This window comes from Enterobacter asburiae (assembly GCF_024599655.1).
Classification (GTDB): domain Bacteria; phylum Pseudomonadota; class Gammaproteobacteria; order Enterobacterales; family Enterobacteriaceae; genus Enterobacter; species Enterobacter asburiae_D.
On the sequence record NZ_CP102247.1, the window covers coordinates 3,546,064 to 3,659,009 of the forward strand.

Sequence of the window (112,946 nt, forward strand, 5' to 3'; positions counted from 1 at the left end):
CCGCGGAAGCGATAAGCGTTGATAAGCTGCAGGACTTTAACCTGCTTCGCATTGGTGTCAGGGTCGGAAATCGCAGAAGAGTAACGTGAGGCATCCTTCGCCAGACGACGGAAATAATCACGTGTTTTGGAATGGAATTGATCCGGTTTGACCCCTGTGCCAGGCAACTGCTGGAACATGGAACGCCAGTTTGCGTCCACTGAGTCAGGATCGGTTAAGAAGTCTTCATAGAGCTGTTCAATCCAGCTCTGGTTCGCACCAGAAAGGAAAGAAGAGTCCAGCCAGGCTTTCATTGCGCCGTTCTGCATCGTGATCCCTTAAGCATTTTTATGCTTACTTTCGCCGTAGAAACTACCACGCACACCACGTGTACGTGCCGGGGTTCACCTGCGAGCTCTTTTCATTTGGCCCGCGAAGGAACCTTTAGAAACTGTCTAGACTTCAGGGCAGTTTTTAAAGGTTTCTGCAATTTGCCCGGCGGCGCTACGCTTACCGAGCCTACTGTTACGTAGGCCAGATAAGCGCAGCGCCATCCGGCGTTTTTACTTACGCACTGCGCTGCAGCAGCATCGACTTAATATGGCCGATGGCGCGCGTCGGGTTCAGCCCCTTCGGACACACACTGACGCAGTTCATGATGCTATGGCAGCGGAATACGCTGAAAGCGTCACTCAGTCCTTCCAGACGGCTGTCGGTTTCGGTGTCGCGGCTATCGATCAGGAAGCGATAGGCAGCCAGCAGACCGGCCGGGCCGATAAACTTGTCCGGGTTCCACCAGAACGACGGGCAGGACGTAGAACAGCATGCGCAGAGAATACACTCGTACAACCCATCGAGTTTTTCACGCTGCTCAGGAGACTGTAAGTGCTCGCGAGCGGGTGGATTTTGCCCATTATTCAATAAGTAAGGCTTAATCTTCTCATATTGTGCATAGAATTGCCCCATGTCTACCACCAAATCACGCACGACCGGCAGGCCTGGCAGAGGACGGATAACAATTTTCTGACCAGGACGCTGCAGCGCTGAAATTGGCGTGATGCAGGCCAGGCCATTTTTGCCGTTCATGTTCACCCCGTCAGAGCCACAAACCCCTTCACGGCAGGAGCGGCGGAACGACAGCGTTGGATCCTTTTCTTTCAGCTGGATTAAGGCATCCAGCAGCATCATGTCGCGACCTTCTTCCGCTTCCAGGGTGTAGTCCTGCATACGCGGAGCGTCATCAACATCCGGGTTATAACGATAAACTGAGAATTCGAGTTTCATTATCCTGTCTCCGCATTAGTAAGTACGAATCTTCGGCGGGAACGCCGGACGCAGTTTCGGTTCCATATTGACGCTACGACGCGTCATGGATTCCGACTCTGGCAGATACAGGGAATGGCACAGCCAGTTTTCGTCATCACGATCCGGGAAGTCGAAGCGGCTATGCGCGCCACGGCTTTCGGTACGGAAGTTTGCCGACATCGCGGTCGCGAACGCGGTTTCCATCAGGTTATCCAGCTCCAGGCACTCAACGCGCTGGGTGTTGAACTCGCTGGAGGTGTCGTCCAGACGGGCATTTTTCAGACGCTCGCGGATCGCTTTCAGCTGCTCAAGACCTTTGGCCATCGCGTCACCTTCACGGAATACCGAGAAGTTGTGCTGCATGCACTCCTGCAGCGCTTTACGGATTTCCACCGGATCTTCGCCGTTACGGTTACCGTTCCAGCGGTTGAGGCGCTCAAGAGAGGCATCAATTTCGTCATCGGTTGCATCACGCAGCGCGCCCTGCTCGGCAATGGACTCCTGCAGATGCAGACCCACTGCCCGACCAAACACTACCAGGTCCAGCAGCGAGTTGCCGCCCAGACGGTTTGCACCGTGTACGGATACGCAGGCAATTTCGCCTACCGCAAACAGGCCCGGGATGACCACGTCTTCGCCCTGCTCGTTCACGGTCAGCGCCTGACCGGTCACTTTGGTCGGAATACCGCCCATCATGTAGTGGCAGGTTGGGATAACCGGAATCGGCTCTTTGACCGGGTCGACGTGTGCGAAGGTGCGGGACAGTTCCAGGATGCCCGGCAGACGGGATTCCAGAACCTCTTTACCCAGATGGTCGAGCTTCAGCTTCGCGTGTGGACCCCATGGGCCGTCACAGCCGCGGCCTTCACGGATTTCGATCATGATGGAACGCGCCACCACGTCACGACCCGCCAGGTCTTTCGCATTCGGGGCATAACGCTCCATGAAGCGCTCGCCGTGTTTGTTCAGCAGGTAACCACCTTCACCACGGCAGCCTTCCGTCACCAGAACGCCCGCGCCGGCGATACCGGTTGGGTGGAACTGCCACATTTCCATATCCTGCACCGGCACGCCCGCGCGGATAGCCATACCGACACCGTCACCGGTGTTGATGTGGGCGTTCGTGGTGGACTGATAGATACGGCCTGCGCCGCCGGTAGCCAGCACGGTAGCGCGAGCTTTGAAGTAAACCACTTCACCGGTTTCGATGCACAGCGCGGTACAGCCAACGACTGCGCCATCGGCGTTTTTCACCAGATCCAGCGCATACCACTCGGAGAAGATGGTGGTGTGGTTTTTCAGGTTCTGCTGATACAGGGTGTGCAGCAGCGCGTGACCGGTACGGTCAGCCGCCGCCGCGGTGCGTGCCGCCTGCTCGCCGCCGAAGTTTTTCGACTGGCCGCCAAACGGACGCTGATAGATAGTGCCATTTTCCAGACGGGAGAACGGCAGACCCATATGGTCCAGCTCCAGAATCGCTTCCGGGCCGGTTTTACACATATATTCGATGGCATCCTGGTCGCCGATGTAGTCGGAACCTTTTACCGTGTCATACATATGCCATTCCCAGTTGTCTTCATGGGAGTTACCCAGCGCAACGGTGATACCGCCCTGCGCAGACACAGTGTGGGAACGGGTCGGGAAAACTTTAGAGAGCAGCGCACAGGTCTGGCCGCTCTGGGAAATTTGCAGTGCGGCACGCATACCTGCGCCACCGGCACCAATCACAACAGCATCAAATTCTCTGACTGGCAGTTTCATTACACACCCCACACCACAACGAATCCATAAATAACGTAAACCACCAGTGCAACAACAATGGCCAGCTGCAGCGGGAGGCGAATCGCCAGCGGTTTAACGTAATCGGTCAACACCTGCCACATGCCAATCCAGGCATGAATAAGGATGGAGAACAGAGCCAGCAGGGTGAACACTTTGGTGAAGGCGGAGCCGAAGAACCCACTCCAGATTTCCCACGTCAGCGTGCCGCTGGTCGCGAAGAAACCGATCATATAGATGATGTAAAGCGTGAGAACGATGGCGGTAGCACGGACCAGGATAAAGTCATGTACGCCGTTGCGTCCTAATGCGGAGGCGTTGCTTACCATACGAGAACTCCTGCGAGAAGTGAAAGCACGACTGTAATCACAAATGAAATGTTAGCGGAGCGTTTCCCGGCTTCGAAAGTCTCTTCCAGGTAGCCAAAGTCCATCAGCATATGGCGAACACCCACGACGACGTGGTACGCCAGCGCGGTCAGAATGCCCCACATGATGAATTTCACGAAGAAGCTGTTCATGATGGCAGAGGCCTGGAGGAATCCTTCAGGAGAAGAGAGGCTGGTCCCCAGCAACCACAGCAGAATACCGACCGCCACAAACGTAATCACACCGGACACACGGTGCAGAATGGACGCTATTGCTGTTACAGGGAACCGGATCGTTTTGAGATCCAGATTGACAGGTCTTTGTTTTTTCACATTTCTTATCATGAATAACGCCCACATGCTGTTCTTATTGTTTCCTTCCTCCGGACTGCGATGCGGGTCAAGCAGCGTTCCTTTTCTATAACTGCGCGTCATGCAAAACATTGCTTCCAGATGCTAAAACGACACGTTACAACGCTGGGTGGCTCGGGATTGCAGGGTGTTCCGGAGACCTGGCGGCAGTATAGGCCGTTCACAAAATCATTACAATTAACCTACATACAGTTTGTCGGGTTTTCTCTGGAACAGTGATCAGGGTCACGATAACAACATCTTTTTAATTTTTAATCATCTGATTTGACAAATGTTAAACAATATTGTTACAAACGTCATCAGAAAAGGCATATAATGCGCAAAAGTTATGAGGTCTCACTTTCACCTGACAAATAGTTATGTAACAGTGTGATGGTATTGACCGAAGTTATCAGGACAGTTATTAGTGATATACAGGTTTGAATAATTCGGACTGCAAAAACGCTGATTTGCTGTTGTTTCACTGATATTTCATTCGTTTACCTGCAAGGCGCCATAGCTCTGTACCCTGGTTTGTCCTCGTGAGCTGAGCGGTAAGCCAAATAACAATCTGGTAACGGTGATTTACAGCTGAAAGCAAATCCGGTGAAGCGCAGTCTTAAGCATAAGGCGCTAAGGAGACCGTAAATGGCTGATACAAAGGCAACGCTCACCCTAAATGGTGACACTGCTATTGAACTGGATGTGCTAAAAGGCACGCTCGGTCAGGATGTTATTGATATCCGTACGCTGGGTTCTAAAGGTGTGTTCACCTTTGACCCTGGATTTACCTCTACCGCATCTTGCGAATCCAAAATCACCTACATTGACGGTGACGAAGGTATCCTGCTCCATCGCGGCTTCCCCATCGATCAGTTAGCCACCGAATCCAACTATCTGGAAGTGTGCTACATCCTGCTGAACGGCGAAAAACCGACGCAGGCACAGTACGATGAATTCAAAACCACCGTGACCCGTCACACCATGATCCATGAGCAGATCACCCGTCTGTTCCATGCGTTCCGTCGTGACTCTCACCCAATGGCGGTGATGTGCGGGATTACCGGTGCGCTGGCGGCGTTCTACCACGACTCCCTTGACGTGAATAACCCGCGTCACCGTGATATCGCGGCGTTCCGCCTGCTGTCCAAAATGCCTACCATGGCGGCGATGTGCTACAAATACTCTATCGGCCAGCCGTTTGTGTATCCGCGCAACGACCTCTCCTACGCGGGTAACTTCCTGCGCATGATGTTCTCCACGCCGTGCGAAGAGTACGAAGTGAACCCGGTGCTGGAACGCGCGATGGACCGTATTCTGATCCTGCACGCTGACCACGAACAGAACGCCTCTACCTCTACCGTCCGTACCGCGGGCTCTTCAGGCGCGAACCCGTTCGCCTGTATCGCTGCGGGCATTGCCTCCCTGTGGGGACCGGCGCACGGCGGCGCGAACGAAGCGGCACTGAAGATGCTGGAAGAGATCAGCACCGTTGAGCACATTCCTGAGTTCGTACGTCGCGCGAAAGACAAGAATGACTCCTTCCGCCTGATGGGCTTCGGTCACCGTGTTTACAAAAACTACGACCCGCGCGCCACCGTCATGCGTGAGACCTGCCACGAAGTGCTGAAAGAGCTGGGTACCAAAGATGACCTGCTGGAAGTGGCGATGGAGCTGGAACACATCGCGCTGAACGACCCGTACTTCATCGAGAAGAAACTCTACCCGAACGTCGATTTCTACTCTGGCATTATTCTGAAAGCGATGGGTATTCCGTCTTCCATGTTCACCGTAATCTTCGCCATGGCCCGTACCGTAGGCTGGATTGCGCACTGGAACGAAATGCACAGCGAAGGCATGAAAATCGCCCGTCCTCGTCAGCTGTATACCGGCTACGAGCAGCGTGATTTTAAGTCTGATATTAAGCGCTAATAAACACGCCCGGCGGCGATTCGCTTGCCGGGCCTACAAGTGCGAAATGTAGGCCGGGTAAGGCGTAGCCGCCACCCGGCTTTTTTATTTCTGACAGTGCGGGCACCAGTAAAACGGTCTTGAAGAGAGCATAATCCTGTCGATAATCCCGCCGCACCGCTCGCACTTTTTCCCCGCCCGATGAAACACCTTAAAGCGGAACAGCGCCCCGTGATACCTATTCTCATCCACCACGCCGCGCGTGTTGTAGGACAGCCGCGGAATATCCAGCAGGGCGTGGGATAGCGCCTCCAGCTGTTCATCATTCAGCTGAGACGCTTTGTGCTGTGCCGCCAGTCCGACTTCCCACAGAATTTCTACCCTCAGGTAGTTACCCAGCCCGGCCAGAAAAGCCTGGTCGAGGAACAGACCGGAAAACTGTCGGTTACGGAATTTAGGTGATAACAGCCGGGCCTTTACGTCGCTTGCTGTCAGGCGCATGTCCAGCACGTCCGGCCCGACCCGCTGCAGAAACGGGTGCGTCAGCAGCTGCTCTGGCGTTAACATTTCGATATCCGACGCGCTATAGAGCAGGATCGCCTTATCCGCCGTTTGCAGCCTGACGCGCAGCACGCGGGTGGTTTGCGGCTCCTCGTCCGCCTCCACCACCCGCCAGACGCCGTAGAGCTGGTTATGGCTATATAACGTCAGGTTATGGGAAAAGTGCGTGAGCAAGGCCTTGCCGCGCGTTTCAATATGGGTCACCGTCTGCCCCACCAGCTGTGATTCAAACGGTTTTAGCTGCGGAAAAGCAAACCAGACATCCGTCAGCGGTTTGCCCTTTATCGCCGCCTCCAGGCTATCCGCCGCGCGGCGGATCTCCGGACCTTCTGGCATATTATTGTCCTTTCATGATTATTCTGCGCTGACCAGAATGCCCTCTTCAGAGAACGCCGCCCGCAAGCGGCGCGCGAACTGGAGCGCATGCTCGCCGTCGCCGTGTAAACACACCGTATCGGCCTGCACGTTTGCCAATGTTCCGTCCACGGCGGTCACCCGCCCGGCGCGCACCATCTCCAGCGTCTGCGCCAGCGCTTTAGCTTCGTCGGTAATCAGCGCCCCGGCCTGCGTACGTGGAACCAGGCTGCCGTCCGGCAGGTATCCCCGATCGGCAAACACTTCCTGACGGGTGGTCAGGCCCAGCCGCTGTCCGGCGCGAATAAGCTCGCTGCCCGCAAGGCCTACCAGAATCAGCTGCGGATTACAGTCCCGCACCGCGCGGGCAATCGCCTCCGCCAGCGCCGGATCTTTCGCCGCCTGGTTATAGAGCATGCCGTGCGGCTTCACGTGGCGCATCACGCCCTTCTCGGCGCGCACCATCGCCTCCAGCGCGCCGATCTGGTAGAGCACCTGAGCGTAGACCGTCTCCGGCGGCAGTTCCATCGCCGTGCGGCCAAAGTTTTCCCGGTCGGGGAAGCTCGGATGAGCGCCTATCGCGACGCCATTTCTAATGGCATTACGCACGCTCTCCAGCATGGTTTGCGCATCGCCCGCGTGAAAGCCACAGGCGATGTTGACCGAGGTGACCAGCGTCATCAGCGCCGCATCGGCGCTGCTGCCCTCCCCCAGATCGGCATTCAGATCAATCTTTACCATCAAGCCTCCACGCCAGCTGCTCCAGATAACGCTGCTGATCCTGCCGCGCCTTAAGCGCCTCCTCCAGCGAACACTGCACGAAGTGAATCGGCTGGCCGAGGGGAATTTGCGCTAGATGGTAGCGATCGGCTTCAATAATGCAGGCAATGCGCGGATAGCCGCCCGTTGTCTGCGCGTCGTTCATTAACACGATGGGTTGACCGTTGCCCGGCACCTGAATAACCCCCGGCAATAAACCGTGGGAGAGCAGTTCCCGGTCCGTCGTGCGGGTCAGCGGCTGTCCCTGCAGGCGGTAGCCCATGCGGTTACTCTGCGGGCTGAGCTTCCACGGCGAGCGCCAGAAGGACTCTTTAGACGCCTCGTCAAACTCATGATATTCCGGCCCCGGTAAGGCGCGGATCTGGTTTCCCCACAGCAGCTGTTTTACGCCCTGCGTGGTGGAGAAATGGCGCGCGGAGGGCTTGATTGCCAGCCGATCGCCGTCGCGCAGCAGACGCCCTTCATGACCGCCGATCCCGGCTTTCTGATCGGTACTGGACGAGCCCAGCACCTCCGGCACGTCGATGCCGCCCGCCACCGCGAGATAGCTACGTACACCGTGCAAAGGACGCTTTAAGGTCAGACGCTGTCCGGCTTTGGCCCGCAGCCGCCAGCCGGTCCACACCGCTTTGCCGTCCAGCGTCGCGTCACACCCTGCGCCGGTTAAGGCAAACCAGGTCTCCTGACTAAACTCAATGACGCACTGGCCGAGCGTAATTTCGAGCGCGGCCGTATTGCCGGGGTTGCCCACCAGCACGTTAGCAATCTCCAGCGCAGGCCTGTCCAGCGCGCCACAATAGCTCACGCCAGACTGGCGCATACCAAAGCGGCCCGCATCCTGTACGGAGGTATAAAGCCCGGCGCGAATAAGCGTTAACATACCCCCTCCTTCTGCGGGATAAAGCGAAGGGTATCGCCGGGACGCAGGAGTATCGGCGTCTCCAGCCCCGGGTCAAATAACGGTGTCGCGGTATGCCCAATAAGCTGCCAGCCGCCAGGCGATGTCAGCGGATAAACGCCGGTCTGCTCGCCGCCGATAGCCACCGTCCCCGCCGGTACGCTCAGGCGCGGTTCGGCACGGCGTGGCGTATGCAGCTGAGGGGATAATCCCCCCAGATACGGAAATCCGGGCTGAAACCCTAGGAACCAGACCACGTAGTCAACCGAGCTGTGCAGCTCAACAACCTGCTTTTCAGTTAATCCGCAGTGATCTGCCACCACGCCGAGATCCGGCCCACCCGTACCGCCATAAACGACCGGGATCTCAATGGCACGCGATTCCGGCTCCAGGGCCTCACTCTCTTCCCACCAGCGCTGCAAACGTTCGATAGCATCCAGCGCCAGCGTATGCGGGCTACGCAGCACCACGGTGATGTTATTCATCCCCGGAATGGCTTCAACCACTTCCGGTAGTTCGACCAGACGCTGTGTTAGCCGCCAGATTCGCTTTTGCGTGGCAAGGGTCACCGGCGGCTCGAGTTCCAGAACCACTGCCGTTTCTCCCAGAAGATAACAACGCGCTCGCTGCACTCAGGCACCTCTCATCAGGCCGGGTTAGGGATATCAATAAAGGTCACATCCAGATCGGTATTTTCCGTCAGCCACTCGCTGAGGGCGCGAATGCCGCCGCGCTCGGTGGCATGATGGCCTGCCGCGTAAAAATGCAGTCCCTGTTCACGCGCAGAATGGATGGTCTGCTCGGAAACCTCGCCGGTGATAAAAGCATCGACGCCAAAACGCGCGGCGCTGTCGATAAAGCCCTGGCCGCCCCCGGTACACCAGGCAACACGCTTCACCGTATCCGGACCGGTATCGCCGCTCCACAGCGGGCGACGCCCCAGGCGCGCTTCAATCCACGAGGCCAGCTCCAGCCCCGGAACCGGCATCGCCAGTTCGCCCCACGGCACCAGCGGCTCAATTTCGCCCATCACGGTAATGCCCAGTAGCTGCGCCAGCTGGACGTTGTTGCCGAGCTCCGGGTGCGCATCTAGCGGCAGGTGGTAACCGTACAGGTTGATGTCATTCGCCAGCAGCGTTTTCAGGCGGTTGCGCTTCATCCCGCGAATGATCGGCGATTCGTTTTTCCAGAAGTAACCGTGATGGACAATCACCGCATCGGCGTTCTGCCGAACAGCCTCGTCCAGCAGCGCCTGGCTTGCCGTCACGCCGGTGATAATTTTTTGCACCGTCTCGCGACCCTCAACCTGGAGCCCGTTCGGGCCGTAATCGCTGAAGGACGTGCTGTTCAGTTTTTCGTTAATCAGGCTTTCCAGTTCGCTGTTTTTCATCATCACTCTCTTATGCTTTGCGGGCCGCTTCGTACGCCGCCAGCGTGGCGACACGCGCCTGTTTATGGTCGACAACCGGACGAGGGTAATCCAGCTTTACACGCTGTTTATCCGCCCACGCCCACGGTTCGTGGATCGCTTTAGCAGGTATACCGCTAAGCTCAGGCACCCAGCGGCGGATAAACTCGCCGTCCGCATCAAATTTTTGTCCCTGAGTAGTCGGATTAAAAATCCGGAAATAGGGCGCGGCATCGGTGCCGGTTGAGGCCGCCCACTGCCAGCCGCCGTTATTCGCCGCGAGATCGCCATCGATCAGCTGCGAGATAAAATAGCGCTCTCCGATACGCCAGTCGATAAGCAGATCCTTCACCAGGAAGCTGGCGGTAATCATCCGCAGGCGGTTGTGCATCCACCCCGTCTCGTTAAGCTGACGCATGGCGGCATCGACTATCGGATAACCCGTCTGCCCCGTTTGCCAGGCTTTCAGCAGCCGATCGTTCGTTTGCCACTCCACCTTCTCCGTCCAGTTGATGAAGGGACGATGTTTACATAAATCAGGGTGATACGTCATCAGATGGCGGTAGAACTCGCGCCAGATCAGTTCATTCAGCCAGACGGACCCTGCGCCCCCCTCCAGCGCCTGCGGCTGCTCCGCCAGCAGGCGATGTAAACACTGGCGAGGAGAGATCGCGCCCAGCGCCAGACAGGCCGACAGGCGGCTGGTGCCCTCGATGGCGGGAAAATCCCGACGCGCGTCGTACCAGGCCGCGTCCTGTTTGCAGAACTGGCGCAGTTGGGCGATAGCCGCTTTCTCGTCGGCGGGGAACAGCGCTTCATCAAACGGCTGCTGAGGGTAATCAAACGTCAGTTCAGGGAGGTCCTTTATGGCTTCACCTCGCACGGCAGGCGCGGCAACGCACTCCGGCAGCGCCTCTTTCAGACGCTTGATAAAGGCATTTTTGAACGGCGTAAAAACTTTATACATCTCGTGGCTGCCGGTCATCACGCTGCCCGGTGCCAGCATCACGCTGTCATCAAACCCTTCGCAGACCACCCCTTCCAGCAACTTCTCCAGCTGACGGTCGCGCTGCTGCTCGTTGAATTCGTACTGATAGTTGTAAAAAAGACGCGTGACGTTGTGCTGCTTACAGATCTCCTGCACCGTCTGCAACTGTGCGGCAAAATCACTCACCTCTTTATAGAGAAGCGGTATGCCTTTTCCGGCGAGCGAGTGCTGCAGGTCGGTCAGATACGCACGCAGCAAGGCCGCCTGGCGGGGAGCCATATCGTGCTGCCGCCACTGCTCGGGCGTGGCCATAAACAGAGCCAGTACGTTAGCGTCTTTGTCGCGACAGGCCGCCGCGAGTGCGATGTTGTCATGTACGCGCAGGTCCGCGCGAAACCAAACCAGATGGGTGGGCATAAAACTCCAGGCAATTGTCCATTATGTCCATAAGGGCATGCCGTAAAAGGAAAAAGCATGCATTGAACTACTTTGCCATGAAGTGTAGACGGGATGAAATAAAAAAGGCCGCTCGAGGCGGCCTTAACGCTACTTGTCCTGCGCTATCGTGGTTAAAGCGACAAACACATTCGGTTCATCGCTCTTTACAACGAGCACGCTGGCGACAATGAACGCGATGCAAAAATAGCGTTTCATTATGCGGTCCCTGCAGCTAACCGCTCCACCGTTCACCACCGGTGATAAGTCGGTGGACACAAGCCCGGGTAGGCGGGCTGCTTTACGGCTGTAAATACACCTTTCCCAGGACCGATGCCCATTTGCGAGATGGCGGAAAGGGACGCAGCATCATAATTAACATCCGCTGCAAAGGTAAGATAATCGAATAAAATTAGGAATTTATAAAGGCTTCGAGGGATTGCCATCTGCTTACAGGAGGGTATGATAAAAATCCCGGGTAGGGGCTGCAAGACCATCCAACGGACCGCGAATCCCGAGGGACAAAAAAACCGCCACATTGCTGTTGGCGGTTTTTTTATTGCTATGTGTAGTCTTCGTATCAGTAGAAATCGCAGGTCGCTTTCTCGGCCTGGTCCATCCACACCGGCTTCTCGCTGGTTTTCGCCCAGACGCGGTGCAGATAGCTATAAAAACGTGCACGATCTTTCCAGAACAGCATCACCGGCAGCGCCAGCACACCAGCCACTACGGCGAAAGTGCGACGCATGAACACGATATGAGCCGGATACTCTTTATAAAGATCCATATTTTCTCCCCTATAGTTGGCCGGAAACGTCATCCGGAAAATTCAAAATCTGTGACCTGGCTAAAATAATATCGCTTTGTTTGTAATTTTACTACTCATCCGACCACTTATTTTTATCCATTTAGTGAATATTTACATTCACGCCGTAATTAAGTTACAAAAAAGTTAACGATTTACTTATCAATAGTTAAATTGTGGACTTTGTCATTTTTATACTTTTTTTACACCCGCCCTCCCCATTTTTGCGAAATCTTTGCGCCGGAAATCCTACCGTTAGTACAACAACGAAAGTCACCCGGAGGTGGATTGTGAGTGCAGGTCTTATTGCCGGCATCGTGCTGGTGTTCCTGTTATTGGGTTATCTGGTCTATGCCCTGATTAATGCGGAGGCCTTCTGATGGCTGCTCAGGCGTTTCTGCTTATTGCCAGCTTCTTAGTGGTACTGTTCGTTCTGGCAAGACCACTGGGAACAGGACTGGCACGATTGATCAACAACGTCCCCCTGCCCGGCACGGGAAGCGTTGAAAAAGGGATCTGGCGCGTACTGGGAATAGGCGATCGGGAGATGAACTGGCGTGAATATCTGATCGCCATTCTGCTGCTGAATATCGTTGGGCTCGTTGCGCTTTTTGCCATGCTGATGTTACAGGGCATCCTGCCGCTGAATCCGCAACAGTTACCGGGCCTGTCCTGGCATCTTGCGCTGAACACGGCGGTCAGTTTTGTCTCCAACACTAACTGGCAGTCCTATTCCGGCGAAACCACGCTCAGCTACTTCAGCCAGATGGTCGGGTTAACCGTGCAGAACTTCCTCTCTGCCGCGAGCGGTATAGCGGTGATCTTCGCGCTGACGCGTGCGTTTGCGCGCCAGAAGGTGAGCACGCTCGGTAACGCGTGGGTGGATCTGACACGCATTACCCTGTGGATCCTGCTGCCGATTGCGCTGCTGATCGCGCTGTTCTTTATTCAGCAGGGCACCCTGCAAAACCTGATGCCTTACGCGCCTTATACCTCGCTGGAAGGCGCAAAACAGCTCCTGCCGATGGGGCCAGTGGCGTCACAGGAAGCCATAAAAATGCTCGGGACGAACGGGGGTGGCTTCTTCAACGCCAACTCGTCGCATCCGTTTGAAAACCCTACCGCGTTGACCAATTTTGTGCAGATGCTGGCCATTTTCCTGATCCCCGCCGCGCTCTGCTTTGCCTTTGGCGACGTGGTCAACGATCGCCGTCAGGGCCGCACCCTGCTCTGGACGATGTCGCTTATCTTCGTGGTCTGCGCTGCGCTGGTGATGTGGGCCGAGTGGCAGGGTAATCCGCACTTCCTCTCGCTGGGTGCCGATAGCGCAATCAACATGGAAGGTAAAGAGAGCCGCTTTGGCATTCTCGCCAGCAGCCTCTATGCGGTGGTCACCACGGCGGCCTCGTGCGGGGCGGTTAACGCCATGCACGATTCCTTTACGGCGCTGGGTGGCATGATCCCGATGTGGTTGATGCAGATTGGCGAAGTGGTGTTTGGCGGTGTGGGCTCGGGTCTGTACGGCATGCTGCTGTTCGTACTGCTGGCGGTATTTATTGCCGGTTTGATGATTGGCCGCACCCCGGAATACCTCGGTAAAAAAATCGACGTGCGCGAGATGAAATTAACCGCGCTGGCGATTCTGGTCACCCCGGCGCTTGTGCTGCTCGGCACCGCGCTGGCCCTGATGACCGAGGCCGGACGCAGCGGCATCTTTAACCCCGGCATTCACGGTTTTAGTGAAGTGCTGTATGCCGTCTCCTCTGCCGCTAACAACAACGGCAGCGCCTTTGCAGGCTTAAGCGCCAACTCACCGTTCTGGAACTGCCTGCTGGCGTTCTGCATGTTTGTGGGTCGCTTCGGGATCATTGTGCCGGTTATGGCGATTGCCGGATCGCTGGTGAATAAAAAAATTCAACCGACCACCACCGGGACATTACCGACCCACGGCGCGCTATTTATCGGCCTGCTGACGGGCACCGTGTTACTGGTCGGCGCCCTGACCTTTATCCCCGCCCTCGCGTTAGGCCCGGTCGCGGAATACCTCTCTTTACGCTGATTTGCGGAGAAATTGTCATGAGTCGTAAACAACTGGCCCTGTTCGAACCGTCATTAGTTCGCCAGGCGCTCATGGATGCGGTGAAAAAGCTGAGCCCGCGCGTGCAGTGGCACAACCCGGTGATGTTTATTGTCTGGGCGGGAAGCGTGCTGACCACCGCCCTGGCGATTGCCATGGGAACGGGCCACATGCCGGGGAATGCGATGTTTACCGGTGCCATCAGCCTGTGGCTGTGGTTTACCGTGCTGTTCGCCAACTTTGCGGAAGCGCTGGCGGAAGGCCGGAGTAAAGCCCAGGCCAACAGCCTGAAAGGGGTGAAAAAAACCGCCTTCGCGCGCAAGCTGCGTGAGCCGAAATACGGCGCGCAGATGGACCACGTTCCGGCGGATGAACTGCGTAAAGGCGATGTGGTGCTGGTAGAGGCCGGTGACATTATCCCTTGCGACGGAGAAGTTATCGAAGGGGGCGCCTCGGTGGATGAAAGCGCCATTACCGGGGAATCCGCGCCGGTTATCCGTGAATCCGGCGGCGATTTCGCCTCCGTGACGGGCGGGACGCGCATTCTCTCCGACTGGCTGGTGATCCAGTGTAGCGTTAACCCGGGGGAAACCTTCCTCGACCGGATGATCGCCATGGTGGAAGGCGCCCAGCGTCGTAAAACGCCGAACGAGATTGCCCTGACCATCCTGCTGGTGGCCCTGACCATCGTCTTCCTGCTGGCAACCGCGACGCTGTGGCCGTTCTCCGCCTACGGCGGCACCGCGGTCACCATCACGGTGCTGGTGGCGCTGCTGGTCTGCCTGATCCCCACCACCATTGGTGGCCTGCTGTCTGCCATCGGCGTAGCCGGCATGAGCCGTATGCTCGGTGCCAACGTCATCGCCACCAGCGGACGTGCGGTGGAAGCCGCCGGTGACGTGGATGTCTTACTGCTGGATAAAACCGGGACCATTACCCTCGGTAACCGCCAGGCGTCAGATTTCTTACCCGCCCCGGGCGTGGATGAAAAAACGCTGGCAGATGCCGCGCAGCTCTCTTCGCTTGCCGATGAAACCCCGGAAGGACGCAGTATCGTGATCCTTGCCAAGCAGCGCTTTAACCTGCGCCAGCGCGACGTTCAGAGCCTGCACGCCACTTTCGTGCCCTTCACGGCGCAAACCCGCATGAGCGGCATTAACATTCAGGATCGCATGATCCGTAAAGGCTCTGTTGACGCCATCCGTCGCCACATTGAGGCTAACAACGGCCACTTCCCACCGGAAGTGGACAGTCTGGTCGAAAGCGTGGCCCGTCAGGGGGCGACGCCACTGGTGGTGGCCGAAGGGGCACATGTGCTCGGGGTGATTGCCCTGAAGGATATCGTCAAAGGCGGCATCAAGGAGCGCTTTGCCCAACTGCGTAAAATGGGGATCAAAACGGTGATGATCACCGGGGATAACCGTCTTACCGCCGCGGCGATTGCCGCCGAAGCGGGCGTGGATGATTTTCTTTCTGAAGCCACACCGGAAGCGAAACTGGCGCTGATTCGTCAGTATCAGGCGGAAGGCCGTCTGGTGGCGATGACGGGCGACGGTACCAACGATGCCCCTGCCCTGGCGCAGGCCGACGTGGCGGTGGCAATGAACTCCGGTACCCAGGCGGCAAAAGAGGCGGGCAACATGGTCGACCTCGACTCTAACCCGACCAAGCTGATTGAAGTGGTGCACATCGGCAAGCAGATGCTGATGACGCGCGGGTCGCTGACCACGTTCAGTATCGCCAACGATGTGGCGAAATATTTCGCCATCATTCCGGCGGCGTTTGCTGCGACCTATCCGCAATTAAACGCCCTGAACGTGATGCACCTGCACTCCCCGTCCTCGGCCATTCTGAGTGCGGTGATCTTTAACGCCCTGATTATTGTCTTCCTGATCCCGCTGGCGCTGAAAGGCGTGAGCTATAAGCCGCTCACGGCCGCCGCCATGCTGCGCCGCAACCTGTGGATTTACGGCCTGGGCGGGCTGGTGGTGCCCTTCATCGGTATCAAGGTTATCGACCTGCTGTTGACGCTGTTCGGCCTGGTTTAAAAGGTGATTCAAATGACGATGTTACGCCCCGCTATACTTCTGTTTATTCTGCTGTCTCTTATTACCGGCGGGCTGTACCCGCTGGTGACCACCGCGCTGGGCCAGTGGTGGTTTAAGGATCGGGCCAACGGCTCGCTGATTATGCAAAGCGGTGAAAACCGCGGTTCTCGCCTGATTGGTCAGAACTTTACGGATGCCCGTTACTTCCAGGGACGCCCTTCCGCCACTGCCGAAAGCCCGTATAATCCGATGGCATCCGGCGGCAGCAACCTGGCGGGCAGCAACCCTGAGCTGGACAAAGCCGTTGCTGAGCGCGTGGCAGCCCTGCGCGCCGCCAATCCGCAGGCCAGCCGTGACGTTCCCGTAGAGCTGGTCACCGCCTCTGCCAGCGGGCTGGACTACAGCCTGACGCCGGCAGCAGCGGCCTGGCAAATCCCGCGCGTCGCCACGGCCCGTCAGCTGACCGTCGAACAGGTTAGCCAGCTGGTTGCCGAGCACACGCAAAAACCGCTGGTCAGCTTTATCGGCATGCCCGTGGTGAATATTGTTGAGCTGAATCTGGCGCTGGACGCGCTAAGGAAAAACTAAATGACCGACGAGCCCATGCGCCCGGATCCGGACAGGCTGCTTGAACAGACGGCTGAAGCCCATCGCGGCAAACTGAAAATTTTCTTTGGCGCTTGCGCAGGCGTCGGGAAAACCTTCGCCATGCTGACGGAAGCCCAGCGGCTTCGGGCGCAGGGGCTCGATATTTTGATTGGCGTGGTAGAAACCCACGGACGTAAAGAGACGGCATCGCTGCTGAAGGGGCTGGCTACCCAGCCGCCCCGCCGCATCAGCCACCGCGGTCGGTTAGTTACCGAATTCGATCTTGATGCCGCCCTCGCCCGCCGTCCCGCCCTTATCCTGATGGACGAGCTGGCGCACAGCAATGCGCCAGGCTCACGCCACCCAAAGCGCTGGCAGGATGTTGAAGAGCTGCTTGAAGCCGGCATCGACGTTTTCACGACGGTTAACGTTCAGCATCTCGAAAGCCTGAACGACGTGGTGAGCGGCGTCACCGGCATTCAGGTGCGCGAGACGGTGCCCGATCCCTTTTTTGATTCCGCCGATGAAGTGGTGCTGGTTGACCTGCCCCCTGACGATTTGCGCCAGCGCCTGCACGAAGGCAAGGTTTATATTGCCGGTCAGGCCGAGCGCGCCATCGAACATTTCTTCCGTAAAGGTAACCTGATTGCCCTGCGCGAGCTGGCCCTGCGTCGTACTGCCGATCGCGTCGACGATCAGATGCGCGCCTGGCGTGACCTGCAGGGCCAGGAACGCGTCTGGCATACGCGGGATGCCATCCTGCTGTGCGTCGGCCACGGCAGCGGCAATGAAAAGCTTGTCCGCACCGCCGCTCGCCTGGCGGCCAAATTTGGCAGCGTCTGGCATGCGGTGTATGTCGAAACGCCGCAGCTGCACGCTCTGCCCGAAAACCAGCGTCGCGCTATCCTGAGCTCGCTTCGCCTGGCGCAGGAGCTGGGTGCCGAAACCTCCACCCTATCCGATCCTCAGGAAGATAAAGCCATTCTGCGCTACGCCCGTGAGCACAACCTGGGGAAAATCGTGATTGGCCGTCGCCAGCATCGCCGCTGGTTTAGCCGCGAATCCTTTGCCGACAAGCTGGCCCGCCGCGCCCCGGATCTGGACCTGGTGATCGTAGCGCTGGATGATAAGCCCACGCAGCTACCCAATCGCGCGCCGGACAGCCGCACCTTTAGCGATAAATGGCGCATTCAGCTCCGCGGCTGCCTTGTCGCCGTCGTGCTCTGCGCCCTGATTACCATGATTGCCAGCCAGTGGCTGTTCGCCTTCGACGCCGCCAACCTGGTGATGATCTACCTGCTCGGCGTGGTGGTGGTGGCACTCTTTTACGGGCGCTGGCCGTCGGTACTGGCAACGGTCATCAACGTCATCAGCTTCGATCTGTTCTTTATTGCCCCCCGCGGGACGCTCGCGGTGTCGGACGTGCAGTACATCCTCACCTTCGCGGTGATGCTCACCGTCGGGCTGGTGATCGGGAATCTGACGGCGGGCGTGCGCTATCAGGCGCGTATCGCCCGCTATCGCGAACAGCGCACGCGCCATCTCTATGAGATGTCGAAATCGCTGGCGGTGGGCCGCACGCCGCTGGATATTGTGCAGACCAGCGAGCAGTTTATTCGCTCGACGTTTCATGCCAGCAACCTGATTTTACTCCCGGACGAACACGGCAAGCTGCGCCCGCTGACATCGGCCTCAGGCATGACGCCCTGGGACGAAGCTATCGCGCGCTGGAGCTTTGATAAAGGGCTGCCTGCGGGCGCAGGGACCGACACCCTGCCCGGCGTGCCCTATCAAATTCTGCCGCTGCGCAGCGCCGATAAAAATCAGGGGCTGGTGATTGTTGAGCCCTCCAACCTGCGCCAGCTGATGATCCCCGAACAGCAGCGGCTGCTGGAGACCTTTACGCTGCTGGTTGCCAGCGCGCTGGAGCGGCTGGCCCTCACCGCCAGCGAAGAGCAGGCCCGGCTGGCGAGCGAGCGTGAAAGCATTCGTAACTCGCTGCTGGCGGCGCTCTCACACGATCTGCGAACCCCGCTCACCGTCCTGTTTGGTCAGTCAGAAATCCTGACGCTGGACCTGGCGGCGGAAGGCTCTAAACACGCCCTTCAGGCCAGCGAGATCCGCCAGCATGTGCTGAATACCACGCGCCTGGTGAATAACCTGCTCGATATGGCGCGTATCCAGTCAGGCGGTTTTAACCTCAAAAAAGAGTGGCTCACGCTTGAAGAGGTGGTGGGCAGCGCCCTGAAAATGCTCGAACCCGGTCTTGGCGGGCGACATATCGCGCTGAACATGCCCGAGCCCCTGACGTTAATTCATGTCGATGGTCCGCTGTTTGAGCGGGTGCTGATTAACCTGCTGGAAAATGCCGGCAAATATGCGGGCGCCAGCGCGCAAATAGGGGTGGATGCGACGGTGGACGATGGCACGCTTCGTCTTGACGTCTGGGATACCGGACCGGGCATTCCTGCCGGGCAGGAGTTGGCTATTTTCGAAAAATTCGCGCGCGGCAATAAGGAGTCGGCCATTCCGGGCGTCGGGCTGGGGCTGGCCATTTGTCAGGCGATCATTGACGTCCACGGCGGGTCCATCTCCGCAGAGAATCGTCCGGAAGGCGGCGCGCGGTTTTGTGTTACACTTCCTCTGGAAACCCCGCCAGAACTTAATGAATTACCAGAGGATTTGTGATCAACGTTCTGATTGTTGAAGATGAGATCGCCATTAGCCGTTTTCTGCGCGCTGCGCTGGAAGGAGACGGTCTGCGCGTTCATGATGCGGGTACGCTTCAGCGGGGTTTAATTGAAGCCGCCACCCGCAAGCCGGACCTGGTGATCCTCGATCTTGGTCTACCGGACGGTGACGGCATCGACTTTATCCGGGAAGTGCGTCAGTGGAGCCAGATGCCGATCCTCGTGCTCTCCGCCCGTACGGAAGAGACGGATAAAATCGCGGCGCTGGATGCCGGTGCGGATGACTATCTGATTAAACCTTTTGGTATCGGCGAACTGCAGGCTCGCCTTCGCGTGGCGCTGCGTCGCCATAGCGCCACCACGCCCGCTGACCCAACCTACACGTTTGGGGATATCCGGGTTGACCTGGCCGCGCGACGCATTGTGCGCGGCGATGAGGAAATTCACCTCACGCCAATAGAATTTCGCCTGCTCGCCGTACTGCTCAACAACCACGGCAAGGTTCTCACCCAACGCCAGCTATTAAGTCAGGTGTGGGGACCCAACGCTGTAGAACATAGTCATTATTTACGCATATATATGGGACACCTTCGTCAGAAACTCGAAGTCGACCCCGCTCGCCCTCGCCATTTATTAACTGAAACCGGTATCGGTTATCGGTTTATGCTTTGAATAACTATTCACTTTATTTTTAAATAAAAACCAAATCCCTCGGAAAATATTTCACAAATAACCAGTGCGTTATTTTTACGGGTTATTTACGCTCATTTAAAACATTAATAACACAACCCATTAACGCATCATCAACAAATCAGAATTTTGATCTGCCATATTCATTTGAAACGAATATTTATTTCTGATTTGATCGGTTAACGGTGATCTATCTCACGGTTAATCGCCTTTTACTGGATAAAATGACCATGCTTTCAATTACTGAAAGGAAAATGAAACATGGAAAACAACAATCGCTTAATGCCCCATATAAGGCGGACAACACATATCATGATGTTTGCCCACCGAAACTGCTTTGACTTTCATCTCTTTAATGCCCGGTAGTCCTTCGACTTCTGGCGCACTCGCTTACAGGTTATCCTGAAACACCTTATTTTACAGGCCATTGCCTGTGAACTCGTGCGCTCATTCATCTTGATTCAGACTCATCCGCACCGGGCGGACTGAATTTCAATCATCAAAAAAGCAATTCACTGATTTTAATCAGCGGCCACCCTTTGCTTTTTTTCCGGTAAATTATCGATTTCTTACTTGCAAGAAATCGAGGGACGCTTATTACCTAAAATAAAGAGAGAAAGATGAAAAGTTTAAAAATCGCAGCCAGCCGTGCATGTCCGGATTGTTTTACTACCCAGCGTGAGCTGGTAGATGTCCGCGCTTCTGATTATATTGATGTTGCCGCCATTGTTCTGGCGGTCACGGATATTGCCAGCGGTATCCTGGACGAAATAGAAGCCACCGGTTTTGGCATTCCTGTATTTGTCGCGACGCACAAAGAAGAGTTCATCCCGGCAGACTATTTATCGCGCATTCATGGCGTATTTGAGTATTCAGACACCAGCAACGACTTTTATGGACGCCAGCTGGAAGCGGCAGCCCAGAAGTATGAAACCCAGCTGCGCCCGCCGTTTTTCCGCGCGCTTGTCGACTATGTAAAACAGGGCAACAGCGCGTTTGACTGCCCGGGGCATCAGGGTGGCCAGTTCTTCCGCCGCCATCCTGCCGGTAATCAGTTTGTCGATTTCTTTGGTGAGACGCTTTTCCGCTCCGATCTGTGCAACGCCGACGTGGCGATGGGGGATCTGCTGATCCACGAAGGCGCGCCGTGCATCGCCCAGCAGCATGCGGCAAAAGTCTTTAATGCCGATAAGACCTACTTCGTGCTGAATGGCACCTCGTCATCCAACAAAGTGGTGCTTAACGCCCTGCTCACCCCGGGCGACCTGGTGCTGTTCGACCGTAACAACCACAAATCTAACCATCACGGTGCCCTCCTCCAGGCTGGCGCAACGCCGGTCTATCTGGAGACCGCGCGCAACCCGTACGGCTTTATTGGCGGCATTGACGCCCACTGCTTTGAAGAAAGTTATCTGCGCGAGCTGGTGGCAGAGGTGGCACCGGGCCGTACACGCGATGCGCGTCCGTTCCGTCTGGCGGTGATCCAGTTGGGTACCTACGATGGCACCATCTATAACGCCCGTCAGGTGGTGGATAAGATTGGGCACCTGTGTGATTACATCCTGTTTGACTCGGCCTGGGTGGGTTACGAGCAGTTTATTCCGATGATGGCCGACTGCTCTCCGCTGCTGCTGGAGCTGAACGAAAACGATCCGGGGATCCTGGTCACCCAGTCCGTGCATAAACAGCAGGCCGGCTTCTCGCAGACCTCGCAAATCCATAAGAAAGACAGCCATATCAAAGGGCAACAGCGCTATGTCCCGCACAAGCGGCTGAACAATGCATTTATGATGCACGCCTCCACCAGCCCGTTTTATCCGCTGTTCGCTGCGCTGGACATTAACGCCCGTATGCATGAGGGCCAGAGCGGCCGCAACATGTGGATGGACTGCGTGGTGAACGGTATCGAAGCGCGCAAGCTAATTCTGGAGAACTGCCGGTATCTGCGCCCCTTCGTGCCGGAGACGGTGGATGGCCGCCCGTGGGAAAGCTGGGACACCGCGGAGATTGCGACCGATCTGCGCTTCTTCCACTTCGTACCGGGTGAAAACTGGCACGCTTTTGAAGGCTACGCTGAGCATCAGTATTTTATCGACCCGTGCAAACTCCTGCTGACCACGCCGGGCATTAACGCCCGCACCGGGGAGTATGAGGACTTCGGCGTGCCCGCCACTATCCTTGCCAACTTCCTGCGTGAAAACGGCATCGTGCCGGAGAAATGCGACCTCAACTCGATCCTGTTCCTGCTCACGCCTGCGGAAGATATGGGCAAACTGCAACAGCTGGTGGCGCAGCTGGTGCGCTTCGAAAAACTGCTCGAGAGCGATGTTCCGCTGAAAGAGGTCCTGCCTTCTCTCTACAAACAGCATCCGGAACGTTACGCGGATTACACCCTGCGCCAGATCTGCCAGGAAATGCATGACCTGTACGCCCGCCACAACGTGAAGCAGCTGCAGAAAGAGATGTTCCGCAAGTCACACTTCCCACGCGTGATGATGAACCCGCAGGACGCGAACTACGCCTATCTGCGCGGTGAAGTTGAGCTGGTCTCCCTGCGCGACGCGGAAGGCCGCATCGCCGCCGAAGGCGCCCTTCCTTATCCACCGGGGGTGCTGTGCGTGGTCCCAGGGGAAGTCTGGGGCGGTTCCGTGCTGCGCTACTTTGCCGCGCTGGAAGAAGGCATCAACCTTCTGCCGGGCTTCGCGCCGGAGCTGCAGGGTGTGTACGTCGAAGAGTGTGAGGGGCGCAAACAGGTTCGCTGCAACGTCATCAAACAACCCGCCGCTCAGCCCGCGCTGCTGAAAGGAGAAAAATTATGAGTAAGTCCAATAAGATGGGCGTGGTGCAGCTGACCATCCTCACCATGGTAAACATGATGGGCTCCGGGATTATCATGCTGCCCACCAAACTGGCAGAGGTGGGTACCATCTCTATCATCTCCTGGCTGGTAACGGCAGTCGGTTCAATGGCGCTGGCGTGGGCGTTCGCCAAGTGCGGGATGTTCAGCCGTAAGTCAGGCGGCATGGGTGGCTATGCCGAGTATGCCTTTGGCAAGTCGGGCAACTTTATGGCCAACTATACCTACGGCGTGTCGCTGCTGATCGCCAACGTGGCGATTGCCATCTCCGCGGTGGGTTACGGTACGGAGCTGTTTGGCGCGACGCTCAGCCCGGTACAAATTGGGCTGGCGACCATCGGGGTGCTGTGGATCTGCACCGTGGCTAACTTTGGCGGCGCGCGTATCACCGGGCAGCTCTCCAGCATCACCGTCTGGGGCGTGATTATTCCGGTTGTCGGCCTGTGCATCATCGGCTGGTTCTGGTTCAGCCCGACGCTCTACGCCAACTCCTGGAACCCGCACCATGTGCCGTTCTTTACCGCTGTTGGGTCATCCATCGCCATGACGCTGTGGGCCTTCCTGGGTCTGGAATCCGCCTGTGCGAACGCGGAAGTGGTAGAGAATCCGGAAAAGAACGTGCCGATTGCGGTCCTCGGCGGCACGCTGGGCGCGGCGGTGATCTATATCGTCTCGACTAACGTGATTGCGGGCATCGTACCGAATATGGATCTGGCTAACTCCACGGCGCCGTTCGGGCTGGCCTTCGCGCAGATGTTCACCCCGGAAGTCGGGAAAGTGATCATGGGTCTGATGGTCATGTCCTGCTGCGGTTCACTCCTCGGCTGGCAGTTCACCATCGCACAGGTGTTTAAATCCTCGGCTGATGAAGGTTACTTCCCAAAAATCTTCTCCCGCGTGACCAAAGCGGATGCGCCGGTGCAGGGGATGCTGGCGATTGTCATCTTCCAGAGTGGATTGTCGCTGATGACCATTAGCCCGTCGCTGAACAGCCAGTTCAACGTGCTGGTGAACCTGGCGGTGGTGACAAATATCATTCCGTATATTCTGTCGATGGCGGCGCTGGTGATCATCCAGAAGGTGGCGAAGGTGGATCCACGCAAAGCGCGTGCGGCCAATATCGTGGCGCTGATTGGGGCAATCTACAGCTTCTATGCGCTCTATTCGTCCGGCCAGGAAGCGATGCTGTATGGCGCGATGGTGACCTTTATGGGCTGGACGCTGTACGGTCTGGTGTCACCGCGGTTTGAATTGAAGAACAAGCATAGTTAAAAAAAAGCCCGGTGGCGCTAGCGCTTACCGGGCCTACGAGGTCAATGCAAAACGGCAACCCAAAGGTTGCCGTTTTTAATGTTTTCTCCCTCTCCCTGTGGGAGAGGGCCGGGGTGAGGGCACCAGCCCGCACCAAACCGCACTTATGCGTTTTTCAGCACTTCGCTGACAATCTCTACAGCTTCTTTCTCAATCTGCTGACGGTGCTCAGCGCCGAGGAAGCTTTCGCAATAGATTTTATACGCGTCTTCCGTACCGGACGGACGCGCGGCGAACCAGCCGTTCTCGGTCATCACTTTCAGACCACCGATAGACGCACCGTTGCCCGGCGCCGCCGTCAGACGGGCAGTGATCGGATCGCCCGCCAGGGTGCTTGCGCTGACCATCTCTGGAGAGAGTTTGGACAGGGCTGCTTTCTGAGCTGACGTCGCGCTAGCCTGAATACGGTTATAGCTTGGTGCACCAAAGCGTGCCGCCAGGTCATTGTAATGTTCCTGCGGGTTCTTACCGGTGACCGCGGTGATTTCCGCCGCCAGCAGGCACATGATGATGCCGTCTTTATCGGTTGACCATGGCGTGCCGTCGAAACGCAGGAAAGATGCCCCCGCGCTCTCTTCACCACCAAAACCGAAGCTGCCGTCGTGCAGACCGTCAACGAACCATTTGAAGCCCACCGGCACTTCCACCAGCTTGCGGCCCAGCGCCTCGACCACGCGGTCGATCATCGCGGAGGACACCAGCGTTTTACCGACAGCTACCTCTTTGCCCCACTGCGGACGGTGCTGGAACAGGTAGTTAATCGCGACGGCCAGATAGTGGTTCGGGTTCATCAGCCCGGCAGGGGTGACGATACCGTGACGGTCATAATCCGGGTCGTTAGCAAACGCCAGATCGAATTTATCACGCAGCGCCAGCAGGCCCGCCATCGCGCACTCGGAGGAGCAGTCCATACGGATCGCGCCGTCTTTGTCCAGGTGCATAAAGCGGAAGGTCTGATCGACGTGATCGTTCACGATGGTCAGATCCAGCTTGTAATGCTCGGCGATACGTTTCCAGTATTCGATACCGGAGCCGCCCAGCGGATCCACGCCCAGCTTCAGGCCGGCTTTCTGGATGGCCGCCATATCAACGATATCCGCCAGCCCTTCCACGAACGGCTGAACCAGATCCTGCTCTTTCACGTGACCGGACGCCATGGCAGCATCCAGAGAGATGCGCTTCACGCCTTTCAGACCGTCAGCCAGCAAGGCGTTCGCACGATCTTCCACCACTTTGGTGACGTTAGTGTCGGCCGGGCCACCGTTAGGCGGGTTGTATTTGATACCACCGTCTTCCGGCGGGTTGTGGGATGGCGTGATAACGATACCGTCAGCCAGCGCGCCACCTTTTTTGTTGTGCACCAGGATGGCGTTAGAGACCGCAGGCGTTGGGGTGAAGCCGTTATTCTCCTGAACAATCACGTCGACGCCGTTTGCCGCCAGCACTTCCACCACAGAGATGAACGCCGGTTCAGACAGGGCATGGGTATCTTTCCCCACGTAGCACGGACCGGTAACGCCGTTTTTAGCGCGCTCTTCCGCGATGGCCTGAGCAATGGCCAGAATGTGCGGTTCGTTAAAGCTGTGGCGCGCCGCGCTGCCGCGGTGACCGGATGTACCAAACTTCACTGCGTGTTCTGCGTTGCCCACGACCGGTTTCAGCACGTAATACTGCGCGGTCAGCTGAGCGACGTTAATCAAATCGCTTTGTTGTGCAGGTTGGCCTGCACGGCTGTGATTTGCCATTACCGGGTCCTTCTGATGCAAGGGTTAAATTGTACCGCAAACCTTTTCAATCAATTCCGCCGGGAACTGCATGGACTGCATGATGTGTTCAATCATGCTGCACTTGCGGCCCGTATTGGTATTGGTGATCACCCAGTATGGGGTGCCAGGAACATGTTTGGGTTTGGTTTGATTGCCATTTTGCAGCAGCGTCTGCTCGTCGCCCGCGAAATAGACGCGAGTACGGCCGTGAAGCGACTCGGTCGCTTCAGCAAACGCTTTGTTATCCAGTGAATAAAGTGTAGACAGCACCAGCATAAAGCGGTTAACCGCCTTTTTCTGCTCCGCGTATTCATCGGAGAGCAGCAGCTCGCGCATCGCGCGCACTTTATCTTTTGCCGGCGTCACGGCAGGTTTTGCTTGCGCAACAACGCTCGGCTGAGACACGACATCTTTGGTGACTGGGGTAGCAGGCTGTGAAGCGGCGGAAATTTTAAGCATGCGCCGTAAAATGTCGGACGCGCTCTCCCCGATATGCCGCGTCTGGCTGGCAATATACTGATAGAGTTCGTCATCAACTTCGATTGTTTTCATCTTAATCCAGTGCGATATCTTATCTGAATACAAGTCATTGGGATTATAAGGTCAAATCCCAACAGCGGATAGCGTCAAACCAGGTTGGCGGCAAAAGTCAGATTAAACTGGAACCTTGCAGCCGGGCGGCAGAATGGTCAACATGATACCCTAACCTGACATACGTAAAAAAAGAACTTTGCCATGAAATTGAATGCCCGAGCGCAAACTGCACAATCGCCGAACAATAATTCTCCCATCGTACTGGTTCACGGGCTTTTTGGCAGCCTGGATAACCTGGGCGTGCTGGCGCGCGATCTGGTTACCGACCACGATATTTTACAGGTCGATATGCGCAATCACGGTCTTTCGGGGCGTTCCGACGAGATGACCTACGCGGCGATGGCGCAGGATCTGCTGGACACGCTGGATGCACATAGCCTGCAAAAGGTAACGCTGATCGGGCATTCAATGGGTGGCAAAGCGGTGATGGCCCTGACGGCACTGGCCCCGGAGCGTATTAGCGGCCTGGTGGTGATTGACGTCGCGCCCGTGGATTACGACGTCCGCCGTCATGACGAGATTTTTGCCGCCATTAACGCGGTCACAGAAGCAGGTGTCGCGACACGCCAACAGGCGGCTGCCGTCATGCGTGAACATCTTGATGAAGAAGGCGTCGTGCAGTTCCTGCTGAAGTCGTTTGTTGACGGGCAATGGCGTTTTAACGTGCCGGTGCTCTGGGACCAGTACAACAACATCGTGGGCTGGGAAACCGTCCCGGCCTGGCCACACCCTACCCTTTTTATTCGCGGCGGAAACTCTCCTTACGTTACCGACGCGTTCCGCGACACGCTGCTGGCCCAATTCCCGCAGGCTCGCGCCCACGTGATTGCCGGTGCCGGGCACTGGGTGCATGCGGAAAAACCGGATGCTGTGCTGCGCGCCATTCGACGCTATCTCGCTGATACTGCAAATTGATTAAAAAGAAAGCGACTGGAAGGCTGCGGGCTTCCAGTCGTTGGCGTGCCGTTTTTGGTGATGTATGATGGCGCGCTTATCGCCCGGGCATTAGCAGGGCGGCGTGTTTCCCCCGAAGTCTCAGAATCATGGCCAAAGAACAAACGGACCGTACGACACTAGATCTGTTCGCGAATGAGCGTCGCCCGGGACGACCCAAGACGAATCCGCTTTCGCGCGATGAACAGCTGCGTATCAATAAACGCAACCAGCTTAAACGCGATAAAAATCGTGGGCTTAAGCGTGTCGAACTGAAGCTTAACGCCGACGCCGTCGATGCGCTGAACGAGCTGGCTGACGCGCGAAATATCAGCCGCAGCGAGCTCATTGAAGAGATGTTGATCGCCCAGCTTGAGACGTTACGCAGCCAGGCATAAGTCTGAAAATCCCCTTTATCGCCCTTTTCATGTAGCACAGAGTGCAGTCCTGCGCGATAGCTGTTTCCGCAGGGTTGCCAGTTCTGCTATTATTGCCCTTATCCGTGGCCAAATTGCGCCACCATACTATTAAGTTTCAAGAGGTTATTTTACTCATGGCAATCATCGGCATTTTCTTTGGCAGTGATACCGGCAATACCGAAAATATCGCAAAAAACATTCAAAAACAGCTCGGTAAAGACGTTGCTGATGTGCATGACATCGCCAAGAGCAGCAAAGAAGATCTGGAAGGCTATGACATTCTGCTGCTGGGTATCCCAACCTGGTACTACGGTGAAGCCCAGTGCGACTGGGATGATTTCTTCCCGACGCTGGAAGAAGTGGACTTCAACGGTAAGCTGGTGGCCCTGTTTGGCTGTGGCGATCAGGAAGACTACGCCGAATACTTCTGTGACGCGCTGGGTACCATCCGCGATATCATTGAGCCGAATGGCGCGGTTATCGTAGGCCACTGGCCGACTGCCGGTTACCACTTTGAAGCGTCTAAAGGCCTGGCCGATGACGATCACTTCGTGGGTCTGGCCATTGACGAAGACCGTCAGCCAGAGCTGACGGCAGAGCGCGTTGAGAAATGGGTGAAGCAGATTCGCGAAGAACTGCACCTGGACGATATTCTGAACGCCTGATTTTTATCGCGGCGCAGCGACGGCTGCGCCCGTGCTCCAGGTCAAACCGATTAAATTAATCGCTACAATCTTTTAACTTTTTCGCCCAGACCTGTACAATGTCTCCCTGATAAAATGTGGTTTTCCATTGAGCAAGTTTGTTGGTGATACCCCATTTTTATAAGCATATTTTGCCTGAGACTTGCAGTTTTCATTTAGCCATGGCAGTTCTATAATGAGACGCATTATCCCAGGTGCATTTTCTGTCACTTCCTACAGAAGTGAATCGTTTAGCAACAGGACAGATTCCGCATGACTGACAACAATACCGCATTAAAGAAGGCTGGCCTGAAAGTTACGCTTCCTCGGTTAAAAATCCTTGAAGTGCTTCAGGGTCCAGACAATCACCATGTCAGTGCGGAAGACCTCTATAAACGTCTTATCGACATGGGTGAAGAGATTGGGCTGGCTACCGTCTATCGCGTGCTGAACCAGTTTGATGACGCGGGCATTGTTACCCGTCATAATTTCGAAGGCGGTAAATCTGTTTTCGAACTGACCCAGCAGCAGCACCACGATCACCTGATCTGCCTCGATTGCGGCAAGGTCATTGAATTCAGCGATGATTCCATTGAATCACGCCAGCGTGAAATCGCGGCGCGTCATGGCATCCGCCTGACGAACCACAGCCTGTACCTTTACGGTCACTGCGCTGAAGGCGACTGCCGCGAAGACGACCACGCGCACGACGCGAAATAAGCGAGTGCTTATACTCAGAGCCAGCCGCAAGGTTGGCTTTTTTTTTGCCTGTAAAAAGCCCGGTGGCGCTGCGCTTACCGGGCCTACGGGCTATGACACCTTTGTAGGTCCGGTAAGCGCAGCGCCACCGGGCGTAAAGCACTTATTTATTGTTATTGCGTATCTCGTTCCAGATCTTATCGCAACGCTTCGCCACTTCCTGATCGTTACCGGTTTTACGCGCCTGAATGCAGGCCTGGTAATCCATCACGCGGACGTTCTCCTGCGTCGCGAACTGCTCGTGCGCTTTCTCTTTCTTCAGCACGTTCAGCACGCTCTGACAGGCTTCAATCTTCTCCGGCGATCCTTCCGCAGTATTAATGCAGGCGCTATACGCCTCCTTCAGACGGGTGTCCTCTTTAGGCGCCTGCGTCTGAGCACACGCCACCAGCCCTGATGCCAGCAGCGCGACGATTACGATTTTTTTCATCATGTGCAGTCTCCATACCGGCGGGTGTTAACCCGCCAGTGGGTTCATCAGAAGATGGTGAATGGGGCGATAACCATGAATTTCACGTCACGTTCATCCTGGAAGATGTTGTTGTAGCCACCGCCATAGCTAGGCAGATCGGAATGATTGTCATACTGAGTGAAGTGCAGCTTGAACATCGTGCCCTTCGCTCGGCCATCCTGCAGCACATATGCAGCATCCAGACTGTAAGCAGATTCTTTCAGGCGCTGGCTCTGATCGTAGATCGGTGCACTGCTTGGCTTTGCATCCCAACCGTAAGCGTAGGAAGCCCCAACGGACCATCCTGCAAGGTTCCAGTTTTTGAGGTCGTACATCGCGCCGAAGAAGACCGCCTTTTCACCATTGGCGTTGAAGTCAGAACGGTTATCCCACCAAATATCTAAACGTCCGTTTGATGAAGCGTAGGTTGGCGTCATGCGCTGCAGGAAGAAGCCCTGATTACCGTCTGCTTTAACCCAGGTACCTTCCAGACGAAGATCCACCTGACCTATTTTGTAGCCAAAGGTTAAAGCCTGAAGCCAGGCCGTGCCGTCATACAAATCATTAGCCAGCGCGACCTCATCATTAGTCTTTAAGTTATTTTGCGCATCGGCTTTATCACGTGCGCCATAGAACTGATAGCTGGTAGAGAGTGGGCTGCCAGCGATATCGAATTTATACGATGCTTTAGCAAAGTACTGATCCATATAGCCTTCAGCCTGACCAAACGCTGCTTCCAGGACAAGGTCATTTTTAAAATCGTATTTCAAACCCAAAGAGTGGAGATAATCCACTTTGGTTTTACGATCGCCTTGATAGAACTTGTCCATCTCAATGTGCCACGGCGCTTTGTACTCGTTGGTCCACATATAGGAGAAGCTCAACGCACCCGCATCACCGTAGTCAAAGTTAGCCCCGGCTTCCGCACCCTGATAGGTACCCGGCATAAAGCTCCAGTGCGGCGCTAACAGGGTCTGGCCAGTTGGCTGAATATAACCACCGCGCGCCCATACCGGGCCGTATTTAAATTTCGCAGCGGCTTTGTAAAGGCTGATACCGCTCTTATCGCCGGACCAGTCTTCTTTATACGCTTTGTTACTGGAGGAGAAGGCGATTTCGTTCGGGTGGCCGCTGTCGCCGTTTTCCGCCATTTCAATCGCGGTGAACGCAGCAATATCCAGACCGAACATATCCGCGGCATAACCTGACTGGAAGTCCAGGTTGGCGTTCCAGGTGGAGTGCGAAAGGTTGGTTTTATATTTATCTTCAGTGACGTCTTTACGGTCACGTTCACGCTGCCAGTAATAAATACCGCCCGTGAGGGTAGAATCGTCGATGAAGCCTGCCGCTTTCGCCTCTGGTGTCACCACCAGGCCCGACATTGCTGTCACACCGGCAATAGCCAGCGCCAGCGCACTACGTTTGCCACTGAACGTACGCATAGATTATTCCTCTTTGACGAATTAAAACGCCTGAAACGGCGTAAATAAAAAAGACCAAATGGTCAGGGGTAGTTTTAAATACCCTCGAATTAACTACCGTCTTTAGGTTATTTTTCGCGACGCGAATTATCAATGCTTTTTAGCGGACAAAAGTCAGGATTATGACGAAGTGCACATAATTGGTAGTGATTTGTAACATTTGCAGAGAGGCGAGTAATGGCGGGGAATTATCAGGTATTTCAGTGGCTAGACGTGGGTTCTCTTTCCTTTTTTATCATCTTTTTGATTTTCGTAATGACACAAACTTTTTTTTAAAAAATAAGTAGCACCTCATTGACCTGATATTTTTATGACGCCTCTTTAGTCCCTGGCTTAATACCCTGATCGTTAAATAAAAAAACGCCGCATAGTGCGGCGTTTGTCTCTCATTGACCAGAGCAGCAATATTATTCGCCGATCTTCGTCCAGGTATCACGCAGGCCGACGGTACGGTTAAATACCGGTTTTTCCGCCGTGCTGTAACGGCTGTCCAGGCAGAAGTAACCTTCACGTTCAAACTGGAACGCTTTGCCCGCTTCAGCGGCTTTCAGAGAAGGCTCCGCATAACCCTGCTTGATTACCAAAGATTCCGGGTTGATGGTCGCCAGGAAATCTTCCGCCGCACCTGGGTTAGGCACGCTGAAAAGACGATCGTACAGACGAATTTCTACCGGCAGCGCGTGGGAAGCGCTCACCCAGTGAATAACGCCCTTCACTTTACGGCCGTCAGCAGGATCTTTGCTCAGAGTCTCTGCATCGTAAGAACAGAAGATGGTGGTGATATTCCCTTCCGAATCTTTCTCTACGCGCTCGGCTTTGATGACGTAGGCGTTACGCAGACGCACTTCTTTGCCCAGCACCAGACGCTTGTACTGCTTGTTGGCTTCTTCGCGGAAGTCAGCGCGGTCAATCCAGATGTCACCGCTGAACGGTACGTCACGGCTACCCATTTCCGGTTTGTTCGGATGGTTAGGCATGGAGACCAGCTCGCTTTCACCCTGCGGATAGTTTTCGATAACCAGTTTCACCGGATCGATAACGGCCATCGCACGCGGAGCGTTTTCGTTGAGATCTTCGCGAATGCAGGATTCCAGGGAGGCCATCTCGATGGTGTTGTCCTGCTTGGTCACGCCGATACGTTTGCAGAACTCACGAATAGAGGCGGCAGTGTAACCACGACGACGCAGACCGGAGATGGTCGGCATACGCGGGTCATCCCAACCTTCAACGTGCTTGTCGGTCACCAGCAGGTTCAGCTTACGCTTGGACATCACGGTGTATTCCAGATTCAGACGAGAGAACTCGTACTGGCGCGGATGCACAGGAATGGTGATGTTATCCAGCACCCAGTCGTACAGACGACGGTTGTCCTGGAACTCCAGCGTACACAGGGAGTGCGTAATGCCTTCCAGCGCATCGCTGATGCAGTGGGTGAAGTCGTACATCGGGTAGATGCACCACTTGTTACCGGTCTGGTGGTGTTCTGCGAACTTGATGCGGTACAGCACCGGATCGCGCATCACGATGAACGGAGATGCCATGTCGATTTTGGCACGCAGGCACGCTTTGCCTTCTTCGAAGCCACCGGCACGCATTTTTTCAAACAGCGCCAGGTTCTCTTCCACGCTGCGATCGCGGAACGGGCTGTTTTTGCCCGGCGCAGTCAGCGTACCGCGATATTCACGGATTTCATCAGCAGACAGTTCGTCAACATACGCCAGACCTTTATTGATAAGTTCAACCGCGTAGGCATACAGCTGATCGAAATAGTCAGAGGAGTAGCAGATATCGCCAGACCAGTTGAAGCCCAGCCATTGCACGTCATTCTTGATGGACTCAACGTATTCGATGTCTTCTTTTACTGGGTTGGTGTCATCGAAACGCAGGTTGCACTGGCCCTGGTAGTCCTGGGCAATGCCAAAGTTCAGGCAGATAGATTTTGCATGCCCGATGTGCAGGTAGCCGTTCGGCTCCGGCGGGAAGCGGGTATGAATTGTGGTGTGCTTACCACTGGCCAGATCTTCATCGATGATCTGACGAATAAAGTTACTCGGGCGGGCTTCTGCCTCACTCATCGTGGATTCCTCAAAGCGTAAACAACGTATAACGGCGTATGATCTTATAAGCAGGACGTAGTGACAACCCTTAGTTACGGAAAATACGTATCTGATGAAAATAATGGGGGCGTTTGCTGCAAAAAAAAGCGGCGGAGGATATCCCCCGCCGCTTAAGGCATGACTCTACTCAGGAGCGATTACTTGCCTTTAATCTCATACAGCGGCGTTTGCCCCGCAACAACCTGACCTTTCGCCTGAATGACCAGGCCACTGAAGTCATCGATGTTGCTGCAAACGACCGGGCTTATCATGGAGCGCGCGTTGGCGTTCAGGAAGTCCAGATCCATTTCCAGAATCGGCTGCCCGGCTACCACTTCAGCGCCCTCTTCCACCAGGCGAGTAAAGCCCTGACCGTTCAGCGCAACGGTATCGATACCCATATGGACAACGATCTCCGCGCCATTTTCGGTTTCGAGGCAGAACGCGTGGTTGGTGTTGAAGATTTTCACGATGGTACCGGCCGCCGGAGACACAACGGTTTTTTCCGTTGGTTTCACCGCCACACCGTCACCGACCGCTTTGCTGGCGAAGGCTTCGTCAGGCACCTGCTCAATCGCAACGACTTCACCGGTCACCGGTGAAACCAGCGCGGCTACCGTTTTGGCGTTAGGTACCGCCTGCGGTTTTGCAGCCGCTGGCGCGGCGGCAGGTGCGGCAGAAGCTTCTGCTGCGGCTACCGGACCGGTGGTTTTCATGGCGTTAGCAATTTTCTCTGCCACGAAGCCAACGATAATCTGCACGCTGGTTTTGTTCAGGCGGATAACGCCGGAAGCACCCAGACGTTTGGCCAGCGCTTCGTTCACCAGGGAAGAGTCTTTAACGTTCAGACGCAGGCGAGTGATACAGGCGTCGATACCGGTCAGGTTGTCAGAACCGCCGACAGCGGCGATGTACTGACGCGCCAGACCAGATACGTCCTGATCCTGAGCACCGCTCACGTTCATATCCTGACCATCCGCTTCGCTACCGGCCACGGCCAGTTCACGACCCGGCGTCATCAGGTTGAATTTGGTGATAGTGAAACGGAACACCACGTAGTAGATCGCGAAGAACACCAGACCTTGCGGGATCAGCATCCACCAGTGGGTCGCCAGCGGGTTACGGGACGACAGCACCATATCCACCAGACCGGCGCTGAAGCCGAAACCGGCAATCCACTGCATGCTGGCAGCGATGAACACGGAGATACCGGTCAGCACGGCGTGAATCACATACAGCACCGGCGCCACGAACATGAAGGAGAACTCCAGCGGCTCGGTGATACCGGTGAAGAAGGCCGCGAATGCCCCCGCCATCATGATACCCAGCACTTTCGCTTTGTTCTCTGGACGCGCGCAGTGGTAGATAGCCAGCGCAGCACCCGGCAGACCAAACATCATGATCGGGAAGAAGCCCGCCTGGTAACGACCGGTGATACCGACAACCGCTTTACCTGCTTCGATGGACTGTGCGCCACCCAGGAAGTTAGGGATATCGTTAATACCAGCAACGTCGAACCAGAATACGGAGTTCAGCGCGTGGTGCAGACCGACCGGGATCAGCAGACGGTTGAAGAACGCGTACACGCCCGCACCGACAGAACCCAGCTTCTGGATGTGCTCACCGAAGTTCACCAGACCGTCGAAGATCATCGGCCAGACGTACATCATGATGAACGCAACAACGATCATCACAAACGAGGTCAGGATGGGGACCAGACGGCGTCCGCTAAAGAAGGAGAGTGCTTTTGGCAGCTCTACGCTGCTGAAGCGGTTATACAGTTCAGCGGAGATGATACCCACAAGGATACCGACGAACTGGTTGCTGATCTTACCGAATGCCGCCGGAACCTGGTCCGCCGGAATTTTTTGGATCATGGCCACCGCTGCAGGCGAGCAGAGGGTGGTTAACACGAGGAAACCGACAAAACCGGTCAGCGCAGCGGCGCCGTCTTTGTCTTTGGACATACCGTAAGCCACACCAATCGCGAACAACACGGACATGTTGTCGATAATGGCGGAACCTGACTTGATAAAGAACGCCGCCAGCGCGCTGGTATTACCCCAGCCGTTGGGGTCGATCCAGTAGCCGACACCCATCAGGATGGCTGCGGCAGGCAGCGTGGCGACCGGCACCATCAGTGCGCGACCAACCTTTTGTAAATAACCTAGAATACTCACTTTCTTCCCCCTATGAGACCCCGTTTAAGGCATGTTCTCAGCTCTGTTTTTTATTGTGTCACGAACGATAGATACCGTTGATGCTTCACTGGCATTGTGAGTGTGTGAAAAATTAATTCGTATCGCAAATTAAACGCGTACTTTTTGTGATTTTTGTCACCAAATATCGTTATTCACCCTCCCTTATACTGGCTAACAGCGAAAACTTATTTTATCATTCAAAAAATCAAGACGGATTGATCCGGCCTGAAAGTTTCCAGGTTACGCTTACGTATCAGGTTCCGATAGCCATCCGCCCACTCTTCTACTTTAACTCTTGAGGTGAACAATGAGACTGATTCCCCTGGCAACTGCTGAACAAGTCGGTAAATGGGCCGCTCGCCATATCGTTAATCGTATTAACGCGTTCAAACCGACCGCCGATCGTCCTTTCGTTCTTGGCCTTCCAACCGGCGGTACCCCGCTGACCGCCTATAAGGCGCTGGTTGAGATGCATAAAGCAGGCCAGGTTAGCTTTAAGCATGTTGTGACGTTCAACATGGACGAATATGTTGGCCTGCCAAAGGAACATCCGGAAAGCTACCATAGCTTCATGCACCGCAATTTCTTTGATCACGTTGATATCCCAGCTGAAAATATTAACCTGCTGAATGGAAACGCGCCTGATATTGACGCAGAATGCCGTCAGTATGAAGAAAAAATCCGTTCTTACGGTAAAATCCACCTGTTCATGGGTGGCGTGGGCAACGATGGTCATATCGCGTTCAACGAACCGGCGTCATCTCTGGCTTCCCGCACGCGTATTAAAACGCTGACCCATGACACGCGCGTGGCAAACTCCCGCTTCTTTGACGGCGATGTTAACCAGGTTCCGAAATACGCCCTGACCGTTGGCGTAGGCACCCTGCTGGATGCCGAAGAAGTGATGATTCTGGTGCTGGGCGGCGTGAAAGCGCAGGCGCTCCAGGCGGCCGTAGAAGGCAACGTTAACCATATGTGGACCATCAGCTGCCTGCAGCTGCATCCTAAATCAGTCATCGTCTGCGACGAACCGTCCACGATGGAGCTGAAGGTAAAAACGCTGAAATACTTCAACGAGTTAGAAGCTGAGAACATCAAAGGTCTGTAATTGAATAACCGCCTCTTCATCAAGAGGCGGCCGCTTTTTTTAACCGGGGGTCGTTATGTACGCTTTAACCCACGGTCGGATTTATACCGGCCATGAAATTCTGGATGACCATGCGATTGTTATCGCTGATGGCCTGATTGAACGTGTTTGCCCGCTGGCAGAACTGCCGCCGGAGATTGAACAGCGCTCACTCAATGGAGCAGTAATCTCCCCCGGTTTCATCGACGTTCAGCTCAACGGCTGCGGCGGTGTGCAATTCAATGATACCGCGGATGCGGTGACGGTCGAAACGCTGGAGATCATGCAGAAAGCCAACGAGAAATCGGGCTGCACCAGCTATCTGCCAACGCTTATCACCAGCAGTGATGACCTCATGAAGCAGGGTATCCGCGTGATGCGCGAATATCTGGCCAAGCACCCTAATCAGGCGCTGGGTCTGCACCTTGAAGGGCCATGGCTGAATATGGTCAAGAAAGGAACGCATAACCCGAATTACGTGCGTAAACCTGATGCGGAGCTGGTTGACTACATATGTGCGAACGCCGATGTGATCACCAAAGTGACGCTGGCGCCTGAAATAGCGGGGACGGATGTCATCAGCAAACTGGCTGGTGCCGGGATTATCGTTTCAGCAGGGCACTCAAACGCGACGCTGAAAGAAGCGAAAGCCGGTTTCCGCGCGGGCATTACCTTCGCAACGCACCTTTACAACGCCATGCCGTATATCACAGGCCGTGAACCGGGTCTGGTCGGGGCGATTCTGGATGAGCCAGACGTCTACTGCGGCATTATTGCTGACGGCTTGCATGTCGATTACACCAACATCCGCAACGCTAAGCGGCTGAAAGGTGACAAGCTTTGTCTGGTGACGGATGCCACCGCACCGGCAGGTGCAAATATTGAGCAGTTCATTTTTGCCGGTAAAACAATATACTACCGCAATGGACTGTGTGTGGATGAAAACGGTACGCTGAGCGGTTCCTCTTTAACCATGATTGAAGGGGTGCGTAACCTGGTTGAACATTGCGGGATTGCGCTTGATGAAGTCCTGCGTATGGCAACCCTTTATCCGGCTCGCGCAATGGGCGTGGATAAACAACTCGGCGGAATTGCACCAGGTATGGTTGCAAACCTGACGGCATTCACACACGATTATAAAATTATTAAGACCATCGTTAATGGTAACGAGGTCGTCACTGAGTAAGTAAAAGTATGACACCTGGCGGACAAGCTCAAATCGGTAATGTCGATCTCGTTAAACAACTTAACAGTGCGGCGGTGTACCGCCTGATTGACCAGCACGGACCAATCTCGCGAATTCAGATAGCCGAACAAAGCCAGCTTGCTCCCGCCAGCGTGACAAAAATTACCCGTCAGCTCATTGAGCGCGGTCTGATCAAAGAAGTCGATCAGCAGGCCTCCACCGGGGGCCGCCGCGCGATCTCCATTATTACCGAAACCCGCAATTTTCAGGCAATTGGCGTCCGTCTGGGCCGCCATGACACCACGCTCACGCTGTACGATCTGAGCAGTAAAGCCATTGCGGAAGAGCACTACCCTCTTCCGGAGCGCACCCAGGAGACGCTGGAGCATGCGCTGCTCAATACCATCGCGCAGTTTATTGAAAGCTGTCAGCGCAAGATCCGCGAACTCATCGCCATCTCCGTAATTCTGCCCGGTCTGGTCGACCCGGAAAGCGGCGTGATCCGCTATATGCCGCACATTCAGGTTGAAAACTGGGGGCTGGTCGACGCGCTGGAAAAGCGTTTTAAAGTGACCTGCTTTGTGGGTCACGACATTCGCTCGCTGGCGCTGGCAGAGCACTACTTTGGTGCGAGCCAGGACTGTGAAGACTCTATTCTGGTGCGCGTTCACCGCGGAACGGGCGCGGGTATTATCTCTAACGGCCGAATTTTTATTGGTCGCAACGGCAACGTCGGCGAGATTGGCCACATTCAGGTTGAGCCCCTCGGGGAGCGCTGCCACTGCGGCAACTTCGGTTGTCTTGAAACCATTGCCGCCAACACGGCCATCGAGCAGCGCGTTCGCCATCTTCTTGAACAGGGTTACCAAAGCCGCGTCACGCTGGACGATTGCAAGATAGGCACCATCTGCAAAGCCGCCAATAAGGGCGACGCGCTGGCCTGCGAAGTGATCGAGCAGGTAGGACGCCACCTGGGGAAAACCATTGCCATCGCCATTAACCTGTTTAACCCACAAAAAGTGGTGATTGCCGGTGAAATTGTGGAAGCGGAAAAGGTGCTGCTCCCCGCCATTGAAGGCTGTATTAACACCCAGGCGCTGAAAGCATTCCGCCAGAATCTCCCGGTGGTTCGTTCAAAGCTTGACCATCGCTCGGCGATTGGCGCGTTCGCGCTGGTCAAACGCGCCATGCTCAACGGAATTCTGCTGCAGCATTTGCTGGAAAGCTGATCGGACCTTATAGTAACGCCTTCTTTTTTTGATGTCGGACTGTCCATGACCATTAAGAATGTAATTTGTGATATCGACGGCGTGCTGATGCACGACAACGTTGCCGTGCCGGGTGCTGCGGAGTTTCTTCACCGCATCATCGACAAAGGAATGCCACTGGTTCTGCTCACGAACTACCCTTCTCAGACCGGTCAGGATCTGGCAAACCGCTTTGCCACGGCGGGTGTCGACGTCCCGGACAGCGTGTTTTATACCTCGGCGATGGCCACGGCGGATTTTCTGAAGCGTCAGGAAGGGAAAAAAGCCTACGTGGTGGGTGAAGGCGCGCTGATCCATGAGCTGTACAAAGCGGGCTTTACCATCACCGATGTTAACCCGGACTTTGTGATTGTTGGCGAAACGCGCTCCTTTAACTGGGAGATGATGCATAAAGCTGCATACTTTGTCGCCAGCGGCGCGCGCTTTATCGCCACCAACCCGGATACGCACGGCCGTGGTTTTTATCCGGCCTGCGGCGCGCTCTGCGCCGGTATCGAGAAAATCTCCGGTCGTAAGCCGTTTGTGGTCGGGAAACCTAGCCCGTGGATCATTCGTGCCGCGCTGAACAAAATGCAGGCCCATTCTGAAGAAACCGTTATTGTCGGCGACAACCTGCGCACCGATATTCTGGCCGGTTTCCAGGCGGGTCTGGAGACAATACTGGTCCTCTCCGGCGTATCTCAACTTGATGACATTGATTCGATGCCGTTCCGGCCAAGCTGGATTTACCCCTCCGTCGATGAAATTGACATTATCTGATACCGAACCACGCCTCAGGGCGTGGTTTTTCATTTAAGGCCTATACAAACAAAACCCCATCTAACAAAAAGCACGTTTTATTGCATAATCATCAATAAAAGACTTCATGACGTACTCTTTTTTCACTATTCCACAATCACCATTGCACTATTTCCGTTTTCACCCGTAAAACGCTTGCGCGCCCTGCCCCTTTGCGGCATTTTCATAAGCAAGCAACATTACAAAGCAACAGGGTTAACGGAGAAGGTTATGTGTTCAATTTTTGGCGTACTGGATATTAAAACTGACGCGGGCGAACTGCGTAAAAAGGCACTCGAACTGTCCCGCCTGATGCGCCATCGCGGACCAGACTGGTCAGGCGTTTACGCCAGTGATAAAGCGATTCTGGCTCACGAACGTCTGTCTATTGTTGACGTCAACGCCGGTGCACAGCCACTGTATAACGAGAAGAAAACGCACGCGCTGGCTGTCAACGGTGAAATCTACAACCACCAGGCGCTGCGCGCCGAATACGGCGACCGCTACGCGTTCCAGACCGGTTCTGACTGTGAAGTGATCCTGGCGCTGTATCAGGAGAAAGGGCCCGAGTTCCTGGACGACCTGCAGGGCATGTTCGCCTTCGCCCTGTACGACAGCGAAAAAGACGCTTACCTGATTGGCCGTGACCATATCGGCATTATCCCGTTGTACATGGGCCACGATGAGCACGGCAACTTCTATGTTGCCTCTGAAATGAAAGCCCTGGTACCGGTCTGCCGCACCATTAAAGAGTTCCCGGCGGGCAGCTACCTGTGGAGCAAAGACGGCGAGATCCGTCAGTATTATCAGCGTGACTGGTTCGATTTCGACGCGGTAAAAGACAACGTCACGGATAAAGCCGAGCTGCGTCAGGCGCTGGAAGATTCCGTGAAAAGCCACCTGATGTCCGACGTGCCGTACGGCGTGCTGCTCTCCGGCGGTCTGGACTCCTCCGTGATCTCCGCGATCACCAAGAAATTCGCGGCCCGTCGCGTGGAAGATCAGGAGCGCTCTGAAGCCTGGTGGCCACAGCTGCACTCTTTTGCCGTTGGCCTGGAAGGCGCACCGGATCTGAAAGCCGCGCAGGAAGTGGCGAACCACCTCGGCACCGTGCACCATGAGATTCATTTCACCGTGCAGGAAGGTCTGGATGCGATCCGCGATGTGATCTATCACATTGAAACCTATGACGTGACCACCATCCGCGCCTCGACCCCGATGTACCTGATGTCGCGTAAGATCAAAGCGATGGGCATCAAGATGGTGCTCTCCGGCGAAGGTTCTGACGAAGTGTTTGGCGGCTACCTGTACTTCCACAAGGCGCCGAACGCCAAAGAGCTGCACGAAGAGACCGTGCGTAAGCTGCAGGCGCTGCATATGTTTGACTGTGCGCGTGCTAACAAAGCGATGTCCGCATGGGGCGTGGAAGCGCGCGTGCCGTTCCTGGATAAAAAATTCCTCGACGTCGCGATGCGCATCAACCCGCAGGACAAGATGTGCGGCAACGGCAAAATGGAAAAACATATCCTGCGCGAATGTTTTGAATCCTACCTGCCGGCGAGCGTAGCATGGCGTCAGAAAGAGCAGTTCTCTGATGGCGTAGGTTATAGCTGGATCGACACCCTGAAAGAGGTCGCGGCGAAACAGGTTTCTGATCAACAGCTGGAAACCGCAAGCTTCCGCTTCCCGTACAACACGCCGGGTTCGAAAGAGGCCTATCTGTACCGTGAAATTTTTGAAGAGCTGTTCCCGGTACCGAGTGCTGCGGAGTGCGTACCGGGTGGCCCATCCGTCGCCTGCTCTTCTGCCAAAGCGATTGAATGGGATGAATCTTTCAAATCCATGAACGATCCATCAGGACGCGCGGTAGGCGTTCACCAGTCAGCCTACAAATAATCACTCAGATCGCAATCGGGCCCCTCAGGGGCCTGATTTTTTTGCCTCGTATTTCACCGTCTAAATCTGATTAATAACCAATAATTGCCGAATATTCGGTCACGCTGTTCGCAACCTAACCAAACAGTCACATTCCGGCTATTTTCGTTGAAAAAGGTGTTGACGCTGCAAGGGTCTATACGCATAATGCGCCCCGCAACGCCGATAAGGTAACGCGAAAAAAGATGGCTACGTAGCTCAGTTGGTTAGAGCACATCACTCATAATGATGGGGTCACAGGTTCGAATCCCGTCGTAGCCACCATCTTTTTTGCGGGAGTGGCGAAATTGGTAGACGCACCAGATTTAGGTTCTGGCGCCGCAAGGTGTGCGAGTTCAAGTCTCGCCTCCCGCACCATTCCCAGGTAAGCGTTGCACGGATGGGGTATCGCCAAGCGGTAAGGCACCGGTTTTTGATACCGGCATTCCCTGGTTCGAATCCAGGTACCCCAGCCATATTTCTTCGATTTTGCGGTTCTCCGCGGTATTGGGGTATCGCCAAGCGGTAAGGCACCGGTTTTTGATACCGGCATTCCCTGGTTCGAATCCAGGTACCCCAGCCATCGAAGATTGCAGTACTGGCTACGTAGCTCAGTTGGTTAGAGCACATCACTCATAATGATGGGGTCACAGGTTCGAATCCCGTCGTAGCCACCAAATTAAGATTGTCGATTTTTCGGTAATCAAGACAAATTGTTGGGGTATCGCCAAGCGGTAAGGCACCGGATTCTGATTCCGGCATTCCGAGGTTCGAATCCTCGTACCCCAGCCAATTTAAAAAGTCGTTAAGCAGTTTGTTTAACGCAATTGGGGTGTCGCCAAGCGGTAAGGCTCTGGTTTCTGATACCAGCATTCCGGGGTTCGAATCCCTGCACCCCAGCCACTTAAGTAACAAAAAAGCCCGCTCTGCGGGCTTTTTTGTTTTTGTTGCTCAGAATTGTGCGGCCTGATGCCCCCTCACCCTAACCCTCTCCCCAAAGGGGCGAGGGAATAGTCGGAGCAAAGATTAAAGTCCTAAGGCGTATTTCAGCGCCTGACGTTTCAGACCACCGGCACGCTCCGCTGCCATCAATCCAATATTACGCAGAATGCGCACCGGGGCGAGGTCATTACTGAACCCGGCATAGAAGAGATCCATCCCCGACTGCATGATGAAATTGTCCGCCATGCGCCGCGTCTGGTAACGTTTCAGGACCTGATGGCTGGCCCAGTTTTCCGCGTGCCCGCGGGCGCTGCCCAGCACATCCAGTAACGCATCGACATCACGATACCCCAGGTTGACACCCTGCCCGGCCAGCGGATGAATGGTGTGTGCCGCATCGCCCACCAGCGCTAGCCCTTCACGGGCATACTGCAAAGCGTGACGGCGCGTAAGCGGAAACGCCCCGGCAGCGACCGGCGTAACGTTGCCCAGACGGCTCGGGAAGTGCAGGCGGATTTCCCGCTGCAATTGTTCCATTGAAAGTCCCTGCAGCTGGCGAATGCGCGCCGGTTTATCGTACCACACCAGCGACGCCCAGTTATCAAACAGCGGTAAAAAGGCGTGCGGACCGTTCGGCGTAAAGTGCTGCCAGGTGCTTTCTCCCGGCGCATTCTCGCACTCGACGGTAATCAGCATGCAGGATTGCTCATACTGCCAGGCATGAACCCCGATACCCGCCATCTGTCTGACCTGCGAGTTAGCGCCGTCCGCCCCAACGACCAGCTTCACGGCCAGTTCATCGCCGCTGTCGAGCGTCAGTAAATAGCCGCTCTCGTGAGGATGCAGCGCCTTAAGCGACGCCGGAACGCGCAGCGTCACCTTCGGATGCGTCTCCAGCGCCTGCCAGAGCGCCAGCTGGAGCACGTTGTTTTCCACCATATAACCCAGGCGCGGCAGCTTCAGCTCAGCGGCATCAAACGCGACGTGGGCATTTTCCCACTCCCAGGTTTCAAGACGGCTGTAAGGATGGGCGCGCATCGCCAGCACCGCCTCCCAGACGCCCAGCCCGCGCAGCAGATCGACGGACGCCGCGCTGATCGCGGAAATGCGCACATCCGGTTTGCTGGCGGGATCGAAGGCCGGCGGAGCAGCCTGTTCAATTACCGTTACCTCAAATCCCTGCTGCGCCAGCCCCAGCGCCATCGCGCCGCCGACCATACCGCCGCCGACAACGGCAACTTCGGTGTGTAGGAGTGTCATGGTCAATTTTCCTTATTGGAGAATCCCTTAAGTTTACCGGATTTTTGCGGTCCTGAGACACATAACCTTCATACTGGTCACAACCCCACCAAAGCATTACAATACGCGGCTTGCAATCCTGAGCTGAGCAAGTCGATGACTAAAAAACTCCATATAAAAACCTGGGGCTGTCAGATGAACGAATACGATTCATCCAAGATGGCCGATCTGCTGGATTCAACCCACGGATACCAGCTGACAGAAAATGTGAAAGAAGCGGACGTGCTGCTGCTGAACACCTGTTCGATTCGTGAAAAAGCGCAGGAAAAAGTCTTTCACGTGTTAGGCCGCTGGAAGCTTCTCAAGCGAAAAAATCCGGACCTGATCATCGGCGTGGGTGGCTGCGTCGCGTCGCAGGAAGGCAAGCTGATCCGCCAGAGAGCCCCGTATGTGGATATTGTCTTTGGTCCTCAGACCCTGCACCGCCTGCCAGAGATGATCAATCAGGTTCGCGGCAACCGCAGCCCGGTCGTTGACGTCAGTTTCCCGGAGATCGAAAAGTTTGACCGTCTGCCAGAGCCGCGCGCCGATGGCCCGACCGCCTTCGTCTCCATCATGGAAGGCTGCAACAAATACTGCACTTACTGCGTGGTGCCTTACACCCGCGGTGAAGAAGTCAGCCGTCCTGCAGACGATATTCTGTTTGAAATCGCCCAGCTTGCCGCGCAGGGCGTCCGCGAAGTGAACCTGCTGGGCCAGAACGTTAACGCCTGGCGCGGGGAGAACTACGACGGCACCACCGGCAGCTTTGCCGAGCTGCTGCGTCTGGTGGCTGCGATTGACGGTATCGACCGCATTCGCTTTACCACCAGCCATCCGATGGAGTTTACCGACGACATCATTGACGTGTATCGCGATACGCCAGAGCTGGTGAGCTTCCTGCACCTGCCGATTCAGTGCGGCTCTGACCGCGTGCTGAACCTGATGGGCCGCCCGCATACGGTGCTGGAGTACAAATCCACCATCCGCAAGCTGCGTGAAGCGCGTCCGGATATCCAGATCAGCTCCGATTTTATCGTCGGCTTCCCTGGCGAAACCGCTGATGACTTCGAGCGCACCATGAAGCTCATCGGTGAAGTGAATTTTGACGTCAGCTACAGCTTCATCTTCTCTGCGCGTCCTGGGACACCTGCGGCCGATATGGTTGACGATGTGCCGGAAGAAGAGAAAAAGCAGCGTCTGTATATTCTGCAGGAGCGTATTAACCAGCAGGCCAACGCGTGGAGCCGCCGTATGCTCGGCACCGTTCAGCGCATTCTGGTGGAAGGTACCTCGCGCAAGAGCATTATGGAACTTTCCGGTCGTACCGAAAACAACCGCGTGGTGAACTTTGAAGGCACCCCGGATATGATCGGTAAATTCGTGGATGTCGAGATCGTCGAAGTGCTGACCAACTCGCTGCGCGCGAAGCTGGTACGCACCGAGGACGAAATGGGCCTGCGTATTGCCGAGTCACCGGAATCCGTGATCTCTCGCACCCGCAAAGAAAACGATTCTGGCGTGGGGATTTACCAGCCTTAATCCTCCTGGCCTGCCTTTCCGGCAGGCCTTGTATTTCCTCTCATCGTCCCCAATATCTTCCGCAACGCTTGCGCCTTTATTCTGTGGCGTGAATAATTTCGGTAATGACCGTTTTATTACGCCCTATCGCAATGGGTCAGTTAACCAATTAAAGAGGAACAGTTTGAATATAGATACGCGTGAAATTAGCCTTGAGCCAGCAGACAACGCTCGCCTGCTGAGCCTGTGCGGGCCGTTTGATGACAACATCAAACAACTGGAGCGACGTCTGGGTATCGAAATCAATCGTCGCGATAATCATTTCAAACTTACCGGACGCCCTATCTGCGTCAACGCCGCTGCGGATATTCTGCGTAGCCTGTATGTTGATACCGCCCCAATGCGCGGCGAAACGCAGGATATTGAGCCGGAACAGATCCACCTCGCCATTAAAGAGGCGCGCGTGCTTGAGCAGAGCGCGGAAAGCGTGCCGGACTACGGCAAGGCCATTAACATCAAGACCAAACGCGGCGTCATTAAGCCGCGTACGCCAAACCAGGCGCAGTACATCGCCAATATCCTCGACCACGACATCACCTTCGGCGTGGGCCCGGCAGGTACGGGTAAAACCTATCTCGCCGTTGCCGCTGCGGTAGATGCGCTGGAACGTCAGGAGATCCGTCGTATTCTGCTAACCCGTCCAGCCGTTGAAGCGGGCGAAAAGCTGGGCTTCCTGCCGGGCGATTTAAGTCAGAAGGTCGACCCGTATCTGCGTCCTTTATACGATGCCCTGTTCGAAATGCTGGGCTTTGAGAAGGTCGAGAAGCTCATTGAGCGAAACGTTATCGAAGTTGCCCCGCTCGCCTACATGCGCGGTCGTACGCTGAACGATGCATTCATCATTCTCGATGAGAGCCAGAACACCACCATCGAACAGATGAAGATGTTCCTGACGCGTATCGGCTTTAACTCGAAAGCGGTCATTACCGGTGACGTCACCCAGATCGACCTGCCGCGCAGCACCAAATCCGGCCTGCGCCACGCCATTGAGGTGCTGGCCGAGGTCGACGAAATCAGCTTTAACTTCTTCCACAGTGAAGACGTGGTACGCCACCCGGTGGTCGCGCGTATCGTTAACGCCTATGAAGCCTGGGAAGAGGCGGATCAGAAGCGTAAGGCCGAACTGGCCGCAGAACGTAAGCGCGAAGCGCAGGAGCAAGAACAGAAATGAGTCAGGTGATCCTCGATTTACAGCTGGCCTGTGAAGACAATTCCGGCATGCCAGATGAGGCACAGTTTCAGAAATGGCTGGATGCCGTTATTCCTCAGTTTCAGGAAGAATCAGAAGTGACGATTCGCCTGGTGGATGAAGCGGAAAGCCATGAGCTTAACCTGACCTACCGCGGGAAAGATAAGCCGACCAACGTGCTCTCTTTCCCGTTCGAAGCGCCGCCGGGCATTGAGATGCCGCTGCTGGGCGATCTGATCATCTGCCGTCAGGTGGTTGAGCAGGAAGCTAAAGAACAGCAAAAGCCGCTTGAGGCCCACTGGGCGCATATGGTGGTACACGGCAGCCTGCATCTGCTCGGCTACGATCACATTGAAGATGACGAAGCGGAAGAGATGGAGTCCCTCGAGACAGAGATAATGCTTGCTCTGGGCTATGAGGATCCGTACATTGCCGAGAAAGAATAGTCCGTCACCTGACTGACTCACATGCCGCCACGAAAGGACATCGCGTGGCGGTAAACGTTGAACTAACAAGAGAACCCTTAACAAACGCCATGAGCGACGACAATTCACACAGTAGCGACACGACAACCAGTAAAAAGGGATTTTTCTCCCTCATTCTGAACCAGCTTTTCCACGGCGAACCCAAAAACCGTGATGAACTGCTGGAGCTGATTCGTGATTCCGGGCAAAACGACCTTATCGACGAAGATACGCGCGAAATGCTCGAAGGGGTTATGGACATCGCCGACCAGCGCGTTCGCGATATCATGATCCCCCGTTCGCAGATGATCACCCTGAAACGTAACCAGACACTGGACGAGTGCCTCGATGTGATCATCGAATCCGCCCACTCGCGTTTCCCGGTCATCAGCGAAGACAAAGATCACATCGAAGGGATTTTGATGGCGAAAGATCTGCTGCCGTTTATGCGCAGCGATGCCGAAGCCTTCAGCATGGAAAAAGTGTTACGCCAGGCCGTGGTTGTGCCAGAAAGTAAACGTGTGGATCGGATGCTGAAAGAGTTTCGCTCTCAGCGTTACCACATGGCGATTGTTATTGATGAGTTTGGTGGCGTTTCCGGTCTGGTCACGATCGAGGATATTCTTGAGCTGATCGTGGGCGAAATCGAAGATGAGTATGACGAAGAAGAGGATATCGACTTCCGTCAGCTTAGCCGCCACACCTGGACCGTGCGTGCGCTGGCCTCGATTGAGGACTTCAACGACGCCTTCGGTACCCACTTCAGCGATGAAGAAGTCGATACCATTGGCGGGCTGGTGATGCAGGCCTTTGGCCACCTCCCGGCGCGCGGTGAGACCGTTGACATCGACGGTTACCAGTTCAAAGTGGCAATGGCCGACAGCCGACGTATTATACAGGTTCACGTCAGAACGCCGGACGACTCACCGGTGCCAAAACTGGAAGATTAATGTAAATGGCATTTGCCCCACTGCTTGAACGCCAGCGCGTCCGTTTGCTGCTGGCGCTGTTACTTGGAGCCAGCGGTACGCTGGCTTTCTCTCCTTACGATATCTGGCCCGCGGCCATTCTCTCCCTGATGGGGCTTCAGGGCCTGACCCTGAATCGTCGTCCGGTACAGGCTGCTGCCGTCGGTTACTTCTGGGGGCTGGGGCTGTTTGGCTCAGGCATCAACTGGGTTTATGTCAGCATCGCCCAGTTTGGCGGCATGCCGGGGCCGGTTAACGTCTTCCTCGTTGTGCTGCTCGCCGCCTATCTCTCGCTCTATACCGGACTCTTCGCAGGGATCCTCTCGCGTCTGTGGCCTAAAACCACCTGGCTGCGCGTCGCGATTGCGGCGCCCGTCGTCTGGCAAATTACCGAGTTCCTGCGCGGCTGGGTGCTGACGGGCTTCCCGTGGCTGCAGTTCGGCTACAGCCAGATTGACGGCCCGCTGAAAGGTCTGGCGCCGGTAATGGGTGTTGAAGCCATTAACTTCCTGCTGATGGTGGTGAGCGGCCTGCTGGTCCTGGCGCTGGTCCAGCGCTGCTGGAAACCGCTGGCCGTGGCGCTGGTGCTGTTTGCCCTGCCCTTCCCGCTGCGCTATATCCAGTGGTTCACGCCCGAGCCCGCTCGCGCCATGCAGGTTTCCATGGTGCAGGGGAATATCCCGCAGTCCATGAAGTGGGATGAGAAAGAGCTGCTGAATACGCTGAAGATTTACGCCAACGCCACCGAAGAGGTGATGGGTAAATCCCAGCTGATTATCTGGCCGGAGTCTGCCATTCCCGATCTGGAAATTAACCAGCAGCCGTTCCTCAACATGATGAACGACCTGCTGCTGGCGCGCGGCAGCACGCTGATCACCGGGATTGTCGATGCGCGTCTGAATCAGCAGAACCGCTACGACACCTACAACAGCATCATTACGCTCGGGAAAGACAGCGAGTACAGCTACCACTCCACTGACCGGTACAACAAGAACCACCTGGTGCCGTTTGGTGAATTTGTCCCGCTGGAGTCGATTCTGCGCCCGCTGGCCCCGTTCTTTGACCTGCCGATGTCCTCTTTCAGCCGCGGCCCGTACGTACAGCCTCAGCTGCACGCGCACGGCCTGGCCCTGACGGCGGCCATCTGCTACGAAATCATTCTCGGCGAGCAGGTACGCGATAACTTCCGCCCGGATACTGACTACCTGCTGACCATCTCCAACGACGCCTGGTTTGGTAAGTCAATCGGCCCGTGGCAGCACTTCCAGATGGCACGTATGCGCTCCCTGGAGTTGGCGCGTCCGCTGCTGCGTAGCACCAACAACGGCATCACCGCTGTGATTGGTCCGCAGGGTGAAATTCAGGCGATGATCCCACAGTTTACCCGTGAGGTACTGACCACTAAAGTCACGCCAACCACGGGGCTGACGCCGTACGCGCGCACCGGCAACTGGCCGCTGTGGATACTGACCGTGCTGTTCGGCTTTGCCGCGCTGCTGATGAGCCTGCGTCAGCGTCGTCGATAATCTCACCTCTTCCTGCCGGGTGGCGGCTACGCCTTACCCGGCCTACATTCTACATTTCCGTTCCCGTAGGTCGGGTAAGGCGTAGCCGCCACCCGACAATTCCCTCCAAATGCCCATTCTGGCACGCCTATTGCTTTGTTTATTCAGGTAAACGCAGTTTGGCTTAACGTGCAACTTTGTCGCACCAGCGTAGATCATCGGTAGCACCGAAACGGTGCAACGGGAGATATTTGCCTCTGAATGGTGCGGCGCGCTTCGCAAAAATAAACAATAACGCAGCAAAATCTTTACATTAAGCCAGACTAAATGTTAACAAGCTTGCATAACACTGCACTCGCATTGCGCGAGATATAACAACATCACAATGGGTATCAAAGCGTCTCTGGCGCTGATAAAAAAGGAGTTGGGTATGCAATTACGTAAACTGGCCACAGCAATGCTGGTTATGGGAATGTCTGCTGGCGTGGTTCACGCTGAAGATGCGCCGGCAGCAGGCAGCACTCTCGACAAGATTGCCAAAAACGGCGTCATCGTGGTCGGCCACCGTGAATCTTCTGTCCCGTTCTCTTACTACGACAACACGCAAAAAGTCGTGGGCTATTCACAGGATTACTCCAACGCCATCGTTGAAGCTGTGAAGAAAAAGCTGAACAAACCTGACCTGCAGGTGAAGCTGATCCCAATCACTTCACAGAACCGTATTCCACTGCTGCAAAACGGCACCTTTGACTTCGAGTGTGGCTCCACCACCAACAACCTCGAGCGTCAAAAACAGGCTGCCTTCTCAGACACCATCTTTGTCGTGGGCACCCGTCTGCTGACGAAGAAAGGCGGTGAGATCAAAGACTTCGCTGATCTGAAAGGCAAAGCGGTTGTTGTGACCTCCGGTACCACGTCAGAAGTGCTGCTGCACAAGCTGAACGACGAGAAGAAAATGGATATGCGCATCATCAGCGCGAAAGACCATGGCGACTCCTTCCGTACCCTGGAAAGCGGTCGTGCCGTCGCGTTTATGATGGATGACGCCCTGCTGGCGGGCGAACGTGCGAAAGCGAAAAAACCAGACAACTGGGATATCGTCGGTACCGCGCAGTCTAAAGAAGCCTACGGCTGTATGCTGCGTAAAGACGATCCGCAGTTCAAAAAGCTGATCGATGACACCATCGCTCAGGTGCAGACCTCCGGCGAAGCCGAAAAATGGTTCGATAAGTGGTTCAAGAACCCGATTCCACCAAAAAACCTGAACATGAATTTTGAACTGTCTGAAGACATGAAAGCGCTGTTCAAATCTCCAAATGACAAGGCTCTTAACTAATTAGAACAACAGGGGCGGGATCTCCTGCCCTCTCGATTGTCGGGAAGCATGGACAGACTATACGTTGAGTGGTCGTTCCCCACTCAGCGCGAAAAATGAGCTTCTCACCAATCTTCGAGGGTAGCGCTGCTACCCTTTTTTTTCTGGAGTTTATTATGTCAATAGACTGGAACTGGGGCATATTCCTGCAACAAGCCCCGTTCGGCAACACCACCTATCTTGGCTGGCTGTGGAGCGGCTTTCAGGTCACCGTGGCATTATCGATAACGGCGTGGATCATCGCGTTTCTTGTCGGTTCTTTGTTCGGTATTCTGCGCACCGTCCCAAACCGTTTTCTTTCAACACTTGGCACCCTATATGTGGAACTGTTCCGTAACGTTCCGCTGATCGTGCAATTCTTTACCTGGTATCTGGTCATCCCGGAACTGCTGCCGGAAAATATTGGCATGTGGTTCAAGTCGGAACTGGATCCGAACGTACAGTTCTTTGTCTCCTCCATGATGTGTCTGGGGCTGTTTACCGCTGCGCGCGTTTGCGAGCAGGTGCGTGCCGCCATTCAGTCATTACCCCGTGGACAAAAAAATGCGGGCCTGGCGATGGGGTTGACCCTGCCGCAAACCTACCGCTATGTGCTGCTGCCAAACGCCTACCGCGTTATCGTTCCACCGATGACCTCTGAGATGATGAACCTGGTGAAAAACTCGGCCATCGCCTCGACTATCGGCCTGGTCGACATGGCCGCGCAGGCGGGCAAGCTGCTGGATTACTCCGCCCACGCGTGGGAATCCTTCACCGCGATCACGCTCGCATATGTTCTGATTAACGCTTTCATCATGCTGGTGATGAACCTGGTTGAACGCAAAATCCGCCTGCCGGGTAATCTGGGGGGCAAATAATGTACGAATTTGACTGGAGTTCTATCGTTCCATCCATGCCTTACCTGCTTGATGGCCTGGTGATTACCTTAAAAATCACCGTTATCGCCATCATCATTGGTATCGTCTGGGGTACCCTGCTGGCCGTCATGCGCCTGTCGAGCTTTAAGCCGCTCGCCTGGTTTGCAACCGCCTACGTTAACGTGTTCCGCTCCATCCCGCTGGTAATGGTGCTGCTGTGGTTTTACCTGATTGTACCCGGCTTCCTGCAGAACGTGCTGGGGCTGTCGCCGAAAACCGATATCCGTCTAATCTCCGCCATGGTGGCGTTCTCGATGTTTGAGGCCGCTTACTACTCGGAGATTATCCGCGCGGGCATTCAGAGTATCTCCCGCGGGCAATCCAGCGCCGCGCTGGCGCTGGGCATGACGCACTGGCAGTCCATGCAGCTCATTATTCTGCCGCAGGCGTTTCGCGCCATGGTTCCGCTCCTGCTGACTCAGGGTATTGTGCTGTTCCAGGATACCTCACTGGTCTATGTGCTGAGTCTGGCAGACTTCTTCCGTACCGCGTCAACCATCGGTGAACGTGATGGTACGCAGGTCGAGATGGTGCTCTTTGCGGGTGCGGTCTATTTTGTGATTAGTTTAAGCGCGTCGCTGTTGGTCAGCTGGCTGAAGAAAAGGACGGTATAATGATTTCCCTGAAAAATGTTTCTAAATGGTATGGGCACTTTCAGGTGCTGACCGACTGCTCCACTGAAGTCAAAAAAGGCGACGTGGTGGTGGTGTGCGGGCCGTCCGGCTCCGGTAAATCAACGCTGATCAAAACCGTCAACGGACTGGAGCCGGTGCAGCAGGGTGAGATCGTCGTCAACGGCACCAAAGTCAACGACAAGAAAACCAACCTCGCCCAGCTTCGCTCTCATGTTGGCATGGTGTTCCAGCATTTTGAGCTGTTCCCTCACCTCTCCATTATTGAGAACCTGACGCTGGCGCAGGTAAAAGTGCTTAAGCGTGATAAAAAAGCATCGCGTGAGAAAGGTCTGAAGCTCCTGGAACGCGTTGGGCTTTCGGCACATGCCGATAAGTTCCCGGCGCAGCTTTCTGGCGGCCAACAGCAGCGTGTGGCGATCGCCCGCGCGCTGTGCATGGATCCGGTGGCGATGCTGTTTGATGAACCAACGTCGGCGCTCGATCCAGAAATGATCAACGAAGTGCTGGACGTGATGGTCGAGCTGGCGCACGAAGGGATGACCATGATGGTGGTGACCCACGAAATGGGCTTTGCCCGTAAAGTGGCCAACCGCGTGATCTTTATGGACGAAGGGAAAATTGTCGAAGATTCACCGAAAGAAGAGTTCTTCGCTAACCCGAAATCCGACCGCGCCAAAGACTTCCTTGCCAAAATCCTGCACTAATCTTCCCGGTGCGCAATCTGCGGATTGCGCACTGCTTCACGCTTTCACTCACTTCCTCTCGTCGGCGTCACATTGCAGCGTTAACCTTGTCACAAAATAACGCTACGTATGGAGAACGCTATGGCACAGCCTATTATTCTCGATTGCGATCCGGGTCATGATGACGCGATCGCGCTCGTCCTTGCACTTGCCTCCCCTGAACTCGACGTGAAAGCCGTCACCTCGTCCGCCGGAAACCAGACCCCTGAAAAAACCCTGCGCAACGTGCTGCGCATGCTCACGCTGCTCAAACGCACCGATATTCCTGTCGCTGGCGGGGCCGTGAAGCCGCTGATGCGCGAGCTGATTATTGCCGACAACGTTCATGGTGAAAGCGGGCTGGACGGTCCGGCACTGCCGGAGCCGGGCTTCGCGCCGCAAAACTGTACCGCCGTCGAGCTGATGGCAAAAGTGCTGCGCGAAAGTGCAGAACCGGTAACGCTGGTGGCTACCGGACCGCAAACTAACGTTGCGCTGCTGCTGAACAGCCATCCTGAGCTGCATAATAAAATTGCCCGTATTGTGATTATGGGTGGTGCCATGGGGCTCGGTAACTGGACGCCTGCGGCGGAGTTCAACATCTTTGTCGACCCGGAAGCCGCTGAGATTGTCTTCCAGTCCGGCTTACCGATTGTGATGGCGGGACTGGACGTTACCCACCGCGCGCAGATTATGGCGGACGATATTGAGCGTTTACGCTCGGTGGGCAACCCGGTTGCGACAACCGTGGCCGAACTGCTCGACTTCTTCATGGAGTATCACAAAGCCGAGAAGTGGGGCTTCCACGGCGCGCCCCTGCACGACCCGTGCACCATTGCCTGGCTACTGAAGCCTGAGATGTTTACCTCGGTGAACAGATGGGTTGGCGTTGAGACGCAGGGAAAATACACCCAGGGAATGACGGTGGTGGATTATTACTCCCTGACGGGGAATCAACCGAATACCACGGTGATGGTGGACATCGACCGGGAGGCTTTTGTGGATTTGCTGGCGGAAAGGCTGGCTTACTATAGTGCGGCCTGATGCCCTCACCCCATCCCTCTCCCACGGGAGAGGGTGCAAACAGTTTTGCTTTTACCTAGGGCTCAAACGGCCGACGCTGGAACTGATCGTGGCCGCATTTCGGACACATCGGCAGGACATCCGGCGTATACACCGCAATATGGTGGTGGCAATTCTCGCACACCAGATTTCCCAACCCGACCACCTCACCACTGTGATAGACACCGTGATGGTTCAAATCCTGAAAGACCTCGCGCCACTCCAGCTGCGTTTTATCCGTGATATCGGCCAGCTCTTGCCACAGGCTCTCTTTAATCACCCGCATAAAAACGCTGTCCGTGACCTCCTCCTGACTCTCCTGGTAGCTGCGCGCGAACTCTTCCAGATCGCGACGCACGGCACGCGTCACCTCTTCCACTTCGGTTCGCGTTAACTCACCCGTTTGCGTCACGCGGACTCGCGCTTGCTCCACCAGCGCGTCGATATCTCGCTCGCCGTTACGCAGCCGTTCCGTCAGTGTTGCCACCAGTTCGCGGTAAAATTGAGCAACCTTGTTCATCATTTTGCCTCCCGGGTAAGTAACTATTTCTAATAATAGACCTTATTTCATCGCCGCTTTGTCAGGTGAAGCACAGACCCGGTAAATTCCTGCAAAGCGCATTTGTGCGAAAGGCTGTTTTGACGCGGGCGTTTGGGCTATGCTATGCGGATCTGAATTACCACATCCATTGGCTACATTTGTAGCTGTATTGAAAACAGGACCACTGGCTGCCATGCAAGAGCAATACCGCCCGGAAGAGATAGAATCAAAAGTCCAGCAACACTGGGACGAGAAGCGCACCTTTGAAGTAACCGAAGACGAGAGCAAAGAGAAGTATTACTGCCTGTCGATGCTTCCCTATCCTTCTGGTCGACTACACATGGGCCATGTGCGTAACTACACCATCGGCGATGTGATTGCACGCTACCAGCGCATGCTGGGCAAAAACGTTCTGCAGCCTATCGGCTGGGATGCGTTCGGTCTGCCTGCGGAAGGCGCGGCGGTCAAAAACAACACCGCACCGGCGCCGTGGACGTACGACAACATCGCGTACATGAAAAACCAGCTCAAAATGCTGGGCTTTGGCTATGACTGGAGCCGCGAGCTGGCAACCTGTACCCCGGAATACTATCGCTGGGAGCAGAAGTTCTTCACCGAGCTGTACAAAAAAGGCCTGGTATATAAGAAGACCTCTGCCGTTAACTGGTGTCCGAACGACCAGACCGTTCTCGCGAACGAACAGGTTATCGACGGCTGCTGCTGGCGCTGCGACACCAAAGTTGAGCGTAAAGAGATCCCACAGTGGTTTATCAAAATCACCGCTTACGCTGATGAGCTGCTGAACGATCTGGATAACCTGGACCACTGGCCAGATACCGTTAAGACCATGCAGCGCAACTGGATCGGCCGTTCTGAAGGCGTAGAAATCACCTTCAACGTTGAGAACTACGACCAGACCCTGACCGTCTACACCACCCGTCCGGACACCTTCATGGGCGCGACCTACCTGGCCGTGGCCGCAGGTCACCCGCTGGCGCAGAAAGCGGCGGAAAACAATCCGGAGCTGGCTAGCTTCATCGACGAGTGCCGCAACACCAAAGTGGCCGAAGCCGACATGGCGACGATGGAGAAAAAAGGCGTAGCGACAGGCTTCTATGCCAAACATCCACTGACTGGCGAAGCTATCCCGGTCTGGGCAGCCAACTTCGTTCTGATGGAATACGGTACTGGCGCAGTAATGGCCGTACCGGGCCACGATCAGCGCGACTACGAGTTTGCCACCAAATACAGCCTGCCGATTAAAGCCGTCATTCTGGCCGCCGATGGTTCTGAACCAGACCTGTCCGAACACGCGCTGACTGAAAAAGGCTCCCTGTTCAACTCCGGTGAATTTAGCGGTCTGAGCTTTGAAGAGGGCTTCAACGCCATCGCCGACAAGCTGGCCTCTCTGGGCGTGGGTGAGCGTAAAGTTAACTTCCGTCTGCGCGACTGGGGGGTGTCCCGTCAGCGTTACTGGGGTGCGCCAATCCCGATGGTGACGCTGGAAGATGGCACCGTGATGCCAACGCCAGAAGATCAGCTCCCGGTGATCCTGCCGGAAGACGTGGTCATGGACGGCATCACCAGCCCGATCAAAGCCGATCCCGAGTGGGCAAAAACCACCGTTAACGGCCAGCCTGCGCTGCGTGAAACCGACACCTTTGACACCTTTATGGAATCCTCCTGGTACTACGCGCGCTACACCTGCCCGCAGTATCAGGACGGTATGCTCGATTCCGATGCGGCAAACTACTGGCTGCCGGTAGACATCTACATTGGCGGCATCGAACACGCCATCATGCACCTGCTCTACTTCCGCTTCTTCCATAAGCTGATGCGCGATGCGGGCATGGTGAACTCTGACGAACCAGCAAAACAGCTGCTGTGTCAGGGCATGGTACTGGCGGATGCGTTCTATTACGTCGGTGCCAACGGCGAGCGTAACTGGGTTTCTCCGGTTGATGCGATCGTTGAGCGCGACGAGAAGGGCCGTATCGTTAAGGCGAAAGACGCCGAAGGTCATGAGCTGGTCTACACCGGCATGAGCAAGATGTCCAAGTCTAAAAACAACGGTATCGATCCGCAGGTGATGGTCGAGCGTTACGGCGCGGATACCGTGCGTCTGTTCATGATGTTTGCCTCTCCGGCAGACATGACCCTCGAATGGCAGGAGTCCGGCGTTGAAGGCGCGAACCGCTTCCTGAAACGCGTCTGGAAACTGGTTTACGAACACACCGCACTGGGCGATGCCCCGGCGCTGAACGCCGCCGCACTGACTGAAGATCAGCAGGCGCTGCGTCGTGATGTTCATAAAACGATTGCGAAAGTGACCGATGATATTGGTCGTCGTCAGACCTTCAATACCGCAATTGCGGCTATTATGGAACTGATGAACAAGCTGGCGAAAGCTCCGCAGGGCGGCGAGCAGGATCGTGCCCTCATGCGTGAAGCGCTGCTGGCCGTCGTTCGCATGCTGAACCCGTTCACTCCGCACGTTAGCTTTACCCTGTGGCAGGAACTGAAAGGCGAAGGCGATATCGACAACGCGCCGTGGCCAGTGGCAGACGAATCAGCAATGGTGGAAAACACGACGCTGGTTGTGGTCCAGGTAAACGGCAAAGTCCGCGGTAAAATTACCGTGGCGGTCGATGCAACCGAAGAACAGGTTCGCGAGCGCGCGGGCCAGGAAACTCTGGTCGCAAAATATCTTGAGGGCGTTACCGTGCGTAAAGTGATCTACGTACCGGGTAAACTGCTCAATCTGGTCGTTGGCTAAGCGCGGGAGGAAACGTGCGACAACTGGCAACAATACTCTTATCTCTGTCGGTGCTTGTCACCGCTGGCTGTGGCTGGCACCTGCGCAATACCACGGCGGTGCCTGCTGAGATGAAAACGATGATGTTCGATTCAGGGGATCCGAATGGTCCACTTAGCCGGGCAATTCGTAATCAGCTGCGTCTGAATGGCGTTGAGCTTGTTGAGAAACAAACGCTGCGCCAGGACATTCCATCTCTGCGTGTCCTGGGGATGACTCTCGGCAAAGATACGGCCTCTATCTTCCAGGACGGTCGTACCGCAGAGTACCAGATGGTTATGACGGTCAACGCAGCCGTTCTGATCCCGGGTAAAGACATCTACCCAATCAGCGCTAAAGTGTACCGTTCGTTCTTCGATAACCCGCAGACGGCGCTGGCAAAAGATGCCGAGCAGCAGATTATCATCAACGAAATGTACGACAAGGCGGCGGAACAGCTGATCCGTAAACTGCCAGGTATTGCAGCGTCGACTAAACAAGGATCTGACATCGTTGAAAAACCGGTTGCCGGCACGCTTCCTGCTGCTAACTCTCTGGGTAAATGATGATCAGGCTGTATCCTGAACAACTCCGCGCGCAGCTCAATGAAGGGCTGCGCGCGGCGTATCTGCTTCTTGGAAACGATCCGTTATTACTTCAGGAAAGCCTGGATGCCGTGCGGCATGCCGCCGCCGCTCAGGGCTTCGATGAACACCACACCGTCCAGCTGGACAATAACACCGACTGGAACGCCCTCTTCTCGCTTTGTCAGGCAATGAGCCTTTTTGCATCGCGCCAGACCATTCAGATCCTGCTGCCGGAGAACGGACCTAACGCGGCAATGAATGAGCAACTCGCCACGCTGGTCAGCCTGTTACACAGCGATCTGCTCATTATTGTGCGTGGCAACAAGCTCACCAAAGCACAGGAAAACGCGGCGTGGTTTACCCAGCTCGCAACCCATGCGGTGCAGGTCACCTGTCAGACACCTGAGCAGGCGCATCTGCCCAAATGGGTGGCCTCGAGAGCGAAGCAGAACAACCTTCAGTTGGATGATGCGGCAAATCAACTGCTCTGCTACTGCTATGAAGGTAACCTGCTGGCCCTGGCGCAGGCGCTGGACAGACTCTCCCTGCTCTGGCCGGATGGCAAGCTGACCTTGCCGCGCGTCGAGCAGGCTGTTAACGACGCGGCACACTTCACGCCGTTCCACTGGGTGGACGCGCTGCTGTCGGCGAAGAGCAAACGCGCTCTGCATATTCTGCAACAGCTGCGTCTCGAAGGGAGCGAACCCGTTATTCTGCTGCGTACGCTGCAGCGCGAATTACTGCTGCTGATTACGCTCAAGCGTCAGTCCGCCCATACGCCGCTGCGTTCGCTGTTTGATAAACACCGCGTGTGGCAAAATCGCCGGGCTTTGACCACCGAAGCCGTCAACCGCCTGAGTCATGAACAGCTTCGTCAGGCTGTACAGCTTCTGATGCGCGCAGAGCTCACGTTAAAACAAGATTACGGCCAGTCGGTCTGGGCGGAGCTGGAAAGCCTTTCTCTGCTGCTCTGCCACAAGGCGCTGGCAGACGTTTTTATTGATGGATAGTATGCATTCATTACAGGCCTTGTATGGCGGCACCTTCGACCCGGTACATTACGGGCACCTGAAGCCGGTTGAAATTCTGGCGAATCTGATTGGCCTTCAGCGCGTCACCATCATGCCCAACAATGTCCCGCCCCATCGTCCGCAGCCCGAGGCGACCAGCGAGCAGCGAAAAGAGATGCTGGCTCTTGCCATCGCAGATAAACCGCTCTTCCGACTTGATGAGCGTGAACTGCGTCGCAACACGCCCTCCTGGACGTCCCAGACGCTTCAGGAGTGGCGCGCCGAACAAGGGCCAGACCAGCCGCTGGCGTTTATCATCGGCCAGGATTCCCTGCTGAATCTCCCCACGTGGCATCAGTATGAAACCATTCTGGAGAACAGCCATCTGCTCGTCTGCCGCCGTCCCGGCTATCCGCTGACCATGCGTGAGGAGCAATACCAGCAGTGGCTGGAAGACCATCTCACCGATAATGTTGAAGATCTCCACAATCAGCCTGCCGGGAAGATCTATCTGGCGGAAACGCCGTGGTTCGATATCTCTGCGACCCTCATTCGTGAGCGTTTACAGCAGGGTTTAGCGTGTGACGATCTGCTGCCGACCCCGGTGCTGGCCTATATCCATACGCACGGTTTGTATCAGAAAAACGCAGATGAATAGCCGGAGGGCATAAAAAGCGGCTTATTGTTTATCCTGCCTTGACAGGGTAAGCCATACTGTTATTCTCCGCTGCCAGACTTTCCCGCCGATCATTGCTTTACAGAAATTGTTTTACAAAAATGGCGATGCAATCTCAGGCGGAGGGTGGGATGATACCCGCCTTCAAAAGCCCGGCCGGAGACATTTGTCCCGACACAGGCGTGAGTTCAGGTATACTGTCTGGCTACGAATTCAAAGTTTTACAATCTCATTCACCCCAGGGGGAAAACTTGCAGGGTAAAGCACTCCAGGATTTTGTTATTGACAAAATTGATGACCTGAAAGGTCAGGACATCATCGCTATCGACGTTAAGGGTAAATCCAGTATTACCGACTGCATGATCATCTGCACCGGTACATCGACGCGTCATGTTGTTTCGATTGCCGATCACGTGGTTCAGGAATCACGTGCAGCAGGGCTATTGCCGCTGGGCGTTGAAGGTGAAGCGACGGCTGACTGGGTAGTGGTCGACCTCGGCGATGTGATTGTCCACGTCATGCAGGACGAGAGCCGTCGCCTGTATGAGCTGGAAAAACTCTGGGGTTAATGCGTGAAGTTGCAGCTGGTCGCTGTCGGCACCAAAATGCCGGACTGGGTACAAACCGGTTTTACTGAATATCTGCGTCGCTTTCCAAAAGACATGCCGTTCGAACTGGTGGAAATTCCCGCCGGTAAGCGCGGCAAGAACGCGGATATCAAACGTATTCTCGATAAAGAGGGCGAACTGATGCTGGCTGCCGCAGGCAAAAACCGCATCGTCACCCTCGATATTCCAGGAAAACCCTGGGATACGCCGCAGCTGGCGCACGAACTGGAGCGCTGGAAGCAGGATGGCCGTGACGTCAGTCTGTTGATTGGCGGGCCAGAAGGGTTATCCCCCGCCTGCAAAGCAGCGGCTGAACAAAGTTGGTCCCTCTCCGCGCTGACGCTTCCCCACCCGCTCGTCCGGGTACTGGTGGCAGAAAGCCTGTATCGCGCGTGGAGCATTACTACCAACCACCCCTATCACCGCGAGTAATGACTGACCAGGGTAGATTAAGCAGCGGATGAAACTACAGAATTCTTTTCGCGACTATACGGCTGAGTCCGCGCTGTTTGTGCGCCGGGCGCTGGTCGCCTTTACCGGGATTTTGCTGCTTACCGGCGTGCTGATCGCCAACCTTTATAATCTGCAAATTGTCCGCTTTACCGACTACCAGACGCGTTCAAACGAAAACCGTATTAAGCTGGTGCCTATCGCCCCCAGCCGCGGCATCATTTACGATCGTAACGGCACCCCGCTGGCGCTAAACCGCACCATCTATCAAATCGAGATGATGCCGGAAAAAGTCGATAATGTTCAGGATACGCTGGAAGCGCTGAAAAGCGTTGTCGACCTTAACGATGACGATATCGCGGCCTTCAAAAAAGAGCGTTCCCGCTCTCATCGTTTCACCTCCATTCCGGTTAAAACCAATCTGACGGAAGTCCAGGTAGCCCGCTTTGCGGTGAATCAGTACCGCTTCCCCGGCGTGGAAGTGAAGGGATATAAGCGTCGCTACTATCCCTACGGCTCCGCGCTGACGCATGTGATTGGCTACGTCTCCAAGATTAACGATAAAGACGTCGACCGCCTTGATAAAGACGGCAAGCTGGCAAACTACGCTGCAACGCACGACATCGGTAAGCTGGGGATCGAACGTTACTACGAAGACGTCCTGCACGGGCAAACCGGCTATGAAGAGGTTGAGGTTAACAACCGCGGCCGCGTGATTCGCCAGCTGAAAGAAGTGCCTCCTCAGGCGGGGCATGACGTCTATCTGACGCTCGATCTTAAACTTCAGCAGTATATCGAAACCCTGCTGGCAGGCAGCCGTGCAGCCGTTGTGGTCACCGATCCTCGTACCGGCGGCATCCTGGCAATGGTCTCCATGCCTAGCTATGACCCGAACCTCTTCGTTGACGGCATTTCCAGTAAAGACTATTCCGGTCTGCTGAATGACCCGAACACGCCGCTGGTGAACCGCGCGACGCAAGGGGTTTATCCGCCGGCATCAACGGTTAAACCGTACGTGGCGGTCTCTGCGCTGAGTGCGGGCGTCATCAATCGTAATACCAGCCTGTTTGACCCGGGCTGGTGGCAGCTGCCGGGTTCAGACAAGCGCTATCGTGACTGGAAAAAATGGGGCCACGGTCATCTGAACGTCACCAAATCGCTGGAGGAATCTGCGGATACCTTCTTCTATCAGGTGGCGTATGACATGGGTATCGACCGCCTGTCAGAGTGGATGAGTAAATTCGGCTACGGGCATTACACCGGCGTTGACCTTTCAGAAGAACGTTCTGGCAACATGCCAACGCGTGAATGGAAGCTGAAGCGCTTTAAAAAACCGTGGTATCAGGGTGACACCATTCCGGTGGGTATCGGCCAGGGCTACTGGACGGCGACGCCGATTCAGATGAACAAAGCCATGATGATCCTCATCAATGACGGCGTGGTAAAAGTGCCTCATCTGCTACAGAGCACGGTTGAAGAAGGCAAAAAAGTGCCGTGGAACCAGCCGCACGAGGCCCCGGTGGGTGACATTCATTCTGGCTTCTGGGAAATTGCGAAAGACGGTATGTACGGCGTGGCAAACCGCCCGAACGGGACCGCGCACAAGTACTTCGCCGGTACGCCGTACAAAGTGGCCGCAAAATCCGGTACTGCACAGGTGTTTGGTCTGAAAGCCAACGAAACCTATAACGCGCACCGCATTGCTGAACGTCTGCGTGACCATAAGCTGATGACGGCGTTTGCCCCTTATGATAACCCGCAGGTCGCGGTGGCGATGATTCTGGAGAACGGCGGTGCCGGGCCAGCAGTAGGGACCATCATGCGCCAGATCCTTGACCACATTATGCTGGGTGATAACAACACCGAACTGCCGGCTGAAAACCCGGCCGCCGCTGCGGCGGAGGACCAATAATCATGACGGATAATCCAAATAAAAAATCGTTGTGGGACAAAATCCACATCGACCCAGCCATGCTGCTGATCCTGCTGGCCCTGCTGGTTTACAGCGCCCTGGTTATCTGGAGCGCCAGCGGCCAGGACATCGGCATGATGGAGCGCAAAATCGGCCAGATCGCCATGGGGCTGATCATTATGGTGGTGATGGCGCAAATCCCGCCGCGCGTCTACGAAGGCTGGGCGCCCTACCTCTACATCTTCTGTATTATTTTGCTGGTTGCGGTAGATGCGTTTGGCGCCATTTCAAAAGGGGCGCAGCGCTGGCTGGATCTGGGCGTTGTCCGCTTCCAGCCTTCGGAAATTGCCAAAATCGCCGTTCCATTGATGGTGGCACGCTTTATCAACCGCGACGTCTGTCCGCCGTCTCTGAAAAATACCGCCATCGCGCTGGTGCTGATTTTCCTGCCGACGCTGCTGGTTGCGGCGCAGCCTGACCTCGGTACCTCAATCCTTATCGCCCTCTCCGGCCTGTTTGTCCTTTTCCTGTCGGGTCTGAGCTGGCGTCTGATTGGTATCGCGGTGGTGCTGATTGCGGCGTTCATTCCTATCCTCTGGTTCTTCCTGATGCATGATTACCAGCGTCAGCGCGTCATGATGCTGCTCGATCCGGAAACCGATCCGCTGGGCGCGGGCTATCATATTATTCAGTCCAAGATTGCGATTGGCTCCGGCGGGCTGCGCGGTAAAGGCTGGCTGCACGGCACGCAGTCGCAGCTGGAATTCTTACCGGAACGCCACACCGACTTTATCTTCGCCGTACTGGCGGAAGAGCTTGGGCTGGTGGGCATCCTGATACTCCTGGCGCTGTATGTCCTGCTGATCATGCGAGGATTGTGGATTGCAGCACGCGCACAAACCACCTTTGGCCGCGTCATGGCTGGCGGGTTGATGCTGATTTTATTCGTTTATGTCTTCGTAAATATTGGTATGGTGAGTGGTATTCTGCCGGTGGTAGGCGTACCGCTGCCGCTGGTGAGTTACGGAGGCTCGGCACTGATCGTGTTGATGGCCGGGTTTGGTATCGTGATGTCGATCCATACCCACAGAAAAATGTTGTCAAAAAGCGTATAAAAATAAGGGGATCGGAATGCGTAAGCAGTGGCTGGGGATCTGCATTGCGGCAAGTTTACTTGCGGCCTGCACAAGTGATGATGGTCAGCAACAGGCAACCGTCGCGCCGCCGCAGCCTGCGGTGTGTAATGGCCCAATCGTTGAAATCAGCGGTGCCGATCCCGTTTATGAACCGCTGAATGCCAGTGCCAATCAGGATTACGAGCGCGACGGCAAAAGCTATAAAATTGTTCAGGATCCTTCCCGTTTCAGCCAGGCGGGCTTTGCCGCCATTTATGATGCCGAGCCGGGCAGTAACCTGACGGCTTCCGGGGAAGCGTTCGACCCAATGCAGCTGACGGCGGCACACCCAACGCTGCCGATCCCGAGCTACGCCCGTATCACCAACCTGGCGAATGGCCGCATGATCGTCGTGCGGATTAACGACCGCGGCCCCTACGGGAATGACCGGGTGATTTCCCTGTCGCGCGCGTCTGCCGATCGCCTGAACACCTCGAACAACACCAAAGTCCGTATTGACCCGATTATCGTCGCGCAGGATGGTTCGCTCTCCGGGCCGGGTACCGCCTGTACGACGGTGGCAAAACAGACCTATGCCCTTCCTGACCGCCCAAATCTTGACGGCGGAATGGGAAGCGTCTCGTCTCCGGCAGAGCCTGCTCAGCCGGGGGGAGAAATACGCCCGATCAGCAATGACACGCTGCAAAGCGAGGATGCTACCGGCGCGCCGGTAAAGAGTAGCGGCTTTCTTGGCGCACCGACGACTTTAGCCTCGGGCGTGCTGGAAGGCAGTGAACCCACTCCAGCCCCTGCTCCCGTAGCTGCGCCAGCCACCCAGCCGGCTCCCGTAACGGCGCCAGCGGCCGCGCAAAGTGCGGCGGCGGCGGCTCCAGCAGCGGCCAGCGGCAGCTATGTGGTTCAGGTGGGCGCAGTGAGCGATCAGGCTCGAGCCAAACAGTATCAACAGCGTCTGAGCCAGCAGTTTGGCGTACCAGGACGCGTTGAGCAGAACGGCGCGGTCTGGCGCATTCAGATGGGGCCGTTTGCCAGCAAATCGCAGGCAGCATCCCTTCAGCAGCGTCTGCAGAATGAAGCTCAACTTCAGTCATTTATCGCTGTTGCGAAATAATGAACCGGCGGTATCCGAATTGTCAGTTTGTGTAAAATACATTCACAAACTCATGCTTAAAGTCGGATGCCTGCCTGAATAGCATTTGCTATAGTAAGGCACTTTTTTAATTCCATCACGGATGTCGTAGTTCTGACCATGAAGACCACTTTTTCTGCTCGTTTTGTGCAGCGCATGGCGCTGACCACGGCCCTTTGCGCTGCTGCGCTCTCTGCAGCTCACGCCGATGACCTGAATATCAAGACCATGATCCCTGGCGTTCCGCAAATCGACGCGGAATCCTACATCCTGATCGATTACAACTCTGGCAAAGTGCTGGCAGAACAGAATGCCGATGCCCGCCGTGATCCGGCCAGCCTGACCAAAATGATGACCAGCTACGTTATCGGCCAGGCGATGAAGGCGGGTAAATTCAAAGAATCGGATCTGGTCACCATCGGTAACGATGCGTGGGCAACCGGGAACCCTGTTTTCAAAGGTTCCTCTCTTATGTTCCTGAAGCCGGGTATGCAGGTTCCTGTTTCCCAGCTGATTCGTGGTATCAACCTGCAGTCGGGTAACGATGCCTGCGTGGCGATGGCCGATTTTGCCGCCGGTAGCCAGGATGCCTTCGTGGGTCTGATGAACAGCTACGTAACCGCGCTGGGTCTGAAAAACAGCCATTTCCAGACCGTACACGGCCTGGATGCAGACGGTCAGTACAGCTCCGCACGTGATATGGCCCTGATTGGTCAGGCGCTGATCCGCGATGTCCCTAATGAATACTCTATCTATAAAGAGAAAGAGTTCACCTTCAACGGTATTCGTCAGACCAACCGTAACGGCCTGCTGTGGGATAACAGCCTGAACGTTGACGGCATTAAAACTGGCCACACCGACAAAGCGGGCTACAACCTGGTGGCCTCTGCCACTGAAGGTCAGATGCGTCTGATCTCTGCCGTGATGGGCGGCCGCACCTTTAAAGGTCGTGAAACAGAAAGCAAGAAACTGCTGACCTGGGGCTTCCGTTTCTTCGAAACCGTGAATCCACTGAAAGCAGGCAAAGAGTTTGCGTCTGAACCCGTCTGGTTCGGCGACAACGACCGTGCTTCTCTCGGCGTTGATAAAGACCTCTACCTGACCATTCCGCGCGGTCGTATGAAGGATCTAAAAGCCAGCTACGTGCTGAACAGCACCGAGCTGCATGCCCCGCTGCAGAAAAACCAGGTTGTGGGCACCATCAACTTCCAGCTGGATGGAAAAACGATCGATCAGCGTCCGCTGGTTGTCCTGCAGGAAATTCCTGAAGGCAATTTCTTCGGCAAAATCATTGATTACATTAAATTGATGTTCCACCACTGGTTTGGTTAAAAATTGAACACTTGAAAGTGTGATTTTGATCCCCATATACTAAGTATCCTGATAACTCCCACCTGACGTGGGAGTTATTATTTTTTGACGTTACGCCGGAGCTGACATGAAAACCAAACTTAACGAACTGCTTGAATTCCCTACCTCATTTACCTACAAAGTAATGGGTCTGGCGAAACCTGAGCTGGTTGATCAGGTGGTTGAAGTGGTACAGCGCCATGCGCCGGGTGACTACTCTCCGTCAGTAAAACCAAGCAGCAAGGGCAACTACCACTCGGTTTCTATTACCATCACTGCGACACACATTGAGCAGGTGGAAACGCTGTACGAAGAGCTCGGCAATATCGAAATTGTTCGTATGGTGCTGTAGTCCCTTTGCGGTTACCCGGTTTGCCGGGTAACCCCTCTCCCCGCTGTGATATACTCCCCCACACCTTTTGTCCCTCGTCTTCGGAGACGCAGTTTTGTATCAGGATAAAATTCTGGTCCGTCACCTCGGGCTGCAACCTTATGAGCCTGTCTCCCAGGCTATGCATGACTTCACCGATTCACGCGATGACAGCACCCCAGATGAAATCTGGCTGGTCGAACACCTGCCGGTATTTACGCAGGGTCAGGCGGGTAAAGCAGAGCATCTATTAATGACGGGAGATATCCCGGTTATTCAGAGCGATCGCGGCGGTCAGGTCACTTACCATGGGCCCGGGCAGCAGGTGATGTACGTCCTGCTGAATCTGAAACGCAGAAAGCTGGGCGTGCGAGAGCTGGTGACCCTGCTGGAACAAACTGTCGTCAACACGCTGGCGGAATACGGTATTGACGCGCATCCGCGCGCCGATGCGCCGGGCGTCTACGTTGGGGAAATGAAGATCTGCTCCCTGGGGCTGCGTATTCGTAAAGGCTGCTCATTCCATGGCCTGGCCTTGAATATTAATATGGACCTCGCGCCTTTCCAGCGCATAAACCCCTGCGGCTACGCCGGCATGGAAATGACGCAAATGCGCCAGTGGGTAGAAACCGCTACGCCAGAAAATATTCGTCCCGTGCTTTTGAAGAACGTGTTAGCGCTACTTAACAATCCCCCGCACGAATATATCCCTGCTTAATATATCGTACAACAGGGCTCGATAATTTGACGGGCCGCTGTTTATTTACCGCTTTTGCACTTTACAATAATCCACAGATTCTATATTTTCGAAGCGCCCGAATATTACCGCTACATATTATTTAGCCTCCAGCAAGCTTGGCAAACACGGCATAAGTAACGTGAGCAATTATCACACAACTGTTTGCTTTTGATAAACAAGTGAAACAAAACCAACACTTTACGAATCTCTACAAGCATAATAAATAAATTCAACTATCATTCATATTGTGAATGTATACGGAGTGAAAGCGTGGAGTATAATAATTTACCAGCCAAACGACTGAATGAACCTGGTGGCGAAGACAAGCCGCAAATTTTTCGGACTTTACGTAATATTGATCTCAATTTACTGACTATTTTTGAGGCAGTATATGTCCATAAGGGTATCGTTAACGCTGCGAAAATTCTTAATCTCACGCCATCAGCAATAAGCCAGTCAATCCAAAAGCTACGCGCTATATTTCCTGACCCGTTATTTATCCGCAAGGGCCAGGGGGTAACGCCGACGGCTTACGCCACGCATCTCCACGAGTACATCAGCCAGGGGCTGGAGTCGATTCTGGGCGCGCTGGATTTAACCGGGAGCTATGATAAGCAGAGAACCATCACCATCGGCTGCTCTCCTTCTGTGGGTGTGCTGGTGATGCCGGCAATCTTCCAGGCCGTGAAAGAACATGCTCCGCAGCTCCTGCTTCGCAACGTGCCGCTCAATGAACCTGACATTCAGCTTGCGCAGTTCCAGACGGACCTGATTATTGAAAGCGGCAGCTTCAGTGCCAGAGCGCTGGGGCAGAACGTGCTCTATGCAGATAACCTGGTGCTGGTTTGCCGGCAGCAGCATCCGGTTCTCAGCGAACCGCTGACCATCGAAAACCTGCGCAACTACGACCACTCGTCTTTCATGACCGAAGGGCAGTCTAACCATGCGCTTCGTCAGCGTATTGATGAAATTTTCCCGGAACGTCAGATCAGCTTCAGCAGTTACAATATGTTCACCACGGCATCCCTGATCGGCAGCAGCGACATGCTGTGCGTTATGCCATCACGCCTGTATGGCCTGCTACGAAAATGCTGGCCGCTGGAGAGCATTCCGCTCAGTCAGCTTAATGCGGAATCTATCGAGATTTCACTGCATTACAACAAGCTGAGTTTGCGCGATCCGGTCCTGGAAAACGTCATCCGCATCATCCGTCAGGCCTTCTGACAGGTTTAGCCAGCACAAGCCCCTGCAACTGGCAGGGCAAAAGGCACAAAACAACAACTATTTTACAAATTGGCGATCTGGCAGGCTGCTTTAACGACCGTTTCAATGATATACTGCCTGTCGTTCGTTCAAAAATAGTTGATAAATACAACATTCCCTTGAATTGAAACGCTTTCCTTCGATATTCGCAACTGGAACACGCACGCTATGAGTAAACCCATTGTGATGGAACGCGGTGTTAAATACCGCGATGCCGATAAAATGGCCCTTATCCCGGTTAAAAACGTGGCTACAGAGCGCGAGGCGCTGTTAAGAAAACCGGAATGGATGAAAATCAAACTTCCGGCCGACTCTTCGCGTATCCAGGGGATCAAAGCGGCGATGCGCAAGAATGGCCTTCACTCCGTATGTGAAGAAGCCTCTTGTCCGAACCTTGCTGAATGTTTCAATCACGGTACCGCGACGTTTATGATTCTGGGTGCTATCTGCACCCGCCGCTGCCCGTTCTGCGATGTTGCTCATGGCCGTCCAGTCGCACCTGATGCTAACGAACCCCAGAAGCTGGCGCAGACCATCGCCGACATGGCGCTGCGTTATGTGGTGATCACCTCCGTTGACCGTGACGACCTGCGTGACGGTGGTGCTCAGCACTTCGCCGACTGTATTACAGCTATTCGCGAGAAGAGCCCTAACATCAAAATCGAGACGCTGGTGCCTGACTTCCGTGGCCGTATGGACCGCGCGCTAGATATCCTGACCGCAACGCCGCCAGATGTGTTTAACCACAACCTGGAGAACGTGCCGCGTCTCTACCGTCAGGTCCGCCCGGGCGCAGACTACAACTGGTCTCTGAAACTGCTGGAGCGTTTCAAAGAAGCGCATCCGCATATTCCGACCAAGTCTGGTTTGATGGTGGGTCTGGGTGAAACCAATGAGGAAATCATTGAGGTGATGCGCGATCTTCGCCGCCACGGTGTAACCATGTTGACCCTGGGACAGTATCTGCAGCCAAGCCGTCACCACCTGCCGGTACAGCGCTACGTGAGCCCGGACGAGTTCGATGAAATGAAAGCCGAAGCGATGGCGATGGGCTTCACCCACGCTGCCTGCGGCCCATTCGTTCGCTCCTCCTACCATGCCGATATGCAGGCAAAAGGCGAAGAAGTTAAATAATGCTGTAATATTCTTTTACAGTAATACAAAAAAACCGGCCTCATGAGCCGGTTTTTTTCGCAAGCCCTCAGGCGTTGCTGTCACTCTTTGTGAGAAAGCTTGTCTGCCGGGACGTCATCCTCGGCGCTTTTCTTCGCCGCTGCATCATCGTCGTTCATCGCTTTCTTAAAGCCTTTGATGGCAGCCCCCAGGTCACCACCCAGCGTGCGTAACTTCTTGGTACCAAACAGCAGGACGACCAGTGCGGCAACCACCAGCAGTTTGGTAATACTAATCTCACCCATAGATACCTTCTTTACTTAAAACAGGCTGCATTCAGCGCCAAAACCTGACTGTATTAACGGTCATTTAGCGCGTGCACACAATAGCAATCTGTAACAAGGTGAATCAAGCGTTGTTGAAAAAAACATCACAATAATTGCGGTGGCGCAAACCGACGATTGCGAAGAACGGGTAATTGCTGACGCGCAAGTGAAATTCTCTCTAAGTTTATCTCCGCCACCAGCAAATGCGGGGCTTCAGCGGCGGCAGCGATCGTCACCCCCAGCGGATCAACCACCCTGCTTTGCCCGATGTTTTTCGTGCCACATTCCCCTGCGGCAACGACATAGCAGGTTGTATCCAGCGCCCGCGCCGCAAGCAGCGTTGCCCAGTGGTGCTCTTTTAACGGCCCTCTGACCCACGCGGCGGGCAGTACCAGTGCGTCCGCCCCCTGCAGCGCCAGATGGAGCGCCAGCTCGGGGAAACGCAGGTCATAGCACGTCATCAGCCCAATCTTAAATCCGTCAATCTCCAGCAGCGGGGGGATACCTTCTCCGGGGTCAACGCGACGCGACTCCTGAATGCTGAACGCATCATAGAGATGAAGCTTGGCGTAACGTGCGACAATGGCCCCGCCACGAATAGCCACAAGCGTATTCACCGCGCGACCCGGCGTTGAGGGAACATGGATCGTTAAGATCGTCGTCATCGTATTGCCCGCGCTCTGGGCGAGCAACTGCTGTAAAAATTCGCCGTCCAGCGGCTGTGCGGACTTCACGGATAAATCCGGGTCATTATCATCCCGGGCCAGCAGCGCCTCGGGGAGAACCAGCAGCGACGCCCCTTTCTGCCGGGCCTGCTTCATCAGGTCGACGCACGTGAGCGCATTTTCACGCCAGTCAGGCGTGACCACAAATTGCCCTACCGCAACATACATATTTGTCCCCTCATCATAAACGGCGTTAAACTCGCTTCTCTTACACATCAAATAGCAGGTATTTAGCGTGTTACAACTACTTTTAGCCGTTTTTATTGGTGGGGGAACGGGTAGCGTTGCGCGATGGTTTCTGAGTATGCGGTTTAACCCCCTGCATCAGGCGATTCCCATGGGGACGCTTGCCGCTAACCTGATTGGTGCCTTTATCATCGGCATGGGGCTGGCCTGGTTTAACCGAATGACGCACATCGACCCGATGTGGAAGGTATTGATTACCACCGGATTCTGCGGCGGTTTGACAACCTTCTCAACCTTTTCTGCGGAAACGGTTTTTCTCTTTCAGGAAGGCCGTATCGGCTGGGCGCTGATGAATATGGCGATTAACATGCTCGGCTCCTTTGCGATGACGGGGATCGCATTCTGGCTATTTTCTTCCGCAAGCGCGCATTAACAGCCGAACCGTTAATGTTGGCTTAATTTTTCTCTGTCACTCTGGATGTTGTACAGAACGAGGGTGACAGAATGAAACAGAGTCTGATGAGCGCAGGAATGGTGTTGTTGAGCGTGCTGATCGTAGCCAGCTTTCTGAAAATGTATCTGCTTGGCTGATTCAAAACGAAAAAAACCCGCTCAGTGAGCGGGTTTTGAAATTCTTGCTGACGCGTCTGAATTACAGAGCGATTACGTTAGCAGCAGAAGGGCCTTTGGCACCGTTAGTGATTTCGAACTCTACGCGCTGACCTTCAGCCAGAGTTTTGAAACCATTAGACTGGATTGCAGAGAAGTGTACGAACACGTCTTTGCTGCCATCTTCAGGAGTAATGAAACCGAATCCTTTGGACTCATTAAACCACTTAACGTTACCTTTAATCTTAGACATCAAAATTACCTTTACATTAAAAAACGACACAAATGCTGTGTCGGTTATCAGTACATCAATTGTGGGACCTTTTGTCCAGCGGATCTTTGATAAAAAGTGACTAAAGTCGCGTTAATTTTCACTGACAGATTTTTATCGCTTATGAATCAACGCCTGCGCGTTTTTTCACCACCACTTCACATTTTGTCAGTTAAAACTGAAAACGCATCCAGGCGAAGTAAACGTTTCCGTTGTTGTAAGTCCCCGGGATGTAGGTCATCTGGAACGTTGCGGGGCCATAGCCAATCGAGGCCAGCGGCAACAGCACCGGGATCGGGATGTAGTTCCAGTTATCACGTGCAGTGACCCCGGCGGTATAGCCCAAACCGACGTGGAAGTTCTCGTCCGCTAGCGGACGCCAGGTTTTCTCCCAACCATATCCCCCAATCGGCTCCCATTTATTAAACGAGTCTTTGAAGGCCATCAGATAGATGCCATGCCAGTTGCCTTTTTCATCCCAGCGAGACTGGCCAAAACCCGCGCCCCACGGACGCTCGTTGTATTTATCGGTTTTCTCTTTGTCATAAGCAAAACGCGCATGCCACGTTATTGCCGGAACATAGAGATCGTAATGTTCAGGTGCCGTCCATGTCTGGGAAACATTATCTGTAAAGGTTGAGAACCAGCCTTTATCCGCCGCGTTGCCTTCTGCCTGTGCAACAGAAGAAAACGTTAACTGCCCAAAAATAAACAACAAAATAGAGAAAAAAGTATTACGTACGATCACAATGCAATTACCATTCTTAGTATTCGAGGCAAAGTTTACCATAAAATAGTTGAATCAAGGCTTAACAGCATCGGCGTTATTCCTAATTATTCGGCCTCTTTCCGGGAATATTCTTAAAGAAAGCCAGAGATAGGTGCAAATAAACCCACAAGGGGTGTGACTTTTCACATTAAGCTTTGTTAATCAGCAACATGCAAAACCATACAAAACATTAACAATTTGTTATCATTAATGGGACATGTTGCGCTATTTCTGAGGGTCAAGGGCCGCATGACATAAATGTATGGGCCATGGCAAAACACAGTTGTTCGGTTCTCTAGTCGTCTGTTTATTGATTTTAATCAGCAAGAACAGGCCAATTATTCGGCACATTTTCATCCTTCTTTTTTTATTGATTTTTTGTGCTCCATTGCAGCAGAGATACAGGGGAAATCATGCTTACGTTATTCGAGCTCCTTATTGGCGTCGTCGTCATTGTCGGCGTCGCGCGCTACATCATTAAAGGCTACTCGGCCACGGGCGTATTATTTGTTGGCGGTTTAACGCTGCTGATTATCAGCGCAATAATGGGGCACCAGGTGTTACCAGCCAGCGCGACCAGCACCGGTTACACCGCTACAGATATTGTTGAATACATTAAAATATTGCTCATGAGCCGCGGCGGCGATCTGGGCATGATGATCATGATGCTGTGTGGTTTTGCAGCCTATATGACCCACATCGGCGCCAACGACATGGTCGTTAAGCTTGCCTCCAAACCCCTGCAGTACATCAACTCGCCGTATCTGCTGATGGTCGCCGCCTATTTCCTTGCCTGCCTGATGTCGCTGGCCGTTTCGTCGGCTACCGGACTTGGCGTACTGCTCATGGCGACGCTGTTCCCGGTCATGGTGAACGTCGGTATCAGCCGCGGTGCGGCCGCGGCAATTTGCGCGTCCCCGGCGGCCATTATTCTCTCCCCAACCTCCGGCGACGTTGTGCTGGCGGCAAAGGCGGCGGAGATGTCACTCATTGACTTCGCCTTTAAAACCACGTTACCGATCTCGATTGTTGCCATCGTGGGCATGGGTATCGCGCATTTCTTCTGGCAGCGCTATCTCGATAAGAAAGAAAACATCAGCCATGAAATGATGGACGTGAGTGAAATCACCACCACCGCTCCCGCGTTCTATGCCATTCTGCCGTTCACCCCGATTATCGGAGTGCTGATTTTTGACGGCAAATGGGGTCCACAGCTGCACATCATCACCATTCTGGTCATCTGTATGCTGCTGGCCGCCGTGCTGGAGTTTGTACGCGGTTTTAACACACAAAAAGTCTTCTCAGGTCTGGAAGTGGCATATCGCGGTATGGCGGATGCCTTCGCTGGCGTGGTGATGCTGCTGGTTGCGGCAGGCGTTTTTGCCCAGGGTCTGAGCACGATCGGCTTTATCCAGAGCCTGATTTCTATCGCCACCTCGTTCGGCTCGGCCAGTATTATCCTGATGCTGGTTCTGGTGGTGCTCACCATGCTGGCGGCCATGACCACCGGTTCAGGTAATGCGCCTTTCTACGCCTTCGTTGAGATGATCCCGAAACTGGCCCACTCATCCGGTATTAACCCGGCCTATCTCTCCATTCCCATGCTGCAGGCGTCAAACCTGGGCCGTACCATTTCTCCGGTGTCGGGCGTGGTCGTTGCCGTTGCCGGGATGGCGAAAATCTCGCCATTCGAAGTTGTCAAACGCACCTCAGTACCCGTTATGGTTGGCCTGATTATCGTGATTATCGCCACGGAAGTGCTGGTACCCGGCGCGGCCTAAGCTAAATTAGGGATATCCAAAAAGCGCCTGCGGGCGCTTTTTGTGCTTTAATAACTTCCAGAAATTAATCGTGCTCATTCGATCAGGAAATCATATGTTCAGGAAGGATATCGTCATCCCGTCTGGCGCAATGGCGCTTGCTCTCTGTCTCTTCTCCGCACAGGCGGAACCGCTGAAGGCAACACAGTATGGCGATTTCGATCGCTATGTGCTGGCTCTCTCCTGGCAAACCGGGTTTTGCCAGAGCATGGTCGAGCGCAACCGTAATGAACCTGACGAATGTCGCCTGCAAAAAGAGCGCGAGAATAAAGCCGATTTTCTGACCGTTCACGGGCTATGGCCCGGCCTGCCGAAATCAATTGCCGCGCGCGGCGTGGATGAACGTCGATGGATGCGTTTCGGCTGTGCCACACGTCCGATTCCGAACATGCCGGAAGTGAAGGCCAGCCGCAAATGCGATGCCGCCGAAACCGGGCTGTCGCTTTCCGCTGCCGCAAAGCTCAACGACGTGATGCCGGGCGCGGGCGGGAATTCCTGCCTAGAACGCTACGAATATGCCAAACATGGCGTCTGCTTTGGTTTCGACCCCGATGCCTATTTCGGCACGATGGTGCGGATGAACCAGGAAGTTAAAAGCAGCGCGGTCGGTAAATTCCTCGCCGATAACTACGGAAAACCCGTCAATCGCAGCGACTTTGACAGTGCCGTTGCCAAAAGCTGGGGCAAGGAGAACATCAAAGCGATCAAGCTGACCTGCAACGGCAACCCGGCGTATCTCACCGAGATGCAGATTTCCCTGAAGGCAGACGCCATTAATAGCCCGCTTTCAGCGGCGTCATTTGCACCGCAGCCACATCCGGGTAACTGCGGAAAACAGTTCGTGATTGATAAAGCCGGTTACTGATCTACCGTCGGGCGCACCATATCAAACCGGTTTTCGTCACTGATGCCATAGTACGCCGTCGGCCCACCCGCACGCAGGATGGGCTGCGCTTTGGCCGTCTGGTATATCCCCTCTTCCAGCAGCGTTTCGGCAATATGGATACCGACCACCTCACCCAATACCAGCCAGGTATCGACCGGCGTGCCGTCGGCACCGGTAAGCTGAATGCACTGCGACAGGCGGCACTCAAAGTTCACCGGGCTTTCTGCGACGCGGGGCGCGTTAACCAGCCGGCTGGCCGCTGGCGTTAGCCCGGCGAAGCTAAATTCATCCCGATCGTGGGGAAGCATCGCTGAGGTTTGGTTCATCGCCTGCGCGAGATCGCGCGTCGCCAGGTTCCAGACAAACTCTTTTGTCTCGGTAATATTCCGCACGCTGTCCTTCCAGCCGTTGCTGGAAAAACCGATGATCGGCGGACGATAGTTAAAGCAGTTAAAGAAGCTATAAGGCGCGAGGTTCAGCTGACCGGCACTATCGCATGAGGAGATCCATCCGATCGGACGTGGACCAATAATGGCGTTCAGCGGATCGTGCGGCAGACCGTGACCCTGAGACGGTTGGTAGAAATACATAATTCTCTCTCGTTGGTGGGCAACGCCCGGGTTCAGGACGTTCAGCGTAACGCAATCCGCCGGGAATGCAGACTGAATAAATTTCAGTGAAAATTCATATGGACCATGAATGTGACCTTCATCACTTCAAACTTGCGCGCTCAGCCAGTATCATCGGGAGAGTTAAACCCTCGCTGCCAGACGGCGAGGGTTTTCTTTTGGATCGGTTTCTGCGTGACACGCAGCATTAACGACATGGAGTAAAAATGTCCAGACCTACAATTATCATCAATGAGCTCGACGCAGAACGTATCGACAGATTGCTGGAAAAAGCTGAGTTTGCCTCACTTCCCGTGGCCGACGCCCTGAATGAGGAGCTCGACCGGGCGCAAATGTGCACGCCTGAGTCAATGCCGCATGACGTGGTCACCATGAACAGCCAGGTAAAATTCCGCAACCTGACCACCGGCGAAGAGCTGACCCGCACGCTGGTTTACCCGGCTCAGATGACCGACAGCAGCGCCCAGCTTTCCGTGCTTGCGCCTGTGGGTGCCGCGCTGCTCGGTCTGCGCACGGGCGATACCATCCACTGGGAATTGCCGGGCGGCGCCTCTGCCCATCTTGAAGTGCTGGCGTTGCTCTACCAGCCAGAAGCCGCGGGCGATTACCTGCGTTAACCTCTTCTGAACAAGCGCCTCCGCGTTGCACAGAGGATGCAGCCGCATCCTCTTTCCGCAAATTCACCCCATTTTCCTATATCGCGCAAAGCGGCCTTCATCCACGCTTAATCTGTTTTGGTGCCGCGGGGACGGTCATGAGTGAGATACTGGTTATCACACTTATTTTTCTGATTTTTGTGGCGATTATCGTCACGGCGGTGCTCTACCTTGAACGCCACAGGTAAGCGAGCACTCATGCAACCCCACCCGGGAAAGCGTTCACCAGGCCCTTCACTTTCTGCTCTGCGGCCTCGGGCGTTTCTGCTCCGGGGACCAGAATCACCTTCCGGCACTCCTCCTCCCGTTTTTCGAATACCTTATAGGCGCGTTCCGCATCAGCAAGGGGAAGATAATGGGTCACGATCTCTTCCGGCGTAAGCAGCCCTTTTTCGATCAGCGGTAGCAGCTCACCCAGCCAGGCATGGACGTGCGTCTGGCCCATCTTAAACGTCAGCCCCTTATCAAAGGCATCGCCAAACAGGAAGCCATGAATAAACCCGGCGTACACGCCGGGTACGCTAACCACCCCACCGCGTCGAACGGCCGCAATGCACTGCCGCAACGCTTTGCCGCTGCTGCCTTCAATCTTAAGATTGCTGAGGATCGTTTCGGTGGTGCTGCCTTTCGCTTCGAACCCTACCGCATCAATCACGGCGTCAACACCGCGCTGGCCCACGGTCTGCTCGATGATTTTTTCCGCTGCGTCGTTATCATCATCAAAGTTGATGGGGATAGCGCCGTAACGCGCCTCGGCAAAGCGCAAACGGTACGGGTGGTGATCGATAACAAAGATCTGCTCCGCTCCCAGCAGCCGCGCGCAGGCAATGGTCAGTAGCCCCACCGGCCCGGCGCCGAAAACCGCTACGCTTGAGCCTTTTTCAATCTGCGCATTTTTTGCCGCCTGCCAGGCCGTGGGTAAGATATCGGAAAGGAACAGCGCCTTGTCATCGGAAAGGAGCTGCGGGACCTTAAACGGCCCGACGTTGCCTTTTGGCACGCGGACATATTCTGCCTGTCCCCCCGGTACGCCGCCGTAGAGATGGCTATAGCCAAACAGCGCGGCCGGCGCGGGGATTTGCTTTTTGTTCAGCGCGGCGCCCTGCCCGGCATTGGTATTTTCACAGGCCGCGTATTGCTGCAGGCGGCAAAAGAAACAGTCCCCGCAGGCGATGACAAAGGGGATCACCACCCGATCCCCTTTTTGCAAATTCTTCACCTCTGAGCCGCACTCGACGATTTCCCCCATAAACTCATGGCCAAAAATGTCGCCGTGCTGCACCTTCGGGATCTTTCCGCGATAGAGATGCAAATCGGAGCCGCAGATCGCCGTGGCCGTGACGCGCAGAATGATATCGTCGGGCTGTTCGATGATGGGATCGGGGACATTCTCGACGCGAACATGGTGCGGACCGTGATACGTAAGTGCTTTCATGCGACCTCCGAAAGGTTCCAGGTAAGTGTATAAGGGTAGCTACCCCTCAAGGTCTGCCCCGGAATACGGGCCTTTTGAGATTTATCCTGGTGAGATAAGAAAACTGACGGAGCGCTTACAGAAACCATCTATATTATATGGTTAAATAAGTTCAGCGTTTATAAACAAGGAGAAACGGGTATGTATCAGAGAATCATTATGCCGGTTGATGTTTTTGAGATGGAGCTGAGCGACAAGGCCGTTCGCCATGCGGAGTTCCTGGCGCAGCAGGACGGTGTCATCCATCTGTTGCACGTCCTGCCGGGCTCCGCCAGCCTGAGCCTTCACCGCTTTGCCGCCGACGTGCGTCGCTTCGAAGAGCATTTGCAGCATGAAGCGGAAACCCGTCTGCAGACCATGGTCAGCCACTTCAGCATCGACCCTTCAAGGATCAAAACGCACGTCAGATTCGGCAGCGTACGCGATGCGGTAAACGAACTGGCGAACGAGCTGAAAGCAGACGTGGTGGTCATCGGTTCGCGCAACCCTTCCATTACCACGCATCTGCTGGGCTCTAACGCCTCCAGCGTGATCCGCCACACCCACATACCGGTAATGGTCGTAAGATAAAAAAAAGAGGCCACCTTTCGGTGGCCTCTCGCTATTGCAGGTGTAGCCTTACTTTCTTCTGTTATGCGCTTTTGGTGCGGATCAGATAGTCAAACGAACTCAGAGACGCCTTCGCCCCTTCGCCCGTGGCGATGATGATCTGTTTGTACGGCACGGTGGTGCAGTCGCCCGCCGCAAACACGCCCTTCACGCTGGTTTCACATTTCGCATCGATGATGATTTCGCCCATGCGGTTGCGCTCAATCGCGCCTTCCAGCCAGGTGGTGTTTGGCAGCAGACCAATTTGCACGAAGATCCCTGACAGCTGAACGCTGTGCACATCGCCGCTCACGCGGTCACGGTATTCCAGTCCGGTCACTTTGCTGCCGTCGCCCTTCACTTCCGTGGTTTGCGCGTTCAGGACGATATCGACGTTTTTCAGGCTGCGAACTTTATCCTGCAGAACCTGGTCGGCCTTCATCTCTGGCGCGAACTCCAGAAGCGTAACGTGTTCAACAATCCCCGCCAGGTCGATAGCCGCTTCCACGCCGGAGTTACCGCCGCCGATCACCGCCACGCGTTTGCCTTTAAACAGCGGGCCGTCGCAGTGCGGGCAGTAGGTCACACCTTTGGTACGGTACTGATCTTCACCCGGCACGTTCATGTTGCGCCATTTCGCGCCGGTGGCAATGATAATGCTGCGCGCTTTCAGCACCGCGCCGGACGCGGTTTCAATCTGGTGTAAACCACCCTCGACCGCAGCCGGAACCAGCCTGCTGGCGCTCTGGCTGTCGATTACGTCCACGTCGTAGTCGCTGACGTGCGCCTTCAGCGCCCCCGCCAGCTTCTGGCCTTCGGTCTTCGGCACGGAGATGTAGTTTTCGATGTCTACGGTATCCAGCACCTGGCCGCCAAAGCGTTCGCCCATCAGGCCGGTACGAATGCCTTTACGCGCGGAGTACACCGCTGCCGCCGCACCCGCAGGGCCGGAACCGACAATCAGCACGTCGTAGGCATCGCGTTTGTTCAGCTCTTCTGCCGCACGTTTCTCTGCGCCGGTATCCACTTTGGCAACGATTTCGGTCAGCGTCATGCGGCCCTGGCCGAACTCTTTGCCGTTCATGTAGACCGCCGGAACGCCCATCACGTTGCGATCGGTGATTTCATTCTGGAAGGTACCGCCGTCAATCGCCGTGTGCTTAATGCGCGGGTTCAGAACCGACATCAGGTTCAGCGCCTGCACCACGTCCGGGCAGTTGTGGCAGGAGAGCGAGTAATAGGTTTCAAACTCGAAATCACCGTCGATATCGCGGATCTGCTCCAGCAGCGCCTGCGCTTCTTTTGACGGATGACCACCGGTCCACAGCAGCGCCAGCACCAGTGAGGTAAATTCGTGGCCCAGCGGAGAACCGGCAAAGCGCGGCCCCTGGTCGGAGCCTGGGTTGGTAATCAGGAAAGAGGGCTTACGAACCGGCAGCGCGTTGTCTTCTTTGAAGGTCACTTTCGGCGACAGTTCGGCGATCTCCGCCAGTAGCTCTTTGATCTCTGCCGATTTCGCGCTGTCATCCAGCGTAGCAATCAGCTCAACGGGTTTGGTCAGTTTCTCAAGGTAGGCCTTGAGCTGGGTTTTCATATTTGTGTCGAGCATTGTTCTTCCCTCTCTTAAGACGTCATCATGCAAGCTGCCTTATACGGGCGGCCTGAATGCAACTTGCATCATGGTGCTGGAATGAAATGGGCGCGGGTGCGCCCATTGATTGCCGGGTGGCACTTCGTTTACCCGGCCTACGATACTGTAGGCCTGTGCAAGCGCAGCGCAGCCAGGCTTTACAGACTTAGATCTTGCCGACCAGGTCCAGGGATGGAGCCAGCGTCGCTTCGCCTTCTTTCCATTTCGCCGGGCACACTTCGCCTGGGTGAGAAGCCACGTACTGAGCGGCTTTCACTTTACGCAGCAGGTCAGAAGCATCACGGCCGATACCTTCAGCGGTAACTTCGATAGCCTGGATAATGCCCTGCGGGTCAACAACGAAGGTGGCGCGGTCAGCCAGGCCTTCATCTTCACGCATGTTTTCGAAGTTACGGGTCAGGGCGCCAGTCGGGTCACCGATCATCGCGTATTTGATTTTCGCGATGGTTTCAGAGCTGCCGTGCCATGCTTTGTGGGTGAAGTGGGTATCGGTAGAGACAGAGTAAACGTCTACGCCCAGCTTCTGCAGTTCGTCGTAATGGTCTGCCACGTCGCCCAGTTCAGTCGGGCAAACGAAGGTAAAGTCAGCCGGATAGAAGAAGAAGACGCTCCAGCGGCCTTCGGTATCTTTCTCGGTAACTTCGATGAACTCACCGTTTTTGAACGCCTGGTTTTTGAATGGTTTAATTTTGGTATTAATCAAAGACATCTGTACTTCCTCCGTGTTTTCGTTGAGATGTAAGGTAACCAACTTTATTCATCGGGGCTAATGCATATGCTTTATCAAATCAATCAGCCAAACCTTACAACGTCGACAAGACAACAAGGTGAACCTTTTACAGGAAAGCCTGAAAGTAAAAAGGCCGCCTCAACGGGCGGCCCTGATACCTGAATTCCCCGCAGGTACATTCAGTGCCAGCCGAAACTGGCGTTGCGTTGCGCTCTACAACCCTTTATATCAAGGCGGTAACAGCCGTTTGATTACACCACCCGCGCAGGGATTGAGCAATCCATAAGAGCGGCATTCCTGCCTATGACTGTGATAGGTTGTGTCGAACATCATTCCGGAGCGTTATAAATTTATTTTTATTATAAAACTATCGCAATATATAAATAACAATTGTCATTTAAAACGTTCACGCCCTCTTCTAAGATAAAATTATCTTAATCACCTTTGAAGCGCTATTTCAATAATCTGACGTCGTGATATATTAAGATGAGTTTAATTTAAAATTAAGAGAGTTAACCGAAAGGATTGTAAATGGTTAACTTCAAACTATAGTTATCAGTGATGTGATAACCACAGCAAACACAGCATCCTCAGGACGAAACATGGCAAACCTCTACGACCTTAAAAAATTCGATCTTAATCTGTTAGTCATTTTCGAGTGCATTTACCAACATCTAAGTATCAGTAAAGCCGCCGAGACGCTGTATATCACGCCCTCAGCCGTGAGCCAGTCGCTGCAACGCCTGCGAGGACAACTCAACGATCCTCTTTTTATCCGTTCCGGTAAAGGGATCACGCCCACGACCGTCGGCGTCAATTTGCATCATCATCTGGAACAGAACCTGAACCAGCTTGAGCAGACTATCAACATCATGCACAGCAGCGGGTTGAAGAAAAATTTTGTCATTTACTGCCCGCAGTTTATGAGCACCAAAACGATGCTTGAGCCAATGAAGCTGCTCATGAACAAGTACAATTACTCCATTGAATTACATGATGTTTTTCTCGCTCCAGATTCCGCTGAAGATCTCCTGGCTTACCGAAAAGCCGATTTGATATTTTCTTTTGCCACCTCCAGCAGCCGCTCTATTGCCTCCAGCCTTTTCCATAAGCTGCCTTTTGTGCTCGTTTGTCGGAAGGACCATCCCCGCATGAGCGGAAATCCCACGCGTGAAGAGATTCTGAATGAAAATTTCACCGCCTACCTGAGCGATGAGAACAGCGTCAAAGACTACCAGGAAAAGGCTGAGAACCTGTTAACCGAAAGAAATATCGTTTACCGAAGCGACTCTTTTATATCCCTTCTGTCGGTGATCAGTTCATCCGACCTCATAGGGCTAGCGCCCACACCGGCCTTTGAACAATATGGTCCAGCGCTTAACCTGCGCAAAGTGGAAACAGACATTCATTTTCCCAGCATTGATATTTACATGATGTATAATCGTTCCGCGCTGAATAGCTCGGCATTCGCGAGTTTTATTGAAGAAATAACTTTACCGTGAGATGTTGGCGTGGTTCTCGCACAGAATGAGAACCACCTCTTTCAGAAACATACACCGTCGTTATAGAAACATTCAGCATAAACTTTATACACCTCATTAATTATTGACTGATATAATTCTCACTCTAGTATTGACACTAACGTCTGGTATTTATTCCTCAGGATGAGAATAAACATGTCAATTTATAAGTACCCTCTTAACCAGGATGTTCTTTCTGCGGCCCGGGAACGAATAAAATGGACCCTCGAGAATTTACCCAGAACCTGTGTCTCTTTTTCAGGAGGTAAAGACTCCACCGTCATGCTGCATCTGGTTGCCCGACAGGCGCGACAGATGAAAATAAAAATAGATGTTCTCTTTATCGACTGGGAAGCGCAGTTTTCCCATACCATTACCCACGTTGAGCATATGCGCGAGCTGTACAGCGATGTTATCGACCATTTCTGGTGGGTAGCACTTCCCCTGACAACGCAAAATTCCCTGTCGCAATTCCAGCCGGAATGGCAATGCTGGGAACCCGGTACCCGATGGGTCCGCCAGCCTCCTGACGATGCGATAACCGATCCCGCTTTTTTTCCCTTCTACCAGCCCGGCATGACGTTTGAAACTTTTGTCCGCAGTTTCTCCGACTGGTTTTCTCACAATCGCCCGGCGGCGGTGATGATTGGCATCCGCGCCGATGAGTCTTACAACCGTTTTCTGGCTATTGCGTCGGCGCGTAAGCAGCGCTTTGCCGATGATAAACCCTGGACGACTGTCGCCCCGGGCGGGCATGCCTGGTATGTTTATCCCCTCTACGACTGGAAAACAGCCGATATCTGGACCTGGTTCGCCAAATCGGGATGTTGCTATAACCCGCTCTATGACCTGATGTTCCAGGCCGGCGTGCCGCCCCGCTATATGCGTATTTGTGAGCCCTTCGGCCCGGAACAACGCCAGGGGCTATGGCTGTACCACGTTGTTGAGCCCGATCGCTGGGCGGCCATGTGCGAGCGCGTGAGCGGCGTGCGCAGCGGGGGAATTTACGCCGGGCACGATAACCATTTTTACGGCCACCGGAAAATCCTGAAACCCGAGCACCTATGCTGGCGCGAATATGCCATGCTGCTCCTCGACAGCATGCCGCAAAATACCGCTGAGCATTACCGCAATAAAATCGCCATTTATCTGCACTGGTATCAGAAGAGGGGCATAGAGGATATTCCCGATACGCAGGACGGTGATATCGGTGCCAAAGACATTCCCTCCTGGCGCCGTATTTGTAAGGTTATCCTTAATAACGACTACTGGTGCAGAGCGCTATCGTTCAGCCCAAATAAACCCAAACATTATCAGCGCTACAGCGACAGAGTGAAGGCAAAACGCAAGGAGTGGGGAATATTATGCGACAAAGACTAATCACCGAGATGGAAACGTACCTTCAGTCACTTCCCGAAGAGGATCGCATTAACGCCATAAATGCTTTTCGCGAAGCAATCCATAAAAACAGCCCTTTTCGCGAGCAACCGATAGACTGCGTCCTCTGGATCAGACAGGACGCTATTACCGCTAACGACTACAACCCCAATAACGTTGCCCCTCCAGAAAAGCGGCTGCTCAGTAAGTCGCTGGAACTCGATGGATTCACCCAACCTATCGTTGTGACAGAAAGTGAACCGCAGCACTACGAAATTGTGGATGGTTTTCATCGTCATGAAATCGGCAAAAACCGGGCAGCGCTGAAGCATCAGCTTAAGGGCTATCTCCCCATCACCTGCCTGCGCCAGGACCGGCAGGATAAACATAACCGTATGGCCGCAACCATTCGTCACAACCGGGCGCGGGGTCGGCACCAGATTAACGCCATGTCGGAGATCGTTCGCGAGCTGGTGCAGCTTGGCTGGAATGACGAGAGAATAGGCAAGGAGCTGGGAATGGACAGCGATGAAGTCTTGCGCCTCAAGCAAATCAACGGTCTGCTGGAGCTGTTTGCAGACCGCCGTTACTCAGAAGCCTGGACGGTGAAATAATCAGAGCGTGTTGAGACGCTCTGCCGCCGCCAGCAGCGTCGATTCCTGCTTCGCAAAGCAAAGACGGATCAGCCTGTGCGGGAAGGGATCGGCACAGAACACCGACAGCGGAATGGCGGCCACGCCCACCTCTTTCGTGAGCCACTGGCAAAAGCTGACGTCGTCGAGATCGGAAATTGCGCTGTAGTCGGCCAGCAGGAAGTAGGTCCCTTCACAGGGTAAAATCTCCAGACGGCTTTTGCTCAGCGCATTCACAAACAGATCCCGGCGTTTTCGATAGAAGTCCGGCAGCTCGCGGTAGTGCTCCGGCTCGGCGCGCAGCATATCCGCCAGCGCCAGCTGGGCGGGTGTGTTCACCGCAAAGGTCAGATACTGGTGCACTTTACGCAGCTCGGCGCTGATGGCGGCCGGTGCCACGCAGTATCCCACTTTCCAGCCGGTCATATGGTAGGTCTTGCCGAATGACGAGACGGCAATAGCGCGCTCGCGAAGCAGCGGATGGGCCAGCACGCTGGCGTGTCCCTCTTCGGCAAAGCAGATGTGCTCGTAGACTTCATCGCTCAGCACGTAAATTTCACGTTCGGCAATCGCCTGCCACAGCGCGGCGAAATCGGCTTTCTGCCACACCGTCGCTGACGGATTGTGCGGCGTATTCAGGATCACCAACCGGGTTTTGTCGCTCAGCAGTGCAGCAAACGCCTGCCAGTCAGGACGGAAATGCGGCGGCTGTAATGCCACGCGTTTCACCACGCCGCCGGAGAGTTCAACCGCAGGCGCATAGCTGTCGTAGCTCGGGTCAAAGCAGATAACTTCATCGCCCGCGCGAACCAGCGCGGTAATCGCCGCATACAGCGCTTCGGTCGCCCCTGCCGTCACCGTGATCTCGCTGTTCGCATCTGGCTTATGGCCATACAGCTCCGCCGTTTTATCCGCAATGGCTTCACGCAGCGCCTGCACGCCCGTCATCGGCGCATACTGATTCGCCCCCTGCGCCACGTGGTACGCCAGACGCTCCTGCAGATAGGTCGGGCCGTCGAAATCCGGGAATCCCTGCGAAAGGTTAATGGCGTTGTGCTGCTGCGCCAGGGCGCTCATCTGCGTAAAGATGGTGGTCCCGAGATTGGGAAGCTTACTCTGCGGAATCAATGCGTTATTGCTCATTGTGTCGTGCCTGCTTGTAATACTTATGTTGCTGCCACTATAACACGATGTTAGTCTTTGGCAATCAAGACGCTTAGACGTCTATACCATATGAATATTCCTGGCCGCGAGGGTAAAAGGAAATGACAGACAACCTGCAACTCACACATCTTGTCGACGCCTGCCGCTGGATTGGCGCCAAAGGCTGGGCACCCGCCACCGGCGGCAACATGTCGGTGCGTCAGGACGAACGCCTGTGCTGGCTCAGCGAATCCGGCAAAGACAAAGGCAGCCTGACGACGGAGGATTTTCTGCAGGTGGAGATTGCCACCAACCGCGCGCCCTCTGGCCGCAGGCCGTCGGCAGAGACCGGATTGCACACCCTCATCTATCGTCTGTTCCCGGAAGCCAACGCCGTCCTGCACGTGCATACCGTCAACGCCACGGTGCTGTCGCGTCTGGTGAAAGAAGCCGAACTCAACATCAGCGGCTTTGAAATGCAAAAATCCCTCACCGGGCAGACCACGCATCTGGATACGGTGGCTATCCCGGTCTTTGATAACGACCAGGACATCAACGCCCTCGCCTCCCGAATCGCCCATTACGCGCAGGAACGCCCGCTTAATTATGGTTTTCTTCTTCGCGGTCATGGCTTAACCTGCTGGGGACGCGATGTGGCCGAGGCCCGCCGTCATCTGGAAGGATTAGAATTCTTATTTGAATGCGAAATGCGTTTACGACAACTGGAGAGAGTATGATTCGCGCGATTGTGACGGATATTGAAGGCACCACCAGCGATATCCGTTTTGTCCATGATGTTTTGTTCCCCTACGCGCGTGAGCGGCTGGCGGCCTTCGTGACCGCGCAGCAGTACGCCGAGCCGGTCAAATCCATTCTGGACAACCTGCGTGATGAAATCGGCCACCCGCACGCCAGCGTCAGCGAGCTTATCGACGCCCTGTTTGCCTTTATGGATGAAGACCGCAAATCAACCGCGCTCAAAGCCCTGCAGGGAATCATCTGGCATGACGGCTACGTGAACGGCGACTTTACCGGCCACCTCTACCCGGACGTACTGCCTGCGCTGGAAAAGTGGAAAGCACAAGGGATTGATCTCTATGTTTATTCCTCAGGCTCCGTCTCCGCGCAGAAACTGTTATTTGGCTACAGCGATGAAGGTGATATTACTCATCTGTTCAGCGGCTATTTTGATACCCACATCGGCGCCAAGCGCGAGGTGCAGTCTTATCAAAACATTGCGACGCAAACGGGCATCGCCCCGTCGCAGATCCTGTTCCTGTCCGATATTCATCAGGAGCTGGACGCGGCTGAACAGGCAGGTTTTCGCACCCTGCAGCTGATTCGCGGCGATGATGACGGCGCAAGCCACCACCATCAGGTCCACCAGTTTGACGAGATTAATCCGGAGCAGATCCCTTCATGAGCGCATTGACCATTTATTCCGATAAAGACGCCAGTCAACACCAGTGGCACAGCACCGACGCCGCCGAGATCGCCCAGCAGCTCAACGCTAAAGGCGTGCGTTTTGAACGCTGGGCTGCGGATCGCGATTTAGGACACGATCCCGCGCCCGAAGCCGTGATCGAGGCGTATCAGCATGCCATCGACAGGCTGGTGGCGGAGAAAGGCTATCAGAGCTGGGACGTGATCAGCCTGCGCGCCGACAACCCGCAGAAAGAGGCGCTGCGCGCGAAGTTCCTGAACGAACACACCCACGGCGAAGACGAAGTGCGCTTCTTCGTAGAAGGCGCAGGGCTGTTTTGCCTGCACATTGGCGATGAGGTGTATCAGGTGCTGTGTGAGAAAAACGACCTGATTTCCGTGCCCGCGGGCACGCCGCACTGGTTTGATATGGGCTCAGAGCCGAACTTTACGGCGATCCGTATTTTCGATAACCCGGAAGGCTGGGTGGCCCAGTTTACGGGCGATGCAATCGCGGATGCGTATCCACGGTTAGCATAATCTTTTCTCCCTCTCCCTGTGGGAGAGGGCCGGGGTGAGGGCATCAGCGCGCACTACGCGTTAAGCCCTTTTGCATACCCCACCAGCTGATCCAGCACAATCCCCCACCCTTCGTGGAAGCCCATCTGTTCATGCTGCTCGCGGATTTCCTTCGTCGGATGGCGCGCAATCGCCGTGTAGCGGGTTTTGCCCTCGCCCACATCCTCCAGCAGCAGGATCGCCGTCATAAACGGTTTCTCCGCAGGTTTCCAGTCCTCCCCGTAACCGTCGGTAAAGACCAGCTTTTTACCGGGATCGATTTCAAGAAATACGCCCCGGTTATCCATTCGCTGCCCGTCCACCTCGAACACGGTGTTGAACCGCCCGCCCACGCGCAGGTCGAGGTCGCATTCGGTCACCTTATGGGGAGCAGGAATGAAGAAGTTTTTGATGTGCTCCGGCGTAGTCCAGCAGAGCCACAGCAGGTCGCGCGGTGCGTCCACCACGCGCTCCAGTTTTAAGTCTGTTTCAGGATCGAGCGTCACGATATTGTCCTCTCAAGGGAACCCCTTAAAGGATAGCCGGACTCAGGCGAATTTCCCGTTTGCCACCGCTTCCGGCGTGACCACGCCCGTGTCCAGCACCCAGCCGCTAATCAGCGAGGCTGGCGTAACGTCAAACGCCGGGTTATAGACCTGCGCGTTTTCCGGTGCCCACTGCACCGCGCCAAAGCTTCCGGCCACGCCCGTCACCTCGCTGGCGGCACGCTGCTCAATGGGGATAGCGTCACCGTTCGGGCAGTCCGGGTCGAGGGTCGTTTGCGGCGCGGCAACGTAGAACGGAATGCCGTGGAATTTCGCCAGCACCGCCAGAGAATAGGTGCCGATCTTGTTCGCCACGTCGCCGTTGGCGGCAATGCGGTCTGCGCCCACCCACACGGCGTCCACTTCCCCTTTCGCCATCAGGCTGGCGGCCATGGAGTCGGTAATCAGCTTGTACGGCACGCCCAGCTCGCCAAGCTCCCACGCGGTCAGTCTACCGCCCTGCAGCAGCGGACGGGTTTCATCCACCCAGACGCAGCTGACGTTGCCGTCCTGATGCGCGCGGGCAATCACGCCCAATGCGGTGCCAACGCCCGCCGTTGCCAGCCCGCCGGTGTTGCAGTGGGTAAGCAGACGGCTGCCGGGCTTAACCAGCGCGCTGCCGGCTCTCGCAATCGCGTCGCAAAGCCGTTTGTCTTCGTCAATCAGCCGCAGCGCTTCGGCCACCAGCGCCGGAACATAATCTTCCTGCCACAGCGCAATCTTCATGCGGTCGAGATTGTTCATCAGGTTCACCGCCGTCGGGCGGGATGCGCGCAGGGTTTCCAGCGCCGCCGCCAGCTCGTCGCGGCTTTTGCCGTTTTCCGCCAGCAGCGCCAGCAGCAGGCTTGCAGAGAGACCAATCAGCGGCGCGCCGCGCACCCGCAGGGCATGAATGTGCCCAACCAGCGCCTCGACCGTCGAGGCATCCAGCCAGCGTTTCTCCTGCGGAAGCGCCTGCTGGTCGAGAATAAAGAGCTGATTATCCGCCACCCGCAGGCTGGTCGTCTGTAATGTCTGCATGTCGTTAATTCCCTGTTGCGTTGTTGTAGCACATTGTGTCAGGATGAAATCCAGATGTATAGACGTCTACATGTCTTTATTAGCAAACCGTGAGGAACAGGCCATGTCGCAATACCGTACCTTTACCGCTCAGGACGCCGTGGAGTATGCCAGGCAGTTTGGCGGCCTTGATGACCCATCATCGCTGGTGGAGGCGCAGGAGGTAGGCGACGGCAACCTCAATCTGGTATTTAAAATTTTCGACAGCGCTGGCGTGAGCCGCATCATCGTCAAGCAGGCGCTGCCCTACGTGCGCTGCGTCGGCGAGTCCTGGCCGCTGACGCTGGACCGCGCCCGTCTTGAGGCGCAAACGCTGGTCGAGCACTACCGGCACAGCCCGCAGCACACCGTGAAAATCCACCACTTCGACCCGGAACTGGCGGTAATGGTGATGGAAGATCTCTCCAGCCATCGCATCTGGCGCGGCGAGCTGATCAACAACATTTACTACCCGCAGGCGGCGCAGCAGCTGGGCGAATACCTCGCGCACGCGCTGTTCCACACCAGCGATTTCTACCTGCACCCGCACGAGAAAAAAGCGCAGGTGGCGAAATTCATCAACCCGGAGATGTGCGAGATCACTGAAGATCTGTTCTTCAACGATCCGTATCAGATCCACGAGCGCAACAGCTACCCGACCGAGCTGGAAAATGACGTAGCGGCCCTGCGCGACGACGCCCAGCTAAAAATTGCCGTAGCCTCTCTGAAGCACCGTTTCTTTTCTCAGGCTGAAGCCCTGCTGCACGGCGATATCCACAGCGGGTCGATTTTTGTAGCCGACGGCAGCCTGAAGGCCATCGACGCCGAGTTCGGCTATTTCGGGCCGATTGGCTTTGACGTCGGCACCGCCATCGGTAACCTGCTGCTGAACTTCTGCGGCCTGCCGGGGCACCTTGGCATTCGCGATGCCGCCGCCGCACGCGAGCAGCGCCTGACCGATATTCAAGAGCTGTGGAACACCTTCGCAGAACGCTTCCAGGCGCTGGCTAACGAGAAAACGCGCGACGCCGCGCTCGGCGCACCGGGCTATGCCTCGGCGTTCCTGAAAAAGGTCTGGCATGACGCCATCGGGTTCTGCGGCACCGAGCTCATTCGCCGCAGCGTCGGGCTTTCCCACGTCGCGGATATTGACACCATCAAGGATGAAGCCATGCGCCACGAATGTCTGCGCCACGCGATAACGCTCGGTAAAGCGCTGATTGTCATTGCCGACCGCATCGACAGCGCGGAAGAGCTGGTGGCACGAGTGCGGCAGTACAGCTGATTGCATTTGGTTTTCTCCCTCTCCCTGTGGGAGAGGGCCGGGGTGAGGGCATCAAACCGCACTTACCCCAAATACTCAATCACCGACATCCCGCCGTTATAATCCGTGCTGTAAATAATCCCCTGCGCATCGACAAACACGTCGCACGACTGGATCACCTGCGGACGATTTGGCCGCGTGTCCATCATTCTCTCCGGCGCGGCGGGCACCAGCGCGCCGGTTTCCACCGGTCGATACGGATTGGAAATGTCGTACGCGCGCACGCCCGCGTTCTGATACGTCGCAAAAATCAGCGTCGAGCTGACGAAGCTCCCCGGCCGGTTCTCGTGCAGGTTGTGCGGGCCGAAGTGCGCCCCTTTCGCCACGTAGTCGGTTTCATCCGGCTGCGGGAAGGTCGAGATGCTGACCGGGTTCGACGGCTCGCGGATATCAAACAGCCAGATCAGCTTTTCGCCGTCCTGCTGGTTATCCAGCACCGCTTCGTCCAGCACCACCAGCAAATCGCGGTCCGGCAGCGGCAGCGCAGTGTGCGTCCCGCCGCCAAACGGCGGGCTCCAGTTGCGGTGACTAATCAGCTTCGGCCGGGTGCGGTCCTTCACGTCCAGCAGCGTCAGGCCGCCGTCGCGCCAGCTGCCGTAGGCGGTGTCGCCCGCGATAATCGCGTGGTGCAGCGCGTAGCGTTTGCCTTCCGGCCAGTTCGGCTTCTCCCCTTCGGCCTGGTTCATCCCCGGCAGCCACCAGCGCCCCGCCACTTCAGGCTTACGCGGGTCCGCCAGGTCGATGGTCAGGAAGATATAGTCGGTAAAGCCGTCGATCAGCGCAGACACGTAGGCCCAGCGGCCGCCGACGTACCAGATGCGGTGAATGCCGATGCCGCTCAGCGACAGAAATCCGATTTCGCGCGGCCTGTCCGGCGTGGAGATATCAAACACGCGCAGCCCGGCGCTCCATCCTTTGTCCTGCACGTCGCTGACGGTCTCCCCCACCTGCCGGGTGTAGTAGACCTTCTCGTCGGCAAAGCGGGCATCGGCAAACAGATCCCGGGCGTTAATCACCAGCAGCAGGTCGTCATGCGCCTGCAGGTGCACGTTCCAGGTGCCGGGCGGTGCGGGCACGAAGCCTGCCGCTTTCGGGTTCTTCGGGTCGCGCACGTCGACAATCGAAAAGCCCTGCGAAACCATATGGCCGATCCAGGCGAAACCGCGATGCACCATCAGCTGCACGCCGTCCGGACGACCGCCCTGGTCGCTATGGCCAATCAGCCGCATATTGCGGCTGTATTCGGGTTGAGGTAATGCAGACATAATGGAGTCCTTTCGCCGGGTGGCGGCTGCGCCTTACCCGGCCTACAACACCGTAGGCCCGGTAAGCGAAGCGCCACCGGGCATTATTTTGACCTGGCTTCCAGCGTGGCAAACCACGGCGCGATAAAATCTTCCGTCTGGCCCCAGCCCGGAATGATTTTCCCCAGAGACGCCACGTTCACCGGGCCCGGCTGGGCGGTCAGCAGCGCCTGCGGAATGGCGGCCGCTTTGAAATCGTAGGTTGCAGGCGTCGCTTCCCCGGCAATCTTGTTCGCCACCAGGCGCACGTTGGTCGCGCCAATCAGCTTCGGATCCACCGCCACGCTCACCTTCCACGAACTGCCCGGTTCGCGCATCAGCTGCAGATCCTGGTTAGAGATGTCGATGCTGTAGAGCTTGATCTCGGTGCGGCCGTTCTCCTTCAGCGCCTTATACGCGCCCTGGCTGAAGGCGTCCCACGTGCCCCAGATGGCGTCGATTTTGCCTTTCGGGTATTTCGCGAGGATCGCGCCCACCTTGTTGGCGGTATCCCCCTGCACGTCAGAGGACACTGCGCCGATGGACTCCAGCTCTTTGATGTCCGGATACTGCTTTTGCAGCTCTTTATAGGCCGCCTGACGGCGCTCCATCGGCGGGAAGCCCGCGACCCACAGCTTGACGATATTGGCCTTGCCGTTGAAATCTTTCGCCAGTTGCCCGAAGGAGAGGTTCGTCAGGGAGGCATCGTCCTGCTGGGTGACGGTCACGCCCGGGATCTCGCCGTTAACGGCGGTATCAAAAACGGCGACTTTAATACCGGCATCCACCGCTTTCTTCACCAGCGCGGTGGAGTACGGATCGCGCCCCTGAGACAGGATAATCCCGTCATATTTCTGGCTGATCGCCTGGTTCACGAAGTCCTGGAATTTGGCGTCATCCCCGTTGCTTAAAAAGGTGCTGACCTTAAAGCCGAGCTTTTTCCCTTCCTGAATTGCGCCGGCAATAAACTGCGTGGTGTTGTCGTCTGAGCCGAGGTTACGGATCACCGCGATGCGGATCGGGCCGTCATGGTTGGCAATGGCAGCCGGAAGCGGCGCGGGCGTAGCCGCGAAGCCTGGCAGAGCCGTGAGCAACCCAAGTGCTACCAAAGAGAGTGCAATCTTTTTCATTTTTTATCCCGTTGTGTTGTCAGCGTTTTTGTATGTAGGTAATCGCCAGTGCCACCGCGAGCACCAGCCCTTTTATAATGTCCATGGCGTAATACGGCACGGAGAGCATCACCAGCCCGTTCGACAGCACGCCGAGAATGACCGCTCCGACCAGGGTTCCCAGCGCGTTCGGCTTGCCTGAGCCTGCCAGCGAGAAGCCAATCCACGCCGCCGCCACCGCATCCATCAGGTATCCGCCGCCCGCATTCACCTGCGACGAACCAATGCGCGACGCCAGCAAAATCCCGCCCAGGCCCGCCAGCAGCGAGGCGATCACGTAGGCCGCCACCTTGTAGCGCGTGGTGCGAATGCCGGAGAGACGCGCCGCTTCGGGGTTGCCGCCAATGGCGTACATCCGGCGTCCGTGAGTGGTCAGCGAGAGGCCAAGCTGCGCCAGCACGGTTACCACCAGCATGACGATCACAATGGTCGGCACCTGCCCCAGCAGGCTGAACGTCGCCGGAATGGTCCCTTCCGCCATGTCGCCGCTCGGCAGCACCATGTTCTCGGTAATCGATCCGCCGTAGCTGTAGGTCATCGCCACGCCCTGAATGACAAACAGGCTGGCAAGCGTCGCGAGCATGTCCGGAATACGCAGGATGACGATCAGGAAAGCGTTAAACAGCCCCACCAGCGTGCAGAGCGCGAGGGTGATCAGAATCGACTCAGTGGTACCAAAGCCGTGCCAGACGAAAAGCGAAATCACCAGCGCGTTCGCCAGCGAGGCGGTGGATCCGACAGAGAGATCGAACCCGCCGATGGTCAATGAAATCGACACGCCAATGGCAATCACCGTCACGATGGCAATCGAGCGCAGAATGTTGATGATGTTGTTCGGATCGAGGAAGCTGTCCGACGCCAGGCCAAAGACGGCCACCAGCGCGACGATGGTTAACAGCATGCCCCACTTGTAGAGAAAATCGAAAATCTGCTGACGGCCAGACGCCGCCGCGTTCACTGAAAGGGCCTTGCTCACGACGCCGTTCCTCCGGTTGAATAATAAAGTAGTGTCTCTTCGCGGGCCTCGGCCCCGGCGATTTCCGCCACGATGCGCCCGTCCCACAGCACGCAGATGCGGTCGCACAGCCCGACCAGCTCGGCAAACTCGCCCGAGGCGTAAATCACCCCTTTGCCCTCGCGCGCCAGGCCGTCAATCAGCTGGAACAGGTCGGTTTTGGCCTTCACGTCCACGCCTTTGGTCGGCTCGTCGAATATCAGCACGCTGGCGTCATTGCGCAGCCATTTACCGATGGCGACCTTCTGCTGGTTGCCGCCGGATAAGCGGCGCAGCACCTGCCCCGGCCCACGGGCGCGCACGCCGACGCGGGCAATCACCTCTTCCGCCCAGCGCCACGCCTGACGATGGCCAAACAGGCTCCAGTGCGAGAAGCTGTTATCGGCGCACACGGCAAGGTTCATGCTCACCGGCTCGTCGATAAAAATGCCCTCTTTCCGCCGTTCCTCCGGCACCAGCGCCAGACCGCGCAACACGGAGTCGGCCGGATCGCGCGGCTGCCAGGACTGATGATTCAGCTCGCCGCGCGCCACGCGGCTTTTGGTGGCGCCAAACAGCGCCTTGCAGAGTTCGGTTTTCCCTGCGCCCGCCAGCCCGGCAATCCCGAGAATTTCGCCTTTGCGCAAGTGCAGGGAGATGTCTTTCAGCAGCGCATCGTCATGCAGACCTTCCACCCGCAGCAGCGTTTCGTCGCCGTGCGGCGGTCGCGCGGGCGGATAGATATCGCTCAGCACGTGGCCGAGCATCTTCTCGACGATCGCTTCACCGCTAAGATCGGCCATCGGACCGGACTCGATCAGCTTGCCGTCACGCAGCACCGTTAAGGTGTCGCAGATGGCCTTCAGCTCGTGAATGCGATGGGAGATAAACACCACGCCGATGCCCTGCTGCTTTAAACGTCTCACCACCGCAAACAGGCGCTCGCTCTCTTGCGCATCCAGCGGCGCGGTGGGTTCATCAAGAATCAAAAAACGGCAGTGGTGGGACAAGGCGCGTGCCAGCAAAATCTGCTGCTTTTCGGCCAGCGAACAGCCGTCGATGGAACGGCGTACGTCCAGAGAGACATCCAGCTGCGCCAGCGCCTGTCTCGCCTGCTGGCGGATTGCGCGCCAGTTGAAGCGATGCCCCGGCTGCGCCAGCTGGTCGAGCATGATGTTCTCGGCGATGCTTAACCCCGGGATCAGCGCCACGTCCACCTCCTGCTGTACGAGGTGGATCCCCAGCCGTTTGGCATCAAGCGGTTCGCGGATCGTCACCGGCTGGTTGTTAATGCTTATCTCGCCCTCATAGTGGTCGTGCGTGCCGCACAGCACCGCCATCAGGGTCGATTTGCCCGCGCCGTTGGCACCGGTCAGCGCATGTACGGACCCGCCGGTTAAGGTGAAATTCACGCGCGACAGCGCCTGAAAGCCGGAAAAGGCCAGGCTGATACCGCGCATCTCAAGGCGACTGGAAACCATCCGCGTAAATCCTTCATTACTCTTCTGATTTATCGAATTTTTCACAGCTCCGGTTGACTGACAACGACGGAAAAGGCATAAGATAAAGCGAAATATTATTAGCCATCCGGATGTCCAGACATAACATCGGGTTAGCGCTTGCTAAAAAAGGACAACACCATGAGCAACACCGATATCCGCGTCGTGCCTGGCCCGGCGAACTACTTCTCTCATACCGGAAGCCTTGCGCAGCTGGATAACTTCTTTACTCCGGAACAGCTTTCCCGCGCGGTGTGGATCTACGGCGAGCGCGCTATCGAAGGCGCGCGCCCTTTCCTGCCGGAGAGCTTTAACGCGCCGGGGGCGAAACGCCTGCTGTTTAAAGGCCACTGCAGCGAGCGCGACGTCACCCATCTGGTGAATGAATCCGGCAGCGACGCCAGCGTGGTGATTGGCGTCGGCGGCGGTGCGGTGATGGATACCGTGAAGGCCGTGGCGCGCCGCTTAGGGGTACCGTTCGTGGGCATCCCCACCATTGCCGCCACCTGCGCGGCCTGGACCCCACTCTCCGTCTGGTACAACGATGCCGGTCAGGCGCTGCATTTTGAGATCTTCGACGACGCCAACTTCCTGGTGCTGGTGGAGCCGCAGATCGTCCTTAACGCCCCGGCGGAATATCTGCTGGCGGGCATCGGCGATACGCTGGCGAAGTGGTACGAAGCGGTGGTGTTGGCACCTGAGCCGGAGAACCTGCCGCTGACCGTGCGGCTGGGCATCAACGGCGCGCTGGCGATCCGCGACGTGCTGCTGGCGCGCAGCGAAGAGGCGCTTGCCGACCAGCTGCGCGGTGACCAGACGCAGGCGTTCCGGGACGTGGTAGATGCGATTATCGCCGGTGGCGGGATGGTCGGCGGCCTGGGCGAACGCTATACGCGCGTGGCGGCGGCGCATGCGGTGCACAACGGCTTAACCGTGCTACCGCAGACGGAAAAATACCTGCACGGCACCAAGGTAGCCTACGGCATTCTGGTGCAGAGCGCCCTGCTCGGCCAGGACGACGTGCTGGCGCAGCTGGTGGCGTCGTATCAGCGCTTTAACCTGCCGACCACGCTTCGCGAGCTGGACGTCGACATCAATAACCGCGACGAGCTGGATCGGGTCATCGCCCATACCCTGCGCCCGGTGGAGTCGATTCACTATCTGCCGGTTGCGTTAACGCCTGACGTTCTGCGCGCCGCGTTTGAGAAGGTGGAATCCTTCCGCCGTTAATTGCGCCGAACGTCTATACCTAATGATGATTCTCACCACTCTCGTAACGAGGTCATCATGCAGATCGATTTAACAGGTAAAAAGGCGCTGGTTACCGGTGCCAGCCGCGGGCTGGGTCGGGCTATTGCACTCTCGCTGGCGCGCGCCGGTGCGGATGTGATTATTACGTATGAAAAATCGGCCGATAAAGCCCAGGCGGTCGCCGATGAGATTAAGGCGCTGGGACGACACGGCGAAGCCGTACAGGCGGACAGCGCCAGCGCGCAGGCGATTCAGGATGCCGTCACCCATGCGGCGCGTTCCCTTGGCGGGCTGGATATTCTGGTCAATAACGCCGGGATCGCGCGCGGCGGCCCGCTGGAATCCATGACGCTGGCGGATATTGACGCGCTTATCAACGTCAACATTCGCGGCGTGGTAATCGCCATTCAGGAAGCGCTGGTGCACATGTCCGACGGCGGACGCATCATCAACATCGGCAGCTGTCTGGCGAACCGCGTGGCGCAGCCGGGTATCGCCGTTTACTCGATGACCAAATCGGCCCTTAACTCCCTCACCCGCGGGCTGGCCCGTGATTTAGGGCCGCGCGGCATTACCGTTAACCTGGTCCACCCCGGCCCCACCAACAGCGATATGAACCCGGAAGACGGCGAACAGGCTGACTCTCAGCGTCAGCTTATTGCGTTGGGTCATTACGGCCAGCCGGAAGACGTCGCGGCGGCGGTCACGTTTCTCGCCAGCCCGCTTGCCGGGCAGATCTCCGGAACCGGTCTGGACGTGGACGGCGGTTTGAACGCCTGATCGCATATTTCCTGCAAGCCTCTGTCGCCCGGCAGAGGCGTTTCCGAGCGCCCTCGACGGTTCGCGTTTTGCCGCTTTCTCCCGTTTTTTCTCCGCTCTACAGTACCCCATTAGAAATTCGGAATTTATCTAATAGTCTTATTATTTTCTTATATTTTGTGTGGGCGTACAGTGGAGGTACGGATGAAGATTGTCTGGTCCAATGGTGCAAAGAAGGCGTTTTCAAAGATTGACGAGCGGTATCAGCGTCGCATTGAGGTAAAGCTTGCTGAGCTGGATGACCGCTCGGCTCCCCGGCCCGATATCAAAAAAATATCGGCGACAGAAGATCATTTCCGGCTACGCGTTGGCGATTACCGCATCATCTATACGCTTCGTGGCGATCCCGATGACCATTGTTATGTTTTGGTCGTCAAGCGAAGAACTTCAACGACTTACCTGCATGAGGAGAGTGCCAACTATGGCTGTACAGCTAATCAAGGACGATAACGGGAAAACGCAGTACGTCGTTATTCCCTATCACGAATATTTTCGTATGCTCTTACAGATGGCAGAAATTGACGACGAAACCGACGACGATCTGGAGGATATTGAGGTCGAACACGATAGTCTTGATGACGTGGAATTGCCTGGGGAAGTCTGCAGCATCATGACCTGGCAGAACGTCAGCCTGCAGGCCGCGTGGCGTATCCTGCGCGGCATGTCCCAGCAGGAGGTGGCGGAAAAACTCGGCATCACCCAGTCCGCCGTGTCACAGCTGGAAGCGCTGGACTCCCGTCCGCAAAAGCGCACCCGCGAAAAGCTGGCGGCAATTTATGGCTGCAAGCAGGAGCAGATCAGCCTCTATTTACCGAAAGAGGGCTAACAGCACTTCGCCCCGCCCTTGCCGCCGTAGCGGGCGTCCTGACGGTCGCGGAAAAATTCTTCGTAGGTCATGGGCGTCTGGTCCGGATGGTTGACGCGCATATGCTCGACGTAGTTGTCGTAGTCCGGCACGCCAATCATCATTTTGGCAGCCTGGCCCAGGTACTTACCTGCTTTGGAAAGGGTGTCGAACATAATTCTGGTCTCACAGGAAATGTAGGCCGGGTAAGCGCTAGCGCCACCCGGCACACAGGTTAATGCGCCCCTTTGGCCTGGGTGACAATCTCTTCCAGGTTTTCAGGCATCGGCTCGTACGGCGTCTCTTTCGCCGTTGGCTTGTCGTTTTTCAACGCCGCCAGCGCGGTCTTGAGAGAATACAACGCCAGCACCACGACCACCACCATAAAGAAGATAGTCAGCCCGGCATCCAGACGGTTGTTAAACACCAGCTGCGACAGCTGCGACTCGTTGTACTGCGCCGGGATCTTGCCGCTGTCGATCATCGCCTGGAACTTGTTGGCGATCGCCAGGAAGCCCACCTTGTTGTCCGGGCTGAAGGCTTTCTGCCAGCCCGCCGTCAGGGTACAGATCAGCAGCCATGCGGTTGGCACTAATGCCACCCAGGCGTAACGCTGGCGCTTCATTTTGAACAGCACCACCGCGCAGAGCATCAGCGCCATGCCTGCCAGCATCTGGTTGGCGATACCGAACAGCGGCCACAGGGTGTTAATCCCGCCCAGCGGATCGACCACGCCCTGGTGCAGGAAATAGCCCCACGCCAGCACGCACAGCGCCGTTGCCAGCAGGTTCGCCGGGAGCGAATCGGTACGCTTCAGGTTCGGCGAGATCACGCCCAGCAGGTCCTGGAGCATAAAGCGCGCCGCGCGGGTTCCCGCATCCACCGCCGTCAGGATAAACAGCGCCTCGAACAGGATGGCGAAGTGATACCAGAAGGAGACGTCCATCAGCCCGCCCAGCGCGCCGTGCAGGATGTAGGCCATCCCCACTGCCAGCGTCGGCGCCCCGCCCGCACGGGAGATAATCGACTGCTCGCCCACTTCACTGGCGATGCTCGTCAACGTATCAGGGGTAATCGCAAAGCCCCAGCCGCTCACCACCTGCGCGGCGGACGCCACCACGTCAACGGTTCCGGCAGGCGCCAGCACCGCCATCGGGCTGTTCATCGCGAAGTACACGCCCGGATCGATGATACAGGCCGAGACCAGCGCCATGATGGCCACGAAAGACTCCATCAGCATGCCGCCGTAGCCGATCAGGCAAGCCTGATTTTCATTCGCCAGCATCTTCGGCGTGGTGCCGGAGGCAATCAGCGCGTGGAAGCCGGACACCGCACCGCAGGCGATGGTGATAAACAGGAACGGGAACAGGTTACCGGTCCAGACCGGGCCGGTGCCGTCAATAAATTTGGTCAGCGCGGGCATGGTCAGGGTCGGGCGCATAATCAGAATGCCGATCGCCAGCCCGATGATGGTGCCGATTTTCAGGAAGGTGGAGAGGTAGTCACGCGGAGCCAGCAGCAGCCACACCGGCAGCACCGCCGCCACAAAGCCGTAGCCCACCAGCATCCAGGTCAGCTGCACGCCGGTAAAGTCGAAGAACGGTGCCCAGGTTGGGCTTTCCGCCACCCAGCCGCCGGAGATAATGGCGAACACCAGAAATACCAGACCAATCACCGACACTTCACCAATGCGCCCCGGGCGCAGATAGCGAATGTAGATCCCCATAAACAGCGCCAGCGGAATGGTGAAGGCAACGGTATAGGTTCCCCACGGGCTGTGGGTCAACGCTTTCACCACGATCATCGCCAGCACCGCGAGGATGATCACCATAATCATAAAGGTCGCCACCAGTGCAATCACCCCGGCGGTTGCCCCCATCTCCTCTTTCACCAGCTCACCCAGCGAACGCCCGTCGCGGCGGGTGGAGACGAACAGCACCATAAAGTCCTGCACCGCGCCCGCCAACACCACGCCCGCGAGGATCCAGATCATCCCAGGCAGGTACCCCATCTGCGCCGCCAGCACCGGCCCCACCAGCGGGCCCGCCCCGGCAATCGCCGCAAAGTGGTGGCCAAACAGCACCTTTTTGTCGGTCGGCACGTAGTCCAGCCCGTCGTTATGGCGGACGGCAGGCGTCATGCGCGTCGCGTCAACGCCTAATACGTTCTTCGCGATATAGCGGCCATAAAAACGGTACGCGATCAGATAAATGCAGACGGAGGCGACGACGATCCAGAGCGCATTGATCTGTTCCCCCCGGTTGAGGGCGATATAGCCCAGGGCAAAGGCTCCCACAACGGAGAGCCCTGCCCATGTAAGGTATTTCCCTGAGTTGTTCATAGTGGTTATCCGTTGTTGTGAAACAGTGAGATGTTACATTTTGTTTCTAGAACAACCGGAAAAATTTAACAACTTTGAAACGCAATAATGCGTGGTCAAACCAGACATTTACACCACATTGTTAAGCCGATCACTTTCGCGACGTCCTCGGTCACACTTTTGCCTTTTTCAGCCAGACGCGGCCTTACGGAATGATTTGTATCATTTTTTTTGCTCATAACCTCGCCAGAATGATCCTGCGCAATCGCGCGCTTACAAGGAAAAGGATATGAACAGTTCTGTACCTCAGGATCATAAGGTCGGGCCGGGCGCGTACTTCGCCCTGGCGTTTGCAGCCGTTTTCTTCTCTGGCCTGTTAGGCGGAAAAGAGTGGTACGGCGTCTTTGATTTCACCACCCTCAACGGTGCGTTTGGCAAAGTGGTCAGTAAAGCCAGCCTGGATGACGGCACCCTGACGACAGCCAGCAGCGCCTTTCGCGGCACCGACGGCAGCGGCGCGATGGACGGATTTCTCTTCGCGCTCGGTTTAATTCCCGCGGTGATGTTCGCGCTGGGGATGATCAACGTGCTGGAGCACTACGGCGCGCTGCGTGCCGCCCGCAAACTCTTAACCCCGCTGCTGCGCCCGCTGCTGGGCATTCCCGGCACCACCGGGCTGGCGCTGATCGGCAGCCTGCAAAGCACCGACGTGGGCGCGTCGCTGACCCGTAACCTGTCTGACGAAGGGCAAATCAGCGAAAAAGAGAAAGACGTTTTCGCCATGTTCCAGTTCTCCGCCGGGGCGATGATCACCAACTTTTTCTCTTCCGGGGCGATCCTCTTCACGCTGGTCGCCGTTGACGGCACGGCGGCGGTTCCCACGTCCATCGGGGCCTGTATCGCCGTCATGTTCATCATGAAGATCGTGGGCGCAAATCTGCTGCGATTGATCCTGTCCTTCACCCGTAAAGGAGACGCCGCATGAGTGCCCCACAGTCTAACCCCGTGATTACCGATGTCTTCGTCGAAGGCGCGCGCAAGGGCTGGAGCATTGCCACCAGCAGCACCCTGCCCAACGTGGTGATGGCGTTTATCATCATTAAAGCGCTGGAAATCACCGGTGCCCTGAAAGGGCTGGGCATGATCTTCGCCCCATTGATGGGCCTGTTCGGCCTGCCGGGTGAGGCCGCCGCCGTGCTGATCGGAGGCTGGATGTCGATGGGCGGCGGGATCGGCGTCGCCATCGGCCTGTTTGATAAAGGCATTATCACCGGCGAACACCTGGCGATCCTGGCACCCGCCATCTACCTGATGGGCTCGCAGGTGCAGTATCTGGGCCGCATTCTGGGCGTGATCGGCACCCGCGCCAAACGTATCCCGCTGATGATCGCCATCTCGGTCGTCAACGCGTTTTTAGCCATGCTGCTGATGCGCATTATTCTCTGAACAGGACGTGAACATGAATCTTGACCACTATATTGAAGAGCTGAAAACCCTGGTGAACGTGGACTGCGGCACCCAGACCATTGCGGGCGTTGCCGCCGTGGCAGGCGTTATGCAGCAGCTCTGGCAGCGCGAGGGCTGGCACACCGAGCAGGTGAATCTGGGCGATAAGGTGGGCCCGGGCGTGTTCGTCAGCAACAAGCCGCAGGCGGAACGCTTTGACGTGCTGCTGGTCGGGCACCTGGATACCGTGTTTGCGCCCGGTACCGTCGCCGAGCGCCCGATGAGCGAGGACGATACCCGCCTGTACGGCCCCGGCGTCTCGGATATGAAGAGCGGACTTCTGAATATTTTGTGGGCGATGCGCGGGCTCGACGCAGCGGACAACGATCGTCTCGCGATTGCCGTGGCGATGAACCCGGATGAAGAGACCGGCTCGGTGCATTCCCACGAATGGATCGGCGAGCTGGCTAAGCGTTCCCGCTGCGTGCTGGTCTGCGAAGCCGCCCGCGCCGACGGTTCGCTGGTGAAAGCGCGTAAAGGGATGGCGGGCTATCACCTCACCTTCAGCGGCGTGGCGGCGCACGCGGGTAACGACCCGGAGAAAGGCCGCTCGGCAATTACCGCCCTGGCAAAAAGCGTTATCGCCATTAATGCGCTAACCGACTGGGATCGCGGCACCACGCTCAACGTCGGGGTGATTCACGGCGGCAGCGCGGCCAACGTGGTGGCGGATAACGCCGTAGCCGAACTCGACGTACGCTTCTGGGAAAACGACGAGTACGACCGGGTGAACCAGGCGCTGGAGGCGTTATGTGAAAAAGGCTTTTTAAACGGCGTGACCACGACGCTTGCGCGGGTGAATCACAAACCGGCGATGGCAGCCAGCGTTGCGACCCAGGCCCTGATGCAGCAGGTTGAAGCAGCAGGAAAAGCGGAGGGTATCGACATCACCTGGCAGGCGGTCGGCGGCGGCAGCGACGCCAACCACACCGCCGCGCTGGGCATCCCGACGCTCGACGGACTGGGGCCAATTGGCGCCGGGTTCCACAGCCCCGCGGAATGGCTGGATAAAGCGTCCATTGAGCCGAGAATTCGTTTGTTAAAGCGGATCGTCTCGACATTGTAAACGCCGGGTGGCGGCTTCGCCTTACCCGGCCTACACCTTACGCGTAGGCCCGGTAAGCGAAGCGCCACCGAGCAATTCTGCACCGTTCAACCCAACACCATCGTACTCAACCGGCAGGTGCAGCACCGCCGCCCCTGCTCGTCGAATACCACAATCTCCCAGCTCTGGGTGGAGCGGCCCAGATGCAGCGGCTGGCACACCCCGCGCACCTTACCGTGGGAGACCGCGCGATGATGTGTAGCGTTCAGCTCCGTCCCCACCACGCTCTGCCCGTCGCGGGTCATCAGAAAACCGGCCATTGAGCCCAGCGTCTCCGCCAGCGCCGCCGAGGCCCCGCCGTGCAGCAGGCCAAACGGCTGGTGGGTGCGCGCATCCACCGGCATCTCCGCTTCCAGCGTGTCGTCGCCGATACGGGTATAGACGATGCCGAGATGCGCCACTAGGGTGTTCAGGCTGGTCGCGTTCAGCTCCTCGAGCGGTAAATGACGTTTCCAGATCATTTTACGCTCCCAGCGTGGAGCCGCCGTCCACCACGATATCCTGCAGGGTGATATGGCTGGCGGCATCGGACGCCAGGAACAGCACCGTGCTGGCAATCTCCTGCGGACGGGCGATTTTGCCCAACGGAATGCCGAGCTTAAACTGCTCGCCAAAGCCGCGAATACGCTGCTGCTCCGCGTCGTCGCGGGTCCACAGGGTGCGCTGCATATCGGTGTCCGTTGAGCCCGGCGACACCAGGTTACAGCGCACGCCGCTGCCCGCCAGCTCCAGCCCGACGGTCAGGGCCAGGCTTTTCAGCGCCGCCTTCGAGGCGCCGTAGGCGCTCATGCCGATGCGCGGCGTGTGCGCCGCGTCGGACGCCACGGTGACTATCGCCCCGCCCTGCTGACGGCGGAACTGGCCCATCGTCTGCTGGAACAGGTTGAACGCGCCGCCGACGTTGACCGCGAAGGTCTGCTGCCAGTCCTCCTGCGAGAGCTGGTCCGTCGCCCCCATGCGCAGAATACCCGCCGCGTTGACCAGCACGTCCAGCCGCTCAAGGGTATTAAGCAAACGCCCACACGCATCGCTGACCTGAGCAAAATCCGCCACGTCCAGCGTTTCGGTGGCGAACGGATAATCACCCAGCGGAAACGCCAGATCGAAGCCGGTCACCTGCGCGCCCGCCTCCACAAACGCCAGCGCCGTCGCGTAGCCTATCCCCTTCCCCGCGCCCGTCACCCAGACGGTTTTGCCGGTAAAATCAAAACCCATCACTTCACCTCGCGGGAGAGCAGCGCCCACCAGGCGTCGATTGTTGGATTTTTTGCCAGCATCACGAAATCAATGTCGCCGTGCACTTTGCGCCAGCGGGCGGCCAGCGCCATCATGCGCACCGAGTCCAGGCCGTAGTCGATCAGGTTTTCGTCATCCATCGGCTCGTCGGACTCATCCAGCAGCGGCAGGATCAGCTCGCGCAGCGCGGCTTTGGTCGCCGGAACGGACGGCAGCAGCTCGTCGGTCATCACCACGCGGCCCGAGCGTCCGGCCACGTAGTTGAGCGACATCAGGTGCTCGTCGCGGGTGAAATCCGCCAGCGCGTCGGCGATAAAGAACGGCTTGATGTCGCGCATGAAGGCATCGGTGGCGGTGGTCATGCAGCCGATGTGGGCGTAGACGCCGGTAATCAGCAGCTGGTTGCGGCCCGTCTCTTTCAGCATCTGCTCCAGCGGCGAGCGGTGAAACGCGCTGTAGCGCCACTTCACCAGCACCGTATCCGCTTCGTCCGGCGTCAGTTCAGCGACGATACGCTGCTGCTCCGGCGAGCGGGTCAGGCCCGGCCCCCACATGTCGTTCAGCAGGGCGCGGTCTTCATCGCTCTGCTCTTTCGGCTGGGCGGTGTAGTAGACCGGAATATGGTGCGCTTTGCAGTAAGCGCGCAATTTAGCGATGTTCGCCACCACCTGCTGCATCATCGCGCTGTTTTCGCCCCAGAAGTTCAGGAAATATTCCTGCATATCGTGGATTAGCAGCGCGGCGCGTTCCGGCTCAAACGCCCAGTTTACTTTATTCGTCGGCAGCTCTGCGGCGGTCGGCAGCGCGTAAGCGGTTAATTTTGGAATGGCCATGTTCTGTTCCTCAGCCCCGGGCGCGTTCAGCAAGCCACAGGCGCAACTGTTTCTTATCGACTTTTCCGACCGGCGTCAGCGGGAGCGCATCCACGCTCTCCACGCGGTCCGGCAGCTTGAATTCGGCAACGCCCTGCTCGCGCAGGAAGCGACGCACCTCGACCGCGCGCAGGGGCTGTTTCACCACCAGATACGCGCAGCTTTTTTCGCCCAGCAGGCTGTCCTCCATGCTCACCAGCGCGGCGTGGATCACCGACTCGTGGCGCAGCAGCAGGTTTTCGATCTCTTCGGCGGCGATCTTCTCCCCGCCGCGGTTGATCTGATCCTTCTCGCGCCCCTGCACGGTGATGTAGCCCTGCTCGTCAATGGCAATCAGATCGCCGGAGCAGTAAAAGCCGTCGGCGTCAAAGGCGCTGGCGTTGTGTTCTGGGCTGTTGAAATAGCCGCGGAAGGTATACGGTCCGCGCGTCATCAGACGCCCGACCTCACCGCGCGGCAGCGGGTTGCCGTGCTCGTCCGCCACCCACACTTCGTCGTCCGGGCACATCGGGCGGCCCTGGGTGTTGATGATGCGCTCTGGCGCGTCGTCGAGCGCCGTGTAGTTCACCAGCCCTTCCGCCATGCCGAACACCTGCTGAAGCTGGCAGCCGATTTCCGCCGGAATGCGCGCCGCGAGCGTGGCGGAGAGGCGTGCGCCCCCCACCTGCAGCAGCCTGAGGGAAGTGAGCTGCGCGTTCCCCGCGCCGTCGGCAATCGCCTGCAGCCACAGGCTCACCGCCGGGGGGACCAGCGAGGTGACGTTGATCTGATGCCGTTCAATCAGCGGGAAGCAGAGCGTGGCGCTCGGATCGTTCGCCAGCACCACGCAGCCGCCCGCGGTGAAGACGCCTAACGATCCCGGCGAGCTCATGGCGTAGTTATGCGCCGCGGGCAACGCGTTCAGGTAACGCGTTTCGGCGGTGATGCCGCAGATCTCGTTGCTGCGGCGAATGCTGTAGTCGTAATCGTTGTGCGTGCGCGGGATCAGCTTCGGCGTGCCGGTGCTGCCGCCGGAGAGCTGGAAGAAGGCCACCTCGTCGGCGGGCGTCGGGTTCGGGATAAAGTTGTCCGCCGGACGCGCAATCGCCGCTTCCAGGGCGTGGTCACCCTTATCGCCGCGCAGGAGTACGACGCGTGCCGAGCGGTGTTCATCCACAAATGCGTTGAGGAAGTCATCGCCCGCGAACAGGGCGTGGTCGCGATCGGCAATCAGCACGGCGGGTTTGATCTGCTCCGCGTAGGCGTTCAGCTCGCTGCGCTGATGGCTAAAGAGCGCGTTCACCGGCGCGACGCCGATCTGCAGCAGCGCGAAGAAGGTGATGTAGAACTCGGCCACGTTGCCGAGCTGCACCAGCGCGGTCTCGCCGCGGTGCAGCCCCTGCGCCTGAAGGGCGGACGCGAGGTTGTTCACCGCCTGATTAAACGCGCGGTAGGTAATGTGCCGCTCGCCGTCGATTATCGCCACGGCATCGCTGTCCGCGCGATCCGTCAGGATGTGGGTCAACGGCCGATCCTGCCAGTAGCCTTTTTCGCGGTAGCGGCGGGCGAATTCCTCAGGCCAGCGGGTAAAGGGAATGGTCATGAGTGTTCCTTAGTGCAGGCCAAACACGTTGAGCATGGTGGAGAGCTTCACGCCCGTTTCGCGCCACTCGCCCACCGGCGAGGAGGCGGGCACAATGCCCGCACCGGCAAACAGGCGAACGGTATTTTTATTCAGACGCGCGCAGCGGATGGTCACCACCCACTCGCCGTTGCCTTCGCTGTCGCACCAGCCGACGATGCCGCCGAACAGCTCGCGGTCGAACGGCTCCAGCTCGGCAATCAGTTCTTTTGCTACCTGATGCGGGAAGCCGCTCAGCGCCGGGGTCGGGTGCAGCAGGCAGGCCAGCGTCAGGGCGTTTTCATTTTCACGCGCCTCGCCTTCTACCGGCGTCGCCAGATGCCACAGCGTCGGCGTGGTAATCAGCTGAGGAGAATCCGGCATGCTCAGATGGTGGCTGCGCGGTGCCAGAATGGCCTTCATCGCCTGGGTCACCAGGTCGTGCTCGTGACGGTCCTTTTCGGAGGCCAGCAGCTTATTGCCCGCTTCGCGATCTAATACGTCGTCCGGCTGACGACGCGCCGAGCCTGCCAGCGGCAGCGAGCTAAAGTGCCCGCCCTCTTTGCGCAGCAGCAGTTCGGGGCTTGCCCCCAGCAGCACGCCGCCGTCTTCCAGCGGCACGTGGAAGTTAAAGCTCGCCGGGTTCTGGGCGATCAGGCGCTCCATCAGCGCACCGCTATCAATGTGTTTATCGGTCGCAATGTCGATCAGGCGCGATAGCACCACCTTGTTCACCTGCGGCGTGGCGGTGAGCGACGCGGCGCGAGCGACCATCTCTTCGAACACGGGCTGCGAGGGGATCTCGGTGCGTTGTTCAACCTTCAGCGCCTGCGAGCCGGAAAAATAGCGTGAAGACTGCTGACGCGCCGGGCGGGAAAACGTCTGCCAGCGTTCGGGAATAAACAGCGAAGACGGCTTGCGGGTATCGAAAGGGATGGCCCCAACCATGACCGGATGGGCGATGCCGCTGGCTTTTGCATTCCGAAAAGCCTGGGCTAATTTCTGCTGGAAGCGGCCTGCCGGATCGTCGCCGCCAACGGCGGTCTCAGAGAAACGGGCAAAACAGCCGGACGTGGTAAAACTGCGGTAAGGCGACATAAAGAAAAAGCTGTCTGATTGCAGCGTGGTCGCGTTGTGCTGAACTTCCTCAGCCAGGGACGTGTCCATATCATCCTCCTTAAAATGATAAAAGAAGCAATAATGATTATCATTTATATTTTCGTCGGCTAACCTAATCCCACATCGCTTCGCTGTCAACCGTCGGGCAAATAACTTGTGCGACAAAAGCTTGCATCCCTTCGCGGTAGCCATGAAAATGAGAAGCATTATCTTCAACAAAAACAGGATGTCGCGCTGTGAAATTCCCTGCCCTATTCCGTAATACCCTGCTTGTACCTGGACTTTTTGTTTTAGGACTTGCCTCAGCCGCTGCCGCCGACTGGCCGCGTCAGGTGACCGACAGCCGCGGCGTTCACACGCTTGAGAACAAACCGACGCGCATTGTCTCCACCAGCGTGACCTTAACCGGCTCCCTGTTGGCGATTGACGCACCGGTCGTCGCCAGCGGCGCGACCACGCCGAACAACCGCGTGGCGGATGGTCAGGGTTTCCTGCGCCAGTGGGGTGATATTGCGAAACAGCGCAAGGTTGCGCGGCTGTACATCGGCGAGCCGAGCGCCGAAGCGGTTGCCGCCCAGATGCCGGATCTGATTTTGATCAGCGCCACCGGTGGGGATTCCGCGCTGGCGCTGTACGATCAGCTCTCCGCCATCGCCCCAACGCTTATCATCAACTACGACGACAAGAGCTGGCAGGCGCTGCTGACCCAGTTGGGCTGCATCACCGGACAGGAAAAACAGGCCGCAGAGCGCATTGCCGCGTTTGATAAACAGCTCGCGCAGGTGAAACAGCAGATGAAGCTGCCGCCGCAGCCGGTGAACGCCATCGTCTACACCGCCGCCGCGCACAGCGCTAACCTGTGGACCGCGGAATCCGCGCAGGGCAAGCTGCTGCACCAGCTGGGCTTTACGCTGGCGGAGCTGCCCGCCGGGCTGCAGACCTCTAAAAGCCAAGGCAAACGCCACGACATTATTCAGCTGGGAGGGGAAAACCTGGCGACGGGGCTGAACGGCGAAGGGCTGTTTGTGTTTGCCGGCGACCAGAAAGACGTGGATGCGATTTACGCCAACCCGCTGCTGGCGCATCTGCCGTCGGTGAAAAACAAACGGGTTTGGGCATTGGGAACCGAGACGTTCCGCCTGGATTATTACAGCGCGATGTTGGTGTTGCAGCGTTTAAATTCAATTTTTAAATAAGTGGCACGTTCCCCGTAGGCCCGGTAAGCGCAGCGCCACCGGGCGTTTTGTCGGGTGGCGGCTACGCCTTACCCGACCTACAAAGTCAAGATGCTCTCCTGCCTGAATCGGCGCAATTCTGCCAACGACATTAATAAAACCACGCCAATAATTGCCAGTACAAACCCGCTGCTGCTCGCCGAGGCCACCGGAGTCATCATCGCTCCCAGGCCGCCGAGGATCGCCGCGCCAATCGCATCCCCCGTGACGTTCTGCGCCGTCCACAGGCCGTTAATGCGCCCGAGCATCCCTTCCGGCGTCTGGGTCTGGATCAGGGTGTACTGTAGCAGCGAGCTGATAGCGCTCAGCCAGCCGAAGATCACCAGGCACAACACGCCCAGCGCCCACACCGGCATCAGGCTGAAGAAGCCGATGGCGATAAACGACGCCAGCGTGGCAAGCAGCATAATCAGCCCCGGACGCGCGCTCTGCGCCAGGTTGCCGCTGGTCAGCGCCCCGCACGCCGCGCCGAGCGGAATGGCGGCGTAGAGAATACCAATCTCCGAGGCGCTCATCTGCCACTCTCCCGCTAATGCCGGGTAGAGCACGCGCACGGCGCTCGCCATGGTCAGCAGGCCGCCGAGCAGCGCAATGCCGCCAATCAGCGGGTTGCTGAACAGAAAACGAATCGCGGCCATCAGCGATTTCAGCGGATGCTCGCGCGGCTGCGGCGGAGGTGGCAGCAGCGGCAGGCGCAGCAGCGTCAGCGTGGTGATGAAGGTCCCCGCCGCCGCCAGGCCGTAGTTCCACGCCACGTTGCCGGTCGCCAGCAGCAGGCCGCCCACCATCGGTGAAATCACCGAGCCGAGGCGCACGGTGAGCATGGTGATCGCCCCCGCCTGCATCAGGTTCTCACGCCCGACCAGCGCGGGCGTCGCCGCCAGCAGCGCCGTCACGCCCAGCGAGGCAAAAAAGCCGTCCCACAGCCCCAGGGCATAAATCGCGATCAGCGACGGCTCCGGCAGCATGGCGTTCAGACACAGCCCGATAAAGCCCACGCCGCAGGTGCCGCGCGCCAGCAGGATCAGCTTTTTACGCTCGTAGCGGTCCGCCAGCACGCCGCCGACCATCAGGCCGATGAACATCGCCCCGCCGGTTAAGGTGACGGATAACCCCACCAGCCAGCTGGAGTGCGTCATGGTCTGGATCTGTACCGGCACGGCCACGCCGAGCAGCCCGAGGGACAAAATGGAGATAAAGCGAGCGATAAAAACGGCGCGATACGCCGGGTGCGTTTTCAGCAGGCTGAGGTTGAGCAGCCAGGATTTTTGATTCATGACAAAGCCTTGAGTCTATTTCTACCCTTTCCATGGGCGCACATGCTAACATAGCCAAATAAGATAGATAACGATAATCACTATCATTATCAAATCATGGATGTTGCTATGTCGTTTTCCTCTTCTGCGGTGCGCGCCGTTGCCGTGCCCGTTTTACTGCTGCTCCTGAGCCTTGCGGTTGCACTCAGCCTGCTGGTCGGCGCGAAGCCGCTGCCCGCGTCCGTTATCGTTGATGCGCTCTCCGGTACCTGCCAGAGCGCTGACTGCATCATCGTGCTCGACGCCCGACTGCCCCGCACGCTTGCCGGACTGCTGGCGGGTGGCGCGCTCGGCCTTGCCGGTGCCCTGATGCAAACCCTTACCCGTAACCCGCTGGCGGACCCCGGCATTCTCGGCGTCAACTCCGGCGCCAGCTTTGCCATCGTGCTCGGCGCGGCGCTGTTCGGGTTGACCTCACCCTCCGAACAGCTGGCGATGGCCTTCTGCGGCGCGCTGGCCGCCTCGCTGGTGGTCGCGTTTACCGGCAGCCAGGGCGGCGGGCAGCTAAGTCCGGTCCGCCTGACGCTGGCGGGCGTGGCGCTCGCGGCGGTGCTGGAAGGCCTATCCAACGGCATCGCCCTGCTCAACCCGGACGTTTACGACCAGCTGCGCTTCTGGCAGGCCGGTTCGCTGGATATCCGCACCCTTGAAACCCTAAAAGTGGTGGCGATCCCGGTCATTATCGCTGCCGCCGTGGCGCTGTTTTTAAGCCGGTCGCTCAACAGCCTGAGCCTCGGCAGCGACACCGCGACCGCCCTCGGCAACCGCGTGGCGCGCACGCAGCTGATTGGTCTGCTCGCCATCACGGTTCTGTGCGGCAGCGCGACCGCGGTGGTCGGCCCGATCGCCTTTATTGGCCTGATGATGCCGCACATGGCGCGCTGGCTGGTGGGGGCGGATCACCGCTGGTCGCTGCCGGTGACGCTGCTGGCCACCCCTGCTCTGCTGCTGTTTGCGGACGTGCTGGGCCGCCTGCTGGTGCCCGGCGAGCTGCGCGTCTCGGTGGTCAGCGCCTTTATCGGCGCGCCGGTGCTGATCTTCCTGGTTCGTCGTAAACGCGGAGGTGGCGCATGATGGCCCCGTCCCGTCGTTTACTCACCAGCGTCTCGCTGCTGCTTATCGCCATTCTGCTGCTGGCGGTCTGGAGCCTGTGCAGCGGCGTGGTGACGCTCGATTTTGCGCAGGTGTTTAACGCCCTGCTCGGCAGCGCGCCGCGCAACATCACCATGGTGGTGACGGAGTGGCGACTGCCCCGCGTGGCGATGGCGATTCTGGTCGGCGCGGCGCTCGGCGTGAGCGGTGCGATATTCCAGTCGCTGATGCGCAACCCGCTCGGCAGCCCGGACGTGATGGGCCTCAACACCGGGGCCTGGAGCGGCGTGCTGGTGGCGATGGTGCTGTTTGGTCAGCACCTGACGGCGATTACCTTTACGGCAATGGCGGGCGGCATTCTGACGTCCTTACTGATCTGGGCGCTGGCCTGGCGCAACGGTATCGACACCTTCCGTCTGATCATCATCGGGATCGGTATACGCGCCATGCTGATGGCCTTTAACACCTGGCTTTTACTGCAGGCCTCGCTGGAAACCGCGCTCTCCGCCGGGCTGTGGTACGCCGGTTCGCTCAACGGCCTGACGTGGGGCAAAGCCTGGCCCGCCGCGCCGCTGATTTTGCTGATGTTTATCGGCGCGCTGCTGCTGGTGCGGCGTATGCGCCTGCTGGAGATGGGCGACGACAGCGCCTGCGCGCT

General features: G+C 56.4%; 109 protein-coding genes and 7 tRNA genes (2 of these 116 only partly in view). 73 read left to right on the forward strand and 43 right to left on the reverse strand.

Translation table 11 applies throughout. The features are described from left to right. From sucA to sdhC, 5 genes are all read right to left on the reverse strand, one after another. Window positions 1–308 carry the 5' end (the start) of a 2-oxoglutarate dehydrogenase E1 component gene (sucA, locus tag NQ230_RS16920; protein ID WP_121425437.1) on the reverse strand. It extends 2,500 nt beyond the left edge of the window, so the window shows 308 of its 2,808 coding nt (coding positions 1–308); the start codon lies at window positions 306–308; its stop codon lies beyond the left edge, outside the window. Between the two features lie 238 nt (window positions 309–546). Continuing rightward, window positions 547–1,263: a succinate dehydrogenase iron-sulfur subunit SdhB gene (gene sdhB, locus NQ230_RS16925; RefSeq protein ID WP_008501090.1), complete on the reverse strand. Its 717-nt coding sequence runs from the start codon at window positions 1,261–1,263 to the stop codon at window positions 547–549. A 15-nt stretch (window positions 1,264–1,278) separates the two neighbouring features. Further along, window positions 1,279–3,045 carry a succinate dehydrogenase flavoprotein subunit gene (gene sdhA / locus NQ230_RS16930; protein ID WP_014883036.1) on the reverse strand — a complete coding sequence of 589 codons (1,767 nt, stop codon included), beginning with the start codon at window positions 3,043–3,045 and terminating at the stop codon, window positions 1,279–1,281. Next, the gene (gene sdhD, locus NQ230_RS16935; protein WP_008501088.1) at window positions 3,045–3,392 is read right to left on the reverse strand and encodes a succinate dehydrogenase membrane anchor subunit; all 348 of its coding nucleotides are present in this window, start codon (window positions 3,390–3,392) and stop codon (window positions 3,045–3,047) included. The genes sdhA and sdhD overlap by 1 nt, the downstream gene beginning before the upstream one ends. Continuing rightward, complete coding sequence (gene sdhC / locus NQ230_RS16940) at window positions 3,386–3,790, reverse strand: succinate dehydrogenase cytochrome b556 subunit (protein ID WP_020684965.1); 405 nt, start codon at window positions 3,788–3,790, stop codon at window positions 3,386–3,388. The genes sdhD and sdhC overlap by 7 nt, the downstream gene beginning before the upstream one ends. A gap of 639 nt (window positions 3,791–4,429) precedes the next feature. Between sdhC and NQ230_RS16945 the strand changes: the two genes are divergently transcribed. Continuing rightward, window positions 4,430–5,713, forward strand: a complete 1,284-nt coding sequence (locus NQ230_RS16945) for a citrate synthase (RefSeq protein ID WP_023334930.1) — start codon at window positions 4,430–4,432, stop codon at window positions 5,711–5,713. Between the two features lie 84 nt (window positions 5,714–5,797). On the opposite strand, the gene nei is transcribed toward NQ230_RS16945, so the two are convergent. The 7 genes from nei to NQ230_RS16980 form a co-directional block, all read right to left on the reverse strand. Next, a complete protein-coding gene (gene nei, locus NQ230_RS16950; RefSeq protein WP_159513665.1) occupies window positions 5,798–6,589 on the reverse strand; it encodes an endonuclease VIII in 792 nt (263 codons plus the stop codon). Between the two features lie 18 nt (window positions 6,590–6,607). Beyond that, window positions 6,608–7,348, reverse strand: coding sequence for a 5-oxoprolinase subunit PxpA (gene pxpA / locus NQ230_RS16955; protein ID WP_159513664.1), 741 nt, complete (start codon window positions 7,346–7,348; stop codon window positions 6,608–6,610). Beyond that, on the reverse strand, window positions 7,335–8,267 hold the full coding sequence (gene pxpC / locus NQ230_RS16960) for a 5-oxoprolinase subunit PxpC (RefSeq protein WP_134349100.1): 933 nt from the start codon (window positions 8,265–8,267) through the stop codon (window positions 7,335–7,337). The genes pxpA and pxpC overlap by 14 nt, the downstream gene beginning before the upstream one ends. Then, window positions 8,261–8,917, reverse strand: coding sequence for a 5-oxoprolinase subunit PxpB (gene pxpB / locus NQ230_RS16965; RefSeq protein ID WP_032666581.1), 657 nt, complete (start codon window positions 8,915–8,917; stop codon window positions 8,261–8,263). Before pxpB ends, pxpC begins: the two co-directional genes overlap by 7 nt. Window positions 8,918–8,931: 14 nt before the next feature. Continuing rightward, complete coding sequence (locus NQ230_RS16970; protein ID WP_023310783.1) at window positions 8,932–9,675, reverse strand: type 2 GTP cyclohydrolase I; 744 nt, start codon at window positions 9,673–9,675, stop codon at window positions 8,932–8,934. A gap of 10 nt (window positions 9,676–9,685) precedes the next feature. After that, the gene (phrB, locus tag NQ230_RS16975; protein ID WP_257258354.1) at window positions 9,686–11,098 is read right to left on the reverse strand and encodes a deoxyribodipyrimidine photo-lyase; all 1,413 of its coding nucleotides are present in this window, start codon (window positions 11,096–11,098) and stop codon (window positions 9,686–9,688) included. Window positions 11,099–11,696: 598 nt separating this feature from the next. Beyond that, entirely contained in the window at window positions 11,697–11,903 is a 207-nt protein-coding gene (locus NQ230_RS16980) for a YbfA family protein (RefSeq protein ID WP_014069366.1), read from the reverse strand. A 308-nt stretch (window positions 11,904–12,211) separates the two neighbouring features. On the opposite strand from NQ230_RS16980, the gene kdpF reads away from it, so the two are divergent. The 9 genes from kdpF (at window position 12,212) to potE (ending at window position 24,143) form a co-directional block, all read left to right on the forward strand. Beyond that, the gene (gene kdpF / locus NQ230_RS16985) at window positions 12,212–12,301 is read left to right on the forward strand and encodes a K(+)-transporting ATPase subunit F (RefSeq protein ID WP_014069365.1); all 90 of its coding nucleotides are present in this window, start codon (window positions 12,212–12,214) and stop codon (window positions 12,299–12,301) included. After that, the gene (gene kdpA / locus NQ230_RS16990) at window positions 12,301–13,980 is read left to right on the forward strand and encodes a potassium-transporting ATPase subunit KdpA (protein ID WP_257258355.1); all 1,680 of its coding nucleotides are present in this window, start codon (window positions 12,301–12,303) and stop codon (window positions 13,978–13,980) included. The genes kdpF and kdpA overlap by 1 nt, the downstream gene beginning before the upstream one ends. A 17-nt stretch (window positions 13,981–13,997) precedes the next feature. Further along, complete coding sequence (kdpB, locus tag NQ230_RS16995) at window positions 13,998–16,046, forward strand: potassium-transporting ATPase subunit KdpB (RefSeq protein WP_029741177.1); 2,049 nt, start codon at window positions 13,998–14,000, stop codon at window positions 16,044–16,046. A 12-nt stretch (window positions 16,047–16,058) separates the two neighbouring features. After that, window positions 16,059–16,634 carry a potassium-transporting ATPase subunit KdpC gene (gene kdpC, locus NQ230_RS17000; RefSeq protein WP_121425444.1) on the forward strand — a complete coding sequence of 192 codons (576 nt, stop codon included), beginning with the start codon at window positions 16,059–16,061 and terminating at the stop codon, window positions 16,632–16,634. Then, window positions 16,635–19,322, forward strand: a complete 2,688-nt coding sequence (kdpD, locus tag NQ230_RS17005; protein WP_257258356.1) for a two-component system sensor histidine kinase KdpD — start codon at window positions 16,635–16,637, stop codon at window positions 19,320–19,322. Then, window positions 19,319–19,996, forward strand: coding sequence for a two-component system response regulator KdpE (gene kdpE / locus NQ230_RS17010; protein ID WP_024908812.1), 678 nt, complete (start codon window positions 19,319–19,321; stop codon window positions 19,994–19,996). Before kdpD ends, kdpE begins: the two co-directional genes overlap by 4 nt. 279 nt (window positions 19,997–20,275) lie before the next feature. Beyond that, entirely contained in the window at window positions 20,276–20,380 is a 105-nt protein-coding gene (gene speFL, locus NQ230_RS17015; RefSeq protein WP_003858645.1) for a leader peptide SpeFL, read from the forward strand. Between the two features lie 254 nt (window positions 20,381–20,634). After that, entirely contained in the window at window positions 20,635–22,833 is a 2,199-nt protein-coding gene (gene speF / locus NQ230_RS17020; RefSeq protein ID WP_257258359.1) for an ornithine decarboxylase SpeF, read from the forward strand. Beyond that, window positions 22,830–24,143, forward strand: coding sequence for a putrescine-ornithine antiporter (potE, locus tag NQ230_RS17025; RefSeq protein ID WP_014831099.1), 1,314 nt, complete (start codon window positions 22,830–22,832; stop codon window positions 24,141–24,143). Before speF ends, potE begins: the two co-directional genes overlap by 4 nt. A 143-nt stretch (window positions 24,144–24,286) precedes the next feature. Here the strand turns inward: potE and pgm are convergent, their stop codons facing one another. Together pgm and seqA are read right to left on the reverse strand one after the other, a co-directional pair. Continuing rightward, window positions 24,287–25,927: a phosphoglucomutase (alpha-D-glucose-1,6-bisphosphate-dependent) gene (pgm, locus tag NQ230_RS17030; RefSeq protein ID WP_032649535.1), complete on the reverse strand. Its 1,641-nt coding sequence runs from the start codon at window positions 25,925–25,927 to the stop codon at window positions 24,287–24,289. Between the two features lie 24 nt (window positions 25,928–25,951). Further along, window positions 25,952–26,500, reverse strand: a complete 549-nt coding sequence (gene seqA, locus NQ230_RS17035) for a replication initiation negative regulator SeqA (protein ID WP_008501070.1) — start codon at window positions 26,498–26,500, stop codon at window positions 25,952–25,954. A gap of 183 nt (window positions 26,501–26,683) precedes the next feature. On the opposite strand from seqA, the gene ybfF reads away from it, so the two are divergent. The 4 genes from ybfF (at window position 26,684) to fur (ending at window position 29,297) form a co-directional block, all read left to right on the forward strand. After that, entirely contained in the window at window positions 26,684–27,457 is a 774-nt protein-coding gene (gene ybfF / locus NQ230_RS17040; RefSeq protein WP_257258363.1) for an esterase, read from the forward strand. A gap of 128 nt (window positions 27,458–27,585) precedes the next feature. After that, a complete protein-coding gene (ybfE, locus tag NQ230_RS17045) occupies window positions 27,586–27,873 on the forward strand; it encodes a LexA regulated protein (RefSeq protein ID WP_023334913.1) in 288 nt (95 codons plus the stop codon). A gap of 155 nt (window positions 27,874–28,028) precedes the next feature. After that, complete coding sequence (gene fldA / locus NQ230_RS17050) at window positions 28,029–28,559, forward strand: flavodoxin FldA (RefSeq protein ID WP_008501067.1); 531 nt, start codon at window positions 28,029–28,031, stop codon at window positions 28,557–28,559. A gap of 291 nt (window positions 28,560–28,850) precedes the next feature. After that, window positions 28,851–29,297 (forward strand): ferric iron uptake transcriptional regulator, encoded by a 447-nt coding sequence (fur, locus tag NQ230_RS17055; protein ID WP_023310771.1) that lies wholly within the window; start codon window positions 28,851–28,853, stop codon window positions 29,295–29,297. A gap of 142 nt (window positions 29,298–29,439) precedes the next feature. Here fur and chiQ read toward each other — a convergent pair whose 3' ends face one another. From chiQ to nagE, 4 genes are all read right to left on the reverse strand, one after another. Then, a complete protein-coding gene (gene chiQ / locus NQ230_RS17060; protein WP_032661388.1) occupies window positions 29,440–29,766 on the reverse strand; it encodes a ChiQ/YbfN family lipoprotein in 327 nt (108 codons plus the stop codon). A 47-nt stretch (window positions 29,767–29,813) separates the two neighbouring features. Further along, window positions 29,814–31,229, reverse strand: coding sequence for a chitoporin ChiP (chiP, locus tag NQ230_RS17065; protein WP_193940226.1), 1,416 nt, complete (start codon window positions 31,227–31,229; stop codon window positions 29,814–29,816). 446 nt (window positions 31,230–31,675) lie between these two features. After that, entirely contained in the window at window positions 31,676–33,343 is a 1,668-nt protein-coding gene (glnS, locus tag NQ230_RS17070) for a glutamine--tRNA ligase (RefSeq protein WP_121425449.1), read from the reverse strand. 179 nt (window positions 33,344–33,522) lie between these two features. Then, a complete protein-coding gene (gene nagE, locus NQ230_RS17075; RefSeq protein ID WP_213821296.1) occupies window positions 33,523–35,544 on the reverse strand; it encodes an N-acetylglucosamine-specific PTS transporter subunit IIBC in 2,022 nt (673 codons plus the stop codon). Between the two features lie 328 nt (window positions 35,545–35,872). Here nagE and nagB point away from each other — a divergent pair, with 328 nt between their 5' ends. The 12 genes from nagB (at window position 35,873) to NQ230_RS17135 (ending at window position 42,739) form a co-directional block, all read left to right on the forward strand. Then, window positions 35,873–36,673 carry a glucosamine-6-phosphate deaminase gene (gene nagB / locus NQ230_RS17080; RefSeq protein WP_028012356.1) on the forward strand — a complete coding sequence of 267 codons (801 nt, stop codon included), beginning with the start codon at window positions 35,873–35,875 and terminating at the stop codon, window positions 36,671–36,673. A gap of 55 nt (window positions 36,674–36,728) precedes the next feature. Further along, window positions 36,729–37,877 carry an N-acetylglucosamine-6-phosphate deacetylase gene (gene nagA / locus NQ230_RS17085; protein ID WP_257258366.1) on the forward strand — a complete coding sequence of 383 codons (1,149 nt, stop codon included), beginning with the start codon at window positions 36,729–36,731 and terminating at the stop codon, window positions 37,875–37,877. An 8-nt stretch (window positions 37,878–37,885) separates the two neighbouring features. Beyond that, window positions 37,886–39,106 (forward strand): DNA-binding transcriptional regulator NagC, encoded by a 1,221-nt coding sequence (nagC, locus tag NQ230_RS17090; RefSeq protein WP_021242995.1) that lies wholly within the window; start codon window positions 37,886–37,888, stop codon window positions 39,104–39,106. 45 nt (window positions 39,107–39,151) lie between these two features. Beyond that, the gene (gene nagD / locus NQ230_RS17095; RefSeq protein WP_063143173.1) at window positions 39,152–39,904 is read left to right on the forward strand and encodes a ribonucleotide monophosphatase NagD; all 753 of its coding nucleotides are present in this window, start codon (window positions 39,152–39,154) and stop codon (window positions 39,902–39,904) included. 249 nt (window positions 39,905–40,153) lie between these two features. After that, window positions 40,154–41,818: an asparagine synthase B gene (gene asnB / locus NQ230_RS17100; protein WP_014069343.1), complete on the forward strand. Its 1,665-nt coding sequence runs from the start codon at window positions 40,154–40,156 to the stop codon at window positions 41,816–41,818. 226 nt (window positions 41,819–42,044) lie between these two features. After that, window positions 42,045–42,121: transfer RNA gene (locus NQ230_RS17105), tRNA-Met, on the forward strand. An 8-nt stretch (window positions 42,122–42,129) separates the two neighbouring features. Further along, window positions 42,130–42,214, forward strand: a tRNA-Leu gene (locus NQ230_RS17110). A gap of 23 nt (window positions 42,215–42,237) precedes the next feature. Beyond that, window positions 42,238–42,312: transfer RNA gene (locus NQ230_RS17115), tRNA-Gln, on the forward strand. A gap of 32 nt (window positions 42,313–42,344) precedes the next feature. After that, window positions 42,345–42,419, forward strand: a tRNA-Gln gene (locus NQ230_RS17120). Between the two features lie 17 nt (window positions 42,420–42,436). Continuing rightward, window positions 42,437–42,513, forward strand: a tRNA-Met gene (locus tag NQ230_RS17125). A 40-nt stretch (window positions 42,514–42,553) separates the two neighbouring features. Beyond that, window positions 42,554–42,628: transfer RNA gene (locus NQ230_RS17130), tRNA-Gln, on the forward strand. Window positions 42,629–42,664: 36 nt separating this feature from the next. Then, window positions 42,665–42,739 (forward strand) — tRNA-Gln (locus NQ230_RS17135). 123 nt (window positions 42,740–42,862) lie between these two features. On the opposite strand, the gene ubiF is transcribed toward NQ230_RS17135, so the two are convergent. Beyond that, entirely contained in the window at window positions 42,863–44,038 is a 1,176-nt protein-coding gene (gene ubiF / locus NQ230_RS17140) for a 3-demethoxyubiquinol 3-hydroxylase (protein WP_257258367.1), read from the reverse strand. A gap of 135 nt (window positions 44,039–44,173) precedes the next feature. On the opposite strand from ubiF, the gene miaB reads away from it, so the two are divergent. The 10 genes from miaB (at window position 44,174) to rihA (ending at window position 54,456) form a co-directional block, all read left to right on the forward strand. Beyond that, window positions 44,174–45,598 (forward strand): tRNA (N6-isopentenyl adenosine(37)-C2)-methylthiotransferase MiaB, encoded by a 1,425-nt coding sequence (gene miaB, locus NQ230_RS17145; RefSeq protein WP_032641703.1) that lies wholly within the window; start codon window positions 44,174–44,176, stop codon window positions 45,596–45,598. Between the two features lie 163 nt (window positions 45,599–45,761). Then, window positions 45,762–46,808 (forward strand): PhoH family protein, encoded by a 1,047-nt coding sequence (locus NQ230_RS17150; RefSeq protein WP_023310759.1) that lies wholly within the window; start codon window positions 45,762–45,764, stop codon window positions 46,806–46,808. Next, a complete protein-coding gene (gene ybeY / locus NQ230_RS17155) occupies window positions 46,805–47,272 on the forward strand; it encodes an rRNA maturation RNase YbeY (RefSeq protein ID WP_008501052.1) in 468 nt (155 codons plus the stop codon). The genes NQ230_RS17150 and ybeY overlap by 4 nt, the downstream gene beginning before the upstream one ends. Before the next feature lie 89 nt (window positions 47,273–47,361). Then, complete coding sequence (gene corC / locus NQ230_RS17160; RefSeq protein ID WP_021242574.1) at window positions 47,362–48,240, forward strand: CNNM family magnesium/cobalt transport protein CorC; 879 nt, start codon at window positions 47,362–47,364, stop codon at window positions 48,238–48,240. Between the two features lie 5 nt (window positions 48,241–48,245). Beyond that, window positions 48,246–49,784 (forward strand): apolipoprotein N-acyltransferase, encoded by a 1,539-nt coding sequence (lnt, locus tag NQ230_RS17165; RefSeq protein ID WP_257258371.1) that lies wholly within the window; start codon window positions 48,246–48,248, stop codon window positions 49,782–49,784. Between the two features lie 409 nt (window positions 49,785–50,193). Continuing rightward, the gene (locus NQ230_RS17170; protein ID WP_023334902.1) at window positions 50,194–51,099 is read left to right on the forward strand and encodes an amino acid ABC transporter substrate-binding protein; all 906 of its coding nucleotides are present in this window, start codon (window positions 50,194–50,196) and stop codon (window positions 51,097–51,099) included. A gap of 155 nt (window positions 51,100–51,254) precedes the next feature. Beyond that, on the forward strand, window positions 51,255–51,995 hold the full coding sequence (locus NQ230_RS17175; protein ID WP_023310756.1) for an amino acid ABC transporter permease: 741 nt from the start codon (window positions 51,255–51,257) through the stop codon (window positions 51,993–51,995). Continuing rightward, a complete protein-coding gene (gltK, locus tag NQ230_RS17180) occupies window positions 51,995–52,669 on the forward strand; it encodes a glutamate/aspartate ABC transporter permease GltK (protein ID WP_014883002.1) in 675 nt (224 codons plus the stop codon). The genes NQ230_RS17175 and gltK overlap by 1 nt, the downstream gene beginning before the upstream one ends. After that, entirely contained in the window at window positions 52,669–53,394 is a 726-nt protein-coding gene (locus tag NQ230_RS17185) for an amino acid ABC transporter ATP-binding protein (RefSeq protein ID WP_010428605.1), read from the forward strand. Before gltK ends, NQ230_RS17185 begins: the two co-directional genes overlap by 1 nt. Window positions 53,395–53,514: 120 nt before the next feature. Next, window positions 53,515–54,456, forward strand: a complete 942-nt coding sequence (gene rihA / locus NQ230_RS17190) for a pyrimidine-specific ribonucleoside hydrolase RihA (protein ID WP_257258376.1) — start codon at window positions 53,515–53,517, stop codon at window positions 54,454–54,456. Between the two features lie 55 nt (window positions 54,457–54,511). Here the strand turns inward: rihA and NQ230_RS17195 are convergent, their stop codons facing one another. Then, window positions 54,512–54,994, reverse strand: a complete 483-nt coding sequence (locus NQ230_RS17195) for a zinc ribbon-containing protein (protein WP_257261351.1) — start codon at window positions 54,992–54,994, stop codon at window positions 54,512–54,514. A 214-nt stretch (window positions 54,995–55,208) separates the two neighbouring features. On the opposite strand from NQ230_RS17195, the gene leuS reads away from it, so the two are divergent. From leuS to lipA, 14 genes are all read left to right on the forward strand, one after another. Continuing rightward, the gene (gene leuS, locus NQ230_RS17200) at window positions 55,209–57,791 is read left to right on the forward strand and encodes a leucine--tRNA ligase (protein WP_257258378.1); all 2,583 of its coding nucleotides are present in this window, start codon (window positions 55,209–55,211) and stop codon (window positions 57,789–57,791) included. A 14-nt stretch (window positions 57,792–57,805) separates the two neighbouring features. Further along, window positions 57,806–58,375 carry an LPS assembly lipoprotein LptE gene (lptE, locus tag NQ230_RS17205; RefSeq protein WP_159513650.1) on the forward strand — a complete coding sequence of 190 codons (570 nt, stop codon included), beginning with the start codon at window positions 57,806–57,808 and terminating at the stop codon, window positions 58,373–58,375. After that, entirely contained in the window at window positions 58,375–59,406 is a 1,032-nt protein-coding gene (holA, locus tag NQ230_RS17210) for a DNA polymerase III subunit delta (protein WP_121425458.1), read from the forward strand. Before lptE ends, holA begins: the two co-directional genes overlap by 1 nt. Then, on the forward strand, window positions 59,399–60,064 hold the full coding sequence (gene nadD / locus NQ230_RS17215; protein ID WP_193940232.1) for a nicotinate-nucleotide adenylyltransferase: 666 nt from the start codon (window positions 59,399–59,401) through the stop codon (window positions 60,062–60,064). The genes holA and nadD overlap by 8 nt, the downstream gene beginning before the upstream one ends. A 269-nt stretch (window positions 60,065–60,333) precedes the next feature. Then, entirely contained in the window at window positions 60,334–60,651 is a 318-nt protein-coding gene (rsfS, locus tag NQ230_RS17220; RefSeq protein WP_023334893.1) for a ribosome silencing factor, read from the forward strand. A 3-nt stretch (window positions 60,652–60,654) separates the two neighbouring features. Next, window positions 60,655–61,122, forward strand: a complete 468-nt coding sequence (gene rlmH / locus NQ230_RS17225; RefSeq protein ID WP_003858701.1) for a 23S rRNA (pseudouridine(1915)-N(3))-methyltransferase RlmH — start codon at window positions 60,655–60,657, stop codon at window positions 61,120–61,122. Window positions 61,123–61,150: 28 nt separating this feature from the next. Further along, window positions 61,151–63,052, forward strand: coding sequence for a peptidoglycan DD-transpeptidase MrdA (gene mrdA, locus NQ230_RS17230; RefSeq protein WP_121425460.1), 1,902 nt, complete (start codon window positions 61,151–61,153; stop codon window positions 63,050–63,052). Between the two features lie 2 nt (window positions 63,053–63,054). After that, complete coding sequence (mrdB, locus tag NQ230_RS17235; RefSeq protein ID WP_023310746.1) at window positions 63,055–64,167, forward strand: peptidoglycan glycosyltransferase MrdB; 1,113 nt, start codon at window positions 63,055–63,057, stop codon at window positions 64,165–64,167. Between the two features lie 16 nt (window positions 64,168–64,183). After that, the gene (gene rlpA / locus NQ230_RS17240; RefSeq protein WP_257258382.1) at window positions 64,184–65,296 is read left to right on the forward strand and encodes an endolytic peptidoglycan transglycosylase RlpA; all 1,113 of its coding nucleotides are present in this window, start codon (window positions 64,184–64,186) and stop codon (window positions 65,294–65,296) included. 138 nt (window positions 65,297–65,434) lie between these two features. Next, the gene (gene dacA, locus NQ230_RS17245; RefSeq protein WP_014069323.1) at window positions 65,435–66,646 is read left to right on the forward strand and encodes a D-alanyl-D-alanine carboxypeptidase DacA; all 1,212 of its coding nucleotides are present in this window, start codon (window positions 65,435–65,437) and stop codon (window positions 66,644–66,646) included. A 106-nt stretch (window positions 66,647–66,752) separates the two neighbouring features. After that, window positions 66,753–67,016, forward strand: coding sequence for a DUF493 family protein YbeD (gene ybeD, locus NQ230_RS17250; RefSeq protein WP_006177135.1), 264 nt, complete (start codon window positions 66,753–66,755; stop codon window positions 67,014–67,016). Window positions 67,017–67,110: 94 nt separating this feature from the next. Next, window positions 67,111–67,752 carry a lipoyl(octanoyl) transferase LipB gene (lipB, locus tag NQ230_RS17255; protein ID WP_023334889.1) on the forward strand — a complete coding sequence of 214 codons (642 nt, stop codon included), beginning with the start codon at window positions 67,111–67,113 and terminating at the stop codon, window positions 67,750–67,752. 291 nt (window positions 67,753–68,043) lie between these two features. Further along, complete coding sequence (locus NQ230_RS17260) at window positions 68,044–68,997, forward strand: YbeF family transcriptional regulator (RefSeq protein ID WP_121425462.1); 954 nt, start codon at window positions 68,044–68,046, stop codon at window positions 68,995–68,997. Between the two features lie 207 nt (window positions 68,998–69,204). Then, complete coding sequence (gene lipA / locus NQ230_RS17265) at window positions 69,205–70,170, forward strand: lipoyl synthase (protein ID WP_024907012.1); 966 nt, start codon at window positions 69,205–69,207, stop codon at window positions 70,168–70,170. An 80-nt stretch (window positions 70,171–70,250) separates the two neighbouring features. Here lipA and tatE read toward each other — a convergent pair whose 3' ends face one another. Together tatE and NQ230_RS17275 are read right to left on the reverse strand one after the other, a co-directional pair. Then, window positions 70,251–70,454 (reverse strand): twin-arginine translocase subunit TatE, encoded by a 204-nt coding sequence (gene tatE, locus NQ230_RS17270; RefSeq protein WP_023310742.1) that lies wholly within the window; start codon window positions 70,452–70,454, stop codon window positions 70,251–70,253. A gap of 125 nt (window positions 70,455–70,579) precedes the next feature. Then, the gene (locus tag NQ230_RS17275; RefSeq protein ID WP_257258387.1) at window positions 70,580–71,368 is read right to left on the reverse strand and encodes a deaminated glutathione amidase; all 789 of its coding nucleotides are present in this window, start codon (window positions 71,366–71,368) and stop codon (window positions 70,580–70,582) included. Between the two features lie 67 nt (window positions 71,369–71,435). On the opposite strand from NQ230_RS17275, the gene crcB reads away from it, so the two are divergent. After that, window positions 71,436–71,819, forward strand: a complete 384-nt coding sequence (crcB, locus tag NQ230_RS17280) for a fluoride efflux transporter CrcB (RefSeq protein ID WP_008501029.1) — start codon at window positions 71,436–71,438, stop codon at window positions 71,817–71,819. Between the two features lie 219 nt (window positions 71,820–72,038). On the opposite strand, the gene cspE is transcribed toward crcB, so the two are convergent. After that, window positions 72,039–72,248, reverse strand: coding sequence for a transcription antiterminator/RNA stability regulator CspE (gene cspE / locus NQ230_RS17285; protein ID WP_002439184.1), 210 nt, complete (start codon window positions 72,246–72,248; stop codon window positions 72,039–72,041). A gap of 190 nt (window positions 72,249–72,438) precedes the next feature. Further along, a complete protein-coding gene (gene pagP / locus NQ230_RS17290; RefSeq protein WP_168979849.1) occupies window positions 72,439–73,056 on the reverse strand; it encodes a lipid IV(A) palmitoyltransferase PagP in 618 nt (205 codons plus the stop codon). A gap of 392 nt (window positions 73,057–73,448) precedes the next feature. On the opposite strand from pagP, the gene dcuC reads away from it, so the two are divergent. Together dcuC and rna are read left to right on the forward strand one after the other, a co-directional pair. Further along, complete coding sequence (gene dcuC / locus NQ230_RS17295) at window positions 73,449–74,816, forward strand: anaerobic C4-dicarboxylate transporter DcuC (RefSeq protein WP_021242585.1); 1,368 nt, start codon at window positions 73,449–73,451, stop codon at window positions 74,814–74,816. 130 nt (window positions 74,817–74,946) lie between these two features. After that, entirely contained in the window at window positions 74,947–75,720 is a 774-nt protein-coding gene (gene rna / locus NQ230_RS17300) for a ribonuclease I (RefSeq protein WP_370686473.1), read from the forward strand. Here rna and NQ230_RS17305 read toward each other — a convergent pair. Further along, complete coding sequence (locus tag NQ230_RS17305) at window positions 75,714–76,331, reverse strand: flavin reductase family protein (RefSeq protein WP_121425467.1); 618 nt, start codon at window positions 76,329–76,331, stop codon at window positions 75,714–75,716. The two genes, rna and NQ230_RS17305, sit on opposite strands and share 7 nt — an antisense overlap. A gap of 245 nt (window positions 76,332–76,576) precedes the next feature. On the opposite strand from NQ230_RS17305, the gene rnk reads away from it, so the two are divergent. Both rnk and yldA read left to right on the forward strand, forming a co-directional pair. Beyond that, on the forward strand, window positions 76,577–76,987 hold the full coding sequence (gene rnk, locus NQ230_RS17310) for a nucleoside diphosphate kinase regulator (RefSeq protein WP_023334880.1): 411 nt from the start codon (window positions 76,577–76,579) through the stop codon (window positions 76,985–76,987). A 137-nt stretch (window positions 76,988–77,124) separates the two neighbouring features. Then, window positions 77,125–77,214 carry a small membrane protein YldA gene (gene yldA, locus NQ230_RS22940; RefSeq protein ID WP_283771125.1) on the forward strand — a complete coding sequence of 30 codons (90 nt, stop codon included), beginning with the start codon at window positions 77,125–77,127 and terminating at the stop codon, window positions 77,212–77,214. A gap of 8 nt (window positions 77,215–77,222) precedes the next feature. Here the strand turns inward: yldA and NQ230_RS17315 are convergent, their stop codons facing one another. After that, window positions 77,223–78,461, reverse strand: coding sequence for a zinc-dependent alcohol dehydrogenase (locus NQ230_RS17315; protein WP_257258391.1), 1,239 nt, complete (start codon window positions 78,459–78,461; stop codon window positions 77,223–77,225). A 180-nt stretch (window positions 78,462–78,641) separates the two neighbouring features. Between NQ230_RS17315 and uspG the strand changes: the two genes are divergently transcribed. After that, a complete protein-coding gene (gene uspG, locus NQ230_RS17320) occupies window positions 78,642–79,070 on the forward strand; it encodes a universal stress protein UspG (protein ID WP_023310731.1) in 429 nt (142 codons plus the stop codon). 61 nt (window positions 79,071–79,131) lie between these two features. Here uspG and ahpF read toward each other — a convergent pair whose 3' ends face one another. Beyond that, window positions 79,132–80,697 carry an alkyl hydroperoxide reductase subunit F gene (gene ahpF / locus NQ230_RS17325; protein WP_257258393.1) on the reverse strand — a complete coding sequence of 522 codons (1,566 nt, stop codon included), beginning with the start codon at window positions 80,695–80,697 and terminating at the stop codon, window positions 79,132–79,134. Window positions 80,698–80,884: 187 nt separating this feature from the next. Next, the gene (gene ahpC / locus NQ230_RS17330; RefSeq protein WP_010428492.1) at window positions 80,885–81,448 is read right to left on the reverse strand and encodes an alkyl hydroperoxide reductase subunit C; all 564 of its coding nucleotides are present in this window, start codon (window positions 81,446–81,448) and stop codon (window positions 80,885–80,887) included. Between the two features lie 623 nt (window positions 81,449–82,071). Here ahpC and citR point away from each other — a divergent pair. The 3 genes from citR (at window position 82,072) to NQ230_RS17345 (ending at window position 84,980) form a co-directional block, all read left to right on the forward strand. Beyond that, a complete protein-coding gene (citR, locus tag NQ230_RS17335; protein ID WP_257258395.1) occupies window positions 82,072–82,971 on the forward strand; it encodes a DNA-binding transcriptional repressor CitR in 900 nt (299 codons plus the stop codon). A gap of 174 nt (window positions 82,972–83,145) precedes the next feature. Next, on the forward strand, window positions 83,146–84,369 hold the full coding sequence (locus NQ230_RS17340; protein WP_257258396.1) for a phosphoadenosine phosphosulfate reductase: 1,224 nt from the start codon (window positions 83,146–83,148) through the stop codon (window positions 84,367–84,369). Further along, a complete protein-coding gene (locus NQ230_RS17345; protein ID WP_121425472.1) occupies window positions 84,354–84,980 on the forward strand; it encodes an IbrB-like domain-containing protein in 627 nt (208 codons plus the stop codon). The genes NQ230_RS17340 and NQ230_RS17345 overlap by 16 nt, the downstream gene beginning before the upstream one ends. Here the strand turns inward: NQ230_RS17345 and NQ230_RS17350 are convergent, their stop codons facing one another. After that, window positions 84,981–86,141 carry a pyridoxal phosphate-dependent aminotransferase gene (locus NQ230_RS17350; protein WP_121425473.1) on the reverse strand — a complete coding sequence of 387 codons (1,161 nt, stop codon included), beginning with the start codon at window positions 86,139–86,141 and terminating at the stop codon, window positions 84,981–84,983. 122 nt (window positions 86,142–86,263) lie between these two features. On the opposite strand from NQ230_RS17350, the gene NQ230_RS17355 reads away from it, so the two are divergent. The 3 genes from NQ230_RS17355 to NQ230_RS17365 are packed head-to-tail and all read left to right on the forward strand — an operon-like array spanning window position 86,264 to window position 88,103. Beyond that, the gene (locus NQ230_RS17355; protein ID WP_257258399.1) at window positions 86,264–86,878 is read left to right on the forward strand and encodes a methylthioribulose 1-phosphate dehydratase; all 615 of its coding nucleotides are present in this window, start codon (window positions 86,264–86,266) and stop codon (window positions 86,876–86,878) included. After that, the gene (mtnC, locus tag NQ230_RS17360) at window positions 86,875–87,564 is read left to right on the forward strand and encodes an acireductone synthase (RefSeq protein WP_257258400.1); all 690 of its coding nucleotides are present in this window, start codon (window positions 86,875–86,877) and stop codon (window positions 87,562–87,564) included. The genes NQ230_RS17355 and mtnC overlap by 4 nt, the downstream gene beginning before the upstream one ends. Further along, on the forward strand, window positions 87,561–88,103 hold the full coding sequence (locus NQ230_RS17365) for a 1,2-dihydroxy-3-keto-5-methylthiopentene dioxygenase (RefSeq protein ID WP_193940244.1): 543 nt from the start codon (window positions 87,561–87,563) through the stop codon (window positions 88,101–88,103). The genes mtnC and NQ230_RS17365 overlap by 4 nt, the downstream gene beginning before the upstream one ends. A 53-nt stretch (window positions 88,104–88,156) precedes the next feature. On the opposite strand, the gene NQ230_RS17370 is transcribed toward NQ230_RS17365, so the two are convergent. Together NQ230_RS17370 and mtnA are read right to left on the reverse strand one after the other, a co-directional pair. Beyond that, complete coding sequence (locus NQ230_RS17370; RefSeq protein WP_121425475.1) at window positions 88,157–88,627, reverse strand: SRPBCC family protein; 471 nt, start codon at window positions 88,625–88,627, stop codon at window positions 88,157–88,159. Window positions 88,628–88,669: 42 nt separating this feature from the next. Continuing rightward, window positions 88,670–89,686 (reverse strand): S-methyl-5-thioribose-1-phosphate isomerase, encoded by a 1,017-nt coding sequence (mtnA, locus tag NQ230_RS17375; RefSeq protein ID WP_257258404.1) that lies wholly within the window; start codon window positions 89,684–89,686, stop codon window positions 88,670–88,672. 103 nt (window positions 89,687–89,789) lie between these two features. Between mtnA and mtnK the strand changes: the two genes are divergently transcribed. Beyond that, complete coding sequence (mtnK, locus tag NQ230_RS17380) at window positions 89,790–90,989, forward strand: S-methyl-5-thioribose kinase (RefSeq protein WP_121425477.1); 1,200 nt, start codon at window positions 89,790–89,792, stop codon at window positions 90,987–90,989. A gap of 62 nt (window positions 90,990–91,051) precedes the next feature. Here mtnK and NQ230_RS17385 read toward each other — a convergent pair whose 3' ends face one another. From NQ230_RS17385 to NQ230_RS17400, 4 genes are all read right to left on the reverse strand, one after another. Continuing rightward, window positions 91,052–92,293, reverse strand: a complete 1,242-nt coding sequence (locus NQ230_RS17385) for an LVIVD repeat-containing protein (protein WP_201283057.1) — start codon at window positions 92,291–92,293, stop codon at window positions 91,052–91,054. An 83-nt stretch (window positions 92,294–92,376) separates the two neighbouring features. Further along, complete coding sequence (locus NQ230_RS17390) at window positions 92,377–93,441, reverse strand: sugar ABC transporter substrate-binding protein (protein ID WP_159513638.1); 1,065 nt, start codon at window positions 93,439–93,441, stop codon at window positions 92,377–92,379. A 19-nt stretch (window positions 93,442–93,460) separates the two neighbouring features. After that, window positions 93,461–94,456 (reverse strand): ABC transporter permease, encoded by a 996-nt coding sequence (locus NQ230_RS17395; RefSeq protein ID WP_257258410.1) that lies wholly within the window; start codon window positions 94,454–94,456, stop codon window positions 93,461–93,463. Beyond that, window positions 94,453–95,955, reverse strand: a complete 1,503-nt coding sequence (locus NQ230_RS17400; RefSeq protein ID WP_257258413.1) for a sugar ABC transporter ATP-binding protein — start codon at window positions 95,953–95,955, stop codon at window positions 94,453–94,455. The genes NQ230_RS17395 and NQ230_RS17400 overlap by 4 nt, the downstream gene beginning before the upstream one ends. Before the next feature lie 159 nt (window positions 95,956–96,114). On the opposite strand from NQ230_RS17400, the gene NQ230_RS17405 reads away from it, so the two are divergent. The 4 genes from NQ230_RS17405 to NQ230_RS17420 all read left to right on the forward strand — a co-directional run bounded on the left by NQ230_RS17405 (window position 96,115) and on the right by NQ230_RS17420 (window position 98,869). After that, window positions 96,115–97,203, forward strand: coding sequence for an oxidoreductase (locus NQ230_RS17405; RefSeq protein ID WP_257258415.1), 1,089 nt, complete (start codon window positions 96,115–96,117; stop codon window positions 97,201–97,203). A gap of 57 nt (window positions 97,204–97,260) precedes the next feature. Then, a complete protein-coding gene (locus tag NQ230_RS17410; protein ID WP_063143210.1) occupies window positions 97,261–98,004 on the forward strand; it encodes an SDR family NAD(P)-dependent oxidoreductase in 744 nt (247 codons plus the stop codon). A gap of 183 nt (window positions 98,005–98,187) precedes the next feature. After that, window positions 98,188–98,493, forward strand: coding sequence for a type II toxin-antitoxin system RelE family toxin (locus NQ230_RS17415; protein ID WP_257258417.1), 306 nt, complete (start codon window positions 98,188–98,190; stop codon window positions 98,491–98,493). Then, window positions 98,465–98,869 carry a helix-turn-helix domain-containing protein gene (locus tag NQ230_RS17420; RefSeq protein ID WP_029740113.1) on the forward strand — a complete coding sequence of 135 codons (405 nt, stop codon included), beginning with the start codon at window positions 98,465–98,467 and terminating at the stop codon, window positions 98,867–98,869. Before NQ230_RS17415 ends, NQ230_RS17420 begins: the two co-directional genes overlap by 29 nt. On the opposite strand, the gene NQ230_RS17425 is transcribed toward NQ230_RS17420, so the two are convergent. Next, window positions 98,866–99,063: a YbdD/YjiX family protein gene (locus tag NQ230_RS17425; protein WP_006809671.1), complete on the reverse strand. Its 198-nt coding sequence runs from the start codon at window positions 99,061–99,063 to the stop codon at window positions 98,866–98,868. The two genes, NQ230_RS17420 and NQ230_RS17425, sit on opposite strands and share 4 nt — an antisense overlap. 59 nt (window positions 99,064–99,122) lie before the next feature. Further along, window positions 99,123–101,228 carry a pyruvate/proton symporter CstA gene (gene cstA, locus NQ230_RS17430; RefSeq protein WP_257258420.1) on the reverse strand — a complete coding sequence of 702 codons (2,106 nt, stop codon included), beginning with the start codon at window positions 101,226–101,228 and terminating at the stop codon, window positions 99,123–99,125. Between the two features lie 268 nt (window positions 101,229–101,496). On the opposite strand from cstA, the gene NQ230_RS17435 reads away from it, so the two are divergent. From NQ230_RS17435 to NQ230_RS17445, 3 genes are read left to right on the forward strand one after another with little or no spacing between them, the layout of a single operon-like run. Continuing rightward, window positions 101,497–102,192, forward strand: a complete 696-nt coding sequence (locus NQ230_RS17435) for a nucleoside recognition domain-containing protein (RefSeq protein WP_257258421.1) — start codon at window positions 101,497–101,499, stop codon at window positions 102,190–102,192. Then, window positions 102,189–102,653 (forward strand): YjiG family protein, encoded by a 465-nt coding sequence (locus NQ230_RS17440; RefSeq protein WP_010428441.1) that lies wholly within the window; start codon window positions 102,189–102,191, stop codon window positions 102,651–102,653. Before NQ230_RS17435 ends, NQ230_RS17440 begins: the two co-directional genes overlap by 4 nt. 13 nt (window positions 102,654–102,666) lie before the next feature. After that, on the forward strand, window positions 102,667–103,779 hold the full coding sequence (locus NQ230_RS17445) for a M20 family metallopeptidase (protein WP_257258422.1): 1,113 nt from the start codon (window positions 102,667–102,669) through the stop codon (window positions 103,777–103,779). A gap of 86 nt (window positions 103,780–103,865) precedes the next feature. On the opposite strand, the gene entH is transcribed toward NQ230_RS17445, so the two are convergent. Genes entH through entC form a run of 5 tightly spaced genes read right to left on the reverse strand, consistent with a single transcriptional unit; the run spans window position 103,866 to window position 108,693 of the window. Beyond that, window positions 103,866–104,279, reverse strand: coding sequence for a proofreading thioesterase EntH (gene entH / locus NQ230_RS17450; RefSeq protein WP_063143215.1), 414 nt, complete (start codon window positions 104,277–104,279; stop codon window positions 103,866–103,868). Between the two features lies 1 nt (window position 104,280). Beyond that, entirely contained in the window at window positions 104,281–105,033 is a 753-nt protein-coding gene (gene entA, locus NQ230_RS17455; RefSeq protein ID WP_228057785.1) for a 2,3-dihydro-2,3-dihydroxybenzoate dehydrogenase EntA, read from the reverse strand. Then, window positions 105,033–105,887, reverse strand: a complete 855-nt coding sequence (locus tag NQ230_RS17460; protein WP_257258424.1) for an isochorismatase — start codon at window positions 105,885–105,887, stop codon at window positions 105,033–105,035. Before NQ230_RS17460 ends, entA begins: the two co-directional genes overlap by 1 nt. Window positions 105,888–105,897: 10 nt before the next feature. Beyond that, window positions 105,898–107,508 carry a (2,3-dihydroxybenzoyl)adenylate synthase EntE gene (gene entE, locus NQ230_RS17465; protein WP_257258425.1) on the reverse strand — a complete coding sequence of 537 codons (1,611 nt, stop codon included), beginning with the start codon at window positions 107,506–107,508 and terminating at the stop codon, window positions 105,898–105,900. Between the two features lie 9 nt (window positions 107,509–107,517). After that, complete coding sequence (gene entC / locus NQ230_RS17470; protein ID WP_257258426.1) at window positions 107,518–108,693, reverse strand: isochorismate synthase EntC; 1,176 nt, start codon at window positions 108,691–108,693, stop codon at window positions 107,518–107,520. A gap of 188 nt (window positions 108,694–108,881) precedes the next feature. On the opposite strand from entC, the gene fepB reads away from it, so the two are divergent. Continuing rightward, the gene (gene fepB, locus NQ230_RS17475) at window positions 108,882–109,841 is read left to right on the forward strand and encodes a Fe2+-enterobactin ABC transporter substrate-binding protein (RefSeq protein WP_257258427.1); all 960 of its coding nucleotides are present in this window, start codon (window positions 108,882–108,884) and stop codon (window positions 109,839–109,841) included. A 77-nt stretch (window positions 109,842–109,918) separates the two neighbouring features. Here the strand turns inward: fepB and entS are convergent, their stop codons facing one another. After that, window positions 109,919–111,157: an enterobactin transporter EntS gene (gene entS / locus NQ230_RS17480; protein WP_213821246.1), complete on the reverse strand. Its 1,239-nt coding sequence runs from the start codon at window positions 111,155–111,157 to the stop codon at window positions 109,919–109,921. Window positions 111,158–111,265: 108 nt separating this feature from the next. Between entS and fepD the strand changes: the two genes are divergently transcribed. Together fepD and fepG are read left to right on the forward strand one after the other, a co-directional pair. Beyond that, window positions 111,266–112,270, forward strand: a complete 1,005-nt coding sequence (fepD, locus tag NQ230_RS17485; protein ID WP_159513628.1) for a Fe(3+)-siderophore ABC transporter permease — start codon at window positions 111,266–111,268, stop codon at window positions 112,268–112,270. Next, window positions 112,267–112,946, forward strand: partial view of an iron-enterobactin ABC transporter permease gene (fepG, locus tag NQ230_RS17490; protein WP_257258431.1) — the 5' portion only. It continues 313 nt past the right edge of the window; the window shows 680 of its 993 coding nt (coding positions 1–680); it begins with the start codon at window positions 112,267–112,269; the stop codon falls past the right edge of the window. Before fepD ends, fepG begins: the two co-directional genes overlap by 4 nt.

Excerpts from the sequence above, each read along its gene's own strand:
- NQ230_RS17345 (WP_121425472.1), top strand. The coding sequence starts at position 84,354 with ATGCGACAAAGACTAATCACCGAGATGGAAACGTACCTTCAGTCACTT.
- entA (WP_228057785.1), bottom strand. The coding sequence starts at position 105,033 with ATGGGTTTTGATTTTACCGGCAAAACCGTCTGGGTGACGGGCGCGGGG.
- potE (WP_014831099.1), top strand. The coding sequence starts at position 22,830 with ATGAGTAAGTCCAATAAGATGGGCGTGGTGCAGCTGACCATCCTCACC.
- ahpC (WP_010428492.1), bottom strand. The coding sequence starts at position 81,448 with ATGTCTTTGATTAATACCAAAATTAAACCATTCAAAAACCAGGCGTTC.
- dcuC (WP_021242585.1), top strand. The coding sequence starts at position 73,449 with ATGCTTACGTTATTCGAGCTCCTTATTGGCGTCGTCGTCATTGTCGGC.
- mrdA (WP_121425460.1), top strand. The coding sequence starts at position 61,151 with ATGAAACTACAGAATTCTTTTCGCGACTATACGGCTGAGTCCGCGCTG.
- leuS (WP_257258378.1), top strand. The coding sequence starts at position 55,209 with ATGCAAGAGCAATACCGCCCGGAAGAGATAGAATCAAAAGTCCAGCAA.
- sdhC (WP_020684965.1), bottom strand. The coding sequence starts at position 3,790 with ATGTGGGCGTTATTCATGATAAGAAATGTGAAAAAACAAAGACCTGTC.
- NQ230_RS17425 (WP_006809671.1), bottom strand. The coding sequence starts at position 99,063 with ATGTTCGACACCCTTTCCAAAGCAGGTAAGTACCTGGGCCAGGCTGCC.
- uspG (WP_023310731.1), top strand. The coding sequence starts at position 78,642 with ATGTATCAGAGAATCATTATGCCGGTTGATGTTTTTGAGATGGAGCTG.
- NQ230_RS17385 (WP_201283057.1), bottom strand. The coding sequence starts at position 92,293 with ATGTCTGCATTACCTCAACCCGAATACAGCCGCAATATGCGGCTGATT.
- rnk (WP_023334880.1), top strand. The coding sequence starts at position 76,577 with ATGTCCAGACCTACAATTATCATCAATGAGCTCGACGCAGAACGTATC.
- ybfE (WP_023334913.1), top strand. The coding sequence starts at position 27,586 with ATGGCCAAAGAACAAACGGACCGTACGACACTAGATCTGTTCGCGAAT.
- kdpD (WP_257258356.1), top strand. The coding sequence starts at position 16,635 with ATGACCGACGAGCCCATGCGCCCGGATCCGGACAGGCTGCTTGAACAG.
- entS (WP_213821246.1), bottom strand. The coding sequence starts at position 111,157 with ATGAATCAAAAATCCTGGCTGCTCAACCTCAGCCTGCTGAAAACGCAC.
- gltK (WP_014883002.1), top strand. The coding sequence starts at position 51,995 with ATGTACGAATTTGACTGGAGTTCTATCGTTCCATCCATGCCTTACCTG.
- pxpC (WP_134349100.1), bottom strand. The coding sequence starts at position 8,267 with ATGTTAACGCTTATTCGCGCCGGGCTTTATACCTCCGTACAGGATGCG.
- nadD (WP_193940232.1), top strand. The coding sequence starts at position 59,399 with ATGGATAGTATGCATTCATTACAGGCCTTGTATGGCGGCACCTTCGAC.
- cspE (WP_002439184.1), bottom strand. The coding sequence starts at position 72,248 with ATGTCTAAGATTAAAGGTAACGTTAAGTGGTTTAATGAGTCCAAAGGA.
- kdpA (WP_257258355.1), top strand. The coding sequence starts at position 12,301 with ATGGCTGCTCAGGCGTTTCTGCTTATTGCCAGCTTCTTAGTGGTACTG.
- NQ230_RS16970 (WP_023310783.1), bottom strand. The coding sequence starts at position 9,675 with ATGAAAAACAGCGAACTGGAAAGCCTGATTAACGAAAAACTGAACAGC.
- corC (WP_021242574.1), top strand. The coding sequence starts at position 47,362 with ATGAGCGACGACAATTCACACAGTAGCGACACGACAACCAGTAAAAAG.
- lnt (WP_257258371.1), top strand. The coding sequence starts at position 48,246 with ATGGCATTTGCCCCACTGCTTGAACGCCAGCGCGTCCGTTTGCTGCTG.
- rna (WP_370686473.1), top strand. The coding sequence starts at position 74,947 with ATGGCGCTTGCTCTCTGTCTCTTCTCCGCACAGGCGGAACCGCTGAAG.
- NQ230_RS17410 (WP_063143210.1), top strand. The coding sequence starts at position 97,261 with ATGCAGATCGATTTAACAGGTAAAAAGGCGCTGGTTACCGGTGCCAGC.
- miaB (WP_032641703.1), top strand. The coding sequence starts at position 44,174 with ATGACTAAAAAACTCCATATAAAAACCTGGGGCTGTCAGATGAACGAA.
- rlpA (WP_257258382.1), top strand. The coding sequence starts at position 64,184 with ATGCGTAAGCAGTGGCTGGGGATCTGCATTGCGGCAAGTTTACTTGCG.
- NQ230_RS17170 (WP_023334902.1), top strand. The coding sequence starts at position 50,194 with ATGCAATTACGTAAACTGGCCACAGCAATGCTGGTTATGGGAATGTCT.
- mtnC (WP_257258400.1), top strand. The coding sequence starts at position 86,875 with ATGATTCGCGCGATTGTGACGGATATTGAAGGCACCACCAGCGATATC.
- holA (WP_121425458.1), top strand. The coding sequence starts at position 58,375 with ATGATCAGGCTGTATCCTGAACAACTCCGCGCGCAGCTCAATGAAGGG.
- NQ230_RS17390 (WP_159513638.1), bottom strand. The coding sequence starts at position 93,441 with ATGAAAAAGATTGCACTCTCTTTGGTAGCACTTGGGTTGCTCACGGCT.
- mrdB (WP_023310746.1), top strand. The coding sequence starts at position 63,055 with ATGACGGATAATCCAAATAAAAAATCGTTGTGGGACAAAATCCACATC.
- NQ230_RS17400 (WP_257258413.1), bottom strand. The coding sequence starts at position 95,955 with ATGGTTTCCAGTCGCCTTGAGATGCGCGGTATCAGCCTGGCCTTTTCC.
- fldA (WP_008501067.1), top strand. The coding sequence starts at position 28,029 with ATGGCAATCATCGGCATTTTCTTTGGCAGTGATACCGGCAATACCGAA.
- nagA (WP_257258366.1), top strand. The coding sequence starts at position 36,729 with ATGTACGCTTTAACCCACGGTCGGATTTATACCGGCCATGAAATTCTG.
- chiQ (WP_032661388.1), bottom strand. The coding sequence starts at position 29,766 with ATGAAAAAAATCGTAATCGTCGCGCTGCTGGCATCAGGGCTGGTGGCG.
- NQ230_RS17440 (WP_010428441.1), top strand. The coding sequence starts at position 102,189 with ATGAGTGCCCCACAGTCTAACCCCGTGATTACCGATGTCTTCGTCGAA.
- pxpA (WP_159513664.1), bottom strand. The coding sequence starts at position 7,348 with ATGGTAAAGATTGATCTGAATGCCGATCTGGGGGAGGGCAGCAGCGCC.
- NQ230_RS17275 (WP_257258387.1), bottom strand. The coding sequence starts at position 71,368 with ATGTATGTTGCGGTAGGGCAATTTGTGGTCACGCCTGACTGGCGTGAA.
- sdhA (WP_014883036.1), bottom strand. The coding sequence starts at position 3,045 with ATGAAACTGCCAGTCAGAGAATTTGATGCTGTTGTGATTGGTGCCGGT.
- entC (WP_257258426.1), bottom strand. The coding sequence starts at position 108,693 with ATGGACACGTCCCTGGCTGAGGAAGTTCAGCACAACGCGACCACGCTG.
- NQ230_RS17435 (WP_257258421.1), top strand. The coding sequence starts at position 101,497 with ATGAACAGTTCTGTACCTCAGGATCATAAGGTCGGGCCGGGCGCGTAC.
- kdpC (WP_121425444.1), top strand. The coding sequence starts at position 16,059 with ATGACGATGTTACGCCCCGCTATACTTCTGTTTATTCTGCTGTCTCTT.
- NQ230_RS17415 (WP_257258417.1), top strand. The coding sequence starts at position 98,188 with ATGAAGATTGTCTGGTCCAATGGTGCAAAGAAGGCGTTTTCAAAGATT.
- kdpB (WP_029741177.1), top strand. The coding sequence starts at position 13,998 with ATGAGTCGTAAACAACTGGCCCTGTTCGAACCGTCATTAGTTCGCCAG.
- sdhD (WP_008501088.1), bottom strand. The coding sequence starts at position 3,392 with ATGGTAAGCAACGCCTCCGCATTAGGACGCAACGGCGTACATGACTTT.
- NQ230_RS17175 (WP_023310756.1), top strand. The coding sequence starts at position 51,255 with ATGTCAATAGACTGGAACTGGGGCATATTCCTGCAACAAGCCCCGTTC.
- cstA (WP_257258420.1), bottom strand. The coding sequence starts at position 101,228 with ATGAACAACTCAGGGAAATACCTTACATGGGCAGGGCTCTCCGTTGTG.
- ybfF (WP_257258363.1), top strand. The coding sequence starts at position 26,684 with ATGAAATTGAATGCCCGAGCGCAAACTGCACAATCGCCGAACAATAAT.
- NQ230_RS17305 (WP_121425467.1), bottom strand. The coding sequence starts at position 76,331 with ATGTATTTCTACCAACCGTCTCAGGGTCACGGTCTGCCGCACGATCCG.
- nei (WP_159513665.1), bottom strand. The coding sequence starts at position 6,589 with ATGCCAGAAGGTCCGGAGATCCGCCGCGCGGCGGATAGCCTGGAGGCG.
- seqA (WP_008501070.1), bottom strand. The coding sequence starts at position 26,500 with ATGAAAACAATCGAAGTTGATGACGAACTCTATCAGTATATTGCCAGC.
- NQ230_RS17350 (WP_121425473.1), bottom strand. The coding sequence starts at position 86,141 with ATGAGCAATAACGCATTGATTCCGCAGAGTAAGCTTCCCAATCTCGGG.
- NQ230_RS17315 (WP_257258391.1), bottom strand. The coding sequence starts at position 78,461 with ATGAAAGCACTTACGTATCACGGTCCGCACCATGTTCGCGTCGAGAAT.
- NQ230_RS17355 (WP_257258399.1), top strand. The coding sequence starts at position 86,264 with ATGACAGACAACCTGCAACTCACACATCTTGTCGACGCCTGCCGCTGG.
- NQ230_RS17405 (WP_257258415.1), top strand. The coding sequence starts at position 96,115 with ATGAGCAACACCGATATCCGCGTCGTGCCTGGCCCGGCGAACTACTTC.
- pgm (WP_032649535.1), bottom strand. The coding sequence starts at position 25,927 with ATGGCAAATCACAGCCGTGCAGGCCAACCTGCACAACAAAGCGATTTG.
- yldA (WP_283771125.1), top strand. The coding sequence starts at position 77,125 with ATGAGTGAGATACTGGTTATCACACTTATTTTTCTGATTTTTGTGGCG.
- speFL (WP_003858645.1), top strand. The coding sequence starts at position 20,276 with ATGGAAAACAACAATCGCTTAATGCCCCATATAAGGCGGACAACACAT.
- mtnA (WP_257258404.1), bottom strand. The coding sequence starts at position 89,686 with ATGCAGACATTACAGACGACCAGCCTGCGGGTGGCGGATAATCAGCTC.
- fepD (WP_159513628.1), top strand. The coding sequence starts at position 111,266 with ATGTCGTTTTCCTCTTCTGCGGTGCGCGCCGTTGCCGTGCCCGTTTTA.
- ybeY (WP_008501052.1), top strand. The coding sequence starts at position 46,805 with ATGAGTCAGGTGATCCTCGATTTACAGCTGGCCTGTGAAGACAATTCC.
- NQ230_RS17185 (WP_010428605.1), top strand. The coding sequence starts at position 52,669 with ATGATTTCCCTGAAAAATGTTTCTAAATGGTATGGGCACTTTCAGGTG.
- sdhB (WP_008501090.1), bottom strand. The coding sequence starts at position 1,263 with ATGAAACTCGAATTCTCAGTTTATCGTTATAACCCGGATGTTGATGAC.
- citR (WP_257258395.1), top strand. The coding sequence starts at position 82,072 with ATGGCAAACCTCTACGACCTTAAAAAATTCGATCTTAATCTGTTAGTC.
- speF (WP_257258359.1), top strand. The coding sequence starts at position 20,635 with ATGAAAAGTTTAAAAATCGCAGCCAGCCGTGCATGTCCGGATTGTTTT.
- NQ230_RS17420 (WP_029740113.1), top strand. The coding sequence starts at position 98,465 with ATGGCTGTACAGCTAATCAAGGACGATAACGGGAAAACGCAGTACGTC.
- NQ230_RS17460 (WP_257258424.1), bottom strand. The coding sequence starts at position 105,887 with ATGGCCATTCCAAAATTAACCGCTTACGCGCTGCCGACCGCCGCAGAG.
- NQ230_RS16945 (WP_023334930.1), top strand. The coding sequence starts at position 4,430 with ATGGCTGATACAAAGGCAACGCTCACCCTAAATGGTGACACTGCTATT.
- chiP (WP_193940226.1), bottom strand. The coding sequence starts at position 31,229 with ATGCGTACGTTCAGTGGCAAACGTAGTGCGCTGGCGCTGGCTATTGCC.
- nagD (WP_063143173.1), top strand. The coding sequence starts at position 39,152 with ATGACCATTAAGAATGTAATTTGTGATATCGACGGCGTGCTGATGCAC.
- ubiF (WP_257258367.1), bottom strand. The coding sequence starts at position 44,038 with ATGACACTCCTACACACCGAAGTTGCCGTTGTCGGCGGCGGTATGGTC.
- NQ230_RS17365 (WP_193940244.1), top strand. The coding sequence starts at position 87,561 with ATGAGCGCATTGACCATTTATTCCGATAAAGACGCCAGTCAACACCAG.
- glnS (WP_121425449.1), bottom strand. The coding sequence starts at position 33,343 with ATGAGTGAGGCAGAAGCCCGCCCGAGTAACTTTATTCGTCAGATCATC.
- rihA (WP_257258376.1), top strand. The coding sequence starts at position 53,515 with ATGGCACAGCCTATTATTCTCGATTGCGATCCGGGTCATGATGACGCG.
- NQ230_RS17445 (WP_257258422.1), top strand. The coding sequence starts at position 102,667 with ATGAATCTTGACCACTATATTGAAGAGCTGAAAACCCTGGTGAACGTG.
- ybeD (WP_006177135.1), top strand. The coding sequence starts at position 66,753 with ATGAAAACCAAACTTAACGAACTGCTTGAATTCCCTACCTCATTTACC.
- asnB (WP_014069343.1), top strand. The coding sequence starts at position 40,154 with ATGTGTTCAATTTTTGGCGTACTGGATATTAAAACTGACGCGGGCGAA.
- ahpF (WP_257258393.1), bottom strand. The coding sequence starts at position 80,697 with ATGCTCGACACAAATATGAAAACCCAGCTCAAGGCCTACCTTGAGAAA.
- nagC (WP_021242995.1), top strand. The coding sequence starts at position 37,886 with ATGACACCTGGCGGACAAGCTCAAATCGGTAATGTCGATCTCGTTAAA.
- phrB (WP_257258354.1), bottom strand. The coding sequence starts at position 11,098 with ATGCCCACCCATCTGGTTTGGTTTCGCGCGGACCTGCGCGTACATGAC.
- dacA (WP_014069323.1), top strand. The coding sequence starts at position 65,435 with ATGAAGACCACTTTTTCTGCTCGTTTTGTGCAGCGCATGGCGCTGACC.
- entH (WP_063143215.1), bottom strand. The coding sequence starts at position 104,279 with ATGATCTGGAAACGTCATTTACCGCTCGAGGAGCTGAACGCGACCAGC.
- mtnK (WP_121425477.1), top strand. The coding sequence starts at position 89,790 with ATGTCGCAATACCGTACCTTTACCGCTCAGGACGCCGTGGAGTATGCC.
- NQ230_RS17340 (WP_257258396.1), top strand. The coding sequence starts at position 83,146 with ATGTCAATTTATAAGTACCCTCTTAACCAGGATGTTCTTTCTGCGGCC.
- tatE (WP_023310742.1), bottom strand. The coding sequence starts at position 70,454 with ATGGGTGAGATTAGTATTACCAAACTGCTGGTGGTTGCCGCACTGGTC.
- NQ230_RS16980 (WP_014069366.1), bottom strand. The coding sequence starts at position 11,903 with ATGGATCTTTATAAAGAGTATCCGGCTCATATCGTGTTCATGCGTCGC.
- pagP (WP_168979849.1), bottom strand. The coding sequence starts at position 73,056 with ATGGTAAACTTTGCCTCGAATACTAAGAATGGTAATTGCATTGTGATC.
- lipA (WP_024907012.1), top strand. The coding sequence starts at position 69,205 with ATGAGTAAACCCATTGTGATGGAACGCGGTGTTAAATACCGCGATGCC.
- fur (WP_023310771.1), top strand. The coding sequence starts at position 28,851 with ATGACTGACAACAATACCGCATTAAAGAAGGCTGGCCTGAAAGTTACG.
- nagB (WP_028012356.1), top strand. The coding sequence starts at position 35,873 with ATGAGACTGATTCCCCTGGCAACTGCTGAACAAGTCGGTAAATGGGCC.
- entE (WP_257258425.1), bottom strand. The coding sequence starts at position 107,508 with ATGACCATTCCCTTTACCCGCTGGCCTGAGGAATTCGCCCGCCGCTAC.
- NQ230_RS17195 (WP_257261351.1), bottom strand. The coding sequence starts at position 54,994 with ATGAACAAGGTTGCTCAATTTTACCGCGAACTGGTGGCAACACTGACG.